General features: G+C 53.8%; 108 protein-coding genes, 3 tRNA genes, 1 other RNA gene and 1 pseudogene (1 of these 113 running past the window's edge). 73 read left to right on the top strand and 40 right to left on the bottom strand.

Features of this window, described 5'->3' with window-relative positions; genetic code table 11:
• The 3 genes in view from FE845_RS17790 to FE845_RS17780 are tightly spaced (at most 28 nt apart) and all read right to left on the bottom strand, a layout consistent with a single transcriptional unit that may run on beyond the window.
• A protein-coding gene (locus tag FE845_RS17790; protein ID WP_200367738.1) for an SIS domain-containing protein crosses the window boundary here: on the bottom strand, positions 1 to 400 show its 5' portion. 191 nt of this gene lie to the left of the window's left edge; the window shows 400 of its 591 coding nt (coding positions 1–400); its start codon is at positions 398 to 400; its stop codon lies off the left edge, out of view.
• 6 nt (positions 401 to 406) lie between these two features.
• Positions 407 to 775: a YraN family protein gene (locus tag FE845_RS17785; RefSeq protein ID WP_200367736.1), complete on the bottom strand. Its 369-nt coding sequence runs from the start codon at positions 773 to 775 to the stop codon at positions 407 to 409.
• A gap of 28 nt (positions 776 to 803) precedes the next feature.
• Entirely contained in the window at positions 804 to 2669 is a 1866-nt protein-coding gene (locus FE845_RS17780; RefSeq protein ID WP_200367734.1) for a penicillin-binding protein activator, read from the bottom strand.
• Positions 2670 to 2862: 193 nt separating this feature from the next.
• Between FE845_RS17780 and rsmI the strand changes: the two genes are divergently transcribed.
• From rsmI to lpxC, 18 genes and pseudogenes are all read left to right on the top strand, one after another.
• Entirely contained in the window at positions 2863 to 3705 is an 843-nt protein-coding gene (rsmI, locus tag FE845_RS17775; protein ID WP_200367732.1) for a 16S rRNA (cytidine(1402)-2'-O)-methyltransferase, read from the top strand.
• 56 nt (positions 3706 to 3761) lie between these two features.
• An RNA gene (gene rnpB / locus FE845_RS17770) (RNase P RNA component class A) lies at positions 3762 to 4124 on the top strand.
• 303 nt (positions 4125 to 4427) lie between these two features.
• Positions 4428 to 4880 (top strand): division/cell wall cluster transcriptional repressor MraZ, encoded by a 453-nt coding sequence (gene mraZ / locus FE845_RS17765; RefSeq protein WP_200367730.1) that lies wholly within the window; start codon positions 4428 to 4430, stop codon positions 4878 to 4880.
• Positions 4877 to 5863 carry a 16S rRNA (cytosine(1402)-N(4))-methyltransferase RsmH gene (rsmH, locus tag FE845_RS17760; protein ID WP_200367727.1) on the top strand — a complete coding sequence of 329 codons (987 nt, stop codon included), beginning with the start codon at positions 4877 to 4879 and terminating at the stop codon, positions 5861 to 5863. Before mraZ ends, rsmH begins: the two co-directional genes overlap by 4 nt.
• Before the next feature lie 2 nt (positions 5864 to 5865).
• Positions 5866 to 6270: a cell division protein FtsL gene (gene ftsL, locus FE845_RS17755; RefSeq protein WP_200367718.1), complete on the top strand. Its 405-nt coding sequence runs from the start codon at positions 5866 to 5868 to the stop codon at positions 6268 to 6270.
• Positions 6271 to 6299: 29 nt separating this feature from the next.
• Positions 6300 to 8039 carry a peptidoglycan D,D-transpeptidase FtsI family protein gene (locus FE845_RS17750; protein ID WP_200367708.1) on the top strand — a complete coding sequence of 580 codons (1740 nt, stop codon included), beginning with the start codon at positions 6300 to 6302 and terminating at the stop codon, positions 8037 to 8039.
• 4 nt (positions 8040 to 8043) lie between these two features.
• A complete protein-coding gene (locus FE845_RS17745; protein ID WP_200367706.1) occupies positions 8044 to 9528 on the top strand; it encodes a UDP-N-acetylmuramoyl-L-alanyl-D-glutamate--2,6-diaminopimelate ligase in 1485 nt (494 codons plus the stop codon).
• Complete coding sequence (locus FE845_RS17740) at positions 9525 to 10928, top strand: UDP-N-acetylmuramoyl-tripeptide--D-alanyl-D-alanine ligase (RefSeq protein WP_200367704.1); 1404 nt, start codon at positions 9525 to 9527, stop codon at positions 10926 to 10928. Before FE845_RS17745 ends, FE845_RS17740 begins: the two co-directional genes overlap by 4 nt.
• On the top strand, positions 10913 to 11998 hold the full coding sequence (mraY, locus tag FE845_RS17735; RefSeq protein WP_200367702.1) for a phospho-N-acetylmuramoyl-pentapeptide-transferase: 1086 nt from the start codon (positions 10913 to 10915) through the stop codon (positions 11996 to 11998). The genes FE845_RS17740 and mraY overlap by 16 nt, the downstream gene beginning before the upstream one ends.
• 15 nt (positions 11999 to 12013) lie before the next feature.
• Positions 12014 to 13369: a UDP-N-acetylmuramoyl-L-alanine--D-glutamate ligase gene (gene murD, locus FE845_RS17730; RefSeq protein WP_200367700.1), complete on the top strand. Its 1356-nt coding sequence runs from the start codon at positions 12014 to 12016 to the stop codon at positions 13367 to 13369.
• Positions 13369 to 14571 carry a putative lipid II flippase FtsW gene (gene ftsW / locus FE845_RS17725; RefSeq protein ID WP_200367691.1) on the top strand — a complete coding sequence of 401 codons (1203 nt, stop codon included), beginning with the start codon at positions 13369 to 13371 and terminating at the stop codon, positions 14569 to 14571. Before murD ends, ftsW begins: the two co-directional genes overlap by 1 nt.
• On the top strand, positions 14564 to 15670 hold the full coding sequence (gene murG, locus FE845_RS17720) for an undecaprenyldiphospho-muramoylpentapeptide beta-N-acetylglucosaminyltransferase (protein ID WP_200367689.1): 1107 nt from the start codon (positions 14564 to 14566) through the stop codon (positions 15668 to 15670). The genes ftsW and murG overlap by 8 nt, the downstream gene beginning before the upstream one ends.
• Positions 15663 to 17108, top strand: coding sequence for a UDP-N-acetylmuramate--L-alanine ligase (murC, locus tag FE845_RS17715; protein ID WP_200367687.1), 1446 nt, complete (start codon positions 15663 to 15665; stop codon positions 17106 to 17108). Before murG ends, murC begins: the two co-directional genes overlap by 8 nt.
• A 1-nt stretch (position 17109) precedes the next feature.
• Positions 17110 to 18075 (top strand): D-alanine--D-alanine ligase, encoded by a 966-nt coding sequence (locus FE845_RS17710; protein ID WP_200367685.1) that lies wholly within the window; start codon positions 17110 to 17112, stop codon positions 18073 to 18075.
• On the top strand, positions 18068 to 18907 hold the full coding sequence (locus FE845_RS17705; protein WP_200367683.1) for a cell division protein FtsQ/DivIB: 840 nt from the start codon (positions 18068 to 18070) through the stop codon (positions 18905 to 18907). Before FE845_RS17710 ends, FE845_RS17705 begins: the two co-directional genes overlap by 8 nt.
• 36 nt (positions 18908 to 18943) lie before the next feature.
• Positions 18944 to 20179, top strand: coding sequence for a cell division protein FtsA (gene ftsA, locus FE845_RS17700; protein WP_200367668.1), 1236 nt, complete (start codon positions 18944 to 18946; stop codon positions 20177 to 20179).
• Positions 20180 to 20274: 95 nt separating this feature from the next.
• Positions 20275 to 21316: pseudogene (gene ftsZ, locus FE845_RS17695) on the top strand (cell division protein FtsZ); the annotation flags it as partial.
• A 325-nt stretch (positions 21317 to 21641) separates the two neighbouring features.
• Positions 21642 to 22559: a UDP-3-O-acyl-N-acetylglucosamine deacetylase gene (lpxC, locus tag FE845_RS17690; RefSeq protein ID WP_200367666.1), complete on the top strand. Its 918-nt coding sequence runs from the start codon at positions 21642 to 21644 to the stop codon at positions 22557 to 22559.
• Between the two features lie 11 nt (positions 22560 to 22570).
• Here lpxC and FE845_RS17685 read toward each other — a convergent pair whose 3' ends face one another.
• The gene (locus tag FE845_RS17685; RefSeq protein ID WP_200367665.1) at positions 22571 to 23017 is read right to left on the bottom strand and encodes a DciA family protein; all 447 of its coding nucleotides are present in this window, start codon (positions 23015 to 23017) and stop codon (positions 22571 to 22573) included.
• Between the two features lie 212 nt (positions 23018 to 23229).
• Between FE845_RS17685 and FE845_RS17680 the strand changes: the two genes are divergently transcribed.
• The 6 genes from FE845_RS17680 to ribA all read left to right on the top strand — a co-directional run bounded on the left by FE845_RS17680 (position 23230) and on the right by ribA (position 30698).
• The gene (locus FE845_RS17680) at positions 23230 to 24186 is read left to right on the top strand and encodes a peptidoglycan DD-metalloendopeptidase family protein (RefSeq protein WP_200367664.1); all 957 of its coding nucleotides are present in this window, start codon (positions 23230 to 23232) and stop codon (positions 24184 to 24186) included.
• 169 nt (positions 24187 to 24355) lie between these two features.
• A complete protein-coding gene (secA, locus tag FE845_RS17675; RefSeq protein WP_200367663.1) occupies positions 24356 to 27088 on the top strand; it encodes a preprotein translocase subunit SecA in 2733 nt (910 codons plus the stop codon).
• A 137-nt stretch (positions 27089 to 27225) separates the two neighbouring features.
• A complete protein-coding gene (gene argJ, locus FE845_RS17670; protein ID WP_200367662.1) occupies positions 27226 to 28443 on the top strand; it encodes a bifunctional glutamate N-acetyltransferase/amino-acid acetyltransferase ArgJ in 1218 nt (405 codons plus the stop codon).
• 2 nt (positions 28444 to 28445) lie between these two features.
• Complete coding sequence (locus FE845_RS17665; RefSeq protein ID WP_200367660.1) at positions 28446 to 29429, top strand: Nudix family hydrolase; 984 nt, start codon at positions 28446 to 28448, stop codon at positions 29427 to 29429.
• Between the two features lie 108 nt (positions 29430 to 29537).
• On the top strand, positions 29538 to 30020 hold the full coding sequence (moaC, locus tag FE845_RS17660; RefSeq protein ID WP_200367658.1) for a cyclic pyranopterin monophosphate synthase MoaC: 483 nt from the start codon (positions 29538 to 29540) through the stop codon (positions 30018 to 30020).
• Positions 30021 to 30083: 63 nt separating this feature from the next.
• Positions 30084 to 30698 (top strand): GTP cyclohydrolase II, encoded by a 615-nt coding sequence (gene ribA / locus FE845_RS17655; protein WP_200367647.1) that lies wholly within the window; start codon positions 30084 to 30086, stop codon positions 30696 to 30698.
• 103 nt (positions 30699 to 30801) lie between these two features.
• Here ribA and dxs read toward each other — a convergent pair whose 3' ends face one another.
• The 4 genes from dxs to FE845_RS17635 form a co-directional block, all read right to left on the bottom strand.
• Positions 30802 to 32733 (bottom strand): 1-deoxy-D-xylulose-5-phosphate synthase, encoded by a 1932-nt coding sequence (dxs, locus tag FE845_RS17650; protein WP_200367641.1) that lies wholly within the window; start codon positions 32731 to 32733, stop codon positions 30802 to 30804.
• A 115-nt stretch (positions 32734 to 32848) separates the two neighbouring features.
• Positions 32849 to 33745 (bottom strand): (2E,6E)-farnesyl diphosphate synthase, encoded by an 897-nt coding sequence (gene ispA / locus FE845_RS17645; RefSeq protein WP_200367640.1) that lies wholly within the window; start codon positions 33743 to 33745, stop codon positions 32849 to 32851.
• The gene (locus FE845_RS17640) at positions 33745 to 33999 is read right to left on the bottom strand and encodes an exodeoxyribonuclease VII small subunit (RefSeq protein WP_200367639.1); all 255 of its coding nucleotides are present in this window, start codon (positions 33997 to 33999) and stop codon (positions 33745 to 33747) included. Before FE845_RS17640 ends, ispA begins: the two co-directional genes overlap by 1 nt.
• 55 nt (positions 34000 to 34054) lie before the next feature.
• On the bottom strand, positions 34055 to 34864 hold the full coding sequence (locus tag FE845_RS17635; protein WP_200367638.1) for an NRDE family protein: 810 nt from the start codon (positions 34862 to 34864) through the stop codon (positions 34055 to 34057).
• A gap of 98 nt (positions 34865 to 34962) precedes the next feature.
• On the opposite strand from FE845_RS17635, the gene FE845_RS17630 reads away from it, so the two are divergent.
• The 4 genes from FE845_RS17630 (at position 34963) to FE845_RS17615 (ending at position 38146) form a co-directional block, all read left to right on the top strand.
• Positions 34963 to 35760: a sulfite exporter TauE/SafE family protein gene (locus FE845_RS17630; protein ID WP_200367637.1), complete on the top strand. Its 798-nt coding sequence runs from the start codon at positions 34963 to 34965 to the stop codon at positions 35758 to 35760.
• 10 nt (positions 35761 to 35770) lie between these two features.
• Positions 35771 to 36559, top strand: a complete 789-nt coding sequence (lgt, locus tag FE845_RS17625) for a prolipoprotein diacylglyceryl transferase (protein ID WP_200367636.1) — start codon at positions 35771 to 35773, stop codon at positions 36557 to 36559.
• Entirely contained in the window at positions 36556 to 37395 is an 840-nt protein-coding gene (locus tag FE845_RS17620; RefSeq protein ID WP_200367635.1) for a thymidylate synthase, read from the top strand. Before lgt ends, FE845_RS17620 begins: the two co-directional genes overlap by 4 nt.
• 235 nt (positions 37396 to 37630) lie before the next feature.
• Positions 37631 to 38146: a dihydrofolate reductase gene (locus tag FE845_RS17615; protein WP_200367634.1), complete on the top strand. Its 516-nt coding sequence runs from the start codon at positions 37631 to 37633 to the stop codon at positions 38144 to 38146.
• On the opposite strand, the gene FE845_RS17610 is transcribed toward FE845_RS17615, so the two are convergent.
• Positions 38125 to 39654: a DEAD/DEAH box helicase gene (locus FE845_RS17610; RefSeq protein WP_200367633.1), complete on the bottom strand. Its 1530-nt coding sequence runs from the start codon at positions 39652 to 39654 to the stop codon at positions 38125 to 38127. The two genes, FE845_RS17615 and FE845_RS17610, sit on opposite strands and share 22 nt — an antisense overlap.
• 198 nt (positions 39655 to 39852) lie before the next feature.
• Here FE845_RS17610 and FE845_RS17605 point away from each other — a divergent pair, with 198 nt between their 5' ends.
• Positions 39853 to 40641, top strand: a complete 789-nt coding sequence (locus FE845_RS17605; protein ID WP_200367632.1) for an acyl-CoA thioesterase — start codon at positions 39853 to 39855, stop codon at positions 40639 to 40641.
• Positions 40642 to 40673: 32 nt separating this feature from the next.
• Here the strand turns inward: FE845_RS17605 and FE845_RS17600 are convergent, their stop codons facing one another.
• Entirely contained in the window at positions 40674 to 41573 is a 900-nt protein-coding gene (locus tag FE845_RS17600; protein WP_200367631.1) for a haloalkane dehalogenase, read from the bottom strand.
• A 143-nt stretch (positions 41574 to 41716) separates the two neighbouring features.
• Complete coding sequence (locus tag FE845_RS17595; protein ID WP_200367630.1) at positions 41717 to 42064, bottom strand: hypothetical protein; 348 nt, start codon at positions 42062 to 42064, stop codon at positions 41717 to 41719.
• A 121-nt stretch (positions 42065 to 42185) separates the two neighbouring features.
• Here FE845_RS17595 and FE845_RS17590 point away from each other — a divergent pair, with 121 nt between their 5' ends.
• Together FE845_RS17590 and FE845_RS17585 are read left to right on the top strand one after the other, a co-directional pair.
• On the top strand, positions 42186 to 43265 hold the full coding sequence (locus FE845_RS17590; RefSeq protein ID WP_200367628.1) for an AI-2E family transporter: 1080 nt from the start codon (positions 42186 to 42188) through the stop codon (positions 43263 to 43265).
• A 124-nt stretch (positions 43266 to 43389) separates the two neighbouring features.
• The gene (locus tag FE845_RS17585) at positions 43390 to 43785 is read left to right on the top strand and encodes a peptidoglycan-binding domain-containing protein (protein ID WP_200367782.1); all 396 of its coding nucleotides are present in this window, start codon (positions 43390 to 43392) and stop codon (positions 43783 to 43785) included.
• A gap of 70 nt (positions 43786 to 43855) precedes the next feature.
• Here FE845_RS17585 and ilvD read toward each other — a convergent pair whose 3' ends face one another.
• Positions 43856 to 45691, bottom strand: coding sequence for a dihydroxy-acid dehydratase (ilvD, locus tag FE845_RS17580; protein WP_200367626.1), 1836 nt, complete (start codon positions 45689 to 45691; stop codon positions 43856 to 43858).
• 164 nt (positions 45692 to 45855) lie between these two features.
• Between ilvD and FE845_RS17575 the strand changes: the two genes are divergently transcribed.
• Positions 45856 to 47112: an HDOD domain-containing protein gene (locus FE845_RS17575; protein WP_200367624.1), complete on the top strand. Its 1257-nt coding sequence runs from the start codon at positions 45856 to 45858 to the stop codon at positions 47110 to 47112.
• On the top strand, positions 47109 to 47687 hold the full coding sequence (locus FE845_RS17570; RefSeq protein WP_200367622.1) for an LON peptidase substrate-binding domain-containing protein: 579 nt from the start codon (positions 47109 to 47111) through the stop codon (positions 47685 to 47687). Before FE845_RS17575 ends, FE845_RS17570 begins: the two co-directional genes overlap by 4 nt.
• A gap of 5 nt (positions 47688 to 47692) precedes the next feature.
• Here the strand turns inward: FE845_RS17570 and FE845_RS17565 are convergent, their stop codons facing one another.
• The 3 genes from FE845_RS17565 to FE845_RS17555 are packed head-to-tail and all read right to left on the bottom strand — an operon-like array spanning position 47693 to position 51149.
• Positions 47693 to 49144, bottom strand: a complete 1452-nt coding sequence (locus FE845_RS17565) for a bifunctional DedA family/phosphatase PAP2 family protein (RefSeq protein WP_200367613.1) — start codon at positions 49142 to 49144, stop codon at positions 47693 to 47695.
• Complete coding sequence (locus tag FE845_RS17560; RefSeq protein ID WP_200367611.1) at positions 49141 to 50139, bottom strand: GGDEF domain-containing protein; 999 nt, start codon at positions 50137 to 50139, stop codon at positions 49141 to 49143. Before FE845_RS17560 ends, FE845_RS17565 begins: the two co-directional genes overlap by 4 nt.
• Positions 50136 to 51149: a GGDEF domain-containing protein gene (locus tag FE845_RS17555; RefSeq protein ID WP_200367609.1), complete on the bottom strand. Its 1014-nt coding sequence runs from the start codon at positions 51147 to 51149 to the stop codon at positions 50136 to 50138. The genes FE845_RS17560 and FE845_RS17555 overlap by 4 nt, the downstream gene beginning before the upstream one ends.
• Positions 51150 to 51283: 134 nt before the next feature.
• On the opposite strand from FE845_RS17555, the gene FE845_RS17550 reads away from it, so the two are divergent.
• The 10 genes from FE845_RS17550 (at position 51284) to lipB (ending at position 60318) form a co-directional block, all read left to right on the top strand.
• The gene (locus FE845_RS17550; RefSeq protein ID WP_200367607.1) at positions 51284 to 52540 is read left to right on the top strand and encodes a glutamate-5-semialdehyde dehydrogenase; all 1257 of its coding nucleotides are present in this window, start codon (positions 51284 to 51286) and stop codon (positions 52538 to 52540) included.
• Between the two features lie 5 nt (positions 52541 to 52545).
• Complete coding sequence (gene nadD / locus FE845_RS17545) at positions 52546 to 53196, top strand: nicotinate-nucleotide adenylyltransferase (RefSeq protein ID WP_200367605.1); 651 nt, start codon at positions 52546 to 52548, stop codon at positions 53194 to 53196.
• Positions 53197 to 53266: 70 nt separating this feature from the next.
• Positions 53267 to 53617, top strand: a complete 351-nt coding sequence (gene rsfS / locus FE845_RS17540; protein ID WP_200367603.1) for a ribosome silencing factor — start codon at positions 53267 to 53269, stop codon at positions 53615 to 53617.
• A 2-nt stretch (positions 53618 to 53619) separates the two neighbouring features.
• On the top strand, positions 53620 to 54090 hold the full coding sequence (rlmH, locus tag FE845_RS17535; RefSeq protein ID WP_200367593.1) for a 23S rRNA (pseudouridine(1915)-N(3))-methyltransferase RlmH: 471 nt from the start codon (positions 53620 to 53622) through the stop codon (positions 54088 to 54090).
• 9 nt (positions 54091 to 54099) lie between these two features.
• Positions 54100 to 55998: a penicillin-binding protein 2 gene (gene mrdA, locus FE845_RS17530; protein ID WP_200367591.1), complete on the top strand. Its 1899-nt coding sequence runs from the start codon at positions 54100 to 54102 to the stop codon at positions 55996 to 55998.
• Positions 55998 to 57140, top strand: coding sequence for a rod shape-determining protein RodA (rodA, locus tag FE845_RS17525; RefSeq protein ID WP_200367582.1), 1143 nt, complete (start codon positions 55998 to 56000; stop codon positions 57138 to 57140). Before mrdA ends, rodA begins: the two co-directional genes overlap by 1 nt.
• A 104-nt stretch (positions 57141 to 57244) precedes the next feature.
• Entirely contained in the window at positions 57245 to 58141 is an 897-nt protein-coding gene (locus tag FE845_RS17520) for a septal ring lytic transglycosylase RlpA family protein (RefSeq protein ID WP_413785093.1), read from the top strand.
• A gap of 48 nt (positions 58142 to 58189) precedes the next feature.
• Complete coding sequence (locus FE845_RS17515; protein WP_200367580.1) at positions 58190 to 59371, top strand: D-alanyl-D-alanine carboxypeptidase family protein; 1182 nt, start codon at positions 58190 to 58192, stop codon at positions 59369 to 59371.
• Between the two features lie 27 nt (positions 59372 to 59398).
• Positions 59399 to 59668 carry a YbeD family protein gene (locus FE845_RS17510; RefSeq protein WP_200367578.1) on the top strand — a complete coding sequence of 90 codons (270 nt, stop codon included), beginning with the start codon at positions 59399 to 59401 and terminating at the stop codon, positions 59666 to 59668.
• 5 nt (positions 59669 to 59673) lie between these two features.
• Positions 59674 to 60318, top strand: coding sequence for a lipoyl(octanoyl) transferase LipB (gene lipB, locus FE845_RS17505; protein WP_200367576.1), 645 nt, complete (start codon positions 59674 to 59676; stop codon positions 60316 to 60318).
• Here the strand turns inward: lipB and FE845_RS17500 are convergent.
• Positions 60315 to 61406, bottom strand: coding sequence for a GGDEF domain-containing protein (locus tag FE845_RS17500; protein ID WP_200367574.1), 1092 nt, complete (start codon positions 61404 to 61406; stop codon positions 60315 to 60317). The two genes, lipB and FE845_RS17500, sit on opposite strands and share 4 nt — an antisense overlap.
• Before the next feature lie 345 nt (positions 61407 to 61751).
• Between FE845_RS17500 and FE845_RS17495 the strand changes: the two genes are divergently transcribed.
• Positions 61752 to 63197, top strand: coding sequence for an ABC1 kinase family protein (locus FE845_RS17495; RefSeq protein ID WP_200367571.1), 1446 nt, complete (start codon positions 61752 to 61754; stop codon positions 63195 to 63197).
• On the opposite strand, the gene FE845_RS17490 is transcribed toward FE845_RS17495, so the two are convergent.
• Positions 63137 to 63580, bottom strand: coding sequence for a YqaA family protein (locus FE845_RS17490; protein ID WP_200367569.1), 444 nt, complete (start codon positions 63578 to 63580; stop codon positions 63137 to 63139). The genes FE845_RS17495 and FE845_RS17490 overlap by 61 nt on opposite strands.
• Positions 63581 to 63774: 194 nt before the next feature.
• Here FE845_RS17490 and FE845_RS17485 point away from each other — a divergent pair, with 194 nt between their 5' ends.
• A complete protein-coding gene (locus tag FE845_RS17485) occupies positions 63775 to 64017 on the top strand; it encodes a GrxA family glutaredoxin (protein WP_200367567.1) in 243 nt (80 codons plus the stop codon).
• A gap of 116 nt (positions 64018 to 64133) precedes the next feature.
• Here FE845_RS17485 and FE845_RS17480 read toward each other — a convergent pair whose 3' ends face one another.
• From FE845_RS17480 to FE845_RS17470, 3 genes are all read right to left on the bottom strand, one after another.
• Positions 64134 to 64763, bottom strand: coding sequence for a hypothetical protein (locus tag FE845_RS17480; RefSeq protein WP_200367559.1), 630 nt, complete (start codon positions 64761 to 64763; stop codon positions 64134 to 64136).
• Between the two features lie 2 nt (positions 64764 to 64765).
• Positions 64766 to 65311: a hypothetical protein gene (locus FE845_RS17475; protein WP_227714475.1), complete on the bottom strand. Its 546-nt coding sequence runs from the start codon at positions 65309 to 65311 to the stop codon at positions 64766 to 64768.
• Between the two features lie 246 nt (positions 65312 to 65557).
• Positions 65558 to 66820 carry a 6-phosphofructokinase gene (locus FE845_RS17470; RefSeq protein WP_200367557.1) on the bottom strand — a complete coding sequence of 421 codons (1263 nt, stop codon included), beginning with the start codon at positions 66818 to 66820 and terminating at the stop codon, positions 65558 to 65560.
• A gap of 155 nt (positions 66821 to 66975) precedes the next feature.
• Between FE845_RS17470 and mpl the strand changes: the two genes are divergently transcribed.
• From mpl to FE845_RS17450, 4 genes are all read left to right on the top strand, one after another.
• Positions 66976 to 68370, top strand: a complete 1395-nt coding sequence (gene mpl, locus FE845_RS17465; RefSeq protein WP_200367555.1) for a UDP-N-acetylmuramate:L-alanyl-gamma-D-glutamyl-meso-diaminopimelate ligase — start codon at positions 66976 to 66978, stop codon at positions 68368 to 68370.
• A gap of 24 nt (positions 68371 to 68394) precedes the next feature.
• Complete coding sequence (locus FE845_RS17460; protein WP_320159704.1) at positions 68395 to 69078, top strand: flavin prenyltransferase UbiX; 684 nt, start codon at positions 68395 to 68397, stop codon at positions 69076 to 69078.
• Between the two features lie 85 nt (positions 69079 to 69163).
• A complete protein-coding gene (locus FE845_RS17455; protein WP_200367553.1) occupies positions 69164 to 70303 on the top strand; it encodes an acyl-CoA dehydrogenase family protein in 1140 nt (379 codons plus the stop codon).
• A 143-nt stretch (positions 70304 to 70446) separates the two neighbouring features.
• Entirely contained in the window at positions 70447 to 72327 is a 1881-nt protein-coding gene (locus FE845_RS17450; RefSeq protein ID WP_200367552.1) for a hypothetical protein, read from the top strand.
• Positions 72328 to 72462: 135 nt separating this feature from the next.
• Here the strand turns inward: FE845_RS17450 and FE845_RS17445 are convergent.
• Positions 72463 to 72549: transfer RNA gene (locus FE845_RS17445), tRNA-Leu, on the bottom strand.
• A gap of 254 nt (positions 72550 to 72803) precedes the next feature.
• Here FE845_RS17445 and rnr point away from each other — a divergent pair.
• The 8 genes from rnr (at position 72804) to alr (ending at position 81093) form a co-directional block, all read left to right on the top strand.
• Positions 72804 to 75335, top strand: coding sequence for a ribonuclease R (rnr, locus tag FE845_RS17440; protein WP_200367550.1), 2532 nt, complete (start codon positions 72804 to 72806; stop codon positions 75333 to 75335).
• A gap of 15 nt (positions 75336 to 75350) precedes the next feature.
• Positions 75351 to 76088 carry a 23S rRNA (guanosine(2251)-2'-O)-methyltransferase RlmB gene (gene rlmB, locus FE845_RS17435; RefSeq protein ID WP_200367548.1) on the top strand — a complete coding sequence of 246 codons (738 nt, stop codon included), beginning with the start codon at positions 75351 to 75353 and terminating at the stop codon, positions 76086 to 76088.
• 230 nt (positions 76089 to 76318) lie between these two features.
• Positions 76319 to 76762 (top strand): 30S ribosomal protein S6, encoded by a 444-nt coding sequence (gene rpsF / locus FE845_RS17430; protein WP_200367546.1) that lies wholly within the window; start codon positions 76319 to 76321, stop codon positions 76760 to 76762.
• A 25-nt stretch (positions 76763 to 76787) separates the two neighbouring features.
• Positions 76788 to 77018, top strand: coding sequence for a 30S ribosomal protein S18 (rpsR, locus tag FE845_RS17425; RefSeq protein WP_114613426.1), 231 nt, complete (start codon positions 76788 to 76790; stop codon positions 77016 to 77018).
• A 26-nt stretch (positions 77019 to 77044) separates the two neighbouring features.
• On the top strand, positions 77045 to 77911 hold the full coding sequence (locus tag FE845_RS17420) for a hypothetical protein (protein WP_200367544.1): 867 nt from the start codon (positions 77045 to 77047) through the stop codon (positions 77909 to 77911).
• Positions 77912 to 77931: 20 nt separating this feature from the next.
• Positions 77932 to 78378: a 50S ribosomal protein L9 gene (gene rplI, locus FE845_RS17415; protein WP_200367542.1), complete on the top strand. Its 447-nt coding sequence runs from the start codon at positions 77932 to 77934 to the stop codon at positions 78376 to 78378.
• 229 nt (positions 78379 to 78607) lie between these two features.
• A complete protein-coding gene (gene dnaB / locus FE845_RS17410; protein WP_200367540.1) occupies positions 78608 to 80014 on the top strand; it encodes a replicative DNA helicase in 1407 nt (468 codons plus the stop codon).
• Entirely contained in the window at positions 80014 to 81093 is a 1080-nt protein-coding gene (alr, locus tag FE845_RS17405) for an alanine racemase (RefSeq protein ID WP_200367538.1), read from the top strand. Before dnaB ends, alr begins: the two co-directional genes overlap by 1 nt.
• 4 nt (positions 81094 to 81097) lie before the next feature.
• On the opposite strand, the gene FE845_RS17400 is transcribed toward alr, so the two are convergent.
• Positions 81098 to 81454: a hypothetical protein gene (locus FE845_RS17400; RefSeq protein WP_200367536.1), complete on the bottom strand. Its 357-nt coding sequence runs from the start codon at positions 81452 to 81454 to the stop codon at positions 81098 to 81100.
• 173 nt (positions 81455 to 81627) lie between these two features.
• Here FE845_RS17400 and FE845_RS17395 point away from each other — a divergent pair, with 173 nt between their 5' ends.
• On the top strand, positions 81628 to 82509 hold the full coding sequence (locus FE845_RS17395) for an SDR family oxidoreductase (RefSeq protein ID WP_200367534.1): 882 nt from the start codon (positions 81628 to 81630) through the stop codon (positions 82507 to 82509).
• Between the two features lie 28 nt (positions 82510 to 82537).
• Here the strand turns inward: FE845_RS17395 and fnr are convergent, their stop codons facing one another.
• Together fnr and ylqF are read right to left on the bottom strand one after the other, a co-directional pair.
• Complete coding sequence (fnr, locus tag FE845_RS17390) at positions 82538 to 83293, bottom strand: fumarate/nitrate reduction transcriptional regulator Fnr (RefSeq protein WP_200367531.1); 756 nt, start codon at positions 83291 to 83293, stop codon at positions 82538 to 82540.
• A 97-nt stretch (positions 83294 to 83390) separates the two neighbouring features.
• Positions 83391 to 84326: a ribosome biogenesis GTPase YlqF gene (ylqF, locus tag FE845_RS17385; RefSeq protein WP_200367522.1), complete on the bottom strand. Its 936-nt coding sequence runs from the start codon at positions 84324 to 84326 to the stop codon at positions 83391 to 83393.
• 212 nt (positions 84327 to 84538) lie between these two features.
• Between ylqF and FE845_RS17380 the strand changes: the two genes are divergently transcribed.
• Both FE845_RS17380 and FE845_RS17375 read left to right on the top strand, forming a co-directional pair.
• Positions 84539 to 84982 (top strand): Spy/CpxP family protein refolding chaperone, encoded by a 444-nt coding sequence (locus tag FE845_RS17380; protein WP_200367520.1) that lies wholly within the window; start codon positions 84539 to 84541, stop codon positions 84980 to 84982.
• Between the two features lie 171 nt (positions 84983 to 85153).
• A complete protein-coding gene (locus FE845_RS17375) occupies positions 85154 to 85732 on the top strand; it encodes a hypothetical protein (RefSeq protein ID WP_200367518.1) in 579 nt (192 codons plus the stop codon).
• A gap of 79 nt (positions 85733 to 85811) precedes the next feature.
• Here FE845_RS17375 and lipA read toward each other — a convergent pair whose 3' ends face one another.
• The gene (gene lipA / locus FE845_RS17370) at positions 85812 to 86855 is read right to left on the bottom strand and encodes a lipoyl synthase (RefSeq protein ID WP_200367516.1); all 1044 of its coding nucleotides are present in this window, start codon (positions 86853 to 86855) and stop codon (positions 85812 to 85814) included.
• A 139-nt stretch (positions 86856 to 86994) separates the two neighbouring features.
• A complete protein-coding gene (locus tag FE845_RS17365; RefSeq protein ID WP_200367515.1) occupies positions 86995 to 88272 on the bottom strand; it encodes an O-acetylhomoserine aminocarboxypropyltransferase/cysteine synthase family protein in 1278 nt (425 codons plus the stop codon).
• Positions 88273 to 88452: 180 nt separating this feature from the next.
• Here FE845_RS17365 and FE845_RS17360 point away from each other — a divergent pair, with 180 nt between their 5' ends.
• Positions 88453 to 88785: an SMR family transporter gene (locus tag FE845_RS17360; protein WP_200367767.1), complete on the top strand. Its 333-nt coding sequence runs from the start codon at positions 88453 to 88455 to the stop codon at positions 88783 to 88785.
• Here the strand turns inward: FE845_RS17360 and FE845_RS17355 are convergent.
• Both FE845_RS17355 and FE845_RS17350 read right to left on the bottom strand, forming a co-directional pair.
• Positions 88779 to 89213 carry a PACE efflux transporter gene (locus FE845_RS17355; protein WP_200367514.1) on the bottom strand — a complete coding sequence of 145 codons (435 nt, stop codon included), beginning with the start codon at positions 89211 to 89213 and terminating at the stop codon, positions 88779 to 88781. The genes FE845_RS17360 and FE845_RS17355 overlap by 7 nt on opposite strands.
• A 91-nt stretch (positions 89214 to 89304) precedes the next feature.
• Positions 89305 to 89381, bottom strand: a tRNA-Met gene (locus tag FE845_RS17350).
• A 267-nt stretch (positions 89382 to 89648) separates the two neighbouring features.
• Between FE845_RS17350 and FE845_RS17345 the strand changes: the two genes are divergently transcribed.
• Both FE845_RS17345 and FE845_RS17340 read left to right on the top strand, forming a co-directional pair.
• Positions 89649 to 90029: a nuclear transport factor 2 family protein gene (locus FE845_RS17345; RefSeq protein ID WP_200367513.1), complete on the top strand. Its 381-nt coding sequence runs from the start codon at positions 89649 to 89651 to the stop codon at positions 90027 to 90029.
• Between the two features lie 71 nt (positions 90030 to 90100).
• A complete protein-coding gene (locus tag FE845_RS17340) occupies positions 90101 to 90805 on the top strand; it encodes a pseudouridine synthase (protein ID WP_227714483.1) in 705 nt (234 codons plus the stop codon).
• Between the two features lie 14 nt (positions 90806 to 90819).
• On the opposite strand, the gene ychF is transcribed toward FE845_RS17340, so the two are convergent.
• The 8 genes from ychF to FE845_RS17300 form a co-directional block, all read right to left on the bottom strand.
• Positions 90820 to 91911 (bottom strand): redox-regulated ATPase YchF, encoded by a 1092-nt coding sequence (ychF, locus tag FE845_RS17335; RefSeq protein WP_200367511.1) that lies wholly within the window; start codon positions 91909 to 91911, stop codon positions 90820 to 90822.
• Between the two features lie 113 nt (positions 91912 to 92024).
• A complete protein-coding gene (gene pth / locus FE845_RS17330; RefSeq protein WP_200367509.1) occupies positions 92025 to 92618 on the bottom strand; it encodes an aminoacyl-tRNA hydrolase in 594 nt (197 codons plus the stop codon).
• A gap of 21 nt (positions 92619 to 92639) precedes the next feature.
• Positions 92640 to 93293, bottom strand: a complete 654-nt coding sequence (locus FE845_RS17325; RefSeq protein ID WP_200367507.1) for a 50S ribosomal protein L25/general stress protein Ctc — start codon at positions 93291 to 93293, stop codon at positions 92640 to 92642.
• Positions 93294 to 93478: 185 nt separating this feature from the next.
• Positions 93479 to 94429 carry a ribose-phosphate pyrophosphokinase gene (locus FE845_RS17320; protein ID WP_200367505.1) on the bottom strand — a complete coding sequence of 317 codons (951 nt, stop codon included), beginning with the start codon at positions 94427 to 94429 and terminating at the stop codon, positions 93479 to 93481.
• Between the two features lie 52 nt (positions 94430 to 94481).
• A tRNA-Gln gene (locus tag FE845_RS17315) sits at positions 94482 to 94556 on the bottom strand.
• Positions 94557 to 94575: 19 nt separating this feature from the next.
• Complete coding sequence (gene ispE, locus FE845_RS17310) at positions 94576 to 95439, bottom strand: 4-(cytidine 5'-diphospho)-2-C-methyl-D-erythritol kinase (protein WP_200367502.1); 864 nt, start codon at positions 95437 to 95439, stop codon at positions 94576 to 94578.
• A complete protein-coding gene (gene lolB, locus FE845_RS17305; protein WP_200367500.1) occupies positions 95436 to 96071 on the bottom strand; it encodes a lipoprotein insertase outer membrane protein LolB in 636 nt (211 codons plus the stop codon). Before lolB ends, ispE begins: the two co-directional genes overlap by 4 nt.
• Positions 96071 to 97819: a tetratricopeptide repeat protein gene (locus tag FE845_RS17300; protein ID WP_200367498.1), complete on the bottom strand. Its 1749-nt coding sequence runs from the start codon at positions 97817 to 97819 to the stop codon at positions 96071 to 96073. Before FE845_RS17300 ends, lolB begins: the two co-directional genes overlap by 1 nt.
• Positions 97820 to 98068: 249 nt before the next feature.
• Between FE845_RS17300 and hemA the strand changes: the two genes are divergently transcribed.
• Genes hemA through FE845_RS17280 form a run of 4 tightly spaced genes read left to right on the top strand, consistent with a single transcriptional unit; the run spans position 98069 to position 102038 of the window.
• A complete protein-coding gene (hemA, locus tag FE845_RS17295) occupies positions 98069 to 99358 on the top strand; it encodes a glutamyl-tRNA reductase (protein WP_200367496.1) in 1290 nt (429 codons plus the stop codon).
• Positions 99355 to 100443 carry a peptide chain release factor 1 gene (gene prfA, locus FE845_RS17290; protein WP_200367494.1) on the top strand — a complete coding sequence of 363 codons (1089 nt, stop codon included), beginning with the start codon at positions 99355 to 99357 and terminating at the stop codon, positions 100441 to 100443. The genes hemA and prfA overlap by 4 nt, the downstream gene beginning before the upstream one ends.
• Entirely contained in the window at positions 100433 to 101299 is an 867-nt protein-coding gene (prmC, locus tag FE845_RS17285) for a peptide chain release factor N(5)-glutamine methyltransferase (RefSeq protein WP_200367492.1), read from the top strand. The genes prfA and prmC overlap by 11 nt, the downstream gene beginning before the upstream one ends.
• Positions 101289 to 102038: a molybdopterin-synthase adenylyltransferase MoeB gene (locus tag FE845_RS17280; protein WP_200367490.1), complete on the top strand. Its 750-nt coding sequence runs from the start codon at positions 101289 to 101291 to the stop codon at positions 102036 to 102038. Before prmC ends, FE845_RS17280 begins: the two co-directional genes overlap by 11 nt.
• A gap of 215 nt (positions 102039 to 102253) precedes the next feature.
• Here FE845_RS17280 and phrB read toward each other — a convergent pair whose 3' ends face one another.
• Positions 102254 to 103672, bottom strand: a complete 1419-nt coding sequence (gene phrB, locus FE845_RS17275) for a deoxyribodipyrimidine photo-lyase (RefSeq protein WP_200367488.1) — start codon at positions 103670 to 103672, stop codon at positions 102254 to 102256.
• A 156-nt stretch (positions 103673 to 103828) separates the two neighbouring features.
• Between phrB and FE845_RS17270 the strand changes: the two genes are divergently transcribed.
• The 6 genes from FE845_RS17270 to FE845_RS17245 are packed head-to-tail and all read left to right on the top strand — an operon-like array spanning position 103829 to position 108439.
• Complete coding sequence (locus FE845_RS17270) at positions 103829 to 104638, top strand: hypothetical protein (RefSeq protein WP_200367486.1); 810 nt, start codon at positions 103829 to 103831, stop codon at positions 104636 to 104638.
• Positions 104639 to 104662: 24 nt separating this feature from the next.
• A complete protein-coding gene (locus FE845_RS17265; protein WP_413785092.1) occupies positions 104663 to 105550 on the top strand; it encodes a mechanosensitive ion channel family protein in 888 nt (295 codons plus the stop codon).
• Entirely contained in the window at positions 105531 to 106028 is a 498-nt protein-coding gene (locus tag FE845_RS17260) for an ATP-dependent zinc protease (RefSeq protein ID WP_200367484.1), read from the top strand. The genes FE845_RS17265 and FE845_RS17260 overlap by 20 nt, the downstream gene beginning before the upstream one ends.
• Positions 106025 to 106930: a 30S ribosomal protein S6--L-glutamate ligase gene (gene rimK, locus FE845_RS17255; protein WP_200367482.1), complete on the top strand. Its 906-nt coding sequence runs from the start codon at positions 106025 to 106027 to the stop codon at positions 106928 to 106930. The genes FE845_RS17260 and rimK overlap by 4 nt, the downstream gene beginning before the upstream one ends.
• A gap of 3 nt (positions 106931 to 106933) precedes the next feature.
• Positions 106934 to 107998 carry a succinylglutamate desuccinylase/aspartoacylase family protein gene (locus FE845_RS17250; protein WP_200367480.1) on the top strand — a complete coding sequence of 355 codons (1065 nt, stop codon included), beginning with the start codon at positions 106934 to 106936 and terminating at the stop codon, positions 107996 to 107998.
• A 15-nt stretch (positions 107999 to 108013) separates the two neighbouring features.
• Positions 108014 to 108439: a secondary thiamine-phosphate synthase enzyme YjbQ gene (locus FE845_RS17245; RefSeq protein WP_200367478.1), complete on the top strand. Its 426-nt coding sequence runs from the start codon at positions 108014 to 108016 to the stop codon at positions 108437 to 108439.
• Positions 108440 to 108453: 14 nt separating this feature from the next.
• Here the strand turns inward: FE845_RS17245 and amn are convergent, their stop codons facing one another.
• The 3 genes from amn to FE845_RS17230 all read right to left on the bottom strand — a co-directional run bounded on the left by amn (position 108454) and on the right by FE845_RS17230 (position 112302).
• Positions 108454 to 109929: an AMP nucleosidase gene (amn, locus tag FE845_RS17240; RefSeq protein ID WP_200367476.1), complete on the bottom strand. Its 1476-nt coding sequence runs from the start codon at positions 109927 to 109929 to the stop codon at positions 108454 to 108456.
• A 25-nt stretch (positions 109930 to 109954) separates the two neighbouring features.
• A complete protein-coding gene (locus tag FE845_RS17235; protein WP_200367474.1) occupies positions 109955 to 111409 on the bottom strand; it encodes an MFS transporter in 1455 nt (484 codons plus the stop codon).
• Positions 111410 to 111636: 227 nt separating this feature from the next.
• The gene (locus FE845_RS17230; RefSeq protein WP_200367472.1) at positions 111637 to 112302 is read right to left on the bottom strand and encodes an HAD family hydrolase; all 666 of its coding nucleotides are present in this window, start codon (positions 112300 to 112302) and stop codon (positions 111637 to 111639) included.
• Between the last annotated feature and the right edge of the window lie 305 nt (positions 112303 to 112607).

Here is a 112607-nt window from a genome sequence, read left to right as displayed (position 1 = left end):
CCTGAATGGCCTGAATAAGGTTGGCTTTGTGACCATCATCCACGATAACAAACAGTAGGTCGCCGGGTTTGCCTATGGCTTTGACCTGTCGCGAAAAGGTGTCGTTAAAGCGGTTGTCACGACAGATGGCCGAGTAGGTAGTGGCGTCAGCTCCCAAATTGATAGCGGGGAGAGCTGGCCGGTCCTGCTCAAAACGATTGAGGAATGCTGTGCAAAAATATTGGGCTATAACGTTGGCGTTACCATTAGCGCAGGTTACGATTTTTCCGTCACTGAGAAGAGCGTTCACAAAGGCGTCTGCCGCCTGCTCAATGGCCGGGCCAACGGTACTGGCTGCCTGAGCAGTGTGCTCCATATGGCTCGCAAATAGTTGGTTTATCAGGTTGCCCATGTCGTTCATCAAAATCTATGTATCCGCCTGAATTGCATTTTTAATCCACTGTACCCGGTATTTCTTAACGGTGCCGGGGCTGATCGCTACAACGTCTATCCGGCTGATGGCATTCCAAAGCTGATGTCGATGTAAATAAAAAGACGCCGCTTTTAGCAATCTCTGGCGCTTTGGGTAGGAAATGGAGCTGGCCGGATCTACAAGACTACCGTTGCCGCGATAGCGCACCTCAAAGAAAACGAGGGTGTCGTGATGTAGCCCTATCAAATCGATTTCACCACCGCGATTGTAAACGTTGCGCTCTCGGATTTGTACGCCCTGAGCTTCGAGGTATCTAGCGGCAACACCTTCAAAGTGCGTACCTATGGCTTTGCGACCTTCCATGGCTCTGCATTCCTCCCTGAAGTGATGATTAGTTTGTTAGTGCCTCAGGGTTTCTCTCGTCGGGTTCGGCGCTCTGAACGGCGGGCTCTGCCAATAGGTTGGGTGTTCCATTACGGAACTGCGCCCAGAGCTGGTGTCGGTGGATGCTACCCGCTGGAGTCATGGTTAGCACTCCGGTTTGTCCATCGACCGAGGCGGTCTGGACTTGTTTGAGTAGAGGGAGGCGTTTGCTCAATTTCCATGCATCAGCCCCCATGGCAAACAGTCTGCCGAGTTGGCCACGGGTGCCCGGCAAAACGCTGCTAGCCTCGTTGCGTAATGGGTTCTTGTCGTTAAGTACCCAAGGGATATCGGTGAATATCACCTGATTGAGGTCGCGATCTCTGCCTGCATCGGGTGTGCCTTCGTAAATAATCGAAGGCGAGTACACGGGCAGGTCGCCTCCAAAATAATAGGCAAACAGAGGCTTGAATTGGCGCGCAATGGCTGGCTCGGCCACCATGATGATAGCTTCGGCGTCCTGGCGGCGACGCGGTTCGAACTCTACGTTTAGGCCAATGGTGCGCTCTACTTGAATGGCCCGATCCCGCGATACGGTAATGCCTAGCAAGTCCGCGGTGACTGCGCGCAAGTTATCTTCACGGAAGAAGCGCTCAATATCCAGAGCGACGGCTCCGCTTTCCTGCATGCGCTGTGCGAGTGCAGCCTCCACGCGGTCGCCCCATTCGCCTTGGGGAATCAATGCCAAGACCTGATTAATATCTTGCTCTGAAAGCCGGTCTGCAATTTGTCGAGCCTCGTCTTCCGCCGAAAGGCCGAACTGGTATAGGCCGTCAGGCGCGCGATCGCTCTCCGGTAGGTAGTTGAGGCCCAGAGCAGGAACCGGTAGCGTTTTCATCTTAGTGAGGCTTGCCAGAGCCTCTTTTTCAAGCGGCCCGATGATCAGATCGACATCTTCTGCGGCGAGCTCTTTGTATAGCTCGTCAAATGCCTGACCAGATGTGTCTATGATGCGAATATCGGTTTTGCTGCGGTCTGCGGAATCATCTTGATAATAGGCTGCGAGAAACCCGTCACGAATAGCCTTGCCTGCGCTGGCCAAAGGGCCTTGTAGTGGTAGGGCGAGAGCGATTCTGTCAGGCCGGTTTTCCGCAAGGCTGGCAATGAGTTGGAGCTCGGATGGCAGTATTTGTGCGGCTGGGTGTCCGGGCCAGTTAGTTTGCCACCGACGTATTATGCGCCCTTGTTCGTCAATGCTGAGTCCGAGAGCCCGAGTGCTGGCGGCAAGTTCAAGCCAGCCCTCGGTCTCGAATCCAATAGACTTTTCCCCTGCGGCTGAGAGTTTCTGGTTTGGGACGGCCTTTAAGAATGCCCAGATTTGGTCGTGAGCCTGCTGTGGGTTCACAGTGCCGTCTGTCTGAGAAAGCAGCATCAATGTTCTGGCTGCAGAGAGTCTGTCACCGATTAGAGCATAGGTGTCAGCCTGAAGATTGGCGGCCCTATTGACGAGATCCGAGTTGTAACTTGTGAAGTTGTCTGGCGCTAGTTTCGCAGCGATGCTGCTGGCCCACTGGTGATCTTCTAACGCTACAGCGCTCGCCATGGCGAGCAGTTGCTTTTGTGCTTCCAGTGGTGGTGCGGGTTGCGCCAGTTGAGTGCTCTGCAGTAATGTGCGGGCGGCGCGATGCTCGCCACGATCCTGAAATCGGCTTGCGACTTTCAATAAGTATTGCTGGGCGATTTCAGTGTTGCTTTCTTTTGCTGCAAGTTCGAGGGCTTGAGAGGGTGTTTGAGCAACGTGCGAATCCAAGTCGACACTGGCACAACCAGCAAACAGTAGGGTCAGCGTAAATATACTGGCCAGAGCGCGACGGGTAGTAGGGTTCTTGGTCATGGCAAGCTCTATAGATTCCGGGGTTTTGGGGCTTGTGGCACCGATCTGATGGTGGCAAGTTTAACAGCTCCCGGGCTAATTCACATGACGCAGGTGTCATGGTGGCGCCGTCTCTTCATTCGAGGCTCACATTTTGAAATCCGAAACGGGTCAATCTGCTAGGCAGGTAATAAAGTCAGGTGGTAAGCGAGGAATGCTCTACATCGTCGCCACACCTATCGGTAACTTAGAAGATCTTTCCCCGCGCGCGGTAAAAGTTCTCTCAAGCGTGGATGTTATTGCTGCAGAGGATACGCGGCACAGTGGGCGGCTCATGGAACATCTCGGTATCAGCAAGCCAATGATTGCGCTCCATGACCATAACGAGCGCGATAGGGTCCAGAATATACTGGGGCAGTTGCTGGATGGGGCTGATGTTGCGTTGATTTCGGATGCCGGTACACCGCTTATTTCCGATCCGGGCTATGTGTTGGTTCGCGAAGCCAGAGTAGCGGGCGTTCAAGTGAGCCCGATTCCGGGCCCCTGCGCTTTGGTTGCCGCTTTGAGCGCAGCTGGCCTTCCCACTGATCGGTTTCTGTTTGTGGGCTTCCTGCCAGCGAAACGTGCTGGCAGACGAGCAGTTTTGGATGAGCTTCGGAAGGAGGTGGCGACACTTGTTTTTTACGAGTCTCCCCACCGTATATTGAGTACAGTTTTGGATATCTCGGAGGTAATGGGAGTGCAGCGTGAGGTTGTGCTGGGTCGGGAGATTACCAAAACTTTTGAGACTTTTTATTCCGGAGAGGCTGCTGATGTACATGCTGCATTAACAGAAGACCCTCATGGCAGTCGTGGCGAGTTTGTGGTCATGGTAAAGGGAGCAGAAAAGGCTGAGGCGGGCTTAATGTCAGGTGAGCTCGATGTCGATCATTTGCTAGGCCTTTTGATGGCAGAGTTGCCTCTGAAAAAGGCGGCGAAGATCGCTTCTGGCGTGAGTGGCCTGAGTAAAAATCAGTTGTATCAGCGCGCCTTGGAGCTAAAAGATAGTGAGGGCTGACTTTCTCGCCTGTGCTTTTCCTTGCATGGTGCGTGGTGCAGGAGTATGGTCACGCCCGAGCTCGCCAGACAGTCGCCGCCGGTTTTTACCGGGGGAGGAAAGTCCGGGCTCCGCAGGGCAAGGTGCCAGGTAACGCCTGGGCGGCGTGAGCCGACGGAAAGTGCAACAGAAAGCAGACCGCCTAAGTGTTCGTGGCTTGTTCACGAGCACCGGTAAGGGTGAAACGGTGCGGTAAGAGCGCACCGCGTGGCTGGCAACAGTCCACGGCGATGGTAAACCCCACCTGGAGCAAGACCAAATAGGAGTCCTATGGCGTGGCCCGCGCTGGACTCGGGTAGGTTGCTTGAGGCCTGTGGTGACGCAGGCCCTAGATGAATGACTGTCCACGACAGAACCCGGCTTATCGGCGAGCTCATCTTTTTCTCTACTGAATAAATGTGTTTATTCTCACAACCGGCTTCTTATAGCCAAAAAATCTTACACCTCACTTGTTTTCTCCAGACATTTTTGCAGGTGTTTGATTTTCCTTCTTTTCTTTTCCGTAATGTCATTTCTGGCTCGCGTTAACCGCTGTAACCTATTGTCATAAAAGGAACTTTCCCGAGAGCGACGCTGTTTACGGCGCTTGCATTGTGAATTGCGTGTTTCTATAGTGTGCACAAGTGGGAAAAAGTGGTGTGTAGTGGTTATTTGTGGTTTTCGAGTCCCCAGAGACAGCGTAGATGAGCAATTTTCTCGGCAGTCATGCCATCAATATGGACGCAAAGGGTCGCTTGGCGATCCCCACCAAGGTGCGCGAAGGTCTCGCGCAGGTTTGTGGTGGGCGCATTGTATTGACGGCGAATGACGGAGATGAGCGTTGCTTGCTGGTCTATCCAGAGCCCGAGTGGGAGATCCTCCGCCCCAAAATCGAGGCGCTTCCAAACATGAATAAGATAGCGCGGCGCTTGCAGCGTTTGTTGCTGGGTAATGCAGCACCCATGGAGATGGATTCCGCCGGTCGCATTCTGGTTCCTCCCACACTTCGCAGCTATGCCCACCTTGAAAAAAAGCTAATGCTGATCGGGCAGGGTAAAAAATTGGAACTGTGGAGTGAGGAACGCTGGTTTGCATGGCTTGATGAGTCCCCAGGCGATGAAGATATGCCGCCAGAGATGGAGGCGCTTTCCCTATGACCTCTGATCGCAAGCCGGAGGCGGGAGCGGAGTTTTCCCATCGCTCGGTGCTTCTGGATTCGGCGGTCGACTATCTGGTCAGCGACCCCGCCGGCAAGTATATAGACGCAACTTTTGGCCGTGGTGGACATAGTCAGCTCGTTCTTGGGCGCTTGGGCGCTTCTGGTAAGTTGCTCGGCATCGATAAAGATCCCGAGGCTATACGCGTAGCCGAAGAGCTTGCAGCAGGCGACTCCCGTTTCAGCTATTTCCATGGCTCCTTTGCGGAAATGAGTCGCGCGGTATCGGAGGCAGGCTGGGAAAAGGTTAATGGAGTGCTGATGGATCTTGGTGTGTCGTCACCCCAGTTGGATGACGCGTCGAGAGGTTTCAGCTTTATGCGCGACGGCCCGCTCGATATGCGAATGAATCCGCAGCAATCCCCAAGTGCAGCAGAGTGGCTGGCGTATGCGGATGAGAGTGAAATTGCGGATGTGATCTTTCGTTATGGCGAGGAGCGCTTCGGTCGCCGAATTGCACGTTCGATTATCGAGCGCCGCAAAGAAGCACCTATCGAAACTACGCTGCAATTGGCGGCGTTGGTCAGTGAGGCAGTTCCTAAAAAAGAGAAGCACAAGCACCCGGCAACCCGAACGTTTCAGGCGTTTCGCATCTTTATTAATCGCGAACTGGAAGATCTTGAGGTCGGGTTGCAGGGGGCGGTTGACCGACTGGCACCGGGTGGGCGGCTGGTTGTGATCAGCTTTCACTCTTTGGAAGACCGTTTAGTGAAGCGTTTTATGCGAGATCTGGCTCGCGGTCCACGGCTGCCCAAGGGCATTCCGGTGACAGCTGCGCAGGAAGCTTCGGACTTTAGGTTGATAGGTAAAGCCAGTAAAGCCGGTGCGGGCGAGGTTAGTGAGAACGTTCGTGCCCGCAGCGCTGTTATGCGTGTTCTGGAGCGTATCGACAATCAACAAGCATCACCAAAAGGGAGCGCATGATCATGGGCGCTGTTGCTATAGAGCCGGAAGTTAAGCCGGCAAAGTTAAACAAGGAAAAGGTTCGCGAAGGCGTTGTTGCTGCCGTCCGGATCTCGCGTCGGGTTTTCGATGCCACGCGGCAGACAAAAGTTCTGATATCTCTGGTTCTGGCAGCGCTGCTTGTCGGTTCTGCTATCGGCGTAGTTGTAAGTAGTCATCAGAACCGGACTCTCTTTAACACGCTGTCTCAACTACAGGCGGAGCGGGACAGTTTTCAGGCCGAGTGGAGCCAGTTGCTTTTGGAGCAAAGCGCAATGGGTGGCCACGGTCGCGTAGAGAAGCTCGCAGCAGAACGTTTCAACATGGTAGCGCCGGGGCGTCAAGATATTGTCTTGGTGCCTTTGATGTCACCGCTGGCGTCCCGGTAGTTTACGAAAATAACCTTGGGGTGATCTGATTGTCCAGTCAGGAATCAGTAAGAACATTAAGCCAAAAGTTGGCGGCGGGCTTAAAGGCTTGGCGCTTTGGCTTCGTGCTGGGTGTATTTCTGGCTGTTGTTCTTGTGATTGGCTGGCGTTTGGTTGACCTACACGTTGTAGATAACGATTTTCTGCGCAAACAGGGTGATGTACGCACGATTCGTGTGGAGACCATCGACGCCCACCGTGGTGTCGTTACCGATCGTTATGGCGAACCGCTGGCGGTAAGCACACCGGTACAAACACTCTGGGCCAACCCTTCGGAAACAGATCCCGCCGAGCCGCGCCTGGCGAATTTGGCACGGGTGCTGGATATTAGCGAAGCGCGGCTGCGCGAGCGCCTTGCGGCATACGCAGAGCGAGAGTTCATTTACCTGCGCAGAAAAGTGCAGCCGGGTCTGGCTGCAAAAGCCATGGATTTGGATATTCCTGGGATTTATACGCGCCAGGAATACCGTCGCTACTACCCGGCTGGCGAGGTAACTGCACATGTGGTGGGGTTTACCAATATTGATGAGCGCGGTCAGGAAGGAATGGAGCTTGCTTATAACGACTGGCTATCCGGCGAATCCGGCCGCAAGCGTGTTCTAAAAGATAATCGCGGGCGGATCATTAAAGATTTAACGCTGATTCGGGATGCTGCCCCGGGCCATAACCTTGAGCTTAGCATCGACCTTCGCCTCCAGTATCTCGCGTATCGCGAGCTTAAAGCGGTTGTCAGCGCCCATAAAGCGCGTGGTGGCACCCTCGTTATGTTGGATGTTGAGACCGGAGAGGTTCTGGCAATGGTCAACCAGGGGTCTTATAACCCTAACGACCGCAGTCAGTTCGCATCGGAAAATCTCCGCAACAAAGCCATCACTGATTTGTTTGAACCCGGCTCCACCATGAAGCCAATTTCAATGGCCGCTGCATTAGAGTCAGGGCTGTATTCGGTGAACGCAACTATTGATACGTCGCCCGGCTACCGGCGATTTGGCCGGTTTACGATTCGCGATTACCGGAATTACGGCGTTATTAGCCTCACCGATATCATCGTCAAGTCCAGCAACGTAGGCATCAGCAAAATTGCCTCGGAGTTGGGTGGTGACACGATTCGCAACCTTTACGCACGGCTTGGATTTGGCCAACCCACCGGGATCGGATTCCCGGGCGAGGCCGTTGGTGTTTTGCCAGCAAGGCCCAAGTGGCGCCCTTCCGAAGAGGCAACTCTTTCATACGGTTACGGGATGAGTGTCAATGCGCTGCAGTTGGCCCAAGCCTATATGGTTCTTGCCAATGGCGGTGTGCGGTACCCACTAAGCTTGATGAAGTTAAATGAAAAACCCGTTGGCGAGAGGGTGCTCTCCGAGCAGGTAACCAGCGATGTTCGAGCCATGCTGGGAGAGGTCGTTGCCAGAGGGTCTGGTAAGCGCGCCCAGCCGGGATTTTATAGCGCTGGGGGCAAAACCGGAACAGTTCATTTGGTTGGTGCTCAAGGTTACGAGGACAGTCAATACAAGGCGATTTTTGCCGGCATGGCCCCCATCGATAACCCCAGAATAGTGACGGTTGTGGCGGTAGACGCACCTCAGTCTGGCGAGTATTACGGCGGTGAGGTAGCTGCGCCCGTGTTCTCCCGGGTGATGAGTGATGCCCTTCGCCTTTTAAATGTTAAACCAGAACTTGAAGTTGGCACGACGGGTCAGCAGCAGGTACGCATCGGGGAGCGGGGGTGAGCCTATGTGCATAACGTCTCTGAGCACTTTGTTGCAAGGTTTTGCCCCTTTGCCTTCAGTTTTTGATGTGACAATCCATGGGTTGCAGACGGATAGCCGCAAGATACGGGCAGGTGAAGCCTTCATTGCCTTGGCCGGATCAGCCACACCAGCTGACCACTATGTGGATGAGGCGATAAAGGCAGGCGCGACGGTTGTGTTGCTGGAGTCGGAAAACGGTGGTGAGTGTCGAGAGCATCACGGAGCCCTGATTGTACCTGTAGCACAACTGCGAAAGTCGTTGGGAAAGCTTGCTGCCCGTTTTTATGAACACCCATCGCGTCGATTACGATTGATCGGTGTTACAGGTACCAATGGTAAAACCTCCGTTAGCCATTACATTGCCCAACTGTTACAACAGGCAGGCACACCTTGCGGGGTTCTAGGAACTCTGGGTTATGGCATGCCCGGTGCTTTGCACGAGGCGAGCCATACCACACCGGATGCCGTTCAAATCAATCGAGCCTTATCAGGCATTCTCTCCAGTGGCGGTCGTGCGGCTGCAATGGAAGTATCTTCCCACGGTCTGGATCAAGGGCGTGTAGACGGCTTATCTATAACCGGTGCTGTGTTCACTAATTTGACGCGAGATCATCTGGACTATCACGGCTCAATGGAGTCCTACGGAGCGGCCAAAGCACGTCTGTTCGAGCGGGAGGACGTGCATTTTTCCGTGATCAATTTTGATGACCCCTTCGGCCGTCAGCTCTACGAAAAGCTTGAAGGTAAATGCGATCGCATTCGCTATAGCCTACACGAATCCGAAATGGAACTGTGGCTAAAAGAGTTTCACCCCACAGACGACGGCTTTGATGCGTTAGTGGATGGTGAGTGGGGCCTCTTTAGTTTTTCGGCGCCTCTTATGGGGAGCTTCAACGCCAGCAACGTGCTCGCGGCAATTGCTACGGCAATGACGTTGGGTGCGACGGTTGAACAGGTGCAGCACGCGGTGAAACTGCTGGCTCCACCACCCGGCCGGCTTGAACGTTTCTCTGGGGCGGGTGGCGCTCGCGCAGTAGTGGATTACGCCCATACACCGGATGCGTTGGCAAATGCTTTAGCCGCACTACGCCCTCACGTCACAGGCAGGTTGATCTGCGTGTTCGGTTGCGGCGGCGATCGGGACAGCGGCAAGCGGCCAGAAATGGCGAAGGAGGCGGAACAGAGTGCCGATGTTATTGTTGTTACGGATGACAACCCCAGAACAGAAAGCCCAGTAAACATTGTGCGGGATATTCTAGTTGGCTTCTCGCGCCCGGATGCGGCAACTGTTATTCACGATCGTGCTGAGGCAATCCGTTTCGCAATTAGCATGGCAAAACCAGATGATCTAGTTCTTATCGCCGGAAAAGGCCATGAGTCTTGGCAGGAGATTGCTGGCCAAAAGTTTCCTTTCAGTGATGCGGCGCATGTGCGTCAAGCGTTCAAGCTTGAAGGAGGCGAGCCATGATACGTGCCTTCTCTCTCGCCGAAGCGGTGCGTTTTACTGGCGCCACAAGCGCATTCCACGAGCTGGAAACGGTTCAGTTCTCTGGAGTGTCCACAGATACACGCACTTTAAAAGCCGGCGATTTGTTTGTGGCTCTGCGTGGTGAGAATTTTGATGGCCATAAATTTTTGCAGGCTGCGCAGAAACTCGGTGCAAGCGGTGCCGTGGTTGATGCTCAGGCCGACGCAGTCGATAGCAGTTCCGGTATGCCTCAGTTGGTGGTTGCCAATACCGTGGATGCCTTGGCGAGGCTGGCGGCAGGCAATCGGAATGAAAGTGATGCAAGGCTGATTGCCATCACCGGTAGCAGTGGCAAAACCACAGTGAAGGAACTTGCGGCCGCCATTCTGATGCAAATGGGCCAAACACTTGCGACCCGAGGCAATCTGAACAATCACATTGGTGTGCCACTGACTCTTTTCGGCCTAAATCCGGAGCATCAATACGGTGTTATCGAGCTGGGAGCCAGCGGAATTGGAGAAATTGCCCATACAGTCGCAATCACCAAGCCTGAGGTTGTAATTCTTACGAACGCGGGTCAAGCGCATTTGGAAGGCTTTGGTAGTTACGAGAATATCGTGCAGGCCAAGGGCGAAATTATAGAGGGCGTTGCAGATGCCGGGTTGGTGGTCCTGAATCGGGATGACCCCGCGTTTAACCAATGGCTTGCTCGTGCGGGCAAACGCAGAGTGGTAAGCGTCAGCCGTATTGGCCTCGCCGATGCGGACTACAAGGCAGTTGTAGCTCAGTCGAAAGGTGCCAAGCCTGAGGTGTCTATGACCGGGCCGGACGGTTGGTCTTGCAGGATAGCCCAGCCTTTGGAGGGCGACCACAACGTAACCAACATCCTACTCGCCATTGCGGCAACACGGGAGTTGGGCGCAACAGATGTTGCCATCACCGAAGGGTTGGCAGCCATGCAACCGGTTAGCGGACGTTTGCAGGTTATCAACTTGACTGGAGAGTTGACGGTAATTGATGACAGTTACAACGCCAACCCAGCCTCCATGAAAGCTGCTTTAAATGTGCTTGTAAAACGTGAAGGTAAACAGGTAGCGGTTTTTGGGGCTATGGGAGAGTTGGGGCCAACTGCGCGCAAGTTGCACAGCGAAGTAGGGGCCTATGCTGCCGAGCTTGGTATTGATCGTCTGCTGACGGTGGGTGCCGGTTGCGACGGCTATGCGGAAGGGTTTGGGGCCTCAACCGAGATGTATCAAACACACGACGAGGCCATACAGGCCATCGTTAGCACGAACCATCCAGCCATGACGGTGCTGGTGAAAGGGTCCAGAAGTTCTGCCATGGATCTCGTGGTGGAAGGGATCAAAAACAAGGTGAATAACGCATGCTGCTCTGGCTAACAGAGGTTCTATCACAATATTTCTCGGCACTGACGGTGTTTCAGTACCTAACCGTGCGCGGGATTCTGGGCACTTTGACAGCCCTGCTGATCTCTTTGGTTATCGGCCCTTTGATGATTCGTAAATTGAGCCAATACCAGATAGGTCAGGCGATTCGCGATGACGGCCCCCAAACACACCTCAGCAAAGCTGGCACCCCCACTATGGGTGGCGCGCTGATTTTAGTATCTATAGGCATAACCACGCTGCTCTGGGCTGATCTCTCCAATCGTTATGTGTGGGTCACCTTATTGGTCACCATGCTATTCGGCGCGGTTGGCTGGGTTGATGATTACCGTAAAGTGGTCGAGCGCAACCCACGCGGTTTGCCTGCACGTTGGAAGTATTTTTGGCAGTCGCTGATCGGCGCTGCCGCAGCCATCGTGCTCTATTTCAGCTCTGCTTTGCCCCAGGAAACATCGCTTTACCTGCCGTTCTTGAAAAACGTCTCGCTGACTCTTGGCCCTGTGCTCTTTATCCTGCTGACCTATTTCGTGATTGTCGGCAGCAGCAATGCCGTGAATCTGACCGATGGCTTGGATGGCCTCGCAATTATGCCCACGGTCATGGTCGCTGGCGCACTGGGCATCTTCGCGTATGTGTCCGGTAACGTGCAGTTTGCGAATTATCTGTTGATACCGCACTTGCCCGGCACCGGCGAGCTTATTGTGTTCTGCGGGGCGCTGGTCGGCGCCGGGCTTGGTTTTCTTTGGTTCAACACCTATCCCGCTCAAGTCTTCATGGGCGATGTTGGTGCATTGGCACTCGGTGCAGCACTTGGTGTGGTAGCGGTGATCGTGCGACAGGAAATCATTCTCTTCATTATGGGCGGCGTGTTCGTGATGGAGACGGTGTCGGTGATTCTACAGGTGGCTTCATTCCGGTTGACCGGACGTCGGATTTTCCGGATGGCGCCCTTGCATCACCACTTTGAGCTTAAGGGCTGGCCGGAGCCGCGAGTGATTGTGCGTTTCTGGGTTATTACAGTCATTCTCGTTCTGATTGGCCTTGCCAGTCTGAAGTTGCGATAGGAAAGCGGACTTATTATGAGTGTCATCACGTCAGATCGCCGCACATTAGTAGTAGGGCTCGGTAAAACCGGGCTCTCCTGCGTGCGCTATCTGTCCTCTCAGGGGCGGGATATCGCAGTGGCTGACAGCCGAGAAGCGCCTCCGTGCCTAGATGACCTGCGTGCCGGGTGGCCGAATATCCCGGTTTATCTTGGGCCGTTCAACCGAGAACTGTTTGCAGGGTTCAATGAGTTGATCGTAAGCCCGGGAATCAGCATTGCTGAACCGGCCATTGCCTATGCAGTGGAGCAAGGTGCGCGCATACGGGGTGATATAGATTTGTTTGCCGAAGCAGCCGATGCGCCCGTTGTGGCTATCACTGGCTCCAATGGGAAGACCACCGTCACCACCTTGTTGGGCGAGATGGCTCGGGCCGCTGGTCGCAACGTTAAAGTTGGCGGGAATATCGGAACGCCTGCACTGGACTTACTGGGACTTGGTGCGGAGCTGTATGTGTTAGAGCTCTCCAGCTTCCAATTGGAAACCACTTCGGAACTCAATGCGCTGGCAGCGACGGTACTGAACGTTAGTGATGACCATATGGATCGCTACCCGGACAAAATGGCTTACTTCCAAGCAAAGCAGAGAATATTTAACGGTTGCCGAAATGCCATTGTGAATCTGGATGACGCACTGAGTACGCCCATGGCGCGAGATACCCTGCGGTTTTTATGTTTCGGGTTCAATCGCGTTAACCCGGAAACGTTCAGCACGCGAGAGGACGATCAGGGCATCTGGATAACCTTTGGGTTCGAAAATCTTTTGAATGCCAATGAGCTAAGGCTTGTGGGCTGGCACAACCTCAGCAATGTGATGGCGGCGTTAGCCTTGGGCCATGCTGCCGGACTGCCAATGAACGCCATGCTGGCCGCTGCCCGTGAGTTCAACGGGTTGCCGCACCGCTGCGAGTTTGTGCGTAAGCGTGCCGGGGTGGAGTACATCAACGACTCGAAAGGAACGAATGCCGGAGCCACCGTTGCCGCTATAAAGAGCTTGGTGCCGGAGGGTAACGGTAAATTAGTGTTGATTGCCGGTGGTGATGGCAAGGGTGCAGCGTTTTCAGAGCTGGCGGAACCCGTTAGGTGCTGCTGCCGCGCTGTGGTGTTAATCGGCCGCGACGCAGATCGGATTGCGGGCGCTCTAGACGTAGACCTTCCAATTTATCGCGCAGAATCTTTAGCCGATGCGGTGAAGAAGGCTGCGGAGTTGGCTCTGGAAAACGACCGAGTTTTGTTTTCTCCAGCCTGCGCGAGCTTCGACATGTTCCGGGATTACATCGACCGAGGTGATCAGTTCCGTAATCAGGTTCAGTCGCTGGGGGAGGTGGCCTGATGCAGGCGGGACTGTCAGCAACGCCAGTACGGACTCAATGGGTGGGGGAAATTCAGCCTCTGCCGGTGCTGGTCATCACCTCGGTTGCTTTGTTGCTTATCGGCGTGGTGATGATTTCTTCAGCCTCCATGGACATGGCGATAGAGACCCTAGGCAATGGCTACCACTATGTGATCCGCCAGCTTTTGTTCGCGGCAATGGGCTGCATGCTCGCGCTGGTGTCGGTCAATGTGCCAGTGGCGTGGTGGGAGCGCAGTGGCTGGCTGCTACTTGGTATCGGTTTTTTGGCTTTGATATTGGTTCTTACTCCCTTAGGGCGCACGGTGAACGGTTCTACCCGATGGATTCCGTTTGGTCTGTTCAACGTGCAGGTATCGGAAGTGGCGAAGCTGTGTCTTATCGCCTATTTCGCTGGATACGTCGTCCGGCGTCGCGAAGCATTGTTAGGAACCTGGCCGGGCTTCTTGAAGCCGCTGGGAATCTTAGTTGTCGCATCGATTCTGTTGATGTTCCAGCCCGATTTTGGTGCCACGGTTGTTCTGGTGACCGCAGCGACCGGTATGATTTTTTTGAGTGGCGTTCGTCTTGGAAAATTTATTCCGCTCGTCGCGGCTATGGCGGCGGCTGGGGTCATTTTGGTGCTGACTCAGCCCTATCGCCTGAAGCGTGTAGTGAGCTACCTGGATCCTTGGAAAGACCAGTTCGATACCGGCTACCAGCTTACCCAGTCCTTGATTGCGTTCGGGCGTGGTGAATGGGGCGGCGTTGGCTTGGGCAACTCGATTCAAAAGCTGTTTTTTTTACCGGAAGCCCATACAGATTTTATCTTTGCGATCATTGCGGAAGAGTTCGGGTTGCTGGGTTCATTGATCGTGCTTGGTCTATTTACCGTGCTGGTTGTAACCGGATTCGTGATTGCCAGACGCGCTGAAAAAGCGGATATGCCGTTTGGTGCCTGCTTTGCTTATGGCATTACGTTGCTGATAGGCCTGCAGGCGGGTATCAACATGGCAGTCAGCACCGGCTTGTTGCCCACAAAAGGGTTGACCTTGCCATTGGTGAGTTATGGCGGCTCTAGCCTGATGGTTAGCTGTGTGTGTATCGGGATTCTCGCCAGAGTTGAGATGGAACGGCTAGATAGCGAAAAGCAGGCTTCGGAAAAAGCCAGCCCTCGGAAGAGAATGGGGGCGCGTTATGACTAAACCGCGCCGCTTTTTAATGATGGCCGGAGGTACCGGAGGCCATGTGTTTCCTGCGCTGGCCACTGCCCGCGCACTTGAGGCGAAGGGTCACGAAGTGCACTGGCTAGGCGCCGTTGGAGGTATGGAAGAACGGCTGATTAGTGATACGGGTATCCCTTTGTCCCTGATCCATATCTCCGGGCTTCGTGGCAAAGGCAAGCTGGCCTTGATACTGGCTCCTTTTCGGCTAATGCGCGGGTTGGGTGAAGCTTTCACCATAGTACGACGCATTCGCCCCGACTGCGTGGTCGGTATGGGTGGATTTGTGACCGGCCCTGGCGGTGTGGCGGCTTGGCTGACGCGAACGCCTTTGGTGATCCATGAGCAAAATGCCATTGCAGGAATGACCAACCGCCTTCTGGTGCGGTTTGCGAAAACGGTACTGGAGGCTTTCCCCGGAAGCTTTGGCGGGGAGGTAATCACTCGGTGCACCGGTAATCCAGTGCGTCAGGATCTAGTAGCGTTACCGGCACCGGAACAGAGATTGGCCGGGCGTTCACGCGAACCTGATGAGGCCAATAATGCGCTGCGCATTCTTGTGGTCGGCGGCAGTCTTGGTGCACAAGTGTTCAATCAGCAGCTGCCGGAAGCTTTGGCAATGCTGCCGCAACAGGATCGGCCTCAGGTAAGGCATCAGTGCGGTGAACGCCATTTTGAGGCTGCGCGCGCGTCGTATGAGCAGCATGGGGTTGATGCGGATGTTGAGCCATTTATTAAGGATATGGCGGAAGCCTACAGCTGGGCAGACATCGTGCTATGCCGCGCGGGTGCGCTGACAATTTCGGAGCTTTGTGCAGCGGGTATTGGAGCGGTGCTGGTGCCGTTCCCCCATGCGGTGGATGATCATCAAACGAAAAACGGCCAGCAAATGGTCAATGCGAAAGCCGCTGTATTGATACCTCAGTCGCGGTTGACCCCAACCGTGCTGGCAGAAACCTTGGGCGACCTTTCCAAGGATCGAATTCGGGTCTTGGAAATGGCCAAGGCTGCACATACTTTGGCCCGCCCTGACGCAACGGAGCGAGTCGTAAACTATTGCCTGGAGGCCGCTAATGGCTGAAACAACCAATCCGCCGCTCGCGTTTCAAGTACCGGAAATGCGCCGGATTCGCCACATTCACTTTGTGGGTATTGGTGGTGCCGGCATGAGCGGTATTGCCGAGGTTCTAAAAAACCAAGGCTACGATGTGTCTGGTTCAGACCTGAAAGAAGGGGTGGTCACTAATCGCCTTAAAGCCATGGATATTGAAATTTACATTGGCCATAGGGCAGAGAATAGCGCCAAAGCTGATGTGGTTGTTGTGTCTTCCGCTGTTGCATCGGATAACCCGGAAATGGTATCCGCCCGTAGCCGACGGGTGCCCATTGTGCCCAGAGCAGAAATGCTGGCCGAAATTATGCGTTATCGCCACGGCATTGCTGTTGCTGGAACCCACGGTAAGACAACGACCACCAGTTTGATTGCGTCGGTGCTCGGCGAAGCTGGGCTTGATCCGACATTTGTAATCGGTGGCAAGTTGAACAGTGCAGGCACCAATGCCAAGTTGGGCGGGTCCCGATATTTGGTTGCCGAGGCGGATGAGAGCGATGCCTCGTTCCTGCATCTAACGCCGACGGTGTCGGTAGTGACCAACATCGAAGCCGACCATATGGACACCTATGACGGCGACGTAGAAAAGCTCAAGCAGACGTTTGTGGACTTTCTCCACAATTTGCCGTTTTACGGGTTGGCGGTGATGTGTGTGGATGATGACTACGTGAACGAAATCATCCCCCGGATCTCCCGCGCCATCATCACTTATGGCATTAGCAATCCAGATGCGGACTATCGTGCCGAACGCATAGTGACAGACGGCCTTAAAACACACTTTGTGGTTAAGCGACCGGGCGGACGTAGCGACCTTAACGTCGAACTAAAAATGCCGGGCCGTCACAACGTTTTGAATGCCCTTGCGGTGATTGCTGTCGCCACGGATGAAGGCGTTGCAGACGAAGCAATCTGTCGCGGGCTAGCTGTTTTTGCAGGGGTTGGACGCCGGTTTCAGGTTTACGGGGATTACCAAACGCCAAACGGCACCGTCACGCTGGTGGATGACTATGGCCACCACCCCACGGAAGTGGAAGCCGTCATTCGAGCCGCTCACGATGCATGGCCGGGTCGCCGATTGGTGATGTTGTATCAGCCTCACAGGTTCAGTCGTACCCGTGATTTGTATGAAGATTTTGTACGGGTTCTATCAGAGGTAGACAGCCTATTGCTTATGGATGTTTATTCCGCCGGTGAAGCTGCCGTGCCTGGCGCGGACGGACGAGCGCTATGCCGCAGCATCAGACAGCGCGGCAAGGTGGAGCCTTTGTTTGTGGAAGACAATCGACAAATCGAAAGCTTGCTGTCCAGTGTCCTGCAAGACGGCGATCTTTTGATTACTCAGGGTGCCGGAGATATCGGTGGTATAGCGATCCGACTGGCAGAGCAAGGAGTCTTTTCAGGTGAGTGATATGCAGCATTCCGCAGTCCCGGCTTATCGAGCCGAACCAGATGTTGTTCGGGCACTGGGGCGTGTGGCTGTTTTTATGGGTGGAGACTCTGCTGAGCGCGAAGTGTCTCTTAAAAGCGGTAAAGCGGTTCTGGCAGCCCTGGTCTCTGCGGGTGTAGATGCCTTTGCCATAGACGTCCAAGGTTGTTTGCTGAAAACCGTCGAAAACCCAGAGTTCGATCGGGTTTTTATTGCGCTGCACGGCCGTGGTGGAGAAGACGGAATACTGCAAGCCATTTTGTCTCAGGCCGGTATTCCGTACACCGGAAGCGAAGTGATGGCCTCGTCTTTGGCGATGGACAAGTTGCGCACCAAGTACGTGTTTGCTGGCTGTGGTTTACCGACGCCAAAGTTTAAAACCATGTCGGCAGCGGATGAAGCGGAACAAATTGTTCAGGAGCTGCGCTCGCCTCTGAGTGTTAAGCCGTCCCGGGAAGGTTCCAGTATTGGCATTCGCAAAGTGTATACCGCTGTTGAGCTAGCTGAAGCCTTCGAGGCAGCGGCCGCACTGGATAGTTCAGTGCTGGTGGAAGAGTGGATAGAAGGGCCGGAATTCACGGTCAGTTTGTTGCAGGACCGGGCTTTGCCAGCCATAGGGCTGAGCACAGACCATGTGTTCTACGACTATGACGCGAAATACCTCGCGGACGATACCCGCTACCGAATCCCCTGTGGCTTAGCGCCCGAGGATGAAGCGAGGCTGCAGAACCTTGCTTTAGAGGCGTTTCGAGTCGTGGGCTGCCGCACCTGGGGTCGGGTTGACATTATGCAGGATGCGGAGGGCGAGTTCTGGTTGCTGGAGGTGAATACCGTGCCGGGCATGACCGATCACAGCTTGGTGCCTATGTCTGCTAAAGCCGCAGGTATCAGCTTTGAAGAATTGGTTGTACGGATCCTTCTAGACACTCTGGAGGGTGCTAATGCTTGAAACACTGCTGATCCGGAGTCGGGCGATACCGTCCGAGCCTCCCCGACGCCGGGGAGCAACGACTCTCGGGCCGGAGAAGGACCGGTTTGGAGTGTTGAAGCAGGTGTTGGCCGCAGTGCCTTGGTTGCAAGCAGGCATGGGTATCGCGATTTTGCTTGCGGCAGGCCTTGTACCCTGGGCAACCGGGAAAGTGCTGGGCGCTATGGACCAGCAAATTCTGGCCATTGATGTGAATGGTGAGTTTGTCGGGGATAGCCGCGTTGCTTTTGAGCGCCAAGCCGGAAACTGGATTGGCAAGAGCTATTTTTCGACGGACCTTTCGGACATCAAGAACGATCTTGAAAAGCGGCCATGGATAGAATCAGTCGCAGTACGCCGCGTATGGCCCGATCGTCTGGAGATCAACATACGGGAGAAAAAGCCTCTAGCGTATTGGACAGACGGACGTTTGGTCAGTCGCACCGGGGAGTTATTTATGCCACCCAACCCCGATGTGGCGGGCAGATTGCCGCAACTCGCAGGGCCGGATGAGCGCGTGCGCGATGTGATCAGCATGGCCCGCACTATGAGCGACAAACTGGTGGCCCACGGTTTGGGTTTTTCCGGGCTGGAGTTGGAGCAGCGTGGAGCTTGGACGCTTCGCCTCTCAAACGGAATTGAAGTGGTGCTCGGTCGGGATCAAGTTGCAAAGCGCTTTGAGCGTTTTATTACAGTTTATGAAAACCGGCTGATATCTCGGTCGGACGAAGTTAGCCGGGTAGATGCGCGCTACACCAATGGTGTAGCCGTTCAGTGGAAGCAGGTTCAGGCTGCTTCCGGCCCGAAAACATAGAAACAGTAAATTCAGACCTACGGTTTGGTGGAACACATGTCATCGGTTGAAACGGAAAACATGATTGTCGGCCTCGATATCGGAACCTCGAAAGTGGTTGCGATCGTCGGCAAACGCAAAATGGACGGAACCATTGAGGTGGTGGGTATAGGTTCCCATCCGTCCCGCGGGCTCAAACGGGGCGTGGTGGTGAACATCGAAACCACGGTTCAGGCAATCCAGCGGGCAGTTGAGGAGGCTGAATTGATGGCCGGTTGCCGTATTCACTCTGTGTATGCAGGGATTGCGGGCAGCCATATAAAGAGCCTTAACTCTCACGGCATTGTCGCCATTCGCGATAGGGAAGTCACTCAGGCCGATATCGACAGGGTGATTGATGCGGCGCAGGCGGTCGCCATTCCAGCGGATCAAAAAATCCTGCACATCTTGCCGCAGGAGTTCGTGATTGATAACCAAGAAGGCATCAAAGAGCCCATGGGCATGTCGGGTGTCCGTCTTGAGGCAAAGGTGCATCTCGTAACCTGTGCCGTCAATGCTGCCCAAAATATTGAAAAGTGTATTGGTCGCTGTGGCCTAGAGGCCGACGATATTATCTTGGAGCAACTGGCTTCCAGCCACGCCATCCTTACAGATGACGAGAAAGAGCTCGGTGTATGCGTTGTGGACATGGGTGGAGGTACCACTGACATCGCCGTGTTTACCGGCGGCGCCATACGCCACACAGCCGTCATTCCGATTGCGGGTGATCAAGTTACCAACGACATAGCGATGGCGTTGCGTACACCCACGCAGAATGCGGAAGAAATCAAAATCAAATACGCCTGCGCTTTGACGCAACTGGCGGGTGCTGATGAAACCATCAAGGTACCTAGTGTAGGTGATCGTGCCCCGCGTGACCTTTCAAGGCAGGCGCTGGCAGAGGTTGTTGAGCCGCGTTACGAGGAGCTGTTTACCCTCGTGCAGTCAGAACTGCGTCGCTCAGGGTTCGAAGACCTGATTCCTGCTGGCATCGTGATAACTGGCGGGTCTTCAACCATGGAAGGTGTGGTGGAGTTGGCTGAAGAAATCTTCCACATGCCGGTACGGCTGGCGTGCCCACACGCGGTCTCCGGTATGACAGAAGTCGTTAATAACCCCATCTACGCCACAGGCGTCGGGTTGTTGATTCACGGTTTCCGGCAAATGGATCTTGGTCGGGCACCGGTGCTCAAGGGTGAAGATGCACCCTCGCTGTTAGAGCGCATGAAAGCCTGGTTTACCGGTCATTTCTGACGGTTCCGGGCAAGCAGTAAACGAAGGTATCTCGAAAATACAATCTCGAATAAACAGTCTGGAACAAGGCTGAAACAGCACGAAGGAGAAGGGGAATGTTTGAACTTGTCGATAATGTCCAACAAAACGCTGTCATTAAAGTAGTCGGTGTTGGCGGTGGCGGTGGTAACGCCGTGCGTCACATGCTGAACAGTGACATTGAGGGTGTAGAGTTTATTTGCGCCAATACAGATGCTCAGGCGCTGACTGATTTGGACGCGCGCCAGATCATCCAATTGGGTGGCAACATCACGAAAGGTTTGGGAGCAGGGGCGAACCCCGAAATTGGCCGCCAATCTGCTCTTGAAGATCGCGACCGCATCGCCGAAGCCATCAAAGGCGCAGACATGGTGTTCATCACCGCGGGCATGGGCGGCGGTACGGGTACTGGCGCAGCGCCTGTTGTTGCAGAAGTGGCCCGGGAAATGGGCATTCTGACCGTTGCCGTGGTGACCAAGCCTTTCACCTTTGAAGGCGGCAAGCGTATGAGCTTGGCCGAAGAGGGGCTCAGGGAGCTGGAAGAGTGCGTTGATTCGCTGATCACCATCCCCAACGAAAAGTTGCTGGCGGTTCTGGGTAAAAAGACCAGTCTGCTGGATGCTTTCGCTGCTGCGAATGACGTTCTGCTTGGCGCCGTACAGGGCATTGCTGATCTGATCACCCGCAACGGTATGATCAACGTCGACTTTGCCGACGTTAAAACGGTTATGTCCGAAATGGGCATGGCGATGATGGGTACCGCACGTGCCACCGGCGAAAACCGTGCACGGGAAGCGGCAGAAGCGGCGATTCGCAGCCCGCTGCTGGAAGACGTCAACTTGCAGGGTGCCAAGGGCATTCTGGTCAATATCACTGCCGGTATGGACCTCAATCTGGGCGAATTCTCCGAGGTTGGCGATATTGTGCGTGAGTTTGCATCGGACTCTGCAACGGTTGTTGTGGGTACCGTAATCGATCCGGAAATGACTGAAGAGTTGAAAGTAACGGTTGTTGCCACAGGTCTTGGCGGAGATCGCGAAAAGCCGACCAAAGTCGTTGATAACACCCGCACTCTGGATGGCAAGACGGATTACAATCAGCTGGACCGCCCTGCAATCCTGCGTCGTCGTGCAGTATCAAACGGCAACGTAGCGATAGATCAGAGCAAAGAAAGCGAAGAGCAGGGGGTCGACTACCTCGATATTCCCGCGTTCCTTCGCAGACAGGCTGACTGACTATCGAGTGCAGCTGACATCTGGGCTTGGGTTATTGCAGTACAAGTAAATCATCCATCCAGATATGGGTGCGCTGAATGCCAATGGCTTGATTGTATGAGGTTTACGCAATATCGAGTCGCGTAAATGGTACTCAGTCGTATTTTTTGATATTCTGCGCGCAAGTTTTTGTTTAGAATATCGCCAATTTTTTACGGAATAACGAACCGATGATCAGACAACGGACACTTAAAAACACGATCCGTGCTACGGGAGTTGGGCTGCACTCAGGGGAAAAGGTTTACCTTACCCTCAAGCCCGCGCCGATAGATTCGGGAATCATTTTCCGCCGCACCGATCTCGACCCTGTGGTCGAAATTCTGGCCTGCGCTGAAAATGTGGGTGAGACCATGCTGTCCACGACGCTGGTAAAAGACGGTGTCCGTGTGGCGACAATAGAGCATTTGTTGTCGGCCATGGCTGGTCTCGGTATCGATAACTGCTATGTGGAACTGAGCGCTGCTGAAGTGCCGATCATGGACGGCTCCGCCGGCCCGTTCGTCTTTCTGCTGCAGTCTGCTGGCATTGCCGAGCAAGAAGCTGCCAAGCGATTCATTCGCATCAAGCGAGAAGTGACCATTGAAGAAGGCGACAAGAAGGCTACCTTCCTGCCGTTTGAAGGCTTCAAAGTGAGCTTCGGCATCGACTTTGATCACCCTGTGTTCAAAGGTCGTGCCCAGACCGCGACCGTAGATTTTTCAAGCACGTCTTTCGTGAAGGAAGTCAGTCGCGCAAGAACTTTCGGGTTTATGCGTGATATTGAAAAGCTGCGGGCAATGAATCTGGCGCTGGGTGGCAGTGTAGATAATGCCATTGTGGTAGACGACTACAAAATCCTGAATGAAGACGGTCTTCGTTACGAGGATGAGTTCGTCAAACACAAAGTACTGGACGCGATTGGGGATTTGTACCTGTTGGGCAATAGCCTGATTGGTGAATTCCGCGGCATTAAGTCCGGTCACGATCTGAACAATAAGCTACTGCGCAAGCTCAGGGCAGAAGAGGATGCATGGGAAGTGGTCACCTTTGATGACAAAGAAACCGCGCCCATCTCTTACATGAAGCCCGTGCTAGCCGTGCCAGCTTAAGGCTGGATGCCTTAATCCCGTACGTGGCTTGCGAGTTTTTCGAGAACCTCGCGTAATTTTTTGTCCTTCGTGTGCCCGGCTTCCTCTTTGAGGAGCCGGGCATTTTCTTTGCTGAGTGCTAACTTTTTAGCCGGTGGTTTGTCGCTAAACCGGGGTGGTACAACTTTTACTTTGAGCTTCCACACAAAGCGGAATAGTTCGTTTTCTCGCAATTTTTCCATGATTTCGTGCTGACGGAAGCGAAGTTGGCTCGCCTTGCCGGCGTTTTCCGCAGAGAGGGTCAGTTCACCTTCCAAGCAGCATACAAAGCGGGTGCCTTCCATTAAGGCTGGCGGTAATGAAGCTATAACTTCTTCTTCCGCTTTGCTGTGAGTGTGGGCTTTTGCGACGAGTTCCCGCAGTCCTGGCGTTTTGCCTAGGTTGTCGAAGGTCAGTTTTTGATCACTTTTTCGCTTCATAGGGCGTTTTCTTCTCGACGATCAGCTTAACGATTGGTTACACTTCGGCACGTTTCGTGCGTAGCACCATAGCTGATCTTGTTTTACCTTGTTGTAAATAAGTATGTCTACCGGGCGCTACGATTTATTAGTACGTAGTTGTTGCTAAGGATGGCAAACCCACTCGGAACTTTCCGGGCTGCGACACTACAGGAGATGGTTGCAGTTCTTAAATGAAGTCAGACAACATTATGAATATCATTCTTGTTGGCAAGAGCCACGGCAAGTCCCGTGTGCTGGCGCTCAATGCCTTGACTGTTGCTGCTTGTTGCTTTGTTTTGGTTGCTCTAGTAGCCGCGGCTAGCTGGGCCGGATACAGTGCTGCAATAGGCCAGACGAAAGACCATGAAGAGCCAACGGACTCCGAACTGGTAGCCCATTGGCAAAATGAGTTGGGCAAGCAGAAAGCGGAGTTGGCCAGTGTTCAGCAGAATGTTCAGGATCAGGTAGATGCGCTCACGCTGCGCCTTGGTCAGATTCAGGGCCGCTTATTGCGCTTAGATGCCTTAGGTCAGCGTTTTGTTGAGTCCGGTCTGGTTGCCAGTGATGAGTTCGATTTCAACCAGCCAGCGGCGGTGGGTGGCCCTGAAGACTCGCTCCCTGCCGACTCTTTCTCGGCGCCCGAGTTGACTCGGATGATTGATGAACTAGAGCGAAAGATGCTGGATCGCGAACAACAATTGCGCCTTCTGGATCAGGTTTCTTCCCGCCAAAAACTTGAAGATGAACTGTATTTGGAGGGGCGTCCGATCACTTGGGGGTGGCTGTCCTCGCGCTACGGCTATCGTTCCGACCCATTTACCGGTAAGCGTACCTGGCACGCAGGCGTTGACCTTGCGGGTAATGAAGGCAGCGACATTATTTCAGTGGCGGGCGGCGTAGTTACCTATGCCTCCGAGCGCAACGGTTATGGAAATCTGGTTGAAGTAGACCATGGCGACGGTCTGGTTACCCGCTACGCCCACTGCAAGACTATTAAAGTGCAAGTAGGTGATGTGATCCAGAAGGGGCAAGTGCTGGCGCTGATGGGAAGCACAGGCCGCTCTACAGGGCCTCACGTGCACTTTGAAGTTATCCGTAACGGAAAAAGTGAGAACCCGGAAACCTACATTAAAAGAGCCAGCCGTTAATTGATTAGATGTTATCTGGCCTTCCTTCAAGCCCCGCCAGCCGTATCAGGCCCCTTATTGTGCATTGGATAGCTCCTTAACGCTGGGTATGTGAGCCCTGCCTTTTGTACTCCTGCAAAATAAGGTTAGAATGCTGGCTTCCTCCGTTCAATCAAAGAAGCTGTAGTCTATGTTCTCAAAGTTTGCAACCAAGATGTTTGGCAGTAAAAATGCCAGAGAAATCAAGAGAATGCGCAAGCTCGCTTTGCGAGTTAACGAACTTGAAGAGCAGTTTGGTAATCTTGCGGATTCTGAGTTGCAAGGCAAGACGGCCGAGTTCCGTCGCCGGCTCGACGAAGGCGAGAGTTTGGATGCATTGCTGCCTGAAGCCTTTGCCACTGTTCGTGAAGCAGGGCGCCGGGTTATGGGTATGCGGCATTACGATGTGCAGCTGATTGGCGGTATTACTCTGCACGAGGGTCGGATTGCGGAGATGAAGACTGGCGAGGGTAAAACGCTGGTCGCGACTGCTGCCGTGTACTTGAATGCACTGCCAGGTAAGGGCGTGCACGTAGTAACCGTGAACGACTACCTAGCGAGCCGTGACGCCGAGTGGATGGGCAAATTGTATCGCTTCCTAGGGCTGCAGGTGGGTGTTGTTGTCTCTGGGCAACCAGCCGAAGAGAAGCGCGCTGCATACCAAGCGGATATCACTTACGGTACGAACAACGAGTTTGGCTTCGATTACCTGCGGGACAACATGGCGTTCAGCACCGAAGATAAGGTGCAACGCGGCCTCCACTACGCGATTGTCGACGAAGTTGACTCCATTCTTATTGACGAAGCCCGTACACCATTGATTATTTCTGGCGCTGCTGAAGATAGCTCCAAAGCCTATCTCGCTATTAACGAATTGATCCCAAGCTTAGAGAAGGGAGAGGTCAGTGAAGAGGGTGAATCCTCTGGTGACTTCACCATCGACGAAAAGTCCCGTCAGGTAGAATTGACTGAAGCGGGACATGAGCGGGTTGAAGAGCTGCTTCTGGGGCGTCAGTTGCTGGAAGAGGGTGAAAGCCTATATTCCGCTGCCAACCTCAGTTTGCTGCACCATGTCCACTCAGCACTCCGGGCCCACCACCTGTTCCAGAAGGATGTCGATTACATTGTTCAGGGTGGTCAGGTTGTTATTGTTGACGAGCATACAGGGCGCACAATGCCTGGCCGTCGCTGGAGTGAGGGCCTGCATCAGGCTATGGAGGCCAAAGAGGGTCTCAAGATTCAGGCCGAAAGCCAAACACTGGCGTCGACCACCTTCCAGAATTATTTCCGGCTTTACGACAAACTCGCAGGCATGACGGGTACGGCGGATACCGAAGCCTTCGAATTCCGCCAGATCTATGGCCTTGACGTGGTGGTTATACCGCCTAACAAGCCGATTCAGCGTATTGACTACAACGACCTTGTATATCTGACACAGGAAGAGAAGTTCCACGCCATCATTGATGAAATCAAGGATGTGACTGGCGAAGGACGACCTATCCTGGTGGGTACGGCTTCTATCGAGGCCTCCGAGTTGCTGTCTATGCTCCTGAAAAAAGCACGCATCGAGCACAAGATTCTTAACGCTAAACAGCACGAGTCTGAGGCACAAATTATCGCTCAGGCCGGTCGTCCTGGAGCAGTTACTATCGCCACTAACATGGCTGGCCGGGGTACAGATATTGTACTCGGTGGTAACTGGGAGCACGAAGCTGCTGCGCTGGAAAACCCCACAGAAGAAGAAATTGCGCGTCTTAAAGCCGAGTGGACAGAACGCCACAATCAGGTTCTGGAAGCCGGTGGTTTGCACATTGTGGGTACCGAGCGCCATGAGTCCCGTCGTATAGACAACCAGTTGCGTGGTCGTGCCGGTCGACAGGGGGATCCGGGCTCTTCCCGTTTCTTCTTGTCGCTTGAAGATAACCTGATGCGTATCTTCGCACCGGACCGGGTCAAGAGTCTGATGCAGGCCATGGGAATGAAGAAGGGCGAGGCGATCGAGCACCGAATGGTCACCAACGCCATTGAAAAATCCCAACGCAAGGTCGAGGGCCGCAACTTCGACATGCGTAAAACGCTGCTTGAATATGATGACGTAGCCAACGACCAGCGAACGGTTATTTACGATCAGCGAAATGAAGTTATGTCATCAGAAGACGTCTCCGAGATGGTCGATACCATCCGTGAAGACGTTGTGGATACGCTTGTTAGCGAACACATTCCACCCCAGAGCATGCCTGAGCAATGGGATGTGGCCGGTTTGGAAGCGCAACTGCAATCAGAAATGGCCATCGACCTGCCAGTTCAGTCTTGGTTGGAAGAGGATAAAAAGCTATACGAAGATAACTTACGCCAGAAAATTCTTGATGAAATTGTGACGGCATATCGGGCTAAGGAAGAAGTGGCTGGCGCCGAGTCCATGCGTAAGTTTGAAAAACAGGTATTCCTTCAGGTTCTCGATACTTTGTGGAAAGAGCACCTTTCCAACATGGACCACCTGCGTCGTGGTATTCATCTGCGCGGCTACGCCCAGAAGAACCCTAAGCAGGAGTACAAACGCGAAGCGTTTAACCTGTTCGAAACCATGCTTGAAACCATGAAGCGTGATGTAACGCGCGTTCTCTGCCATGTTCGGGTTCAAAGCCGGGAAGAGATGGAAGAGGTTGAGCGCCGTCGCAAAGAAGAACTGGAGCAAGAGCTTGCCAAAGCGCGTCTGCGCCACGATGAAACCAGTGCGACTGCTCAGGGTGAAGGTGAGCGAAAGAATGAGGGGCAGGCAGTCCCCGAAACCTTCGTGCGACAGGATCGCAAAGTGGGCCGTAACGAGCCCTGCCCATGCGGATCCGGCAAAAAGTTCAAGCAGTGCTGTGGCAAGGTGAGCTAACCATACCGCACTGACATTAAGCACAAATCACGGAGCCCGCAATCGACCTACTGACTGGAAGACTGCGGGTTTTTCGTTTTTAGGCCGACCCGATTCATTATTAGTGACATTAGCAAGACAACAAGAGGAGCAACAGAATGGCAGTTGGACCAGGAACCTTACCCGACTTTTTCCCGGTAGCAGGTGTAAAGCTGGGCATTGCCAGCGCTGGCATTAAGAAGCCGGGGCGTAAGGACATAGTGGTGTTTGAGCTGGCACCGGGAAGCCGCGTTGCTGGTCTGTTCACTCGCAATCAATTCTGCGCTGCGCCGGTTACCCTCAGCCGCAAGCATCTGGCTGAGAAAGCGCCGCGTTATCTTTTGATTAACACAGGAAACGCGAACGCAGGAACAGGCAAACGTGGTATGGAGGATGCACTTGCCTGTTGCCAAGCTCTGGCACAGCAAGCCGGAGTTAGTGTCGCTGAGGTGCTGCCATATTCAACGGGCGTTATTGGCGAGCCTTTGCCTGTTCAGAAAATTGTGGGCGCATTGCCTGAAGCTCTATCTAGCACTGCGGATAACCGCTGGGCAGAAGCTGCGAGCGGCATTATGACTACAGATACCCGACCCAAGGGTGCATCGGTTCAAGTTGATCTAGGTGGCCACACAGCCACTATTTCCGGGATCAGTAAAGGTGCTGGCATGATACGCCCCAACATGGCCACCATGCTCGGCTTTATCGCCACCGACGCCCGTATTGCGCCGGATGCGCTACAGACTTTGGCGTCGGAATTGGGCGAGCAGTCTTTTAACCGAATTACCATCGATGGTGATACGTCCACTAACGATGCCTGCACGCTGATTGCCAGTGGCCAATATAGCGGCCCGGAAATCACTCTCGACAGCCCGCAACTCCACGCATTGCGAAACGCCTTAAAGAAGGTCTATTTAGACCTGGCTCACGCCATTGTGCGCGATGGCGAAGGCGCAACCAAGTTTATTACCATCCACGTTAGTGGTGCTGCAGCCCAGCAAGAAGCACTGGATGTAGCTTATACCGTAGCCCACTCGCCTCTGGTGAAGACTGCCCTGTTTGCATCGGACCCGAACTGGGGCCGGATTCTGGCGGCAGTTGGTCGGGCTGGTGTTGTCGACCTGAACGTGAGTGCTCTGGAAATCTATCTCGGAGACGTATGTCTGGTGAGAGACGGAGGTCGCGCTGAAGACTATTCCGAGGAGCGGGGGCAAGCGGTTATGGACCAGGAAGAGATCACGATCGCCATCGATCTTAAACGGGGCGAGGTTAGTGAGACCGTCTGGACCTGCGACTTTTCTCACGAATATGTCACCATCAACGCTGACTACCGAAGCTAAACATGGGTACAGCAGAACACAATACCCAGGAGGTTCATGTCGCGGTCGGCCTTATCGTTCGCGAGGGGCGCGTGTTGATTGCCCGCCGTCCGGATCATGTTCATCAGGGGGGCTTGTTGGAGTTTCCCGGTGGAAAAGTTGAGCCGGGGGAATCGGTGCAGGCAGCCTTGGTGCGTGAGATTGCCGAAGAGACCGGCTTAGAGATCCCGCGGGAGGCTCTGCGCCCGTTAATTGGTATCCGTCACGATTATGGCGACAAGCGTGTTTTTTTGGATGTTTGGAGAACGGAGCAGGCGCAGGGTGAAGCCCTTGGCCGCGAAGGGCAATCCATAGACTGGGTAAGCCCTGAGAGCTTGCGGGATGACGATTTCCCTGCTGCGAACCGGCCGATTATACGGGCTCTGAAGCTGCCTTCTTTATTGGCGATAATGGGCGATAGCCGTTCCGGCGATGAGGGTGCCCAGCACTTTCAACGCGCGCTATCAGGTCTGCCAAAGCAAGGTCCTTCAGCGCTGGTCGTACTGCGTGCGCCGGATATGACTGCGCAGAACTATGAATATCTAGCTGAGAAAGCTATGGAACTGTGCGATGCAGCGGGCGTTGGCCTTGTGCTGCATGGGTCGGTTGACGTGTTTGATGACAACCCGGATGCGGCCGGGTTGCACATGCCCTGGCGGGAAGCCGAAAAACTTAGGGCTAGGCCAGTACCTGATGGGGTGTGGTTTGGCGTTTCTTGCCATGATGCTCATGAAATAGAGCATGCTGCGGTCATCGGTGCTGATTATGTAACTTTAGGCCCGGTAAAACCGACAGCGACGCACCCCGGGGCCCCTTCGCTGGGGTGGGTAAAGTTTCATGATCTGGTAGCGCGTTCGCCCGTACCTGTTTTCGGGCTCGGTGGATTGGGCGTGGCCGATCTCGACGCAGTGTGGCAGGCGGGTGGTCAGGGCGTGGCCGGTATCCGCTACTGGTGGCCTGAAAGCTGACCTGAATTCGCCGCATAGAAGACTATCTCTGATATGCTCGGCCCGCTTGATCCTTTTTCACAAAGTAACGTATCAATAATTCATTGACTCTTACCCCCGGGAGACGCCGTGAGTAAATTAACCCATCTTGACGACAAGGGTGAAGCCCGCATGGTGGACGTTACGGAGAAAACCGTAACGGAGCGCGAGGCGCGCGCTGAAGCGACGATCCACATGGCAGAGGAAACTCTCAGAATGATCATCGATGGAGAGCACCCCAAGGGTGATGTGCTGGCCGTTGCTCGTATTGCCGGAATAATGGCGGCCAAGCGAACCCACGATCTGATTCCATTGTGCCATGCTCTGAACCTCACCTCAGTCAAGGTGGAGCTTACAGCGGGTGCAGACGGTGCGTCGGTGCATATACTTACCCGCTGCAAACTTTCCGGTCAAACCGGCGTTGAGATGGAAGCTTTGACAGCGGCCAGTATTGCAGCGCTAACGCTTTACGATATGTGCAAGGCTGTTGATAAGGGCATGGTGATTGGCAATGTGCGTCTGCTGGAGAAGAAAGGCGGTCGCAGCGGGCATTGGGTTGCCGCCGACCGCTGATGCCTGATGAGCGCTCCCGTGATAGAATACGCGCCCCGTTTTATTGAACCACGAGGAAAGACTGTGGCTGTTCGTTACATCGAGACCTGCCGGTTGCCGACCCCTTTCGGGGTGTTCGATATGCATGGCTTTGAGGAACCGGACACGGGAAAGGAGCATATTGCTCTAACTCTGGGGTCGTTGGACGGTGACGAACCCATGTTGGCCCGCACCCACTCCGAGTGCCTTACTGGCGACGCGCTTTATAGCATGCGTTGTGATTGTGGCTACCAGTTGGAAGAGGCTTTGCGCAGCATAGCCCGCGAAGGCCGTGGCATTTTGATGTATTTGCGTCAGGAAGGCCGGGGTATTGGCCTGCTCAACAAAATCCGTGCCTACCACCTGCAAGATCAGGGTGCGGACACAGTTGAAGCCAACGAGCGCTTGGGGTTTGCTGCAGATTTGCGTGATTACAGCATGTGTAAGGATATGCTCGCGCATCTAGGAATCAAAAGCTTGCGCCTGATGACAAACAACCCTCGTAAGGTTAAAGCCTTGACTTCTTATGGTATCGAAATAACCGAGAGAGTGCCGCTGCATGTAGGCCGCAACCCGCACAATGAGCAATATCTCGATACCAAACAGAGCAAGCTCGGGCACTGGTTGGAAACCCATCAGGATGATGACCCCCAGCAATAACCTCAGTCTTGAACGTGTATACAGAGATAAAAAAGCCCGCATCACGAATTGAACTGAGCGGGCTTTTTGCTTGTGAGTCACTAGATTACGCTTGAGAGGCGCCTTATTTGACAGCTTTCAGGCGCTGGTGCTGTAGGCGTTCCATTCTGGCGTTGATAGCTGCGAATAGCCCCTGAGCATCTAGCCCACAGTCTTTGAGTAACTCTTCGTGTTTGCCATGATCAATGAAGGTATCCGGCAACCCAAGTTGCAGTACGGGCATGGAAACTTCTTGTCTGTTCAGGAATTCCGTGACGGCGCTTCCTGCGCCACCTGCAACGGTGTTCTCTTCCAGCGTTACCAGCAGGTCGTGCTGTTCTGCGAGCTCCAGAACCAGTGCGTCGTCCAGAGGTTTAACGAAGCGCATGTCGGCTACCGTTGCCCCAAGCTTTTCAGCGGCTTCCAGCGCTGGTGTGAGTAGGGTGCCAAAATTGAGAATGGCGATGCTGCTGCCTTCACGAATCTTGCGCCCTTTACCGATTGCCACTGGGGTCAGTTCTTTTTGAATGTCCGCACCCGGCCCGGTTCCACGTGGATAGCGTACCGCTGCGGGCCCTTCAAACATTAGGCCAGTATGAAGTAGTTGGCGGGTTTCATTTTCATCTGATGGCGTCATTAACACCATGTTCGGGATGCAGCGCAGGTAACTGATATCGAAAGCGCCTGCATGGGTAGGGCCGTCCTCACCGACCAGTCCTGCACGGTCGATAGCGAAAAGCACATCCAAGTTCTGGATGGCTACGTCGTGAATCAGCTGATCGTACCCGCGCTGTAAAAATGTCGAGTAGATAGCAACTACCGGCTTGGCTCCATCACATGCCATGCCCGCTGCAAGCGTCACGGCGTGCTGCTCCGCAATGGCTACATCGAAATAACGATCGGGGAAGCGCTCGGAAAATGCCAGTAAATCCGAGCCTTCGCACATGGCGGGGGTGATGCCACTCACACGACCATCCAGTTCAGCAGCGTCACACAACCACTGGCCGAAAACGTTTGCGTACTTTTGTTTCGTCGCAACAGGCTTGACAGGTTCGGGTTTGCTCGCGGGTACCGGTTCAATCTTGTTGATAGCGTGGTAGCCAATAGGATCGGCTTCAGCCGGGGCGAATCCCTTGCCTTTGGTGGTCACCACATGAAGGAACTGGGGTCCGTCGAGTTCGCGGATATTTTCCAGCGTTTCAATGAGCAAAGGCAGGTCGTGGCCATCTATTGGACCAATGTAATTGAACCCAAGTTCTTCAAACAGGGTGCCCGGCACAATCATGCCTTTGAAGTGCTCTTCGGTTTTCTTTGCCAGCGCCATCAGGTGCGGTGCGCTCTGAAGAACCTTTTTGCTGCTATCGCGAACCTGATTGTAGGTGCGACTTGATAGCAGTTTGGCGAAATAATTAGACAGACCGCCGACATTGCGAGAAATCGACATGTCGTTATCGTTCAGAATGACCAACATGTCCGCGCGCAAGTGACCTGCGTGGTTCAGTGCTTCAAAAGCCATTCCGGCCGTCATGGCGCCATCGCCGATAACAGCGATGCTCTTGCGACCAGTTTCCTGCTGCCGAGCGGCTATCGCCATGCCCAGAGCGGCGCTAATAGAGGTGCTGGAGTGGCCCACACCAAAGGTGTCGTACTCGCTTTCAGCGCGCTTGGGGAAGCCTGCCAGGCCGTCTTTGCGACGAATGCTGCCCATACGGTCACGACGGCCTGTGAGAATTTTATGCGGGTAGGCCTGATGGCCCACATCCCATACCAGACGGTCCTCCGGTGTATTGAAAACGTAATGCAACGCCACGGTGAGTTCGAGCACACCAAGTCCTGCCCCGAAATGACCACCCGTCTGCCCAACAGACCACAACAGGAATGCCCGTAGTTCTCTGGCAAATTGAACAAGCTGGTCAGGCGGCACCTCCCGTAGTTGGGCGGGTACCTCAATCCGGTCGAGCAGCGGCGTATTAGGTCGCTGGGACGGGATTTCCTTGAAAATATAAGTATCCTGCATTTAATCGGGTCTTTTCCGGAATGTTCGGTAACTGGCTGGCATTATAGGGGAACAGTGGCAGCTATTTCACACCCTGTGCCTTATGTTACGAAATTGTACTTGGCCAACAGAAGGCTTAATGGGTTCTTGCCACCACATAGTCCGCCATGGCTCTGAGAGGGTCGGCCTCCGGTCCGAAATCCTGCAAGCTCTCAAGCGCGCTGCTGAGCAATGATGAAAGGTGTTCCCGTGCGCCTGCCAACCCCAGAAGAGCGGGGTAGGTGGGCTTTGCACGGGCGATGTCTGAGCCTTGGGGTTTCCCTATGGTTTCTGTATCGCCTTCAATGTCCAGAAGGTCATCCTGAACTTGAAAAGCCAGACCAAGGGCTTTGGCATAAGCCGTCAGTGCATCCAGAGATTGTTTGGTGACCCCGGGTGCTGTCAGTGCGCCAATGCGAACGCTGGCTTCAATCAGCGCGCCGGTTTTGTGTCTGTGCATACTCTCGAGCTGTGCCAGGGTCAGGCTTTTTCCTACCGACTCCAAGTCAATGGCCTGACCACCAACCATACCGCTGTGGCCACTTGCATGAGCCAGCTCCCGAATCATTGCGAGGCGCGCAGGCGCCTCTATTTCGGGAGCCTCAGCCAGCCATTCAAAGGCCAATGCCTGCAGGGCATCACCTGCAAGAATCGCTGTGGCTTCATCAAAGGCGATATGGGCAGTAGGCCGCCCCCGACGTAGTTCGTCGTTATCCATGGCCGGAAGGTCGTCATGCACAAGTGAATAGGCATGGATCAGCTCGACCGCACAGGCGGGCACCAAAGCGGCATCCATAGGTTGCCCCAAAGCGCTTGCGGCGGCCAGGCTTAGTGCTGGCCGAATTCGTTTCCCGCCGCCCAGAACACTGTATCGCATAGCTGCCTGGAGCCGCTCAGAGGTGGAGCCAGACGCAATACGGCGATCCAGCTCTGCGTCCACACGGCTGCGACAGGTTTCCAGGTATTCCATGGTAGACAGAGTTCCGTTATGCATCAGTCGGCGTCATCCGGAGAGAAGGGCCGGGTTTCAAGGCTGCCATCGTCGTTTTGTACCAGTTGTTCAACCCGCTGTTCGGCGTTTTTTAAGGCCTGCTGGCACGTGCGAGTTAGTTTTACACCGCGTTCGAAGGCCGTCAGGGACTGCTCAAGAGACAGCTCCCCCTGCTCAAGATTGCGAACCAGTGTTTCCAGCTCATCAAGGGACTTTTCAAAGTCGGCAATAGATGTGGCGTCTTGTTGACCGGCCATCGGTGGCCCTCCGATTGGGTGGACGAATTTTGTGGATTATATCAGAGGCTGAGCGCTATCGCTGCCAGTGGAACTCACGGTATTCCTCCGGCTGCCCTTCAGGCGCCCAGCTCTGTTCAGTAACATAAATCTCTCCGGAGTTCGATACGCTGACTATAGTCGTAGCGCGGGTGCCGTACTCGGTGCCGGTTATAAACGGTGATGAAAGAAAGCGCTCGGTGTCGCGGTGCACGCCGGTGTTGGGAAGCAAGTGGTCTGGTGCTGGTGTCGTGTCTTGTAGGAGCCCGGTAAGGTCTTTGTGCAGCATTTCTGCATCCTCCCGGGCAGACTTCACTGTGTGACCAACCGCTTCTCTCAAGCGCAGTAGTTTTGGCCAAGGCGTTTGGAGCAGGTGATTGCTCAGGCCATAGACCCCTCGGTAAATGCTGCGCCCGGGGTGCGCGTCGCGGTTGCTGTAGTACCAGCCAGAGTACCAGCCAGAGTTCTGGTCAGAGCACCAACCCTCGGTATTACCGAGGCGAACAAGATTGAAACCTGCGTAGCGTGTGGAAGTGGCCGACAAACTTTCTTGCAGCTGCACCTCGGGTTCCGCCAGAGCCCGAAGTGGGAGCTCTCCACGACTGATATGACCAGCTTCCGGTGAGCCTTCGCGAACGTTGGTCACTGCGCTTACCGAGCCTTCAGGGGACACCGCCAGCCAAGTGCCGCCGGATTTCAGATCCCTTCCAGAGAGCACCCGGTTACCCGCTTCGGTTGTCCACCAATCTAACGGTGCTGTAGGTCGGCGAAAAAACTCATCTCTATTAGCGGCAACCACCAAGGGAAAACGGGCACTCTGGCCAAGAGAAAATGCAATTAGGCACATGGGGAGCTGCTCTCTGAAGGCAATGGGTATTCGTTAATGCTGAAATTGTTGCTCATGTGTATCATACCAGCCTTGTTTTCCCGGATGTGTGAGAGTGTATGTCCCTGTTATCCGTATTTGCCATCTATATGGTGCTCGGTGCGTTCGCCGGCACTCTTGCAGGCCTTTTCGGGATTGGTGGTGGTCTTATTATTGTGCCGGTACTGATTTTCAGTTTCGGGGCTCAGGGCTTTAGTCTGGAAATTGCGGCACATATGGCCGTTGGAACCTCATTGGCGACCATTGTGTTCACCTCCCTTAGTTCCATTCGCTCCCACCACGGTCACGGGGCGATCCGCTGGGATGTGTTCCGGCCAATGGCTTTCGGCATTGTAGCAGGCGCGCTTATAGGCGCCTGGACAGCGGCGCTGTTAAGCGGAGCCATGCTGGAACTTATTATCGGTGTGTTTGTCATTCTCGTCGGGCTGAAAATGCTGTTCGAAGTAAACCCCTCGCCCAGCAGAAATGTTGCAGGTAAAGTCGGCCTTGCCGGTGCCGGTGCAGGTATTGGATGGGCTTCAGCTATTTTCGGGATAGGCGGCGGAACGCTAACGGTGCCTTATTTGAGCTGGAGCAATGTTCGCATGCAGCAGGCGGTAGGCACCTCTGCGGCCTGTGGGCTGCCGATTGCGGTTGCGGGTGCCGTGGGCAATGTCTGGACAGGGTGGAGTGAACCAGCCCTGCCTGAATACAGCTTTGGTTATATCTATTTACCGGCATTGATCGGGATTATTCTTACCAGCGTGCTGTTTGCACGTGTGGGAGCGAATTTGGCGCACCGGCTTAACGCCAAAGTTTTGAAACGCGTGTTTGCCATCCTGCTTCTGCTGGTTGGCCTTCGTTTTTTACTGAGCTAAGAGGTTATTGATGCTTCAGCATCCACAGATAGATCCGGTCGCCATCGCTATAGGTCCCTTAAAAATTCACTGGTACGGACTTACCTATCTAGTCGGTTTTCTCGCGGGCTGGTGGCTGGGCAGGCTGCGCACACGCAAGCCTTGGGCTCCAATCACCGAAGAGCAAATGGGTGACCTTCTGTTTTACCTTGCCCTTGGGGTCATTCTTGGCGGCCGCTTCGGCTATGTGATCTTCTATAACTTCGACAGCTTTCTGGCCGACCCCTTATGGCTACTGCGGGTATGGGAAGGCGGCATGTCCTTCCACGGTGGCTTGCTGGGGGTTATGTTTGCCATGTGGTGGTATGGCCGCAAAGTTGGCACTGGCTTCTGGCGCCTCGCTGACTTTGTTGCACCCTTGGTGCCCGTTGGTCTTGGGGCTGGGCGAATTGGCAACTTCATCAACGGCGAACTCTGGGGCAAACCTACGGATGTGCCTTGGGGCATGGTGTTTCGCCAAGCGCCGGATGCCTTAGCTCGCCACCCATCTCAGCTCTATCAGTTTGCACTCGAGGGCGTGGTATTTTTCATTATCCTCTGGTGGTTCTCATCAAAGCCACGCCCCAAGATGGCCGTATCTGGCCTGTTCTTGATTTGTTACGGAATTTTCCGTTTTATGGTGGAGTTCGTGCGCCAGCCTGATGCCCAGCTTGGCTATTTAGCATTCGACTGGCTCACCATGGGGCAGGTGCTTTCCTTCCCGATGATTTTGGCTGGCGTGGTTCTGATGTCCATTGCTTACCGGAGAAACGCAGAATGAAAGCCTATCTCGATCTGATGCGCGATGTGGTCGATAACGGTTACGACAAAGGCGACCGCACCGGCGTTGGTACGCGCTCAGTTTTCGGGCGCCAGATTCGTTTTAACCTCCAGGATGGTTTTCCGCTGGTAACCACCAAAAAGGTGCACCTGCGCAGCATAATCTATGAACTGCTCTGGTTCCTGAAAGGCTCCACAGACAACAACTGGCTGAAAGAACGTAAAGTCTCCATCTGGAACGAGTGGGCGTTGGAAAACGGCGACCTCGGCCCCATTTACGGCAAACAGTGGCGCAGCTGGGAGTGCCCGGATGGCCGGGTAGTGGATCAGATTAGCGAAGTCATCGACCAGATTCGCAACAAACCAAATTCCCGACGTCTGATCGTGTCTGCGTGGAACCCGGCAGAGCTTCCGGATGAATCGATTGGCCCTCAGGAAAATGCCGAGAAAGGCCTTATGGCGCTGGCTCCTTGCCATTGCCTGTTCCAGTTCTACGTGCTCGACGGCAAGCTCTCCTGCCAGCTTTACCAACGCAGTGCTGACCTGTTTCTGGGGGTGCCGTTCAATATTGCATCCTATGCGCTCCTGACCCACATGATCGCTCAACAATGTGATCTGGGCGTTGGTGAGTTCGTTCATACCTTTGGTGATTGCCACCTGTATCAAAACCACCTCACCGATGACATAGTTTTCGAACAGCTAAAGCGTGAGCCGAAAGCTCTCCCTAAGCTAGTCATCAAGCGTAAGCCAGATTCCATTTTCGATTATGAACTGGAAGACTTCGAATTCGAGGGCTACGACCCATATCCCGGGATCAAAGCCCCTATCGCAATATAGATCAGGCAGGCTTCCCCTAAAGTTTGATCGCAAGGGTGCGGGAAGGGCTGTCCAAAAATGTGCGGAGCCATGGGTGGAGTGCGAAGCACTTCACGGGCAAGCCATGGAAGGCTTGCCCCGGACCTTTAGTGCGACGCAGGAGCAGTAAGCGCTAAAGGGCGGAGCCAAGCGTACACGGACGTATTCACAGCGTTTTTTGGACAGCCCTTCCCGCCACTCAACTCTGAGGAACATTATGCGCAAGGCACTCATAGTAGCCATGTCCCGAAACCGCGTTATTGGTAAAAATAACAATCTGCCTTGGTATTTGCCGGGCGACCTGAAGTACTTCAAGCAAGCCACCATGGGCAAGCCCATCATCATGGGCCGTAAAACCTGGGACTCTATAGGCAGACCGCTGCCCGGCCGAATGAACGTAGTTATTTCGAGAAACGCAGACCGGGAAGCACCCGCAGGAACCACGAGCGCAAAATCACTGGACGAAGCCCTGATAAAAGCCGAAGCACAGGCCGAGTTGGACGGTATCGATGAGGTAATGATAATCGGGGGAGGGCAAATCTACACAGAAGCGCTACCCATGGTAGACCGCATCTATATTACGCAGGTGCACGCCGAAGTGGATGGCGATGCGTATTTTCCTGAAGTGAACTGGGATGAGTGGGAAGAAATCGGACGGGAGGATTTCTCCGCGTCCGATAATAACCCTTACGACTACAGCTTTGTCGTCTATCAGCGCTTGGCGTCTGACTGACGAGGAGGCCGCTTGCCCGCAGGCTTGCCGCCTTTGCCAGGTGGCTTGCCACGAGCACCAGCGCCACCAGGGCCGCCGCGGCCTTTGTAGCCACCTTTTTGCGGCCCCTTGCGAAACTCTCCTGAACGACCGCCACCCTTACGGTCACGGCGTGCGGGTGCAGACGCAGAGACTACCGGCAGCGCCTCTGGCTGCTCCAGCGGCAACGAACCAGGCTGCATAGCTTCCATCCAGCAGGCCAAAGCGCCCGCTACCATGGCAATGTCCATTTCGTTGCGCTCGGCGATTTCATCCAGCAAAGCCATGGATTTTGCGAGCTTTTTATCCTCGGCAAAGCCCAGTAGTTGGCTCTCGAACTGCTCTTCGCGCATTTTCTTCAGTTCAACCGGCGAAGGCAGCTCATAAGCCACCATGGGCGAGTTGGTGGCACGCTCAAGAGTGCGCAGCCAGCTCCGCTCACGGGGAGTTACCAGCAAAATCGCCTTGCCAGTACGCCCGGCGCGCCCTGTGCGGCCAACCCGGTGGATATAGGCTTCCGTATCGTAGGGCACATCATAGTTGATAACGTGAGTGATTCTGGGAACGTCCAAACCACGGGCGGCTACATCGGTAGCGACAATGATGTCTTTCTTACCGCGTTTCAGGTCTTCAACCGTCTGTTCGCGCTGGCGCTGGTTCAGGTCGCCATTCAACGGCGCCACTGCGTGCCCGCGGGCACTGAGCTTTTCAGCCAAAAGCGTGGTTTCTGCTTTAGTCCGTACAAAGATAATCGCAGCCTCAATAGGCTCGACTTCAAGAATACGAGTTAGTGCATCCAGCTTACGCTCTGCATACACGGGAAGAACAAACTGGGAAATGCGCTCTACGGTACGAGTTTCGCTTTCGATTTTCACTTCAACCGCATCGCTAAGATAAGTCTGGGCGACCTTCTTAATTTGCGGTGGCATAGTGGCGGAGAACAGTGCGCGCTGACAGTTTTCCGGTGTCTTGGCAAGAATGGCTTCTACATCATCAATGAAGCCCATGCGCAGCATTTCATCGGCTTCATCGAGAACCAAGGCTTTTAGATTGCCCAGTCTCAAGGTGCCTTTGCGAAGATGGTCGAGCATACGGCCGGGCGTACCAACAATAACCTGTGCACCGCGTTTAAGGCCTTTAATTTGAGGATAAAAATCCTGACCGCCGTAAATCGGCAACACGTGAAAGTTGCGGTATTTAGCGGCGTAAGAAGTAAAGGCTTCTGCAACCTGAATGGCCAGCTCCCTTGTGGGGGCCAAAACCAGAATTTGAGGTTCGCTTATTGAGGCATCAATTCGGCTTAGCAGCGGTAATGCGAAGGCAGCGGTTTTACCCGTGCCGGTCTGGGCAACGCCCAGTAAGTGTTTGCCAGCGAGCAGTGCGGGAATGCACTGGGCCTGGATGGGCGTTGGGTTTTCGTAACCAATAGCGGATACAGCTTCAAGTACGGCTGGATCCAGCCCCAGTTCGGCAAAGGACAATTCAGACATTGATTTACTCGGTATTCGGGAGGTAGAGCATTGCCGGGCAATGCATTATGTGGCGATATTATAACCGCTTTTTGCCGGATTTAATACGTAAAATCTTTGGCAACCTGTAGGTAGTTGCCGGGGCGCTGTCATTGCATTGCAATCGCGTTTTGGGCAGTCTTTAGACCTCCACCGATAGGTTGCTAACAGGAAAGCACTATGACCTTTGATGAATTGATGACTGCTGGCCGTGCCAGCAATGAGTTGGTGATGCCCGCAACTTGGTCGCAGGGGCGCGCAACCTTCGGCGGTCTGGCAACCGGCTTGCTATTTGACCGAATGGAGCGAGCGGTAGCCGATAGTAGGCCTATGCGGTCCATGAATGTCTCATTTGTGGCGCCGGTAGAAGCGGGTGTGCCAGCCTTATTTGAAGTGCAAATTCTGCGCGAAGGTAGTTCCGTGAGCCAAGTCGAGGGTCGGATTATCCAGAACGGAGAGCCCCGATTGATCTGTATTGGTGCCTTTGCGGGTGACAGGGAGTCCATAGTACAGGTTGACGGAGAACCCGCTCCCGATGCAAAACCGGTGGATCAATGCCAGAGCTTGCCATTTATTGAAGGTGTAACCCCCGGTTTCATAGGTTATATAGAAATGCGTTGGGCCTACGGTAGCATGCCATTTACCGGTGGGAGCGGTCGGGAAATGGGTGGCTGGATGCGGTTCCGGGAAGTGCCAAAAACACTTACCGATGCCCACATAGTGGCGCTGGTCGACGCTTGGCCTGCGCCTGTTCTGCAGCACTTTAAATCTGCTGTGCCAGCCAGTTCATTGTCCTGGGCTTTGGATATCATTCACCCGAGACCAGCTTTGAAGGCCGACGATTGGCTGTTGTACAAGGCGAGCATTGAACAGGCGGGAGATGGCTACTGCCATTTCAACGCCCGGGTATGGACCCCGCGCGGAGAGTTGTTGGCAGTCAGCCGCCAGACGGTCACAGTCTTTGGTTAAATGGCGCTGTTTCTCTCTGGCTAAATGGCGGCTCAGGCCGCTATTTCAGCTTTGAGTGCGTCGATAATGATGCGCGCAAAGTCCTCTGGAGAGTCTTCCTGTAGAAAATGCCCGCCGCGCAAGGTGATGTGAGGCTGCCCGAGTGCGCCGGGAATGCGGCGCTGCATGTATCGGTCTCCACCACGGGTTATAGGGTCGCCGCTGCTAAAACAGGTAATAAAGGGCTTGCGCCATTTTTCCAGAACTTTCCAGGCGGCTTTATTTGCGCTGCTTGACGGATCTTCAGGTGATATGGGCACCAGTTTAGGGAATGCGCGCGCACCGGCTTTGTACTCGGTGGAAGGGAAGGGCGCTTCGTAGGCTGCTAATTCGTATTTGTTCAGCGTGCGTTCAGTGCCTAGCTGTACAATCCTGCTAACCGGAAACCATGGGCTGTGAGTAGCAAAGGCTTTCCATACGCTGAATGTTGCAGGCGCACGCACTTCACCTGTCGGTAGCATGCCGTTGCCAACAATGATGCGCTGGAACCGGTCTGGTAGCTCAGTCGCAAGCCTTAATCCGAGTAGTGAACCCCAGTTTTGGCAGACCAGAGTGATATTCCGAAGATCCAGAGCTTCGAGCCAGTGGGTGAGCCATGCCAGATGGCGATCGTAACTGTAGTCGTTTACGGATGCAGGCTTGTCGGATTTGCCAAAACCCACCAGATCTGGCGCCAATACGCGGTGGCCTGCCGAAGCAACGATTGGGATCATGTGGCGGTAAAGGTATGACCAGGATGGCTCTCCATGCAGCATAAGAACGGGCGATGCGCCAGTTGGGCCCTCATCAACATAGTGCATTCGGAGGCCGGGCTCGACATCCAGATAATGGGGAGTAAACGGGTAATCTGGAAGGTCTGCGAAGCGGTCTTCGTCGGTTCTCAGAATACGCATGCCATCGACTGTCCTAACTGATTGGTTGCGTGATTGCTGCGGGTTCTCTTTTCGGAACCGGTACAGCAATCTTCAGCCAATAGGATAAATCAGTTCGAGGGCCGGTGTGTTTGAGTTGCGTAACAGAGCGTTGCTGCTTTGAATCAGGAATTGTTCGGGTCGACGATCGGCCGCCGGTTCGAGCGCTTATCCTCCCAGCTAAGGTCTTTGGGATCGTACCACCCTATGGCGTTGAGCACTTTTTCACGGGTTGCGGCAGAAAGGGTTGGCCAGAGTTCTTGGAAATCATCCAGCCCCTGATCGCGCATCCTTTGCTGTTTGCTCTGAAGACGGTTAATAATTCGCGGCAGTTGCAGGGCTTCCCCCAACTGTCCCGGCACCAGCACTTCTTGGCCCAAGACCTTTTTGCGGTGGGTTCTGGCTGCCAAAACCCGGCGCAACTCTGCAGCGGCCTCCAAGGCCGTTTCCGTGTTAAAGGTTTCCAGTTCCAATGCCGTGACCTGTTTAATAGTTAATCAACAACTTTTCACTATAACCTGAAGCATGCACGAGTGGCCATGAGGTCGTGGTAGGCTATTGCGCCACTGAATCTGACAGGGACAAAGCAGAACTATGTACGCAAAACTTGAGACGCGGACCTTTCTTGCCATGCTGGTAGGAGTATCTCTGGCTTTCGTGCTTCTTATGAAGCCTTTTATTGGCCCTATCTTCTGGGCCATCGCCATTGCCTTGATTTTTCACCCGCTGCAGGTTTTTCTGGTGCGCAAACTTGGTGATCGGCCCAACGTGAATGCGTTGATCACGCTAACAATTTGCATGTTGATTGTCGTAATTCCTGTGTTGATACTGGTTACGTCTCTGGTGGCGGAGGGATTGGGTATTTATCAGAAAATTCAGGAAGGAGAGATAAAGCCCGGAGAATATATCGATCAGGTGAACCAATCTTTTCCAGCCATACAGGCATTCCTTGCGCAATTTGATATTAACTTTAGCGAAATTCGTGATCGGGTTGTTAGCCTATTTGTGGGTGGTAGCCAGTTTCTAGCCAAGCAGGCGTTAGGCATAGGCCAAAACACTTTCCAGTTTTTCCTCGGACTGGCACTTATGGTTTATCTGGCATTCTTTCTGTTGCGCGATGGCAGCAAATTGATTGACCTGATGATCCGGGCACTGCCTCTGGGGGATGAGCGCGAGCGGTTGCTGTTTGCAAAGTTCGCCGAAGTGACCCGTGCGACAGTTAAGGGCAACTTGTTGATTGCCATTATTCAGGGGGCCCTGGGAGGCATCATTTTTTGGATTCTCGGCATTACAGGGGCTCTGCTTTGGGGAGTGGTTATGGCCATCTTTTCGCTGCTTCCCGCAGTAGGTGCTGCGCTGGTGTGGGTGCCTGCCGCAATTTATCTTGCCGCTGTGGGCGATATTATTCAGGCAGTGGTGTTGACGGTATTTGGCGTAGTTGTGATAGGGCTGGCGGATAATATTTTGCGACCGATTATGGTAGGTAGGGATACAAAACTACCGGATTACATTGTGCTGCTATCAACGTTGGGTGGCTTGGCCATGTTCGGCATTAACGGCTTCGTGATGGGCCCACTTGTTGCGGCTCTGTTCATGGCGTTCTGGGGAATATTTATTCGGGAGTTCAGTGAAGAGTCGCAAAAGGTTGGAATGACGGGAGGTGATGTCGATTAAGGCGACATGAGACAAAAGTATGTTAGGCTTTCATGAAAGACGCCTCAGCCTGTGGAGATTGGCACCACATAACAAGAAAGAAGCGGATATCGCAAAGATATCAGGAGTAAAACAGGTGAGTATTATGAAAAACACCATTGCCCGTTTGAGGCACATAGCGCTCGCATTTGGCGCTGCCGCACTGCTAGGTTTCGCGCCCGCCGCCTTCGCGGATGAAATTGTGGCGCTTAAGAATGCCCTTTACGGTGCAGGTTACGACATCACCAACGTGAACCCTGGCATGGACCCTGCAACTCGGTCGGAACTGACCCGTTTCCAGAAGGATAATGGTCTGCAGGCAAACGGTATTCTCGATGAGGCCACCAAAAACGCACTCGGCTTGATTCGTGTCGAGTTGGCTGCCGCCACAACCAGCGCTAGCCCTGCAAAAACGCAAGCTGCCGCGCCTGAAAAGCCGGAGCCAGTTGAAGAAGAGGCGGTTGAAGAGGAAGAGGACGATGGTGGTTGGTCTTTCTTCTAAAGCCAGCACCTTATAACAGAAAAGCCCGCACAGACTTCATCTGTACGGGCTTTTTGTTTAAGAGTCCAAGCTAGCCGAGCTTTTCCAAGTCCCTTACCGCGCCTTTGTCGGCACTGGTGGCCAGCAGTGCGTAAGCCTTTAGAGCAGCAGATACGGCACGCGCTCTTGGTTGCTCAGGCTTCCAGCCTTTGGCGTCCCGAGCTTCGCGACGGCGGTCCAGTTCTTGCTGGTCCAGTTGCACATTAATCGAGCGCTGGGGGATGTCGATCAAAATAGTATCGCCATTTTCGATCAGCCCGATTGCCCCACCAGCAGCAGCCTCGGGTGACGCGTGACCGATGGAAAGCCCGGAAGTGCCGCCGGAGAAGCGTCCGTCTGTCAGCAGTGCGCAGTCTTTACCCAGCCCTTTGGATTTCAGATAGCTTGTGGGGTAGAGCATTTCCTGCATGCCGGGGCCGCCCTTGGGGCCTTCGTAACGGATGATGACAACATCGCCAGGCTTGACTTGATCGTCCAGGATGCCCGCAACCGCAGCATCCTGACTTTCAAATACCTTAGCTTTGCCCTCGAAAACAAAGATGCTCTCATCCACGCCAGCAGTCTTTACCACGCAACCGTCGACGGCGATATTGCCATAGAGAACAGCAAGCCCGCCCTCAGAACTGTATGCGTGTTCGACAGAGCGGATGCAACCGGCTTCGCGGTCGCCGTCTAGGCTGGGCCAGCGCGTACTTTGGCTGAACGCTGTCTGGGTAGGAATACCGGCTGGCCCGGCTTTATAAAATTCCACAACCTCGGGGGGCGGGGAGCGCATAATATCCCAAGTTTGAAGGGCTTCTTTCATGGTTTTACTGTGCACAGTTGGCAGGTCTGTATTGATCAGTCCGCCACGTTCAAGCTCACCAAGAATGCCCATAATACCACCGGCGCGGTGTACGTCTTCCATGTGGTATTTCGGCGAATTCGGCGCGACTTTGCAAAGTTGGGGAACCTTGCGGGAAAGCTGATCGATCTCGTTCAGGGTGAACGGAACCCCGCCTTCTTGTGCAGCTGCCAGAAGGTGCAAAATGGTGTTGGTGGAGCCGCCCATGGCGATATCCATAACCATGGCGTTCTCGAAGGCAGCCATGGAAGCGATGCTCCGCGGCAACACACTGGCGTCGTTTTGTTCGTAATACCGCTTCGCATTCTCCACAATTTGGCGGCCAGCTTTTAGGAACAGTTGCTCGCGGTCGGCGTGGGTAGCCAGCATAGAACCATTGCCGGGCAGGGCAAGACCAATGGCCTCCGCCAAACAGTTCATTGAGTTGGCGGTGAACATGCCGGAACAAGATCCGCAGGTAGGGCAGGCGCTGCGCTCATATTCCGCAACCATTTCATCGTCTGCAGTTGGGTCTGCGGCAATGACCATGGCATCTACCAAGTCCAGCTTGTGCTCGGATAATTTGGTTTTGCCAGCCTCCATAGGGCCACCGGATACGAAAATGGCGGGGATGTTCAGGCGCATGGCTGCCATCAGCATGCCCGGTGTGATTTTGTCGCAGTTCGAGATGCACACTAGAGCGTCGGCACAGTGGGCATTGGCCATGTACTCTACAGAGTCGGCGATGATTTCACGGGAGGGCAGGGAATAAAGCATGCCGTCGTGGCCCATGGCGATGCCATCGTCTACCGCTATGGTATTGAACTCTTTGGCCACGCCGCCAGCAGCTTCGATCTCGCGACAAACCAGTTGCCCGAGATCTTTGAGGTGCACGTGCCCGGGCACAAACTGTGTGAAGGAGTTGGCAACCGCTATAATCGGCTTGCCGAAATCATCATCTTTCATGCCGGTGGCGCGCCAGAGGGCGCGGGCGCCAGCCATGTTACGGCCTGCGGTGGAAGTCCGCGAACGATACTGAGGCATGGTGTTCTGGTCTCTCTGTAAAGGTACTGGGTGATTGCTAATGAAGAGACAAAGTCTACCAGATTAGACCTCAAGCGCATGGCTGTTTTGCTGTGCCGTGGTTACAATAGTTAACAGATGCGATAAATCAATGCCTCGCTTTGACACAACTAAGGAGATTGCTTATGGCTAGCCAGGAAAGCCTGCCGCTACGCCGTCTGAAAGAGTTTCAACCGCTGAACCGTCTGACCGATGAGCAACTGGTGGTGCTGGCCAGCCGGGCAGAGCGCAGGACCCATGGGCCGGGACAGCGCGTGTTAGAGCGCGGCGTGCGTGACGGCCTGGATTATTTTCTGGTAACCGGAAAGGTTGAGTTGGAATCAGTGGATGGTCGCAAATCGGTCATTGAAGCGGAAACCGAACAGGCGTTGAACCCCATTGCCAGGCTGCAGCCAAGAATGTACGACGTTACTGCGGTAAAGCCCTGTGAGTTTCTCGTGGTGGAGCAAGATGTGCTCAACCAGCTTCTGCGTTCCGCTCCGGTTGCTCAGGTAGAGATGGATGCCGGGGAAAGTCAGACGGGAGGTGAAAGCGAGGAGCATCACCTTTTGATGGAGTTTTATGCGGAGTTGCGCTCCAACCAGCTAAAGCTGCCCAGTGTTCCCGATGTGGCGTGGAAAGTTCGGCGGTTGGTTGATAAAGACGACACCACCGCAGAACAGGTAGCCAGCGCAGTGTCGGCTGACCCTGCTATGGCAGCCAAACTGGTACGGGCCTGCAACAGTCCGTTATACCGGGGCTTCAGCGATGTGCGTAATGTTCGTGAGACGGTTGTACGACTTGGCATGCGCACGACTCGCCAGTTGGTAACCGTATTTTCAATGCGGGAAGTGTTCAAAAGCCGACATCCGTCTTTGCAAAAAGAGATGGAAAACCTCTGGCGGCACTCCAGAGAGGTAGCAGCGCTTTGCTGGGTGTTGGCAGACCATGCCACCCGCCTGAACCCCGAAGAGGCGCTTCTGGCAGGCTTGCTTCACGACATCGGCGTGGTTCCGGTTTTGGTGCAGGCCGAGCACCACGTAAACTTGTTTGCTGACGATACCAATTTACAAAATGCCATCAAAGAGTTGCGAGCTGATGTGGGCACCGCCGTTCTGGGAAGTTGGTCGTTTCCTAAGCCCTTTGTTGAGGCTGTGCGCCATGCGGAAGACTGGAGTCACGAAAGTCGGGAAGCCGAACCCCAGCTGGTTGATGTCGTTATTGTGGCGCAACTGCACGCCATGATTGGCTCTAACCAGAATGAGGGCTTACCGTCGTTCGACGAGGTACCAGCCTACCGTAGGCTTGGAAACCTTGAGCTGAATGCCTCACGCAGTCTTGAGGTTCTGACCGAGGCGCGGGCTCGTGTAGACGAAGTACAAAAGCTGTTGTCGATTCGATGAAAGTTCCTGTTTTTCCTCTCAACTCGGTTGTTTTGCCGGGAGGGAGAGTGCCGTTACAGCTGTTCGAGCCGCGTTACCTAGATATGCTGACCCGCTGCATGAAGGAGGATCAGGGGTTCGTGATCACCCTGCTTCAAAATGGTTCGGAAGCAGGCCGCGTGGCATCGTTCCACGAAACCGGTACCTATGTGCGCATCATAGACTTTCAGCAACTGGACAATGGGTTGCTGGGAATTACGGTAGAGGGCGATGCCAAGGTCTGTATCACCCAAAGCTGGCAGCAGGATGACGGGTTGAATATGGGTGAGGTTGAGTTTTTGCCGGTCGAACAATGGGCGGAAATTCCCGCCGTGTTTCACGAGTTGTCTTCGGTGGTGCGCGCTCTATTTCGGCACCCGGTGATTGATGAGCTGGGCATGACTGTCGATTACGAAGATGCCCGTGATATTGGTTGGCGGCTGACTGAATTATTACCTTTGGACAAGCTGGAGAAGCAGCAGCTTCTGGAAATGCAGGATCCAGTGGCGCGCCTCAGCCGCCTGCAAGAACTGCTTGAGGTTCTTGAAGAAGGTTGAGACCGCTACGGCGAATGGGCGTAATGTTGGATGGCCTCTGGCCACATAACCCAGACATAGCCACCACAGAAAGCCAGCCAGATTAGAGCGGCGGAAACAGTCAGAATATCCGGTGCTATGGGCACTCGGTCGAACCGGCTGAAGCTGGCTCTTGTTGCTCCGGTGATTGCCAGTCCCAGCAGTAACCCTCCCACAATATCGCTAAACCAGTGCACGCCCAGATACAGTCGGCTAATAGCGACGGGGATTAGGGGTAGCGAGACCAGCATGTAAGTTTGCCAGCGTTTGCTGTTACGGGTTTCAGCTGCCACAAAACTGGCTAGCAGAGTAACGAATACAGTAATGCCTGTGGTGTGACCACTGGGGAAAGAGCCTGATGATGGTGGATTGACCACCTGATCGGGGCGATCAATCCCAAAAGCGGCTTTGAGGATCGTTACCAGCACCGCTGTTATAACCGCTGCCAGCACAATATGAATGGCGGCCGCATAATGGCCGCGGAACGCCAGAGCAAGACACGCCAGCACCGCGGCTGCGGTCAACACCGGCGGGTCGCCAAGAAGTGTTGCGACAATGGCAGGTGCGTCAAGCAAGGGCTGGCGCAAGTCACTGAACCACTGCATCACCAGTTGATCGAAAGGTTCGATAACGTCGGTCATGGTTGCCAGTTGGCCCCAAAGAATAAACAACGCAAGTGTGCCAAGGGCAAGCATTAGCGACGCAAGTGGAAATTCACTCGCTTGTGCAGGGCGTTCGTTGGAATACAGGCGCCAGAAACGATGGGTGGTTTCATACTGCGCCATCCGCTGTTGCAGCCAAATATAGGCGCGGCTGTTGTCGCCAAGGCCAAGCTGAAAACGAAAAATAACAAGGTAGATCGCCGCCAATGTTGCGATGCTGACAGCTGTCACCAGATAGGCGTGGGCCGGAAGCTGAACTTTGCTCGACAGTGCGCTGCCCACCAGAAAGCCCGGCAAAATATACGCGGGTGCCCAGGCAATGGCAGAGCCGATATTAAAGGCTAGAAAGCGCCGCCAAGACATCATTAAAGCGCCGGCAATTAGGGGGATCACTGGCCTGACCGGCCCCACAAAGCGACCAATGATGATGCTCTTGCCGCCGTGCCTATGGAAAAAGCGTTCACCTTTGACGATGAGTTTGGGGTATCGGCTCAGGGGCCAAACGCTGTTCAGCCTGCCTTGAAAAAGCCTGCCGATGGCAAAGCTCAGGGCGTCTCCAGCAATAGCTCCCATACCCGCCCACAGCAATACGGCCATTAGGGGCATTCCAATTTGTGCAGCTAATGCAGCAATGGCGAAAAGGAGGGCAACGCCGGGCACAATAATGCCGGCAATTGCCAGAGACTCTATAAAGGCGGTGCTGAATAGCGCAAGAGACACCCAGCCCGGGTTGGCACTCAACCATGCAGTTAGGTCTGTAAGCCAGGCGTTGCTCATGTCCGGAGAGTTTCTCCCGGACTGAACCAGGCCGAGTCAGCGCCTCGTCTGCGCGCTTCCAGCATCGCTTGATGCGCGCGCTTGCGCAGGGTATCTGTGCGGGTGTCACTGGTGCCTCTCGTGGTGCAACCAAGGCTTACAGTTGCCTTACCAATCAATGGCCAGTGATTTTCGGATATGGTGCGCCTGATTCGCTCTGAAATCACCCGTACGCCTTCCTCTGGAGTGAAGGGCAGGATAAGGAAGAACTCAGAGTCATTCAGGGTGTAAAGGGTGTCCCCGGCGCGAATCAGTCCAAAGAGGTGCTGTGTCATGTCGCGAAATAGCGCCTGCATGCCAGACTCCCCATGGAGATCTGCGGCTTCGTCGGCGTAATCGATGGTTAGGTTAATAACTGACAGGCTGTGGCCCGTAGCAATGGCGCGGCTGATTTCCTTTTGCAGCGTTTCGTCAAGAAAGCGTGCATTGTGGGCGCCCGTGACGGGATCGGTAATGGCAAGGTCTTCAGCCGACTGCGCCATATGGTCGTATTGCCATATATAGAGTGCCGCAACGGTTAGCACGATGAATAGTCCGCTGATAGCAGTGACGGCATCTGTTGGCGACTGCTTTACAAAGAGCAGAATTGCCATAGGGATGAGCAGAAGCAGTGAGAGCATCAGCGCATGGCGCAGTGGCAGAATAAGCAGATTAAGCACTAACAGCGGCATGGCCCAATGGGTTATACCTGTAGCGTCCATGGTCAGCATGGCCGCCAGAAGACCGCTGTTCAGGCCAGCTAGAATGATTAAGTGGCCGGGCGCCGAAAGCTGGTGCCTGCGGCTCAGGAACGTATAAGCAAGGCCGCCAAGCGTCAGCGTGGCCATGCCCGCTGCAAGGTAGAAAAGTTCATAGAAACCATATCGGAGGTTTTGTAGCGCCAGTGTAAAAATAAACAAGGTCGCAAGGCCATAGCCAACGCTGTGAGTCCAGGTTCTCAGGCGGGTTTCTGTCATGGCGCAGACCCCTCCATACGTTGCTTGGGCGGCGTAACAGGCGCCCAAGTGCTATAGGCTTGAGTTCGATTTCCGCCCTGCTGCTGTGCACGGCGCAATGCGTTAGCGGCGCTTTGCTGCAGGCTGTCGGCGTCGTCACCAATGTTCAGCCCGGCGATACCGGTGCTAACCGTTAGGTTCATGCCGTGGGTTTCGAGCAAGGTGCCAAGTCCCTTGCGAATTGTTTCGGCTCGGGTGACGGCTTCTTGCGTAGCGATTCCCGGCAGTATTACAAGAAACTGCAGATCTGCCGCCCGGTAGTAGGTATCGAAGTCCCTAAGTTGAGAATGCAGAAAGCGCCCGATTCGCGGAAGAATGGAACGTATATCCTCGTCCGGGTCGTTGTCACTGGCGTGGGCGTCAAGGCCTATCATGATTACGGACATGTCCGTGCCCTCGCGCTCGCTGCGCTGGATTTCCTTGTGCAAGTCGGCAGACAGGTATTCCCGGCTGGCCGCTTGAGTGAGTTCGTCGGTGCGCCTTAAGGGTGCAAGCTGGCGGGTTTTGTATTCGCGCAGGAAGATGAGTACAGCAGAAAGCAGTATGGTTAGCAGCAGTGCGCTGATCATCTGGTGCCGGTCGGCTATACCTTCGGCCCAATGGGCAGCGGCCATTGCAAGAACAACAATCACCACAGTTATCAGCGTTGCAAGGCCCCGGGGTAGTAGAGCGAACACTATCAGTGCTAAACCGTATAACCAGTGGCTAAGGGCCCAAGGTCCGGTCCAGAAGCTGGTAAGCAGGAGTAGTATCAGTGTTGCAAGAAATAATTTTTGAACCACTGGCCAAGGGCGTAGCTCCCGCCCCGGGTGAAAGCTACGTCCGCTGACAACGACACCGGCAGCCGCTGCGGCGGTTGCCGCAGTGAGGGGTTCGCCCAGCACGGCGCACAGGGCTGCGATGCCCACAAGAATAGCGAGGCTGGCGCGTGATAACCGGTTCAGCAAAAACTTGTCGGCCGTATGGGCCATGGTATTCGTCCTTTTCCGGAGTTCCCGTTGTACCACAGCAGTATAATATCTGTTTGGGGTGCGTACTTGAAACGGGAAAGGTAAAGTTAGGGCCTTATTCCTGAATTCTGGCAGAAAATACATAAGGTAAAGGGATGGATATTGCAGCTTACATGGCCGAAGTCGGTCAGCAGGCCCGGGCAGCGGCGACACTCATTGCCCGTTCTACAACAGACGTGCGAAACCGAGCGCTATTGGCGACCGCCGAAGCCTTGGACGCCGCACGCGGTGAACTGGCAGAGGCCAATGCCCGTGATCTTGCCAGCGGGCAGGCAAACGGTCTGGATGCTGCCATGCTGGACCGGCTTGAGCTGACGCCCGCACGGGTGGACGCGATGATTGAGGGGTTGCGTCAGGTTGCTTCTTTGCCGGACCCTATCGGCGTAATTACGGATATGACCTACCGTCCCTCCGGCATTCAAGTGGGCAAAATGCGTGTGCCTTTGGGTGTTATTGGCATTATCTACGAATCCCGTCCGAATGTGACGGTTGAGGCTGCCAGTCTCTGCCTCAAGTCCGGCAATGCAACGATTTTGCGGGGTGGTTCTGAGTCCATTCACTCCAATCAGGCCATTGCTTTGTGTCTCGCCCGGGGTCTTGCAGAGGCCGGGTTGCCGGAATCGGCGGTACAAGTGATTAAAACCACCGACCGAGCTGCGGTTGGCGAATTGATTACCATGCCGGACTATGTGGATGTCATTGTGCCCAGAGGTGGAAAGGGTCTGATCGAGCGCATTAGTAGAGATGCTCGTGTGCCGGTTATCAAGCATCTTGACGGCGTATGCCATGTTTACATCGATAGCCATGCCGATCCGGAAAAAGCATTGAGCGTTGCGGTGAATGCGAAAACCCACCGGTACGGCACCTGTAATACCATGGAGACCTTGTTGGTAGACGCAGAAATTGCGGCGGATATCCTGCCGTTGCTTGGTGACGCTTTTGCTAAAAAAGGTGTGGAGCTACGCGGATGCGAGCAGACTCAAGCAATTCTTGCGAATATAACAGCTGCCACGGAAGCAGATTGGAGTGAGGAATACTTGGCGCCGGTTTTGGCTATTCGTGTGGTGGACGGGTTAGATGGTGCTATCGCACATATTAATCGATACAGCTCCCAACATACCGACAGCATTATCACCGAGAACTACACCCGTGCCCGGCGCTTTATTACCGAGGTGGATTCGAGCTCGGTAATGGTGAATGCCTCTACCCGTTTTGCTGATGGCTTCGAGTATGGTCTTGGTGCTGAAATTGGTATCTCCACCGATAAAGTACACGCCCGTGGGCCGGTGGGGCTTGAGGGATTAACGTCGCAAAAATACGTGGTGTTTGGCGACGGTCACATCCGGAATTGATGCTGATGCACGTAATTTATGGCGGTACCTTTGACCCCGTGCACCATGGCCATCTGCGTCTTGCGCTGGAAGTCAGCGAGCGCCTTGGAAAGGTACCGGTCAGTCTGATGCCATGCCACATTCCCCCTCATCGTGGCGAGACAGGCGCAACGGCTGAGCAGCGGCTGCGCTTGCTGGAGCTGGCAATTGCCGGTGAGCCTGACTTGCGCATTGATGACCGCGAACTACGACGCGGAGGAGCGTCCTACACAGCGGATACATTGCGCCAGCTGCGCGGTGAGCTAGGGATTAATGTGCCGCTGGCGATAGTTTTGGGTACCGATGCCTTCGCGGGCCTTGATCGATGGAAGGAATGGCAGCACATTCCGGAGCTGGCCCATATCATTGTGGTGCAGCGTCCCGGCATCATTCTCGACCCTGACGGTGAGCCAGCTAGGTTGCTAGTGAAGAACGCTGCTGGTAGTGCTGGCGCGCTTCACGGCTGCGCGGCGGGGCGCGTTCTAAAGCTCAACCCGCCTTGGCTTGATATCTCTGCCACCGGCATTCGCGACCGAATCAGCCTTGGTCAATCGCCCCGTTATCTAGCGCCCGATTCGGTCCTGGCGGAGATTCAACACATGGGGCTTTACGGGGCATGCCCTGCGAAGAACTTTTAGTGTTACAATCGCGATCGAAAATGACTTTTCGGGTGGCCATTCCGGCCGGCACCCGGACAACAGGGTAATTATGCAGGCAGAGCAACTCAAAGATCTGATAGTGAATGCACTTGAAGATGTGAAAGCACAGGATATCAGCGTAATTGATGTTCGGGATCGCACCAGCGTTACCGACTTCATGGTTCTGGCGTCCGGAACATCCAACCGCCACGTTAAATCCCTTGCGGATTCGGTTGTCGTAGACGCCAAAGAGAAAGGCGTTCGTGTCAGCAGCGTAGAAGGTGGTGGCGGCAGTGACTGGATTCTGGTGGATATGGGCGACGTGATTGTGCACGTAATGTTGCCCGCTACCCGAGAGTTTTATGATCTGGAGCGCTTCTGGCGTGACGCACCGGATGTCGGTGCTGCGGGCAGCGAGTAATCATGCGGTTGCGCCTGATCTGTGTGGGGCAGAAAATGCCCGACTGGGTCAGCAGGGGCTACGACGATTACGCGCGTCGCATGCCTCCGGAAATGCCTATTGAGCTGGTAGAAATTGCCATGCCCCATCGTGGCAAAAATCCCGATATTGCGCGGTTGATGCAGCGCGAAAGTGACGCGATACTGGCGGCAACTGGCGCCAAAGACAGGGTTGTCGCGCTGGAAGTGACTGGCCGCCCTTGGTCTACAGAAAAGCTGGCAAGCCAGTTGGAAAACTGGCAGCAAGATGGGCGTGATGTAAGCTTCCTTGTGGGTGGCCCCGACGGATTGGCAGAACCCTGTCGCCAGCGTGCAAATCAGCAATGGTCGCTTTCCCCTCTTACCTTGCCCCACCCTCTGGTTCGGATACTGCTGGCAGAGCAGCTTTACAGAGCCTGGTCGATTACCCGTAACCACCCGTATCACCGGGCTTAGGAAGCATCCATGCCGTGGGGTGAATTCAAGGATACTGCAGCCGAGCGCAGGCTGTTCCAGCGCCGTGCCACCGTTATGCTGGTATTCGTGTTCTTACTTCTGGCAGGGCTCGTGGCTCGCATGTACCAGCTGCAGGTGGTCGAGCACGATATTTACACCACTCTCTCCGATAGAAACCGGGTACAAGTTCAGTCTGTGCCGCCTCCCCGTGGGCTTGTTTACGATCGCAATCAGGTTTTATTGGCGGAAAACCGCCCCGTCTTTAGCGTAACCCTTGTGCCAGAGCGGGTTGGTGACGTGGATGCCACGCTGCAGCAGCTTGTCAGTATTCTCGATGTGTCTGATGAGGATTTGGAACGGTTTCAACGCCGCTTGCGCGAGCCTCGTCGTCCGTTTCAGGAAATACCGCTGCGATACGACCTAACAGAAGACGAAATTGCACGCTTGGCGGTGCTCAGGCATGAGCTGCCAGGGGTGGAAGTTGAGGCAGAACTGGTGAGGTATTACCCCCACAGTGAACTGACGGCCCATGCTCTTGGTTTTGTTGGCAGGATTAATCGCGAAGAATTGCAGCGCATCGACTCGGTTAACTACGCAGGTACCAACTACATCGGAAAGTCCGGAGTAGAGCGATTTTACGAAGAATTGTTGCACGGAAAAGTTGGTTACCAACATGTAGAAACCAACGCGCGAGGGCGCACCCTCCGGGTGCTAGACCGGGAAAACCCGGTACCTGGCGAAGACCTTCAGCTGCATTTGGACCTGCGTTTACAGAACCGCGCCCACGAACTGCTCGACGGCCGTCGAGGTGCCATTGTTGCTATTGAGCCTGCGACGGGTGGCATACTTGCCCTTGCCAGTGTGCCGGGCTTTGATGCTAATAAGTTTGTCACCGGTATCAGTGTTCCGGACTATCGTGAGTTGAGTGACAGCAAAGATAAACCCTTGTTTAACCGCGCTCTTCGAGGCCAATACCCTCCGGGGTCCACGCTCAAGCCTATGTTGGCCATTGCGGCCCTTGATAGCGGTGCTGTAACACGAGATCACACCATTTGGGACCCGGGATTTTTCCAGATCAACTCTGCTGGCCGTCGTTGGCGGGACTGGAAGCGGGGCGGCCATGGCTGGGTTGATCTCACCTACGCAATGGCGCAATCCTGTGATGTGTACTTTTATGAAGCAGCTGTGGAAATGGGTGTCGACACCATGGTCAGCTATTTGTCCCACTTCGGATTTGGTGAGGATGCCACATTGGATGTATCCGGAGCCTTGAGCGGCCTTTTACCGTCGCCGGACTGGAAACGTGCAACCCGAAATGAGCCCTGGTACCCGGGGGACACGGTTAACTTGGGTATCGGTCAGGGCTTTATGCTTTCTACGCCTTTACAACTCGCTACTGCCACCGCGCTTATCGCTAATCGAGGGGAGTGGGTTGAGCCGCGCCTGCTCAAAGACATTCAGGGCGACCGCACGCCAGATGAATTTCTTCCTAGCGAAACCCACGAGCCTTTAAAGCTAAAAGATCCCGACAACTGGGAATATATAGCGGATGCCATGGCAGAGGTGATGCACGGCGTTAAGGGTACAGCCCGTGGCGCGGGGCGAGGTGCCCCATACCGAATGGCTGGAAAAACCGGTACCGCTCAAGTGTTCAGCCTGGCAGAAGATGAAGAGTACGACGCCGAAGAGGTGAGGGAGCGGTTGCGCGACCATGCCCTGTTTGTCGGTTTCGCACCTTTGAAAAACCCACAGATTGCCGTTGCCGTTATTGTAGAAAACGGTGGTGGGGGCAGCAGTACCGCAGCCCCTGTGGCTCGCGAACTGTTTGACGCCTGGCTACTTGAGTTTTCGGCTGTTGCAGATGGCCCGTCAATCAGTAAAGCCGACCCTACGAGTGAGGCTCCTTAATGGCTACTCGGGAAGTGTTCAGTTCAACGGCCAGCAACCCTCTTGGTCGCCCTAGGGGAGTATGGTCAGCACTGCATCTAGACCCTATTCTGCTGGTACTGCTTGTTGCCTTGGTTTCCGGCGGTTTGTTTGTGCTATATAGCGGCGCCGATCGTAACCTTGACGTGGTAAAGGCTCAGGGTGTGCGTTTTGGGATCGCTTTTGTTGTGATGTTGGTTTTCGCCCAACTTGATCCATCGGTATTTCGACGCTGGGCGCCTTGGCTTTACATTGTTGGTCTTGCCGGTTTGGTTGCCGTGTTGTTTGTGGGCGTTGGGGCGAAAGGCGCCCAGCGTTGGTTAGCCTTGCCTGGCTTGCCCCGTTTCCAGCCCTCGGAGCTTATGAAGCTTGTGGTGCCCATGATGGCGGCCTGGTATCTGTCGCGGCATTTTTTGCCGCCAAAACTTTCTCGCATCGGCGTAGGGCTGGCCATTGTGCTACTCCCCATGGTGTTGATCGTGAAGCAGCCCGATCTCGGAACCTCGCTCCTTGTGGGCATGGCTGGGCTTTTCGTGGTGTTTTTCGCTGGCATGAGCTGGAAACTGATCAGTGCGTTCTTGGTGATGGTATCCGTAGCGGCGCCGTTGATGTGGTTTTTCGGAATGCGTGAGTACCAGAAACAGAGAGTGTTGACGCTGTTAGACCCCCAAAGCGACCCATTAGGCGCAGGGTGGAATATTATCCAGTCCAAAACCGCCATTGGCTCGGGCGGTGTCGATGGTAAGGGTTGGCTGCAAGGCACCCAGTCTCACCTTGAGTTCCTTCCGGAAAGCCACACAGATTTCATTGTGGCGGTGTTGGCGGAGGAGTTCGGGTTTATAGGGGTTTTGATTCTGCTCAGCGTGTATTTCCTGATTATTCTGCGTTGCCTCTTTATCTCAGTGACCGCCCAAGACTCTTTTAGCCGACTTGTAGCGGGGGCGCTGACTATGACTTTTTTCATCTATGTCTTTGTCAATGTTGGCATGGTAAGTGGTTTGCTGCCGGTGGTAGGGGTGCCTTTACCGCTAATTTCCTATGGTGGCACCTCAACCGTGACACTCATGGCGGCGTTTGGCATTTTGATGTCCATACACACTCATCGCAGGATGATCACCGCCTGATGTCAGGCCGGTAATGGTGATAGAGGTCGGTAACCCGTTACAATGACAGGCAGAGCCGCATTTGTGTTTATCCTGCGGCGGGCATCTTAAAGGATATTCAAACGGTGATAGTAAATCGCTCAGGCTTATGGCTGGTATTATTGGCGGTATTGGTGCTGGCCGGCTGCGCTTCGGCGCCGGGCCCTGTCGAAACAGACCACTCGGCACGCTATACGATTTCACAGGATAGGGCGCCCACCGGAAACTTCGATGTGTCCGGGTTGTCAGACGCTATACCCATGTATCAAGCCCAAGTTAAGGCGGGAAACAAGTCGCCTTATAGGGTTTTGGGTAAGCGCTACTCTGTAATGGATAGCAATGACGGATATGTCGCTCGCGGTGTGGCAAGTTGGTACGGCGAAAAATTCCACGGCCACAAAACATCGAATGGCGAAATCTTCGATATGTATCAGATGTCTGCTGCCCATAAGTCGTTACGAATACCGAGTTATGCAAAGGTCACCAATCTGGACAATGGCCAGTCTGTGATTGTTCGGGTTAACGACCGAGGGCCGTTTCACGGAGATCGCCTGATTGATTTGTCCTATGCGGCGGCCAAGAAACTGGGTTACCAGTCACACGGAACGGCCAGAGTAGAAGTGGCAGCCATTACGGTGAAGTCAGACGGCAGCATGTTCCTTGCTGGCCAGCCTTTTACCCTTGAAGGCCGACCAACGAAACGACCAAACCAAAATAACGTTGCTGTATATGGTGACCAACGTGGCGGGCTGTTTGTTCAGCTTGGCTCGTTCGGCAGCCGCTCCCCTGCAGAGAAACTGCAGGATCGCGCTAGAGGCGTGCTTAGTGAACCCGTGCGGGTGCGCTCTGTAGATACTGCGTCGGGGCGATTTCACCGGGTGCAAGTTGGCCCTTTCCAGAACGAAGCGAGTGCCCGAGAAACGCAGAGCCTTCTGGAAGCCCAAGGATTTTCGCAATCAATAGTGCTAACCGACTCCCACTAGATGGTAGGTCGCACATAAAAACACACTTAACGACGAATGAATGGACCCATGGCATTAAAATCAGTTTTCCGCTCACTCTCTTCTATTTCAGCCTTTCTCGCGTTCGTGCTGATGATCTCTGTGTCAGGCAAGGCAATTTCCCAGACAGTGCTGATTCCTTCTCCGCCACAGATTGCTGGTAGCTCCTATGTGCTTATGGATCCGAAAAGTGGCCGCATCATAATGGAGAGCAACAGCAATGAGCGCTTGCCACCCGCCAGTCTGACCAAAATGATGACAGCGTATATTGTTGAGCGGGAGCTCGATGAGGGCCGAATCAGTATGTCTGACATGGTCCCCATTAGTGTGAAAGCCTGGAAAACAGAAGGATCCCGCACGTTTATTAAAGAGGGAACCAGCGTGTCGGTCGAGGATCTTCTGAAAGGTGTGATCATTCAGTCGGGCAACGATGCATCTGTCGCGCTGGCGGAGTTTATTGCGGGCAGCGAGGGCGCGTTCGTAGATATTATGAACCAGCAGGCTCAGCTGCTGGGCATGAAGGATACGCACTTTGAAAATGCAACGGGCTTGCCTGCCCCCGATCACTTCTCCACCGCCTACGATCTGGCTGTTCTGGCCCGTGCGATCATTAATGACTACCCGGAGAACTACCCGATCTACGCAGAGAAGCACTTTACCTATAACAACATCCGTCAACCAAATCGCAACAGCTTGCTGTGGCGTGATGACAGTGTTGATGGACTCAAAACTGGCCACACCGAGGAGGCAGGGTACTGTCTGGTAGCTTCAGCCAAGCGTAATGATACCCGGTTTATTGCGACCGTTATGGGAACCAGCAGCTCTCAGGCTCGATCTCAAGAAATCCAGAAAATGCTCAACTACGGCTTCCGCTACTATGAGAGCGAGCGCTTGTTCCGTGCCGGTCAGGAACTGATTGAAGCCAAAGTGTGGGGTGGTCAGTCCGATAAGCTTTCTGTGGGCATGCTTGAAGATGCCTACGTAACGATTCCGCGTGGGTCTCGTGACAGTCTTGAGTCTAGCGTAGAACTCGATTCGGTGATTAAAGCACCCGTGCGTGCTGGCGACGAACTGGGCCGGGTAAAGGTTTCGTTTAACGGTGAGGTGCTGATTGATCAGCCGGTACTCGCCCTAACCGAAGTGCCTGAGGGCGGTTTGTTCAAGCGCATTTGGGATTCCATCAAGCTGTTTTTTGTTCAGCTGTTCCAGTAAGGGCGAGTTGAGCCCGGGAGAAAAACTATGAGTGAGCCGAAAGCACCAAAAATCGAATTTCCCTGCGATTACGGCATCAAGGTGATTGGCGATGCAGCACCAGACTTTAAAGAGTTTGTGGTGACGGTTGTTGAGCGGCATGCTCCGGGAATAAAAGAAGAAGATGTTTCCGTTAAAGACAGCAGGGAGGGGCGCTTCTGCTCGGTTCGGCTGAATATTATGGCTACGGGTGAGCCTCAACTGAAGGCTCTTTTTGAAGAGCTCAAAGCCAGTGGCCGTGTACACATGGTGCTCTAAACGCAATGCCTGAATTGATCGTCAGATCGTTGGGGCGGCAGCCCTATCTGGAAACCTGGGAGGCGATGAAAAGCTTCACGGCGCACAGAGACGAGCATACCAGCGACGAACTCTGGTGTCTGGAGCACCCTCAAGTCTACACTCAGGGTCAGGCTGGCAAAGCAGAACACATTTTGGCGCCGGGCGATATTCCTGTGATTCAGGTGGACCGTGGAGGTCAGGTAACCTACCACGGCCCCGGCCAGTTGGTGGTTTATCTCATGATTGGCCTCACTCGTCGCAAGATAGGGGTGAGAGGTCTGGTTGATATCATCGAGCAGGGCTTGGTGCGCACGCTTGCAGAACTTGGCGTCACAGCAAGGCCTCGACCGGATGCGCCGGGTGTTTATGTAGGTGATGCAAAAATTGCCTCGCTAGGGTTGCGAGTTCGTCGGGGCTGCTCCTTCCATGGTTTGGCGTTGAATGTGGATATGAACATGGAGCCGTTCCGGCGAATCAACCCTTGCGGTTACGCAGGGCTGGCTATGTGCCAAATCCGCGATTTTGTTGTGCCTGTGTGTATGAATGATATCGAAAAGCGGCTGGTAGCCCAGTTGGTTTCAGGGTTGGGCGATTCGTCGGTGAGTTACCGTAGTACCAGACAGGGTTAGACCGCTTTTTCATCTTGATGGGCGCAAACTCGGTTACGGCCTAGAGTCTTGGCACGGTAGAGGGCTTCATCTGAACGCTGAAGAAGCTTGTCGATAGTCTCAGCGCCTTTGATGCTGGCTACTCCGAGGCTCGCTGTACACTGCACAGCGTTTTGTTCAACGGTTATGGCTTTTTTAGCAATCGCTTCACGGATTCGATTGGCAATTTTCACCGCTTCGTCTTCTGCGGTTTCCGGGAGTAGCACCAGATACTCCTCACCGCCCCAGCGAGCGATGGTGTCTACCTTACGGCACTGCTCGCGCAATGTATCTGCTACCAAAACAATTAGCTCGTCACCTACGTGGTGTCCGTAAGTGTCGTTTACACTCTTGAACAGATCAATATCTGCCAATAGCACAGAGAATGGCCTCTTACTACGCAGATAGCGCTCATACTCTGCCTCCAGTTGGTCCAAAGCCTCGCGCCGATTTGCAAGCCCGGTAAGCGCGTCATGCTTTGCGGCATATTCGAACTCCTTGGCCATCGCCAGAAGACCGAGCTTACTGCGTCGCCGGCTCCGATCAAGTATGTAGCACGTGACCATCTCAAAACCTAGCGCCACCACCATAGTTATCCGAAAACTGGCGCTATAGGGCAACTCCAGTAATTGTACGGCAAGTGGGCTAAATAACAGAATGACTCCCGTAAAGCCCATGACACAAGTACCGACACCAACTCGTGCCTCGCTTATATAAAATACGATAGGTGGATAGGCAAAGAGCCAAACAATGGCTGAACCATCCTCTAAGGCGAAAATTGCCAGATAGCAGAACATAATGGTTGTTAGGACTATAAATGCTCGGCGCTGAAAGGTCTTGTGGCCACATGCAACGTATACCAGCAGGTTGCTAAGCATCAGTGTGGCAAACAATATGAGCAGAGCCGATGTAATATGCTCCCCCCGACCCATAGAGCGGAAGGCAAAAAATGCCAGCAATGGCACGGCGGCAATGCTCAGCCAGTTGATCAGAACCGGAACCGGTATTTCGCCCGATACCCGATACTGAGACAGCTTCTTAGCTGGAACCTTTGGTGCAATGTCTGGCATAAAATGAGCCGGTTCTATTGATAATAATCAGTATTTTGATTGCGCGTTGAATAATAGACCCTATTCAATACAAGCGTTGTGTCAAAACGTAAAAGCAGGGGCAGAGCCTGCCAAATGCCAGCAAATGACCTGATTTGCGAGTAGGGCTTTTGGCCAGGCGAACATGTATAAACCGGCGGGCCTCGGCGAACAATGGCCGCCACGCCGGAGGTTCGGGGCGAATTGGAGAGGTCAGTTGGCTGTGGTATCCGTATAATGACAGTGGTCACCCACAGCTGTTAGGTTAAGACATTAGATCAGAGATTCAGTCAGCTTTTTAAATTCTCAGATTCGGACAGGTCATACATGTCATCCAGACGCTCAGGTAATTCAGTCTCCCGCATAAAAACAGGCAGTTTTGAACGCCGGCTGAGCCTAACTCGCGCGGGGCTCTTTGCCGGTACGCGTGTCGCGTCGCACATGGCGACCAACTGGTTCAGCAGCAAAGAGAAACGGGATGAGCGTCACCGCGCCATGCTATCCAAACAGGCGCACCTTTTGGTTGATGAGCTGGGTAAACTCAAAGGCAGTGTGGTTAAGATCGGTCAGGTGATGGCGCTGTATGGTGAGCACTTCTTGCCCGAAGAGGTCACCGAAGCCTTGCATACTCTGGAAGACCAGACAACTTCGCTGGAGTGGTCGGCCATTGAACGTGTACTCAAAGCCGAAATTGGCAGTGAGCAACTTGCCGAACTGGAGATAGACCCCGAACCCATTGGTGCTGCTTCGTTAGGACAGGTGCACCGTGCAAAACGGCGTAGCGATGGTCTGGAATTGGTGCTGAAAGTTCAGTATCCCGGTGTTGCAGATGCGGTAGACAGCGATTTAAACGCGGTAGCCCAGCTACTTAGAGTGGCTCGATTGGTAAGCTTTGGGCCTGAGTTTGAGGATTGGCTGGAAGAGGTGCGGCAGATGATGCACCGGGAAGTAGACTACCGTCTTGAGGCCCGTACCACCGAGAAATTCCGACAGATGCTAAAGGAGGACCCCCGGTTTGTGGTTCCCCGAGTGCTACCAGAGTATTCCGGCGGGCAGGTGATTGCGTCCACCTACGAGCATGGTCATTCCGTCAGCGCTGATGTGGTTCGGGAATTATCGCTAGAACGCCGAAGCGCATTAGGAAAGGCTGCGCTGGAGCTCTTCTTCCGTGAGCTGTTCGACTGGGGTGAAATCCAAACGGATCCCAACTTCGGCAATTACCGTATTCGCATTGCGGGCGAGGAAGGCAAGGGCGTGGAGCACGACCGTATAGTGCTGCTGGATTTTGGTGCGGTACAGTCGTATTCGCGAGAGTTTCTCGACCCGGTTATCCAGATGATTCGTGCCTCTTACGAAAACGATCTGAATGCAGTGATTGATGGCGGCGTAAAGTTGCGTTTCATGAACACCGAGTGGCCTACAGAGGTGCTGGAGAAGTTTGGTCAGGTGTGTATGTCGGTTCTGGAGCCGCTGTCTAGTGATCACGAAAGTTGGCCAGATTACGCCGTTAACAGCAAAGGCCAATACCGCTGGAAGCAAAGCGATCTGCCGTCGAGGGTTGCCCGTCAGGCAGCAAGGTCAGCCATAAGCCGTTACTTTCGAGTGCCGCCCAGTGAGTTTGTATTCCTAAACCGTAAACTCATCGGGGTGTATACCTTTATCGCCGTGCTGCACTCGGAGTTCAATGGCGAACCCTTGTTACGCAAATACCTTTACGGCGAGGGAGATGATAAGCCCGATGCTTCGGCAACCAGCCAAATCACAAAGGCGTAACGTATCCCCTTACCAATGCCCACCAGCACAATAAAGTTGAGCCAAGGCACGCGCATTACGCCGCCTACCAACGTTAGCGCGTCGCCGCCTATGGGCAACCAGCCTAAAAGCAAAGACCATTGGCCATAGCGGTTAAAGCTGTTTCTCGCTTTGTGGAGTTGGGTCTCGCTAATCGGAAACCAGCGCTTGTGCTTTAGACGGTCGATCTGCCTGCCAATAATACCGTTAACCACGGATCCCAAGGTGTTGCCCAGCGTGGCCCAAACCCACAGCCACAGCATAGGGTACCCCTGAACAACCAGTGTGCCTGTCAGTATTTCCGAATAGGCTGGCAGTAGTGTGGCCGCCGCAAACGAGGTCAGAAATAATGTCAGGTAAACCACAGAGTTCTCCTAGCGGTGATGGGGTGTTCCTCCTTTTTGCAGCTGAAGCCCTCTACGTATGTTCCGATACTATAGTGGGCATTCAAAGCTTCAATTTTCAATCTTGCTCAATCATGTCATCATGATTTTAAGAGTTTTAACACCCTTTTTTATAGCCCAAGATGTGTCTCGGGCTAAGTATTCCGGAGAGTTTTATGGAGCAGGTAACAATTTACGGTCGTTCAAGCTGCGGGTTTTGCGTGCGTGCAAGAAGTTTGTGCGAGTCTCGCAACATGCCGTATACCTGGGTCGATATGATCGAGCATGACATGACCAAAGAAGACATTGCTGACAAAATTGGCCGCCCGGTTTATACGGTTCCCCAGATTCTAGTGGGTGACAGGTACATAGGTGGCTACGACGAGTTCTCCAGCTATGTGCGTCAATTGGAGGCATAACACACCCCTATCTTGTCAATTGGCTCAAAGATAGGGTGAGAATAAGTTTTATCATCTCATGCTCTGAATTGCTGAAAGGTGAATATCTTGGCTTTTCTGTGGCCGAAAGAGCCGTGTTACAGCTGCTGTTCGATCGGGATACCGCTAGAGGCACAGCGCCACTGCGCTACTTTTTCTTGTAAAAGAGCGTCAATCGCTGGGTAGACGTGTAGGTTTTCCTGACTGATTGGGTAGGTTAATCCTAATCCTTCTATAATCAGATCTCTGAGGCAGCGGAACGATTTTGGTTCAGTGGGCAGGTCGGCGCAAGTGCCCCAATGCTGTTGATTTTTGGCGGTCTTTTGTATGACCTGCCATGAAAAGGTATCTGCCTTAACTGCGAGTAATTGCATTTCCCCATCCAGCAGATCCTTGGTAGGAGCGTCGGGTACAGCCTGATTTATTTCTTCACTTGGCGACAGCGTTATGTATAAAGCGTGCTTTCGAACTCTGCCGCCGATGTTCGTTTCGGACTTATACTCCGGGACGAGCTGGGAGACGGTGTTTTGATTCAGGAAAATACTAACGTTGTAGCCGCCGCCTTGCGAGTCAAATTCAGCAGAGGATGTGCCTGTTTCGCCAATGAACACCGCGTACTCTGGAGGTATACAGAGAAAAGACCCTGCGTTATCTATGCTTGTGGCATTTTGGGACGTGCAAGCACTTAAGCTCAGTATCCCAATTAGTAGGTAGGTGAGCGCTTTCATGGTCAATCTGAGGTATCGCAGTCGTGACAGTATAGGTTACCGTACAACTCTAACTCCCAATTATCCGGCACTGCGCCAAACCATGTGCCTCCGTAGGAGTCTGGAGGGATTCCGAACAGTGAGAATGCAATATGGTGGTATTTACTGATCTGCTTTTTGCTCAATAACCCTGGCTCGGTACCGAGCTTTTTCTTGTAATCCCTTTCAACCGACATCGCGTGGTGCCAAGCGACTTCTAGGCCCACTTCTCTAACTTTCATCCGCATTTCTGCGACAGTGCCTTTAAATCCAGCTTTCTGAAGTCCTACTGAGATGTTCACTACAGTGGAGCGGGCCATGAATTCCCAATATGGAAAACCTTTATGAGCCCAGTATTCGGCGTCACCGAGAATTATTTCGCGCTTTAGGTCGTCAGCGGATTTGCACCAAAGGCCGTATCCAATTCGTGCGATAGGGTCTTGTTTACGAAGACGACTGAGCCAGAATTTCTCTAGGTTTTTCTGAGCTAGGAGTGCTCGCTCTTGTGGAGATATGGAGAGATCTGTCATTGCCAGTTCCTTTGGCTGAATGTCCTTTTGCAACCAGACTTGCGCTAGTTAGAAGAAGTCTATTTTAGAAAACCATAAATTTAAATGCCGTGAGATGATACATAACATTGATGAAGTTAGTGCTCACAAACTCAATCAGCCGATGCTGCTGCTTCCTGAAGGCAAAAGCAGCAGCGTTCCCGGGCATTCTTGATGAAGCGTTTGTTGGCTAATGGGAGTATGAGGGTGTACTAACCGTTAATTCAATCAGAGCTGAAAACTGGTCTTCAGCTTCTTTTCTGTCAGGGTGTTTTTGAGCTTCGCAACCTTGGGCAGGCCGTTCTCGAAGGGTGGAAAACTCTCGCCAGCAATGAGCGGTTCGAGATAGTCCCTGCACTCTTCTGTAATGCCAAAGCCGTCATCTGTGATGTAGTGAATAGGCATTTTCTTTTCCTGATTCGCCACTTCGCTAAGCGGAGCTTCACCAATTGACCAGACGTAAGGCTTTGTTTTTTCGCGAACAATAGTGGGCATGATCGCTTGCTTTCCGGCCAGTGCCATTTCCACCGCTGCCTTGCCAACTGCGTATGCCTGCTCAACGTCTGTAGCTGAGGCAATGTGCCTTGCGCTGCGCTGCAGGTAGTCGGCAACCGCCCAGTGATACTTGTGCCCCAGAGCCTGCCTGACCATATTGGCCAGAGCTGGCGCTACGCCACCAAGCTGGGTGTGGCCGAAGGCATCTTTGGCACCGGCATCGGCCAGAAAGCGGCCATCTTCGTACTGGGCGCCTTCAGAAGCAACCACCACGCAGTAACCATATTCCTTTACGCAGAAATCGACTCGCTCCAGAAAGGCTTCGCGGTTAAACGGAATTTCCGGGAACAGAATAATATGGGGTGGCTCGCCCTCGCCCTGGCCGGCCAGTCCACCGGAAGCGGCAATCCAGCCCGCATGACGACCCATCACTTCAAGAATGAACACCTTTGTGGAGGTCTCACACATGGATTTGATATCCAGACTGGCTTCCAAAGTGGAGGTCGCAATGTACTTGGCGACGGAGCCAAAGCCCGGGCAGCAGTCGGTAAACGGTAGGTCGTTATCAACGGTTTTGGGAACGCCGATGCACGTAATGGGGTAACCCATTTTTTCGCCCATCTGGGAGACTTTATAGGCTGTATCTTGAGAGTCACCACCACCGTTGTAGAAGAAGTAGCCAATATCGTGGGCGCGGAATACTTCAATAAGACGCTCGTACTCCCGGCGATTTTCCGAGAAGTTTTTCAGCTTGTGACGGCAGGACCCGAAAGCACCGCCGGGGGTGTGAATCAGCTCCTGAATGGCCTCGTCACTTTCGAGGCTGGTATCAATCAGCTCCTCGTACAGTGCGCCCAGAATGCCGTTGCGCCCGGCGAATACTTTGCCGATTTTGTCCGGATGCTTGCGCGCGGTCTGGATGACCCCGCAGGCACTGGCGTTGATGACGGCGGTAACACCGCCAGACTGAGCGTAGAATGCGTTCTTGATGGCCATCTCGGGATGGAACCTCCTGCTGGTTCGACAATGGCGCAGATGATACGTCAAATGCTGATGATTTTCATGGCTGGAAATGCGGATAGCGATGCTCTTGACGGGATGGGGCGGATACGGGAGGCTTGTCGGGTTTCAACGCAGAGGACAGTCGGCGAATGCATATTCATATACTGGGGATTTGTGGCACATTCATGGGCAGCTTGGCTGTTCTGGCGAGGGAGCTTGGCCACAGGGTTACCGGTTCTGATCAGGGCGTTTATCCGCCCATGAGTACCCAGTTAGAAGCGCAAGGTATCAGCCTGATGGATGGCTTTAGTGCAGAGCACCTGAAGCCAAAGCCTGATCTGGTGCTGATTGGCAATGCGATGTCCCGGGGCAATCCCGAGGTGGAAGCCGTGCTCAATCGCAATATTGATTACATGTCTGGCCCCGAGTGGCTCGCCCGCGAAGTGCTTCGGCACCGTTGGGTTATGGCGGTGGCCGGTACCCATGGAAAAACCACCACCACCGCCATGCTGCTCTGGATTTTAGATCAGGCAGGGCTTGCTCCGGGGTATTTGGTGGGTGGGGTGCCCAAGGATTTTCCGGTTTCGGCCAGCCTTGGTGACAGCGACTTTTTTGTCATTGAAGCCGATGAGTACGACAGCGCCTTTTTTGACAAGCGTTCCAAGTTTGTTCATTACCGCCCCCATACTCTTATCCTGAATAATCTTGAGTTTGATCACGCCGATATTTTCGACAATGTTGAAGCGATTGAGCGTCAGTTCCACCATCTGGTTCGTACGGTTCCTTCCCAAGGATTGATTATTCGGCCGAGCTTGGATGAGCATCTGGACAAAGCTCTTGCTATGGGGTGCTGGAGCCCGGTGCAGGATATGGCTATCGGTAGCGAAATAGCCGCTTCGGTTGATTGGCGTGCGGAATTGTTATCCGAGGATGGCAGTCGATTTATGGTTGTTCACCATGAACAGCCCGTTGCCGTGGTGAAGTGGAGCCAAACGGGCCTGCATAATGTTCGCAACGCTCTCGCAGCTATTGCGGCGGCAAAACATGTGGGCGTAACGCCGGATTATGCGGTGGCGGCGCTGTGCCGTTTTTCCGGTGTGAAGCGTCGTATGGAACTGCTTGCAGACGTTGGCGGCGTGAAGGTCTACGACGACTTTGCCCATCACCCAACGGCCATAGAAACAACGCTGGACGGGTTGCGCAATCAGGTGGGCGAGGAGCCGGTTATTGCTCTTATCGAGCCCCGCTCTAATACGATGAAACAGGGTGTTCACCAGCATAGGTTACTGCCGAGTGCCGCGTTGGCAGATAAAGTCTATTGGGCCAATCTGAACAACATGGACTGGCTACCGGAGTTGGTCTCCGCATGGCAGGCCGATAACCCGGACTCCGGAAAGCACCTTGTAGAGACTAGTGTAGAAGGGCTGATCGAGCGTGTAACGGCTGATCTGCCGAGCCCCTGCCACATCGTTGTCATGAGCAACGGTGGTTTTGGTGGCATTCACGGTAAGCTCATAGCCGAGCTTGAACGTATCCATGGCTAAACCGGCTCACAAGGAGTTATATCGTTGACTCAAAATACGCCCGATAGTCTGTCGGAAGCTCGAACTATAAATCTGGCGTTCACCGGGGCTTCCGGTGCCCAGTATGGGCTGCGCCTGCTCCAATGTCTGGTGGCAGCAGGCTGCAGGGTTCACGTAATGGTGAGCAAGGCAGCACAGATTGTTATCGCGACTGAAACGGAACTAAAGCTGCCGGGAAGCCCGTCAGCTATGCAAAAAGCGTTATCGGAATACGCATCTGCCCAGCCCGGGCAAGTATTGGTGTTTGGGCGCGAAGACTGGTTTTCGCCTCCCGCTTCCGGGTCTGGGGAAAAGGCACCTTTGGTGGTCTGCCCTTGCAGCACCGGAACCCTGTCAGCACTGGCCACCGGAGCCAGTAATAATCTGATTGAGCGTGCCGGTGATGTAGCTCTTAAAGAGCGACGCCAACTTATTCTAGTGACCCGCGAATCTCCGTACTCGCAAGTGCATCTGGAAAACATGCTGCGGCTGACCCAAATGGGTGCTGTCATCATGCCTGCCAGTCCGGGGTTCTATCATAGGCCGGAGTCTGTGGAGGATCTTGTGGACTTTATTGTGGCCCGACTTCTTGACCACCTAGATTTGCCTCAAGACTTAATGCCCCGCTGGGGCGAGGCTCGGGTTAATGCCAAAGTGGACCGCAACGATGGTTTTGGTCAGCAGGATTGATGGTTTTAACCATTGAGCAATTGTGGCTGCCAGAAGAGACTTGGTGAACGTTAATTACAACATTGTTCACTGACTGAGGTTTACCATGATTCCACGTACGCTCTTCGACGCAGACCTTGACGGCTTTCGTGATTCTGTCCGGAAATTTCTTGAGCAAGAGGCCGCGCCATACCACGAGCAGTGGGAAAAAGATGGTCAGGTCAGCCGCGAACTATGGCAGAAAGCCGGTGAGTTGGGATTCCTGTGCCCAACCATGCCTGAAGAATATGGCGGTGTAGGTGCAGACTTCCGCTACAGTGCGGTGATTATGGAAGAAGTCTCCCGCGCGGGTCTTTCTGGCATCGGCTGGACATTGCATTCCGACATCGTTGCTCCCTACATTCTGAATCACGGCTCGGAAGAGCAGAAAAAACACTATCTGCCTAAGATGGCCTCTGGCGAAATCATTACCGCTATCGCTATGAGTGAGCCGGGTGCCGGTTCCGATTTGCAGGGCGTAAAAACGACTGCGTTAAAGGATGGCGACCACTATATTTTGAATGGTTCCAAAACCTTTATCACCAATGGCCAGATGGCTGACCTAGTGATTGTTGTTGCCAAAACTGACCCCAAAGAGGGCGCCAAAGGCATCAGCTTGCTGCTGGTTGAATCCGCCTGGGAAGGGTTTGAAAAAGGGCAGAACCTGAATAAAGTGGGCATGAAAGCTCAGGACACATCCGAGCTGTTTTTTCAGGATGTAAAAGTTCCGGTTACTCACCTCTTGGGCTCCAGAGAAGGGCAGGGCTTTGTTCAGTTGATGCAGGAGCTGCCTGCCGAGCGTTTGCAGATCGGACTAACAGCTATTGCTGCCGCAGAAGCCGCTTGGCAGTGGACGCTGGATTACGTGAAAGAGCGTAAAGCTTTTGGTAAGCCGGTGATTAAATTCCAGAACACTCGTTTCAAAATGGCGGAGATGAAAGCAGAAATAACCGCCGCCAGAGTATTCACCGATCGCTGCCTTGAGCTTCACCTTGATAAGAAGCTCGATATTCCTACTGCGGCTATGTTGAAACAGTACACAACAGACCTGCAGTGCCGGGTTATGGATGAATGTGTTCAGTTGCATGGCGGCTACGGATACATGTGGGAATACCCGATTGCCCGCGCCTGGGCTGATTCGAGGGTTCAGCGCATATACGGCGGAACCAACGAGATAATGAAAGAGATCGTTGCGCGGGCGTTTTAAGCGGCTCTAAACGAAACCCCGGGGTCATTCCCGGGGTTTTCTTGTTACCAATCTTTACAGATTGCCAAACCTATCAAGGTCTCTGGCCGCCACATCCCCTAAAGTATCGGCACAACCTCTAACAAGGATAAACGGTTGCCGTGATGAGACCCCTTATATTCCTGCCTGTTTCTGTACTTTTTCTCGCCATTGCCGGTTGCGGCAAGGAATCTGATGAGCTGCCGGAAGACGGGCGCGACTTTGACGGTGTGCAATACAGCGATCCGGCACCCTATACCGGCAGGGTGATAGACGGCTACCTGAAAAATGCTCGCGTATGGCTGGATATGGATGGCGACAGCCAGTACACACCTGGGCCAATGGAGTATGAGCTGGCTTCCGGGCGCAAGGTTGTCCTGACTTCCGGAGAGCCAACTGCCATGAGTGGCGAAGGTGGTCAGTTTACGCTGGATACATCAGAGCTCGCGATCGAGCCGAAGATCGGCCCCAATATTGATCCGCGCGCATTTCCCCTCCACGCTCTAGCGCTTCCCGGTAAAACGGTAGAACAAACCCGCAGCGGGGATGTTGCTGTTCCCCGCGCGTTTATGCTCTCGGCAGAGCCGGGTGTTCGCAATATTACGCCGCTTACAACCCTTGCCCGATTCCGCCGCCTTATAGCTTTGGAGTCCTTGTTTGGGACAGCAGATTCGTCGTTGGCCAGTCTGGTAGGCATCAACCTATTGCGAGACTATGTGCTTGCCGAAGACGATCAGGCCCATGCCTACGCGCGAGCTATGGCACGCTTTATGGCCAGCCAATTTCCGGATGCCTATAACGATTTACTGGCCAAGCCTGATAGCGATGGCACCGAGCGCCTGCTAACTCGTCCTGCGGCGTTTTTGCTGGGCGTATCTATGGTACAGAACGCGGGTGATGTGATTGCCGCTGTCGATTCAGCGGCTCAGGGTAACTATGCAAACGTGGATGTTGACCTGATTGATTTGCCTCAGGTGCCGCTGGAATTGAGTGATCCGCTGCTGCTGACAAGCCAGCAAATCTATGCCCAGCCAGACCGCTCAGACAAGCTTCCGGCCAACCGTTCGGATTTACTGATTTCCGCCGAGCTGACGTTTGATTACAGCGAGGACGGGCGCTTGCAGTCCATATCTTCAGAAGGCTGTCTTGCGCCCTCCATGCAAGAAATTGCAAGGTTGGTCAGCGTTAATGGGTATATGGCACAACTAAGCACTCAGTGGTTGCCCTCTGCATCTTTGTCGCCACAAAGCAAAATTGCCTATGATAACCCCGGCGTTGATGAGCGCTTGGTGTTTGATTGGGCTAACCGCTCGGCCAGCTTCGAAACCGTCACCACCTGCTACCAGAATGAAGGCGTAGTGCCCGGGTCGACAGAGTTGGGAGGAAGCCCGGAGGTAACTTATAGCTGGAACTTTGACAACGGCCAGCTGAGAGAATTGGTTGCGCAGACCTCCCCGCAAGGTGGCACTTCAACTCGCACCTTGGTCCCTGAGCTTTCCAATGCACCTGCTGGCTTCCCCGGTTACCAGCTATTGGAAGACGGTGTTGAGCTGGAATCAATGATTTACAGCGGCGGGCTCCAAAGCTGCACGATTGAAGAGAAAGTGGATGCAGAGAACGCAGCGCAGGTAGTTACAGGGTTCCACGAGTATGCATTCTCTGGCTACGAGCCCCAGCCAGTTGGGTTTGTTGGGCTTTCTTTGGAGTTTGATACCCGAGCCGGCCTTAATCGGCCTCTAAGTTACGGGTTCCTCGCGCCACAACTGTCACAGCTTAGCAATGTAGATGCTGAGAATGGTTTTGAGTGGGCGTTGTATTATCCCGCAAGAACCAGCGAAACCCCTCGAGGCGGCACCCCCAATCTTATTCAGGAGGCGTTCCTTAAGACTTATGGCGGCGGTCGTGCTTGTGGTCGGGAATTTGAGAAGGTGCCCTCCGGCGTATTTGCACGGGTAGCCTATCGTTACCAAAACCTATCGGAATACCTTGTCGAGCTGCTGGAATGACCAGCGGCTTCGCGGTGCTAGGGAGCTTACCTTGCGCATAGACAAAAGCACCCAAAAAAGCATGCAGTGATGCCTGATGTGGTCTGTCGGCGATAATTGATCAGTATGGGAATGCTCATTTCTCGGAGAGAGAAATGGTGCCGAGGAGAGGACTTGAACCTCCACGGGGTTGCCCCCACTAGCACCTGAAGCTAGCGTGTCTACCAATTTCACCACCTCGGCAGGTGATTTGCAGAGTTGCCCTTAGTTAGTTGAAAACCGGACACTTCTGCCAAAGATGAAAGTGATGACTCATCTGATGGCGCGTACTTTAGTAATTCCCGCTTAAGCTGTCAAACATTTTTTCCTTATGTGGGCGGCAGGTATTTGTGCCTATAAAAGGTGGGTTGTTAGGCAGGTTGCGTATACCAACGTATACTATGTTGCAAATGAATATGAACAGCGCCGCTGTGGCGCCGCATTGAGCAAGGATTTTAATGGTTTCCAGAAATAAAAAGCGTAAAGACCCTCATGCTGGTCGTGAGGCTCAAAATTACGACAACCCGATTCAGAGTCGGGAATTTATACTTGCGCACCTGAAAGAGCGGGGCGCGCCGGCAACGCACGAAACATTGTGTTCCGAGCTTGGTCAGGCAGACCCGGAAGGTATCGAAGCACTCAGGCGTCGGCTTATTGCCATGTGCCGGGACGGCCAGCTTATTTGTAATCGCCGTGACGCGTATCTGCCCATTGAAGAGGCTGATCTGGTCAGCGGTCGTGTTATCGGGCACAAAGACGGTTTCGGGTTTTTAGTGCCAGACGACGGCGGGTCGGATCTGTTTCTCACCGCGCGGCAAATGCGCCAAGTTTTTCACGGCGATCGTGTTGCCGCCCGGGTAGATCGGGTAGATGAAAAGGGTCGACGTGAAGGTGTTATTGTTGATGTTATTGAGCATCGCACTCACCAAACGGTTGGGCGCTTCTTTAAAGAAAGTGGTATTGCGTTTGTAGTGCCAGAAAATGCCCGCATTAACCACGAAGTGCTGATACCGGATGAGCATGTAGGCGACGCCTACCCGGGGCAATATGTTGTTGTGGATATTGTGCGCCAGCCTACGGTTCGTACCCAGCCCACAGGCAAAATAGTCGAGGTTTTAGGGGAGCATATGGCCCCTGGGATGGAGATTGATGTGGCTATCCGCTCTTACGACATTCCTCACAGTTGGCCAACCGAAGTGGGCGAGCAGGCGGCGGCTATTGCTGCCGAGGTGGAGGAAAAGGATAAAAAGAACCGGGTAGATATCCGCAACATGCGGCTGGTTACCATTGATGATGAGACGGCCCGGGATTTTGATGATGCCATATACTGCGAGCCCAGAGGGCGGGGTGCGTATCGCTTGGTGGTGGCGATAGCTGACGTCTCTCACTATGTGCGTACAGGTTCGCCGCTCGATGAAGAGGCTTTGCGTCGGGGCAACTCTGTGTACTTCCCGGATCACGTGGTGCCTATGCTTCCGGAGAAGCTGTCCAACGGTTTGTGCTCATTGAACCCCGATGTGGATCGCCTCTGCATGGTGGCAGACATGACCATTAGCGCAGCTGGCAATATCAGTGGGTACACCTTCTATCAGGCGGTTATGCGCAGCCATGCGCGGCTTACTTACAACAAAGTCAGCGATATGTTGGAGCGGCCAGATTCCGAGCCCGGGTATCGCTTGTCTGCTCAGTATGCCGACGTACTTCCACACCTACATCATTTGTACGATCTTTATAAGCTGCTGCGCAAAGCTCGAACGGAGCGCGGCGCTATAGATTTTGAAACGACGGAAACCCGCATTGTTTTTGATGCGCAGCGCAAAATCGAAGAGATTGTGCCGGTACACCGTAACGACGCCCATAAAATTGTAGAGGAGTGCATGCTGTGCGCAAACGTGGCAGCGGCGCGATTCCTCAAAAAGCACAAAATGCCAGCGCTATACCGAGTGCATGATGGCCCTTCGGAAGAACGGCTCAATTCGGTGCGTCTGTTTCTAGGTGAGCTTGGCCTGCAGTTGGGCGGTGGTGATAAGCCTACCTCAGCGGATTATCAGGCGTTACTGTCCCAGATCGTTGATCGGCCGGACGCCAACGTTATCCAAACGGTTATGTTGCGCTCATTGAGTCAGGCTGTTTACAGTCCGGAAGAGAGTGGTCACTTTGGCCTAGGTTTTCCAAGCTACGCCCACTTTACTTCGCCGATTCGCCGTTACCCTGACCTCATTGTGCATCGGGCAATTAAGTCTCGCATCCACAATCCAGAAGTCACAAAAGATGTTGTGTCGCCAGCGGTATTTGATTCGACGCTGGTGGAGTACCCCTACGATTACGCCAAAATGGAGCAGTTGGGCGAGCACGTGTCCATGACCGAGCGCCGCGCTGATGATGCTACCCGTGATGTCATGGCGTGGCTCAAATGCGAATTCCTCAGCGACCACGTTGGCGAAGAGTATGACGGGGTAATAGCGGCAGTTGTGCCGTTCGGTTTCTTTGTTCAGCTCTCTGGCGTGTACATCGAAGGCTTGGTGCATGTCTCTACCCTCAATGGCGACTACTTTCATCATGACCCTGCTAAGCATCGCTTGATTGGCGAGCGCACGGCTATCAGTTTCCGCTTGGGAGATGAATTGCGTGTTCGTGTCGTGCGGGTGGGCATGGAGGATCGCAAGATTGATTTGGAGTTGGTCAGCGAGCCGAAGCGTCGGCAAGCGGATCGTGACGCTTTGAGCGTTGCCAAGCGTGACCCGCGTGGCAAAGATGGGAAGCGTTCCGAGAAAGGCCGTGGTCGCGGAGGTGCGCCCTCTGGGGCTAAATCCGGGAAGGGTGAAAAGCCCGGCAAAAAAGATAAGCCTGCAAGTGCGAGCAAGCCTCGCAGTGCGAAAGCCCAATTGGTAGCGGATGCAGCTAGCGAAGCCGGTAAGAAGCCGAAAAAAGCGTCGGGAAAGCCCGCAGGCCCCAGCAGACCGCGGAAGTCGCGCAAGACAGATAAGTAATAGGAAGCCGAATCAGTGTCTGAAGAATTTGTATTTGGCTGGCACGCGGTTGAGGCTGTTCTCAAGCGTGAGCCAGAAAGGCTACAGCAAGTCTGGATTCAGACTGGCCGGCAGGATAAGCGTGTAAAAACCATCACGGACACACTAGAAGAGCTGGGTGTTCGATGGGCGGTTGTTCATCGCCGTGAGCTCGATGAGCGCGTTGGTGGGGTTCATCAGGGTGTTGTTGCTGCGGTTAGCGAGAGTAGGGAGTGGAGTGAAGACGATCTTCTGGCCCAGCTCGCAGCGAGTGACAAGCCTCCATTCTTATTGGTGCTGGATGGCGTAACCGATCCCCACAATCTGGGTGCGTGCATGCGTACCTGTGACGCGGTTGGTGTGCAGGCGGTTATTGTACCCAAAGATAAATCTGCTTCATTGACTCCGGTCGCTCGCAAAGTCGCCTGCGGTGCGGCAGAGACTGTACCGTTTGTACGCGTAACGAACTTGGCGCGTTTTCTGCGTACTTTGCAGGATCAGGGAGTCTGGTTGGTCGGTACAGCTGGTGAAGCAAAAGCAACCTTGTATCAGGCAGATTTCAAAGGCCCGATTGCGCTTGTGATGGGTGCCGAAGGCAAAGGTATGCGTCGGCTCACGAGAGAACACTGCGATCAACTGATTAACATCCCCATGCTTGGCCACGTGGATAGCCTGAATGTGTCCGTAGCCACAGGTGTTTGCTTGTACGAGGCTTTGCGCCAACGCCTTGGCTAACTCTTGCACAGAAGGCCGCGTACGCCTAGAATACGTGACCCCTTTTTCAGGGGAAGGTTTTGTATTGTCTTTAATCGGGCGTGCAAGGCTTCGCTTTTGATCAAGCCTTTCTCGTAAAGCCTTATTGATAGAGCAAAAAAACCGGCGGCTTCGGCTGCCACCTCCTTGCTTTCATGCTTCCCGGCCAGTCCGCGAATTAGAGAAAGCTGTTTAAACCGTAGGGAGAACTCATGCGTCACTACGAAATCGTATTTATGGTACACCCGGATCAGAGCGAGCAAGTGCCCGCGATGATCGAGCGTTATACCAGCCTCATCACTGAAGATGGCGGCAAGGTAAATCGTTTGGAAGATTGGGGCCGTCGTCATATGGCTTACCCGATCAACAAGATCCACAAGGCTCACTATGTGCTGATGAACGTTGAATGTTCACAGGCAGCAATGGACGAGCTGACTCACAACTTCCGGTTCAACGACGCCATTATCCGTGACCTGATTCTACGTCGCGATGAAGCCGTTACTGATATGTCTCCGATGAAAGCCGCTGAGTCCCGTGAGGACCGTCGTTCCGGCGGAGATGATCGTCCGCGTCGTTCAGCTGAATCTTCTGATGATAGTCACGGCGAGCGCCAAGACGAGAATCAGACAGCTGAGTCTCAGGACGAAGAAGAGTAATTAACCGGAGTTGAGGAGTTACGTTATGGCTCGTTTTTTCAGACGTCGTAAATTCTGCCGCTTCACGGCAGAAGGTGTTAAAGAGATCGATTACAAAGATCTGGACACCTTGAAAGGTTATGTCACAGAAACCGGCAAAATCGTGCCTAGCCGTATTACCGGCACAAAAGCACGTTATCAGCGTCAGCTGGCTACCGCTATCAAGCGCGCCCGCTACCTGGCACTGCTGCCGTACTCGGACAGCCACGATAACTAAGTAACAGATAAACAGGACTTGGGACCATGCGTGCACTGGCACAATTTGTAATGCGCGGTCCCCTGCAGGCCAGCGGGGTAGCGGCAGTAACAACTGCAGTACCTTTGCTGTTCTGGATAGGTGCAGCGGTTGTTGGTCTGGTTATTCTCAGGCTCGGTATCAGCCAGGGACTCAATATCGGTCTTTGGGCACTGCTTCCAGCGCTTGGCTGGAGTGTGTTTGGAGGCGATCCGACGGCTTTGGCGGTGCTGCTGCAAGTGATGCTGATGGCATCCATGCTGAGAACAACGCTGTCTTGGGAGAGAGCCCTTCTAGGAGGGAGCTTTCTGGCGATCGTTATGGGGCTTGTCTTGCCCATGGCGTACCCGGGTCTGATGGACGAGCTCGTTCGCGCCGGGGTTGGTTTTTACGAGCAGTACAATGCTGAAGTGGCCCGTTCGCTTGGGAGTGATCTCGAGACGGTTATACGGGACACTATGAACGCCAGCATGGCCGGTAGTTATCTGGCAGTCGGCGTGGGCATGACAATGCTGGCAAGATCGTGGCAGTCGGGGTTGTACAACCCTGGCGGTTTCCGCAAGGAGTTCCACAGTCTCAAGCTGTCACCCGCGGTTGCTGCAGTGCTTACCGCCACCATGGTTTTTGGCCCGTTTCTTGGGCTGAATGCCATGTTGCTGGTCTGGGTAGCCGGAACGCCAATGTTTTTGGCGGGGCTGGCGCTTATACACGGCATTGTTGGGCGTAAAAACCTGAGCAGCCAGTGGCTTGCAATGTTTTACGTTGCGCTGGTCCTTCTGGGCCCAAGCCTGATGATTCTGTTAGTGGTTCTGGCTTTTGTGGATAGCTGGTTGGACATTCGGGGGCGAATAAAGCCTGCCGGGCCAGCTGAATAAAGCACGAAGAGGTTAACGAGATGGAAGTTATTCTGCTCGAGAAAGTTGCAAACCTTGGCACCTTGGGTGACAAAGTAAAAGTTAAGTCCGGTTACGGCCGTAATTTCCTGCTTCCGTATGGCAAGGCTGCGCCTGCTACCGAAGCAAACCTGAAAGCGTTCGAAGAGCGCCGTGCAGAGCTTGAGAAAGCGGCAGCCGAGAAGCTGTCAGCAGCTCAGTCCCGCGCTGAGGCTCTGGAAGGTGCATCCTTCACAGTAACCTCTAAAGCAGGTGATGAAGGCAAGCTGTTCGGCTCTATCGGTGTGCGTGATATTGCTGATGTAATCACAGCTGCAGGTACTGACGTTGAGAAGAGCGAAGTTCGTCTACCAGAAGGCCCACTGCGGGCAACTGGCGAGTACGAAATCGAGCTTCACCTGCACTCTGATGTTGAAGTAACTGTAAAGCTGGCGGTTGTTGCCGAGTAAGCTGACTTCTCCGGAAGCAGCGCCGGGCGTACCCCGGTCTCTGTAACGCGCTGGTGGTTGGTAGTGAACTCTTCGGGGTTTGCTATCGGCCAACCCAACAGGCCCGAACCGTTTAATACGGCTTTCGGGCCTGTTGCTTTCTGGTATGCTGTAACGCTCAAACCTCCTCCATTATTACGACCATCCATTTCCAGTGTCGTAGTAAGACTGCTCAACTAAAGATGTATTCATGGCCAAGCCTACTCTAAAACCTGCAATCACTGATCCGGAAACCAGCCGCATCAAAGTGCCCCCCCATTCCGCAGAAGCGGAGCAGGCGGTGCTTGGTGGCCTTATGCTGGATAACCGTCGATTCGACGAAATCACCGAGATTATTTCTGCCGTTGATTTTTACCGTCAGGATCACCGGTTGATTTTTGGTGCGGTTGAGCGTTTGGCCAGTGAGAATGAGCCGCTCGACGTGGTTACTTTGGCCGAGTTTCTGGAGCGGGCCGGTGATATTGAAGACGCTGGCGGGTTGTCGTACCTAGCGGAACTGGCGGAGAAAACGCCGGGCGCTGCAAATATTCGCGCCTATGCCGAAATTGTTCGTGAGCGATCCATACTCCGGCAGCTTGTAGAGGTTTCCGGCAAGATTTCGGATTCTGCGTTTAACCCGCAAGGGCGTAACAGTAACGAGATTCTGGATGAGGCCGAACGAAATGTATTTCAGATCGCGGAGTCCCGAGTCAAAGAAGGCTCTGGCCCGCAGTCTATCACTCCCATTCTCGCCAAAACCTTAAGTCGTATTGAAGAGTTGTTTGAGTCTGGTGAGCAGACAACAGGCCTGACCACGGGGTTTAGGGATCTGGATGAGCAAACATCCGGTATGCAGCCAGCCGACCTCATCATTGTTGCGGGCCGCCCCTCAATGGGTAAAACCACCTTCGCAATGAACATTGTCGAGAATGCGCTTATTAGTACGGGCACTCCGGTTTTAGTGTTCAGTATGGAAATGCCAGCCGATGCACTGGCTATGCGTATGCTTTCGTCTTTGGGCCGTATCGACCAAAGTAAGGTCCGCGCTGGCAAGCTTGAAGAAGACGATTGGCCTCGCTTGACCTCGGCTGTCAGCTTGCTGAAAGAAAAGCCTTTGTATATTGACGATACGCCGGGACTAAGCCCTACCGAACTGCGTTCTCGTGCCCGTCGAATTGCCCGTGAAAATGACGGTAAGATTGGCTTGATTATGGTGGATTACCTGCAGCTGATGCGTGTGCCCGGCAACACCGAAGGCCGAACGGCAGAGATCTCGGAAATTTCCCGGTCGTTGAAAGGTATCGCCAAAGAGCTCAGTTGCCCCGTAGTTGCGCTTTCTCAGCTCAACCGGAGCCTTGAGCAGCGGCCGAACAAGCGCCCGATCAACTCTGACTTGAGGGAGTCAGGGGCGATAGAGCAGGATGCGGATGTCATCATGTTCGTCTATCGTGATGAGGTGTACAACGAAGACACGCCGGATAAAGGCATTGCTGAAATTATCATCGGTAAGCAGCGTAATGGGCCTATTGGCACTATTCGTCTTGCCTTCATCGGCAAATATACAAAGTTTGAAGATTTGGCCCACGGCGACTACGGCGATTATGGTGGTGAATACTGATGCCGCGTAATACAACTGCTCGGATTGATTTGGACGCGCTGCGTAATAACTATCGCATAGCCTGTGAACGAGCGGGCAGTGCAAAGGCCATGGCGGTTGTGAAGGCTGACGGATACGGCCACGGCATTGCACAGGTTGCCTCTGCTCTGGCGGATGTTGCGCCCAAATACGCGGTTGCCTGTATTGAAGAGGCCTTTGCTATTCGCGCAGCAGGCCTCGTTCAACCAATAGTCTTGCTTCAGGGCGTCCATGCCGAAGGCGATTTGGCGGAGTGTGTGCACAATCAATTTGAGCCAGTGCTGCACAGTGGGCATCAGCTGGAATGGTTGGAGCAGGGTAGCGCTATACCCGAGTTCTGGTTAAAGGTTAATACCGGAATGAATCGCTTGGGTTTTCGGCCTGCCGACTTGCCTGCGGTTATGGCAAGGCTGGAAAAGATAAGCGCCCTTGGTGGATTGCAAGGCTTTGTTAGCCATTTTGCCTGTGCTGACGACGAGAGCAGCGCAATGACAGCGGCCCAAACAGTTACCTTTGAGAAGGCAACCGCTCCTTGGCCCTCGTTTATGAGGAGCGTGGGTAACTCTGCTGCGCACTTTACTGCCGGACAACCATTATTTGACTGGAGTCGCCCCGGCATAATGCTTTATGGCGGATCACCCATCATCGGTAAGACCGGCCCCGAGTTGGGCCTTGAGCCTGTTATGACGCTCGAAGCGCCGCTCATTACTACCCGAGTTGTAAAGGCGGGCGAAAGTGTGGGCTATGGTGCTGGTTGGGTTGCGCAACACGACACCCGGATGGGGATGGTGGCCATCGGCTATGGTGACGGCTATCCCCGCCATGCTGGCACCGATACCCCGGCAGCCATTGGGGGGCGCCGTATTCGGCTGATCGGTCGGGTGTCGATGGATATGTTGGCGGTAGATCTGAGCAATACGCCTGAGGCCCGCGAAGGGGATCTTGTTGAGCTTTGGGGGCGCACCGTTGGCGTTGATGAGGTTGCCAGCTGCGCTGGCACCATCTCTTACGAGTTGCTTACGGGGATTACCCGCAGAGTTCCTCGTATATCGGTAGCGTGAGCGGTCAGGCACCTTCCGGTTGATGAATGATTTCCTCGAGGAAGTCGAGAATCGAGGCCAAGCTGCGGTCGTCCAATTTTTTGAGCACTTTGTGGACGACCATTTTGCTGCCTTTTAGCATGCTGCTGATGCCTACTTTGGCCATGCTTAGCATCATTTTGCTGGCTTTTAGGCGCCGCAAAGGTTCGATGAAAAAGAAGTCCAGGCCTGCATCGGTCATATCTATGATTAAATTGTAGAGCTGGTCGATTGCTTCTTTATCGGCCTTACCGCGCCCGCGCAGTTCTTCAACGGTATAGAGTGCACGGGTGCGCAACTCATCGGGAATGGGTGCAACAATGTGGCTTTGCTGTTTCAGCATGGCGATACCTAATTTTGTATGCTTCCGATAACGTTAATAAAAGCGATGCTGCTCAAGTAAATATGGCGGCATCCTGTTTCGAAAGGCATTGTATAAATTGATGGTGGCAAGCCATTGGCCAGACGGAGTTTTAAAGCCGTCATATTAGTTATATCCGGAGGCATTGAGTTCTAGTGCATGTACTTGTTGTTCATGATTATGGTCCTTTGGGGAAGGTGCTTCTCGAGCGGCTTAGGGAGACGTCTTTGCAAGTTAGCCCTTTGCTGGTAAGCAATCCGAACAGCGCCGATCTTAGTGCTTTGGCGCAATGGATTCCGGAAGATACAGATCTGGTGGTTAATGCGCTTTGGTTGGCAGACCCCGAAGCCGCAGAGCGGGATCCCGAAGGTACGCATAAAGCCGCTTTTTCCTTGCCGGTAGCCATCGCAGAATTTGCCCGAGACCGCGGCATTGCGTTGTTCCAATTGTCGTCTTGCTATGTGTTTGACGGGCGCAAGCAAAGTGGTTATCTCGCATCCAACCCCGGCCAGCCGGTGAATGAGTTGGGTAGTTGGCAGTGGGAGAGTGAACAAGCGCTACGCACGCTTCTGCCAAGACATATTATCTTGCGTACTGGTTGGAGCCTTAGTCGTTTTATCCGCAAGGTTCAGATGAGCACAGCGGCTGCCAACGAAACCCTGACTCTGCCAGACAAGTGTGTGGGCCAGCCTGTCTCGGTGGTAGACCTTGCCAGAGTAATGACCGCTATCATCCAGCAGCTAGACTGTGGAGCAGAGGTGTGGGGCACCTTTCAATATGCAGGTGCCGAGGAGATCAGCTTATATGAGTTGGGTCTCGCAATCGCTGGCTTGCCGGGTATTCCTGAAGATCTTCACATAGTGGATGACATGCCGTCTTGGGGTGCACTTGAGCCGCAAAACACAACATTGATTTGCACCAAAATCCGCAACACATTTGGTATCAAACAGCTTCCTTGGCGCTCCGGGCTCGTAAACGAATTGGTGTTGTTGAAAGAAAACGCAGCGCGCTTGGAAGCCAGCAAACTGGCTGAGTAAATGTCAGTCGGTTGTGGCGAAGAGAGGTTTACTGCTGACAGCTCTGGCGGGAGAACTCCCGGGTTACTAGCTGCAAAGCTTCAACATCCAGCAGTTCTACCTCACGGCCCCTAGCATGAATAATGCCTTGATTCTGGAACCGGGTAAAAACACGGCTGACTGTCTCAACGGCAAGCCCTAAAAAGTTGGCGATATCATTTCTAGCCATAGGCAGACTGAAGTTAGTGGGTGACATGCGCCGACGCTGGAAGCGGCTGGATAAAGACAAAAGCAACGATGCAATGCGCTCTTCGGCGGTATTCTTGCTAAGTAGCAAAGCCAGTTGGTGGCTGTTCTGGATTTCTTGTCCCATCAGACGAAACATGTGGTGCTGCAAGTCGGGCAGCTTACCGGTGAGTTCTTCTAGCTTGTCTATTGGAAACTCGCACACGCTGGTGCGCTCGAGAGCTTTGGCAGTGCAAGCATAGGCGTCACCGCTCATACTATCCAAACCAACCAATTCACCGGGCATAAAAAAGCCTGTGACCTGCTCTTCACCACCTTCGGTAATAATCGATGTTTTCACCGAACCGCTTTTGACGGCAAAGCAGGAACGGAACGGAGTGCTTTGATCAAAAATATGTTCGCCGCGATTGTAAATACGGCCCTGCTGAACGATCTCTTCCAGTCTACCTAAATCGTTTTCCTCAACAGCAAGCGGTAAGCACAGATTGCTAAGGCTGCACTGCTGACACGAGGCTTTAAGGGGGGAGGCAGCTTGGCGAAATCTAATTGGTTGAGCCATTGGGGGTAAACCATCCAAATTGATGCAAGTCAACTTACTACTCTAATACGCAAGAGTCGGTTTGCCAATGATTAAACGTAAGGAAAGACACCGACAGTTAGTGCCGGCGGCCCGAACGGGATGCTTTGGATGCTGCCTTCTTCTCATTTAGCTTTGCTTCTTTCTCGGCCTCGGCCAGTGCGGTTTCCTCAATTTCGCGCTCTACGATCTCGGGTGTCTCCAACGAGATCCGCCCTAGAGTGCCAGCACGGAACTCATTGAGCAGTACCTCGGAGACTTTGTTCAAGTCTGGTACGCCGCCGCGCCCCAGAAAACGCCGTTTTGCTGCGATGCCGTCCATAAGAGCTAAGCCGTCTACAGGCAGTTCGTCAAAACCGTAACGGGCTTTCACCAGATCGGGATAGGCTTCCAACAGATAATCGGCTTCAAACATGGCAATGTCTTCAAAATCCAATACAGAGCTACGTATAGCGCCAGTAATCGCCAGCCGATATCCACAGGCTTCCGGCGAAAGTTTGGGCCAAAGGAACCCGGGTGTATCGTAAAGCAGAATGTTGTCTGGCAGTTTTATAGTTTGCTGTGCTTTGGTTACTGCTGGCTCATTTCCGGTTTTAGCGGCCGGGCGCCCGGCAAGGGTGTTGATAAGCGTGGACTTGCCAACGTTGGGTATACCCAGAATCATTACCCGAAGAGCGCTCTTCTGGCGATCGTGGTTAGGTGTCATCTCACCGGCCAGACGGAGAATGTCCAGAGCTTCACCGCGCTGGTTGTGGGTGAGCGTAATGGTTCTTACACCGCGCTCTTTTTCCAGCCAGGTTTGCCAGCGTGCTGTGACTTCGGGATCAGCCAGATCGCGCTTATTGAGAACCCTGATCAGTGGAGTGTCGCCGCGCAACGCTGGCACCAGTGGGTTTTCACTGCTGAAAGGAATGCGTGCATCTAGCACCTCAATAATGAGATCCATCTGAGGCATGATCTTTTTGATCTCCTTGCGGGCCTTGTGCATGTGCCCGGGAAACCAGTTGATAGCCATTTGTTACGCTCCGAAAGTGGGTGAATAGAGCCATTATGAAGGGGAATGACTAAACTTTCACACTTGTTTCAATGCGCTCGTGTAGCGGGTTTCGGGAGGGCATGGCTCACAACCTGTATAAAAAGAAGGGGTATCGGGGTGAAAAAAGAAGGTGGTATGCATTAGGGTATGAACCAGCTAGCCATTTAAACCAAATTGTTCACGGAGATTTTATGACGCTCGCAAAACTATTCGGTACTGCTCTTGTTGCTTTGAGCCTATCGGCACCCACGTTGGCCCAGCAAGCACCCACAGGGCAGTCGGATCAGGTTGACCAATTGGCCCAGATGGTTGGGCTTTCCGAAGATCAGCAAAAAGAGATTCGCGGCATTCTTGACGAAATGCAGGGTGAAATCGGTACGTTACGTGAAGAGGCCCGTGCCTTGCAGGAGCAAATGCAGGCTGAAATCAAAGCAGATTATGATGAAGGCGCCATTCGCGAACACGGGGAAGACCTTGGGGACGTTACCGGCGAGATTGCTGTGCTCTCAGCCCTCATGCAGGCCAAGGTGGATAGCGTTTTCACCCAAGAGCAGCGGGACGAGCTGGATAAGAAAATGCAACAGATGCGCCAGCAAATGCAGCAACAGCGCCAGATGATGCAGCAAGGGCAGTGAGCGGTGTGCTAATGCTTGGCGTGGTAGGTAAATGCTAGGCTAAGTAGCGGTTAACGAGCCAGTGGATAGCTGCGTAAAGCAAGCCGAAATAGTTGCAATTGATACTCTATCCCTTAAAATCGATGCGTGGATGTATTTCTTTTAACGCAATTGAAATGTTGAGTGGATATTATGATCAAACAGGGATTTAAGGGATTAATTCTGGCAGGTGTTTTGGTTTCTGGTTCGGCCGCAGCTGAGCTGGGCTATACATATGCAGAAGCTGGCCTTGCTATGCTGAGCGCCGATGGCGACCAGACCTATGTAGGGTTTGATCTTCGCGGCTCATACTTGGTTAACGAGAATATTTTTGCATTTGGCGGCTTCCGCATGCTGTCGGATGATATTGACTACACAAACTGGCACTTGGGTGGCGGCTATCGCCATGCACTAGATGCTAAAACAGACGTTTGGGGTGGAGCTAGCCTAGATTACCAAGAGGTTGAAGCAGAGTTTTGCGCCGGATTCTTTGGTTGTTCTAGCGCGTCTGCTGATGATACAGCGCCAGCCTTGCGCGGCGGCATTCGTCATCAGCTCAATGATAAAATTGAAGTGGGTGCAAGTGCACGTTATGTAACTGGAGATTTCGATTATCTGGGCCTTACCGGCCAAGGTCGCTTCAAGCTTCAGGAAAACCTGAGCCTGACTGGCGAGGTTGATCTTCAGGATGGTGATTTCGGTCTGTTCGGCGGCGTGACTTACTTCTTCTAATCGCCAATCCGATTAAAAAACCCGCCTTCATAAAGTGAACGCGGGTTTTTTTGTGTCGAGCAAAGAGCTGCTGGAGAATTTAGTCCAGAGTTTTTATCGGAATCTGCATTGCACTCGAGGCAGCAGGCACATCTGGCACTGCAAGCCCCAGATTGTTCTTGTCGAACACCCGGTCTGCCCGGTAGCTTGAGCGCACCATGGGGCCTGAGGGGACTTCCATAAAGCCTTTCTCCAAGCCTATCTCACGGTATTGATTAAACTCTTCTGGGGTTACATAGCGCTCTACAGGCAGGTGGTTCGGGGTCGGGCGCAGGTATTGGCCAAGTGTTAGGATGTCCACGCCAATGTCGCGGAGGTCGTCCATGGTGGCAAGGATTTCTTCGTGGGTTTCGCCTAAGCCTAACATCAAGCTGGTTTTGGTCAGTATGTCGGGCCGATACTGCTTGGCGTGGGCGAGCACACTGAGTGTCTTCTGGTAACCAGCACGCGGGTCACGAACGCGGCGTGTTAAGCGCTCCACGGTTTCCACATTTTGCGCAAAGACCTCAAGACCCGAATCCACCACCTTCTCCACGTGGGCCATAACAGCATCAAAGTCTGGTGTCAGTGCTTCTACAGCAACGTGCGGTGTGCGTTGTTTGATGGCTGAAACGCAGGCCGCGTAATGGGCGGCTCCGCCATCATCCAAATCGTCTCGGTCTACTGAGGTTAGTACGATGTAACGCAAACCCATGAGTTCGACAGATTTGGCAGTGTTCTCGGGCTCGTCTTTGTCTAGCCAGCCATTAGGATTGCCAGTATCAACCGCACAGAAGCGGCAGGCGCGGGTGCATACCGACCCCATCACCATGATTGTTGCCGTGCCAGCTGTCCAGCACTCGCCAATGTTGGGGCAGTGAGATTCCTGACATACGGTGCTCACCCGGTTTTCAGTGACGTTTTTACGCACGGCCTCAAAGCGCTCGCCGCCGGGCATTTTTGCCCTCAGCCATTTGGGCTTGCGCTCAACCGATGCGGGTTCCTGATTTGCCGAGCGCTTTACGCCGTCCTTGATAGCTGAGAAGCCATGCTCATTGCGGAATTTGGAACCACTGGTGACGCGGGGCTTTGCGCTTTCGCTCATTGCAACCGGACTCTCATTAAAGCTGGAGGAGCTTTAGAGAATAATAGGCTGGCGGGGTAGTTACAAGGTAGGTAAGGGCAATCACGAGGTGTAAAGCAGTATACCGGGCACGACTTTAGTCGTACCCGGTTGTGCTTAATCAAGCCTGAGCTTTTTCCAGTGCCTGAGTAATGTCTGCAAGAATGTCATCCACATGTTCAATGCCGATAGACAAACGCACCAGGTCTTCACTTACACCCGCGTTTTCGAGTTCTTCCGCGTTTAACTGGCGATGGGTAGTGGTGGCTGGGTGGCAGGCCAGTGACTTGGCATCGCCAATGTTCACCAAGCGGTAAATCAGGTCTAGAGCATCAATAAACTTGGCCCCTGCTTCGCGGCCGCCTTTGATACCAAAGCTCACTATGCCAGAGGCCTTGCCGCCACAAATCTTGTCGCAAGTAGCTTTGAAGGGGCTGTTAGGCAGTGCCGCATAGTTAACCCATTCCACCGCCGGGTGATCCTGCAGGAAGTTGGCAACTTTTTCGGCATTCTCGCAGTGGCGCTCCATTCGCAGGCCAAGAGTTTCTAGGCCCTGCATAATTAAAAACGAATTGAATGGGGAGAGGGCAGAACCCGTGTTGCGAAGCGGCACAACGCGGCAGCGGCCTATAAAGGCGGCAGCGCCCAGAGCCTCGGTGTAAACCACGCCGTGATAGGAAGGATCCGGCTCGTTCATCATCGGGAATTTTGCGCCGTTGGCTTTCCAGTCGAACTTGCCTGAGTCTACAACGCAACCGGCTACGGTGGTGCCGTGGCCACCAATGTACTTGGTGAGCGAGTGGATCACGATATCTGCGCCGTGCTCGAAAGGGCGGCAGATATAAGGTGTGGCAACGGTGTTATCCACAATCAGTGGTATGCCATGCTTGTGCGCGACTTCGGCCCAGCGTGCAATATCGACTACGTTACCAGCCGGGTTGCCAATGGACTCGCAGAACAGTGCGCGGGTCTGGTCATCGATGGCTTTTTCTATCGCATCAAAATCATCGTGGCGTACCATACGGCACTCAATGCCCTGATTGGGAAGGGAGTGGGCAAATAGGTTGTAGGTTCCACCATAAAGCTGGCTGGTGCTGACAATGTTGTTGCCAACCCGGCAAATGGTTTGCAGAGCATAGGTAATGGCCGACATGCCAGAAGCAACGGCGAGAGCGCCTACGCCACCTTCAAGAGCTGCTATGCGCTCTTCAAGCACAGAATTGGTCGGGTTCATGATGCGGGTATATATGTTGCCCGCAACCTTCAAATTGAATAGGTCTGCACCGTGTTGGGTATCGTCAAACGTGTAGGACGTAGTTTGGTAAATTGGAGTGGTGGCCGCCTTGGTGGTCGGGTCGCCTTTGAAACCGGCGTGGAGAGCAATCGTCTCAAATTTCATAGTAACTTCCTTAAGAGTGCTTGGTCGGCGTTAATTGTTTCGGACGTCAGTATGCCATATAGATTTAATGGGGCTTATAACGGTATGCAATCCTGACATGCCTGAACATAATATGCCCGCCTCACAAGGCTTTCTGCCGAGCTTTGCGCAAAACTATTATCGAGAATAAAGGTCTAAATGATGAATAACTGGGTTTTGTTGGGAATAGCCATAGTGGCAGAAGTAGTAGCCACATCAGCGCTCAAAGCGAGTGAAGGGTTTACCCGATTGGCGCCCTCGGTGGTTGTTATTCTAGGTTATGCTGCTGCGTTCTATCTTTTGTCATTAGCGTTACGCACCATTCCGGTTGGCATCGCTTACGCGATCTGGGCAGGCTTGGGTATTGTTCTGATGGCTGCTGTGGGCTGGCTGGCATTCGGGCAGAAGTTAGACGCTTGGGGCATGGTTGGTATGGCGCTGATTGTATCTGGAGTTTTTGTGCTGAACATACTGTCCCGAGCTGGGGCTCACTGACCAGAGGATGGCGCCGCATCAGTATCTGGGAAAATTGTGTCGTAGCACCAAGTGAAAACAAAAGCGTACACCAAATAAAACACAGCAAAAGAAACGTCCACCAGAAGCGCTTCCAGCAGCCCAATCTCCATCCACCAGGCAATAATTGGAAGGAAGGCCATTAGAAGACCGAGCTCAAAGCTGAGTGCGTGTAGAAAGCGGAGTTTAATGGATTTTCGGGTTGAGCCTGTCAAGCGCTTCAGGGCGTGATCAAAACCTAAGTTGAAAATGTAATTCCACACAGTGGCCAGCGTGGCGCCTATCAGTCCGAGCACACCTGTTTTTTCAAGAGAGTAGCCGAAGGCAAAGGCAGCGAGGGGAACGGATATGAGTAACCCGATCACTTCAAAGGAAACCGCTTGCCGGATTCTGTCGCCGGTCGTTCTCATAAGGCATCTCCGCAGAAGCAGGGCATTGCGCGCTTTTGTTGCCCAGAAATAAAAAAAGGCCGCGACGTAAATCGCGGCCTTTTTCGAATACTGGTAGCAAGGGGCGGAGTTGAACCGCCGACCCCAGCATTATGAGTGCTGTGCTCTAACCAACTGAGCTACCTTGCCATCGCTTCACCAATGGAAGCGGCGCGTATATTATGTACGGAGCGTGTAAGTGTCAAGGGGTGGCCGAAAAATCGGTTCCCGAAATTGCATCGGGTTTGGCAGCGCGTACGTATTAGGTGCGTTTAAACAATAAGTTGTAGGCTTTTTCGGAGATAGAGAAAACTGCCTGAATATAGCCAATGAAGCAGGGTCTCGGGTGAATCTGCATAATAACGTGTATCATTACGCCATTGTTGGCCGTTCTCATCTCTGAAGTGGAATCTAACTATGCAACCGAAAGAAATAGTGGCGCAGTTCATCGCTGATATTCGCGCCCAGCGTCCGGATGAAGCAAAGAACTTGCTGGCTGTAGAAGATTTTGAGTACGTGGGGCCGAACATGCGTTTCCTCTGTCGTGATGACCTGTTGTCCTACCTGTTCGGAATGGTTGCCATCCAAAAGAGCTTAATTGTTCGCCAGCTCAGTGCAGATGGAGAGCACGTGTTTGCAATACTGGACTATCAAACTCATTTTGAGCCCATTGGGGATGTTCGGCTTGCGGTCTGGTTTCGTGTTCGTGGCGACAAAATTCATACGGTTGAAGCCTTTTACAACGCCGCTGTGGTGGAGAATATGCTGGGGGGCAACCTACCTTCAGCGGTATCCTGAAAACAAGGTGCTTTTTGAAATCCAAGACCCATCGGCTAGATCGCTTTATAAGCCAAAACAGTGCTTTTTCGATGTCAGATACCCGCCTTTTGATTGCGCAAAAACGGATTTTTCTGGATGGGCGCGTGGCGCAATCAATTCAACAAAAAGTGACAGAATTTACCCGCGTTGTATTGGACGGCCAGTGTTTAAATAACAATGCCCCCGTTTATATGGTGCTGAACAAGCCCCAGGGCGTTGTTAGTGCGACTAAAGATCATAAGCATCCCACTGTTTTGAGTCTTATTGAGCACCCCCAGAAGAACCAGCTTCACATTGCTGGCCGCTTGGACTTCAACACAACCGGGTTGATTCTGCTTAGTAACGATGGAGCTTGGTCTCGCAAGATAAGCTTACCTGAGACAAAGCTGGCAAAGACCTATGAGGTGACGCTGGCTAAGCCGGTGGGCGATGAGTATGCGGAGGTGTTTCGCAAGGGAATCTATTTTGCGTATGAAGACATCACAACGCGGCCCGCATGTTTAGAGGTGCTCTCTGACTTCACCGCTAGGCTCACGCTGGTTGAGGGCAAATACCACCAAGTTAAGCGGATGTTCGGTTATTTTCAGAACCAAGTGCTGGCGCTTCACAGGGTTTCTGTCGGGAATATAACCTTGGCGGGCCTTGGCGAGGGAGAAAGTAGGCTGCTTACAGCGGAAGAGCTAAACGGGACACTAGAAACAATAGACCAGCTAGGAAAGGTAGGGCTGCCAAACGCCTGTCTGGCAGCTCTCTAGCCAAAGCGGGAGGCTTAAACGTTAAACCTGAAGTGGATCACGTCGCCATCCTTAACAATGTATTCCTTGCCTTCCAGACGCCACTTGCCAGCTTCCTTGGCGCCAGCTTCGCCGTTGTATTTTACAAAATCGTCGTATGCGATGACCTCGGCCCGGATAAAGCCGCGTTCGAAGTCTGTGTGGATGACTGCAGCGGCTTGCGGGGCTGTTGCGCCGATCTTGACTGTCCACGCTCGCACTTCCTTCACACCTGCGGTGAAATACGTCTGTAGCCCTAGCAGGCTATAGCCTGCGCGGATAACACGGTCGAGGCCTGGCTCTTCCATGCCCATTTCGCCCAGAAACATACTTTTCTCGTCGTCTTCCAGTTCCGAGATTTCCGCTTCAATTTTGTTGCAGATGGGCACTACCACGGCGTTTTCTTCAGCCGCGATCTTGCGTACTGTGTCCAGATGAGGGTTGTTCTCGAAGCCGTCCTCCGCCACATTGGCTATGTACATGGTTGGCTTGATAGTAAGCAGGCACAGTTCGCGGATAAGTAGTAGTTCGTCTTTATCCAGCCCCATGCCGCGCACGGGTTTGCCTTCGTTCAACACTGGCAATAGGCGCTCAAAAATCGCAATCTGGGCTTTGGCTTCTTTGTCACCGCTTTTGGCGATCCGCTGAACACGCTTGATGGCCTTTTCAACCGTATCCATGTCGGCCAGTGCAAGTTCGGTATTGATGATCTCAATGTCCGCTGCGGGGTCGATTTTGTTGGCAACGTGGATAACGTTGGGATCGTCGAAGCAACGAACGACGTGGGCGATGGCTTCAGTCTGGCGGATGTTCGCAAGGAACTGGTTGCCTAAGCCTTCGCCTTTGGATGCGCCAGCTACAAGGCCTGCAATGTCCACAAACTCCATGGTAGTGGGTACAACTCGCTCAGGCTTTACGATCTCTGCGAGTTTGTTGAGGCGTGGGTCTGGCATTGCAACCACGCCTGCGTTCGGTTCGATGGTGCAGAACGGGAAGTTTTCCGCGCCAATGCCTGCTTTGGTCAATGCGTTGAACAGGGTGGATTTGCCGACGTTAGGTAGGCCGACGATGCCGCAGTTAAAACCCATGGAATGCCTCTGCTGGTACGGGGAAATTTGGCCGGATTATACCGGTGTCCGGCTGTGGGTGCGAGTAAGGGTTATCAGGGGTGGATATTGCTCGAAACTACTTTCGGACAGGTTCAGGCGGTGGCTGGCTTTACGCTGTGCAAACGGTTCATGGCAGCAGCAAGATTGCCCGTGGCTGCGTCAGGCAGCACCCGCATGATTTCGTCGAATATCGCACTTAGGTCTTCCGTCTCACGTTTGCCTAGGCGGCCCAACACATAACCGGTTACTTTGCGGCTGTCCCCCGGGTGCCCAATGCCTATGCGCAGCCTCTGGAATTCATTCGTACCAAGGTGAGCGATGGTGTCTCTCAGTCCATTATGTCCGCCATGTCCTCCGCCTTTTTTAAGCTTTGCAGTGCCCGGGGGGAGGTCTAGCTCATCGTGAGCGATCAAAATCTGAGAGGGGGGAATTTTGAAAAAGTCCGCGAGGGCTTTTACAGCAAGGCCGCTGCGGTTCATAAAAGTTGCGGGATTCAGCAGGTGGAGCTCAAGGCCTTGCCACTGGATACGGGCATAGTGCCCGTGGTACTTCTTTTCAGGCCGGAGCGACTGACCCGCATCGCGGGCCAGTGCTTCAACGAAGAGGGCGCCAGCATTATGGCGGGTATTCTCATAGTCGGCACCGGGGTTACCCAGCCCAACCACCATGACAATATCCTGTGCCATCTGCCAACGCCTCCGGAGTAATTACTCCTTGCTTTCGCCTTCTTCGCCGTCTTCGCTTTCTGCATTGTCTTCTGCGTCGTCAGCCTTGACGCCTTTCGGCTTGCTAACAGACACAACGGCCTGATCGTGCTCTACGCCGTGCTGAAGGGCTGGAATACGAACGCCTTCTGGCAGTTTCAGGTCGCTCATGTGCACAACTTGATCCATCTCGATATCGGTCATATCGATTTCGATGAACTCGGGCAAGTTGGCTGGCAGACAAGCTACTTCAACTTCGGTCATCAGACGGAAAGCAACGCCACCAAATGTCTTGATCGCCGGAGCTGTGTCTTCGTTCAGCAGGTGCAATGGAACGTGAACAAAGATTTCCTGGTCTTTCTCAACGCGCTGGAAATCGGCGTGAGTAAGCAGCAGCTTGTACGGGTGACGCTGAAGATCCTTCATGATCACACTTTCTTTCTTGCCATTCAGTTCAATGGTCAGAATGTGAGAGAAGAAGGCTTCGTTTTCCAGAGCTTTTTTCAGCTCATTGTGCCAAATGGAAATCGGAGTAGCTTCTTTGCCAGCACCGTAGATGATGGCTGGAATTTTACGCTCTTCGCGACGCAGGCGGCGGCTCGCACCTCTCCCCTTGTCGTCACGAGGAAATGCTTCAATAACAAAGTCCTGAGACATGGTTTGTACCTCAATCGTCACCTGAACTGCCCGCGACCAGGCGTTGGGACAGGTGATGGTTTCAAAAAGCCGGATTTTCCGGCTGACTAAAAGAGTCGGGAGCCTGATTGGGCTCCCGACTCGGTATCTTTCGAACAGCTTTTATTAACTTGCTGTTTTATTGAGTATTACGGCGCGCCGTCTACTCAGACATTCTCAAACAGGGCGCTGATGGACTCTTCGTTGCTTACGCGGCGAATGGATTCCGCGAGCAACCCAGCCATGCTGAGGGGGCGGATTCTATCACAGTTCCTTGCTTTGTCACCCAGCGGGATGGTGTCGCATACGACAACTTCGTCAATTTCGGACGCGTTAATGTTCTCGATAGCGGGGCCGGAGAGGACAGGGTGGGTGATATAGGCGACCACACGGGTTGCTCCACGCTCTTTCAATGCATTTGCAGCCTTGCACAAAGTGCCAGCGGTATCGACTATGTCATCCACAAGAATGCAGGTTTTGTCCGCAACATCACCGATAATGTGCATTACCTGAGAAACGTTGGCCTTGGGGCGACGCTTGTCAATAATGGCCAAGTCGGCATCATCAAGCAGTTTGGCAATGGCGCGGGCACGTACAACGCCACCAACATCCGGAGAAACCACAACAAAATTCTCGAACCGCTGCTTTTCGATGTCATCAAGCAGAACGGGTGTTGCGTAGATGTTATCTACCGGTACGTCAAAAAAGCCCTGAATCTGGTCGGCGTGCAGGTCTACCGTTAGTACGCGATCGACGCCAATGCTGGAGATCATGTCTGCAACAACTTTTGCGCTGATGGCGACACGGCTGGAGCGCACTCGGCGATCCTGACGTGCATACCCGTAGTAAGGAATAACGGCCGTGATGCGCGATGCAGAGGCGCGGCGCAAAGCGTCGGCCATCATGATCAGTTCCATCAGGTTGTCATTCGTCGGGTAGCAGGTGGGCTGAATAATGAATACATCGTGACCGCGAACGTTTTCGTTGATCTCGACGGTCGTTTCTCCATCGCTGAAGCAGCCTACAGTGGCTTCTCCCATGGGAATGTGGAGTTTCTTGGCGATGGCATGGGCAAGCTCGGGGTTGGCGTTGCCTGAGAAAATCATAAGTTTGGACACGATGGCATCCTTCTCGTTTTCGGAGGTTGAGTCAGAAGAAGCGGGAGAAAGGTGGCTGGGGTGGCAGGATTCGAACCTGCGCATGACGGGATCAAAACCCGTTGCCTTACCACTTGGCGACACCCCAGTATCGTGCTTTTTTGGCATCATTCCAGCTCTGTCAGCTTTTGGTGAAGAGGCGATACGTTCACCCCTTTAGCTACGAACCCGGTGATGCCGGAGGGTTTGCTTTCCCAGATAATCCGGGCTGCGGATTCTGTAGGGAAACGTCCAAAAATGCAAGCCCCGGTTCCGGTTAATCTTGCAGGTCCGAATTGTGTGAGCCAGTCCATGCTCTGTTTGACCTCAGGATATAGTTTTAAAACTACATCTTCACAGTCATTTCGGTACCTCGAGGCGTCTCCCTCAAAAGCGGGCGCTATTGTGATTCTCGCGGTATCCCTTGTCAACCCTTTGGCTGAAAATATCTTTCCGGTGTTGATGTTGCAGGCTGGTTTGAGCACGACAAACCAGTCTTCCGGCGGGAATGCCGGAGTTAGCTTTTCACCGATACCTTCACCGAAAGCCGCGTGGCCGCGCACAAATACCGGTACGTCGGCACCCAGAGACAAACCGATTTCGGCGAGCTCGTCGAGCCCAAGCTTGAGGCCCCAAAGATGGTTCAATCCCAAAAGCGTTGTGGCCGCATTGGAGCTGCCGCCTCCGAGCCCGCCACCCATGGGTAGACGTTTATGAATGCGAATGCTCACACCTGGCAGCTCGCCAGATGTTTTGTTTGCAATGGCTTTGGCGGCCCGGATGATCAAGTTGTCTTCATCGGACACCCCGGGAAGGGAGCTCTCAAGGCGAACTCCGGGCTGCTCCGGGGTTAGGCTCAGCGTAATCTCATCGCCGTAATCCAGAAACTGAAACAGCGTCTGCAGTTCATGGTAACCGTCCGGGCGCCGACCGACGATGTGCAAGAAAAGATTTAACTTGGCTGGAGAGGGGAGAGTGATAGAGCGTGTCACGGATTTAGATCCTGCCAGTTGCTTACAACAACGCGCACCCGTTTTTTCTCTTTCAGTGCTGTGATTCTGGCTGGCAGGGCCGGTGTGTTGCCTTGTAATTCGTGCCAGCGATCATAGCGGATCTCCCAGCCGTCCTGACGGATTATCGCCAATTCGCCCCGGTCGTCAAAGAGTAGCCGGAAGTCACCCGCTGGTGCTGGCAGGCCGCGTATCCACCAGGTTAGGCTTTCAAGTGGCAGTTGCCAGCCCGTCGCTGCTTCCATCAGGGCGTCTGGATCTCCGGATCGGTAAACTTCCCCGTTGGAGAGCGTGAGCTCAATAAACCCCGGAACACCTTTCAGCTTTGTGCTGCCCATCCCCAGAAATGAGGAAGACAAAGCCAAATAGTAGGCCTCGCCCTCTTGTATCCAGTGGTTAATGATCGCAGTGCCACTGTCCGAGGGTTGGCGTACGGCCAGTTTCCCCGACAACTGCCAGTGATCAAACTGCCCGAGCTTAGCGGCGCGGTCCTGCCAATCGGCCGGCGGCTGGTCTGTCATGCCTTCCGGTAATGGCTCTAGCTGGATCGTAGTACAGGCGCTTAACCCCATCATGAGCAGTACAGCAGCCCATCGGCGGATAAACGGTAGCATCACTGTTCACCGGTGACGGTTAGTCGCTCAATGGTTTCCAGAAGCACATCATGGTCGGGATCCTGTTCAAGGCCTTCCTCCCAGATAATTTGCGCTTGCTCTTCAGCACCGTTTACCCACAAGGCCTCTCCATAATGGGCGGCAACCTCTGGGTCGGGGAAGGCGGCCCATGCTCGGGAAAGGTAATCCAGTGCGGGCTGGATCTGCCCTTCCTGAAATAGAACCCACCCCATGCTGTCGAGAATGGCAGGGTTTTCCGGGTCTAATGCTAACGCTTGTTCAATGTAGCTGCGGGCTTCGCTCAAGCGATCCGTGCGAGTAGTGAGTATGTACCCAAGGGCATTCAGTGCAACGGCGTTGTCCGGGTTGTTTTCAACGATCTGTTTGAGGTCTTCTTCGGCTTTAGCCGGTTGGTCCAGATTATCGAACAGCATGGCCCGTGCGTAGCGAATCTGAAGGTTGCCCGGATGGTCTGCAAGGGCACTGGTGGCCGCTTCTAGCGCTTCCTCGCGCAGGTTCTGGTCAAGCAGTAGATTAACTTCAAGTAGCCAGAAGTTCTCGGCTTGATTGGGGTTCGCACTGCGTAGGGAGCGGATGTCTTCCAGTGCTTCATCGAACTTGCCTTCTTTGGTGAGAAGAGCGCTGGCGCGGGCAAGGGATGGGAAGTAGTAAGTGCCCTCATTCACACTTTGGTAATAGCCGATAGCCTGCTCTGTGTTGCCGGCGTCATCCTCAATTCTGCCTAGATAATAGCTGGCTTCGTTAGTGTGGTGACCTTGTTCGGTTAGCTGGGTAAGCTCTTCTTTGGCCAGTTCCAGTTGCTTGTTCTCCAAGGCAACCAGCGCGTGTGAGAGTCGCAAGCCGGGGTTGTCCGGGTAGCGTTGTACTAACCGGTTAAATTCATCTTGAGCAGCCTGCAGTTCCCCTTCACTGATCAACATGCGCCCATACAAGGTGCCCATTTGACGGTTGGCCGGAAATCGGCGTGTATTCACCATCAGGTGTTCAAGCGCTTCCGTTACCTCACCGCTCTGGTAAAGCAGGTCACCCTTCAGGATAATAGCGGGCTGAAAGTTGGGCTGATCATTTAGCAGAGGGTTCAGTCGGCTAAGGGCCGCCTGCGGGTTGCCGGTGATTTTTAACAGCAGAGCGATGCTGTATTCCAGTTCCGGCATGCGGGGGTGGCGTTCGGCCATCTCGGTGTACAGCGCCATCAACTCTTTTTGCTGTTCCGGCGGCAGGTTGGCGGCCATGGCGGCGAGGCTGTCAAAATCTGCATCTTCGCCCTGATCCAGAATCTTTTCCATGTACCCCATGGCAGTTTCAAGCTGATTGCGCTTGACTGCCTGAATTGCAGACACCCTTAAAGCTTGCAGATTGTTCGGGTCTACATCCAACCATAATTCTGCCAATTGCTTCTGGGCGTTGTCGCCATTGAGCGATTGGGCAATGCGCATGGCACGTTCGATAACGTTTTTATCCCGGGATTGTTGGGCGGCTTTCAGGTAATTAACCAGAGTGACGTCGAAACGGCCCCGCTGAGCTGCAATTTCTGCTGCAAGCAGCAGATACAGTGTTTCGGGTTCAAAGTCTGCGTACTCTATGGGGGGAGCGCTGTTGATGTCTTTGGTATCTGAAGCGGTTGTCTCATCGACACCAGACGTTTGCTCGGAATCGGTTAAACTAGCGCAGCCTGTGAGTGCGAGGCCAAACAGACAGGTAACCAAAAGCGGTGCGGATTTGTGCATGCAACTTCCCGTGATTTATTGACTAGCGCCCCCTGAATAGCCCACAACCCATCATTATTTTGAGCTGAGTCGGGCTGCGGTATGCGCCGATTCCCTATAATGGCATAAGCTCTGGTTCTTGCCCAACCTGTCCGCACTTCCCGAAGCTTAAGTGGTTATGGGTGGCAGCTAAGGGCTCTGGCCGCTAAAATGCCTGCACAATGGTGTTTATTTACTCAGTTCATCGGTAGAGGATTGTAGAACCAAGAAATGGCACTGCTAACGCTGGGAATCAATCATCGCACCGCGCCTGTTGAATTAAGGGAGCGTGTCGCGTTTACGCCTGAGCGTATGTCAGAGGCGTTTGCAGAGTTGCGGGCGGCGTCTGGCGCCAGTGAGGCCGCCATTCTTTCTACCTGCAACCGCACTGAGCTCTATTTGGCGGGCGATGACGACTGTGCGCCTCTGGTCTTGCGTTGGCTGGCCGGGTTTCATGATTTGGATGCGGCCGAGCTGGAAGAAGTCCTTTATGTGCACCGGGACGCAGATGCCGTACGCCACGTGATGCGTGTGGCGGCTGGTTTGGACTCCATGGTTTTAGGCGAGCCGCAAATTTTCGGCCAGTTGAAAGACGCTTACGCGCTGGCGCGAGAGCATGGCGGCAGTGGGTCCTTCCTTTCTCGCATGTTTGAGCAAACTTTCTCCGTTGCCAAGCGAGTGCGCACCCAGACTGCCATTGGTGAGAACCCTGTGTCTGTCGCCTATGCCGCCGTGAGCATGGCGCACCGCATTTTTGCAGACATGTCGAAGAACAAGGCGTTGCTGATTGGTGCCGGTAAAACCATCGAGTTGGTTGCCCGACACCTTGCAGAGGCCGGTGTGAAGAACTTTATTGTTGCCAACCGCACGCTTGAGCGGGCTCAGGCGTTAGCAGAATCCCGAGGCGGGAAGGGCATCCTGCTCTCCGAGATACCGGACTATTTGGCCGACGTTGATATCATCATCTCGTCCACGGCCAGCCCTCTGCCTATTCTTGGTAAAGGTGCCGTAGAGCGCTCGTTGAAGAAACGTAAACACCGACCCTTTTTTATGGTCGATATTGCCGTACCCAGGGATATCGAACCGGAAGTTGCCTCTTTGGCGGACGTGTACCTTTATACCGTTGACGACCTGCGCCAAGTCATCGAAGAAAATATCCGGACTCGTGAAGGCGCCGCCCGCGAAGCGGAAAACCTCATCGCCAATGGTGTGCAAGAATTCCTTAGCCAGCTGCGTGCCTTGGATGCGGTTTCCACACTTAAACAGTTTCGACAGCGAGCGGAAGTGCTACGCGATATAGAAACGGAAAAAGCCCTGCGCGCCCTGCGTAATGGTGGCGACCCCGAAACCGCGTTGCGCAGCTTGGCGCGAGGCCTTACAAACAAACTCCTGCACGAGCCATCCATACAGGTTCGCAAGGCCACCACCGAAGGACGCACCGAGGTGACCGAATGGCTAAGAGAATTGCATCAGCTTGACACGTTGGACGCAGACGCGACGACCACCCCGGAAAAAATATGAAACCATCCATTCAGTCCCGCCTCGAGCAACTTGTTGAGCGCTTCGAGGAGGTGAGTGCTTTGCTCAGCGACCCCGCAACCATCGCCAAACAGGATAAATTCCGAGAACTATCCCGGGAGTTTTCCGAAATCGAGCCTGTGGTTCAGTGTTTTCAGGCTTGGAAGCAGTCGCTGGAAGATATTGAAGAGGCCAAAGAGCTGGCGAAAGACGGCGACGCGGACATGCGCGAGATGGCCGCAGAAGAGCTTGAAATTGCCGAGCAAAAAACCGAAGCCTTGGATGAAGAATTGCAGCGTTTGATGCTGCCGAAAGATCCGAACGATGGCAAAAACGTGTTTCTGGAAATTCGCGCGGGAACTGGCGGCGACGAGGCAGCCATTTTTGCAGGTGATCTGTTTCGTATGTACAGCCGGTACGCTGAAGGCAGGCGCTGGCAGATAGAAGTGCTGAGCGAGAACGAAGGCGAACACGGCGGCTACAAGGAAATTATCGCACGGGTAGCCGGAGATGCTGTGTACGGTGCACTAAAGTTCGAGTCTGGCGCGCACCGGGTACAGCGGGTGCCGGAAACCGAATCTCAAGGCCGTATTCACACATCGGCCTGCACCGTTGCCGTTATGCCTGAGGCCGATGAGGCTGAGGCTATCGAGATCAACAAAGCCGACCTGCGTGTGGACACCTTCCGATCCTCGGGCGCGGGCGGCCAGCACGTTAACAAAACCGACTCCGCCATCCGGATTACCCACCTGCCAAGCGGCATTGTGGTGGAGTGTCAGGAAGAGCGTTCGCAGCATAAAAACCGTGCCAAGGCCATGAGCTTTCTGGCATCAAGGCTGCAAAATGTCGAAACTGAGCGACAGCAAAAATCCATGGCAGAAACCCGCAAAAGTCTGGTTGGCAGTGGCGACCGCTCTGAGCGTATCCGCACTTACAACTTCCCTCAGGGCCGGGTAACGGATCATCGCATTAACCTCACGCTGTATAAGCTTGATGATGTGATTGCTGGAGATTTGGATTCCGTGGTTGTGCCGCTTCAGCAAGAGCATCAGGCGGAGCTTCTGGCCACGCTTTCCGATGACGAGTAAGCCCTTACCAACCTGCGAGGCATTGTTAGAACAAGCTGCGCGCCGCATCGCCAGTGACACCTCGCGGCTTGATGCCGAATTGCTTCTCGCCCATATAACCGGCCTTAGCCGTTCTGGCTTTCGGGCATTCCCTGAGCGTGAAGTGGAAGCGCAATTAGCGGCAGAATTCGAAGCATTAGTGGCAAAGCGTATTGAGGGTGTACCGATTGCCTACCTGTTAGGCCAGCAAGAGTTCTGGTCACTTCCGTTTAAAGTCAGCAAAAGTACGCTTATTCCGCGCCCAGGCACCGAGTGCCTTGTGGAGCAGGCGCTAGAATTACCACTGCCGGAGAATGCTCAGGTTGTTGACCTTGGCACCGGCACGGGCGCCATCGCTTTGGCGCTGGCGAGCGAACGGCCCGAGTGGCAAATCACCGCCTGCGACCTCATGGAAGATGCAGTAGCACTGGCACAGGAAAACGCCAGTCAGCTGAAGTTGCCTGTAGAGGTTTTCCACAGCCGATGGTTTGCCGGGTTGCCCGCGGGCCGTTTCGACCTGATTGTGTCGAACCCACCTTATATTGCCTCGGGCGATCGCCATCTTGGTGAAGGCGATGTTCGATTTGAACCCGCCTCTGCACTGGTATCCGGCGCTGATGGTCTGGACGATATCCGTTTTATTGTGAACGAAGCGCCTGAATGGCTAAAGGCTGAAGGCTGGCTGCTTCTTGAGCACGGATTTGATCAAGCAAGCGCAGTGCAAGAACTACTCTCCACCCGAGGGTTTGCTAAGGTGGAAAGCCGGAAAGACTATGGCGGCAACGACCGCATGACTCTGGGCCAATGGCCCCAACAAGGAGACCTCCATGCTCACTGATGAAGAACTCCTGCGCTTTAGCCGACAGATTTTGATGCCTCGTTTTGATATCGCTGGCCAGCAGGCGTTGAAGTCTGCCCGGGTTGTGATTGTCGGCTCTGGCGGGTTGGGTTGCCCGGTTGCGCTTTATTTGGGCTCTGCTGGTGTTGGCCATTTAACGTTGGTAGATGACGATGTTATCGAATTGCCTAATTTGCAGCGGCAAATAGCGTTTGAAACCGCACAAATTGGCGAGTCCAAAGCAGAGACGCTGGCCGCTCGTGTGCGTGGCATCAATCCGGCCATATCTATCTCCGTGGTTAATCGTCGCCTTGATCAGGATGGTTTTGCGCAGGAAGTGGCTGGAGCCAGCTTGGCTTTGGATTGCTCGGATAACTTTGCCACGAGATTTGCTCTTAACCGCGCCTGTGTGGCGGCGGGTGTGCCGCTTATTTCGGGCGCAGCTATACGGGGTGAAGGTCAAATCAGCGTGTATGACAGTAGAAACCCCGAGTCCCCTTGCTATCACTGTTTATACCCAGAGCAGGGCAATGAAGATCTGACCTGTTCCGAAGCTGGGGTGATTGCGCCGCTGGTTGGCATGATTGGCTCGGTTCAGGCGATGGAGGCTATTAAAGTGCTTTCCGGGGTAGGCACTCCACTTGTGGGCAGGCTGCTGATTCTGGATGCGTGGGAAATGCAGTGGCGTGAAATGAAGCTTGCAAAAGACCCTGATTGCCCGGTTTGCGGAAAGAAATAAGCTGATATACGCGGGCGGGGAAGCCTCTCCAAAACCGTGCGGAGCCATGGGTGAAGAGCGAGGGCTCTTCACGGGGTGGCCAAGGATGGCTACCCCAGGACTCTCACTGCGACGCAGGAGCAATAAGCAGTGAGAGGCGGAGCCGAGCGTACAGGGACGTATTCACAGCGTGTTTTGGAGAGGCTTCCCCGCCTGCGTAGGCACCCAGTCTGCACCTACTCCTTTAACGCTTTAAATCTGGCGATCGCCTCCTTTCTACTCTCCTTCAAATCAACAATAGGCCTTGGGTATCCACCCGGAATAACACCGCCTTTAGACGGATCGTGAATGCGTTTGTTATCCAGCTTTGCCAACTCAGGCACCCACTTGCGAATGAACTCACCCTTCGGGTCAAAACGCTCACTCTGAGTCACCGGGTTGAATACCCGGAAGTAAGGCGCAGCATCGGTGCCGGTTGACGCGCTCCATTGCCAGCCGCCGTTGTTGGAGGCCAGAAAGCCATCCACCAGTTTTGACATGAAATACGCCTCGCCCAGCCGCCAGTCGATAAACAGGTTTTTGGTCAGGAACATCGCTGTAACCATGCGCAATCGGTTGTGCATCCAGCCGGTTTGGTTGAGCTGGCGCATGGCTGCGTCTACTAAAGGAATGCCTGTGTTGCCGGTTTTCCACGCCTCGAAGTGCGCGCCGGGGTCGTTCCATTGCAGTGCTTCGGTTTCCGGCTTGAAGGCGCGGTGCATGCTCACCCTCGGGCAGTGGTACAACGTATGGATATAGAAATCCCGCCAGGCGATTTCGTTTATCCACGTTAGGAAGCCTTCTTGATTGCCGCCCATACTTTGCGCTTGCCGCGCCGCTATCAAGCACTGGCGGCCGGAGAGTACGCCGTTGGCGAGGTAAGGAGAAAGTTGGCTGGTGCCATCAAGGGCGGGGAAATCTCTTTGTTCCTTGTAGGCGCCGCCCTGTTCGCTGAGAAAGCGTTCAAGCTGTGAATGCGCGGCATCTTCTCCGGTGTCTACCAAAGCAGGCGGGGCATTTTTGAAGCCTTCGGGAATGCTTTGTATGCGTTCCGCTTTAATCGGGTCGCCCTGTGCGTGAGGAACCGAGTAGAGTGTTGGTTGGGCCTCGTCAATCCAGTTGCGCCAGCGTCGGGAGAAAGGAGTGAACACGGAATAGGGCTCGCCCTGACCCGTTAGTATCTCGCCTACCGGCGCGACGGTTTGGTCGCGGTACTTGCGGGTTTTTATGTCCAGTTCGTCAAAGCGATGTTTTACGGCTTTGTCGCGCTTGCGCTCGTTGATGCCATACTCTTCATTAAAGTGCAGTTGGTGAACGCCATGTTCACGGCAATGGTTTTCAAGCGCTGTGAGGCTATCGCTGAAGTGTTCGGCCTCTATAAAAGACAAAGGTATGCCGAGTTTTGCCAATTCTTCGGCCAGTGCGTTTGCGTGGGCAACAACAAACTGCACTCTCGCTGGCGACCAGTCGTGCTCCTGCCATTGTGCCGGTGTGAGGATGAAACAGGCACGAACCTGCGCTCGGCTTCCCGACGGGTCGGATTCTTTGCAAGCAGCGGTAAGGGCGGGGTTGTCGGCGATTCTTAGGTCGTTTCTAAACCAAACCAGTTGTGTCATGAGTAATTCCGTGTCGGTTTCCGGCGTTGAATGTAAGGGTAATTACATCGCACTGTGGCAATAAAATCACATAGTTGGATATTCGCCCGGGGTCACTGATTGGATTATAGTTGTCGCAACTTTACCAGCCGTATTCGTGGGAGATAGACAGCGTTTATGGATACTGAAACCGAAAGCCGGCGTGACGGAGTTTGGGCTCAACCCTATGAGCTAGCCTCTGGTCAAACCCAGCACCACAAACTTGGGCATGTTCGGCTGTGGGTCACTCTTCTGGACCAAGAATGGCAGGTGCGCTCCGAAACCCGGGCACCCGAGACTGACCCCGTGGGTTGGACAGAATCCATAGGCCACCAACTTCCGCACACAAGCGTGTCTTTGCAGCGGTTTATCCGCGAGGGCAAGTCCTCAACGGTAACCTTTGTACCTGCGGTGGCGAATCGTCCAACGGTGATTCGGCCCTATCACCCGCTGACTATTCCCGGCGGCACCCGATGCACCATTTATGTGGGCACGGTGGTTTGGATGAAAGTCTGTGCCGGGCCTAACCAAACCCTCTTAACCGAGGTTCCCTTAGCGGTGCCCTCGCTCACTTGGGTGGGTAGAAATACCATGGAAGGCGAGCTGTGTTATTCATCGTCAAGTTTTGGCCGTTTGGTGCTCGACGCTTTACCCAAGCGTGCATGGCGGGCAACCACTCCGGTTACGATTATTAACCGCAGAACGGAGCCTTTGTTGTTGGAGCGCTTCAGCCTGCCCACACCTTTACTCTCGCTGCACCAGAATGAGCGCGGGCAATTATGGACACCGGGCGTGGTTGTAGAGGTTGCAACAGATATGAATTCTGCGAGCCTGCATGTGGATGAAAGCTTGCTTGTTGCGGCGGGTCCTTGCAAACAAGTGGCACCAGCACGGGAAAAAGCTGCGAGAGGACGCTTGGTGCGGGCTATCGACAGGGTGTTTGGTTAATGCGCATTCTACGGAGTAACCCTTGTGGCTGAAGATCTTAAAACGGGAGCGCTGAATGTGTTTACAGACATAGCTTGGGGGCAGTGGCTCAGTTCCGGCTTTTTGCTGGTGCTTGGCATTGTTCTGGCCTCATTAGCGGCCCGAAGCGTTTCAAAGGTGATGGTAAAACGCAGTTCACGGCACCATACCGTTATGGTTCGGCGGCTGGTGTTCTACATTATCTTTTTACTGTTTGGTGTGGCGGCGCTCAGAGAGGCAGGTTTCTCGCTGGATGTGGTGCTGGGCGCAGCAGGTATTCTTACCGTGGCTATCGGTTTTGCATCGCAAACCTCGGCATCCAATATGATCAGCGGGTTGTTTTTGCTTGTTGAAAAACCCTTTGAAATCGGTGACTTCATTGAAGTAGAAGCCATCATGGGCGAAGTTGTAGGTATCGACATGCTCAGTGTAAAGCTGCGCACCAGAGATAACGTCTACGTTCGCATACCCAATGAAACCTTGATCAAGACGCCGGTTGTTAACCGTTCACGTTTTCCCATTCGCAGAATCGACCTTCAGGTGGGGATTGCCTATGCTGAAGATGCTGAGAAGGTGGAAAAGCTTCTATTGGAACTGGCAGAAAAGAACCCTGCTTGTTTGGAAGAGCCCAAAGCGTTTGTGTTGGTTACAGCGTTTGGCCCTTCTTCGGTAGATTTGCAGTTTTCCTTCTGGGTGCCTAAAGACAAGGTGCTTGAGGGCAAAAGCGGTATGCTCGTTGCCATAAAGAAAACGCTGGATAGGGCAGGCATAGAAATACCCTTTCCACACACCAGCATCTACGCTGGCAGTCATTCCGAGCCCTTCAAAGTGCAGTTGCTGGCGCCGGAAAAATCCACTGAAAAGGAACTGTTGGATGTCGAAAAAGACAGTTGAAGCCCTCAAAACCGTTGAGCCGACACCTGCTGACAACAAAATCAGCCTAGGCTGGAGGGAATGGGTGGCTCTGCCAGAGCTGGATATAAACCGTATTAAAGCCAAGGTGGATACCGGCGCCCGCACCTCCTGTCTGCATACATTTCGCACAGAGCCTTACACGCAGAATGGTGAGCGCCGGGTTAGGTTTTGGGTTCACCCGGTACAGAATGATATGCACCACGTTGTGGAGTGTGATGCTCGCGTTCTTGATGAGCGTGATGTGTCGGATTCTGGTGGGCACAAAGAATTACGGCTGGTGATTGAGACCACTCTGATTGTTGGTGGCGAAAGCTGGCCCATTGAAATGACGCTAACAAACCGGGATACCATGCGATTCCGTATGCTGCTAGGGCGTACCGCAATGGCGGGCCGCACTACGATTTATCCCGAAGCCTCCTATCTCGCCGGTGAACCGGCTTTAAGGCCTGAAAAATGAAAATTGCAGTTCTATCCCGTAACCGGCATTTGTACTCCACCCGCCGCTTGGTGGAAGAGGGGATTAACCGTGGCCATGAAGTGAAGGTAATTGACTGCCTGCACTGTTCCATGAACATCACGTCGGCCAACCCGAAAATTCATTACCACGAAGAAGTTCTTGAGAATTTTGACGTGATTATCCCCCGTATCGGGGCGTCCGTTACCTTCTATGGCACCGCGGTTTTGCGCCAGTTTGAAATGATGGGAACCTTCCCGGTGAACGAGTCTGTTGCCATCACCCGTTCAAGGGACAAGCTACGCTCTCTGCAATTGCTTGCCAGAAAAGGCGTAGGCATGCCCATAACCGGGTTTGCCAACAAGCCGGATAACGTGCCTGAACTGCTGAAGATGGTCGGCGGTGCGCCGGTGGTGATCAAGCTTTTGCAGGGTACTCAGGGGATTGGCGTAGTATTGGCGGAAACCCGCACCGCGGCAGAAAGCGTGATTGAAGCCTTTATGGGGCTCAAGGCAGACATTCTTGTACAGGAATTCATCAAGGAGGCGGGCGGTGCCGATATTCGCTGCTTCGTGATTGGCGATAAAGTTATCGCTGCTATGAAGCGCCAAGGTGCCGAAGGAGAATTTCGGTCCAATTTGCACCGTGGGGGCAGCGCGTCTCTGGTTCGGATTACGCCGGAAGAGCGCAAAACAGCCATTACAGCCGCAAAAGCCATGGGCCTGAATGTGGCCGGTGTGGATTTGTTGCGCTCAAGCCGTGGGCCTTTGGTGATGGAGGTTAACTCCTCACCCGGGCTGGAAGGCATCGAAAACGCTACCGGCAAAAACGTAGCGGGCATGATTGTGAACTGGATTGAAAAAAACCATGCGCCCTGGCGCACCAAAACCAAAGGCAGAGGATAATCGATGGCGCGAGCGCCCTTTGAAATGGCCGGAGTGCAGGTAAAACCCGGCACCCGGCAGACGATAGAAATTCCTATTGCGAAACTGTACACCCATACCCCTTTGCACATTCCCGTGGAAATTGTGCACGGTCGGCGTGATGGCCCGGTACTGATGGTGTGTGGAGCCATACACGGTGATGAAATTGCCGGTGTGGAAATTGTGCGCCGTGTGCTCACCAATTCAGCACTTCGCAACCTGCGCGGTACCTTGATAGCAGTGCCCATCGTGAACATTTTTGGGTTTGTTCACCGCACCCGTTATTTGCCAGACAGGCGAGACCTCAACCGCTGTTTCCCGGGTAGCGAAAGAGGCTCTCTGGGCGGCCGTATTGCTTACCTTCTGCGTACGCAGATTATGGAGCATGTAACCCACATCATCGATTTGCACACGGGCGCCATTCACCGCTTCAACCTGCCGCAGGTGCGGGCTGAACTGAAGAACCCCGAAACTGCGCGAATGGCAGAAGCGTTTGCGGCACCGGTGATTATTGATGCGGGCCTGCGAGAAGGCAGTTTGCGTGCCTATGCCGACTCGTTGGATATCCCCGTTATTACCTACGAAGGCGGCGAAGCCTTGCGCTTTGACGATGTTGTCATCGGCAGTGGGGTAAAAGGTGTGATGCGAGTGATGCGTGAGCTGGAAATGGTTCCGCCACGGAAGGGGCGCTCAACAGTGAAAAAGCGCTCGGAAATTGCAGCCAGCTCCCAATGGGTGAGGGCAGAGATTGATGGCATCATGCGGCCGGTTGCAAAGCTTGGGCAGAAAGTACGCAAAGGTCAGAAGCTGGCCATGGTGGCCGATCCGTTTGGCGAGTCTGAAACGGCGATTGTGTCACCTTGCTCAGGCATTGTTATCTGCGTGAACAACCTGCCGCTGGTTAACGAAGGCGAAGCCATCTACCACATAGCCCGATTTGACGAGCTTAATGAGGCAGAGAAAGCCATGGATTACTTCCGAAGCTCCTTTGAGACGGAAGTCAGTGAAGCAGTTGTGCCCATGCACCCTTGGGATGAGTTGCAGAAATAAACCATAGGAGCCGCCATGATTTGGGATCAGACATTCGTTGACCTGGCACCTCTGGCGCGAGGATTTCATTTGGTAACCAATGAAATCCTCGCGCAGGCGCCGGATATGACCAACTGCGAAGTAGGGCTGTTGCACCTATTTATTCAGCACACCTCAGCCTCACTGGCAGTCAACGAAAACGCAGACCCAGACGTGCGCGGTGACCTTGAACGCCACTTCAACGTGATGGTGCCCGAACGGGCACCACACTATGAGCATGTGATGGAAGGGCCGGATGACATGCCAGCCCATATCAAAAGCATCCTCATAGGCCCGTCACTCACCCTGCCTGTACACCATGGGCAGTTAGCCCTTGGAACCTGGCAGGGTATCTATCTTTGCGAGCACAGAGACAGGGCAGACGGGCGGCGAATTGTGGCGACCTTGCAGGGTAGATGGTGAGCGCGAGCCTTCATTTAGCGAAAGGGCGGTTCATCAAAGCTACGCAGCTTGCGAGAATGCAAGGTGTAACGCTCACTGCGCATCAGCTCCAGAGCGCGGATGCCGATATGCAAATGCTGGGTAACCGCACTCTCGTAAAAAGCACTTGCGGCGCCGGGTAGTTTGATCTCACTATGCAGTGGTTTGTCGCTCACACACAGCAAGGTGCCATAGGGTACGCGAAACCGATACCCCTGCGCGGCGATGGTGCCGCTCTCCATATCGACTGCGATGGCGCGGGCAAGATTAATTTGCGAACGCTCCTGCGCCCAGCGCAGCTCCCAGTTACGGTCATCGTAGGTTAACACCGTGCCGGTGCGCAGTCGGCGCCGAAGCGTGTCGCCCTCGTCGCCGGTAATCTCCGCCGCAGCCTGCTGTAGCACTTGCTGCACCTCGGCCAACGCCGGTAAAGGAATGTTTGGCGGCAGCACCCGATCAAGAATGCCGTCTCGGCGCATATAAGCATGGGCCAGTACATAGTCCCCAATCACCTGAGACTGCCGCAGCCCACCGCAATGGCCAATCATCAGCCAGCAGTGCGGGCGTATTACGGCGAGGTGGTCGGTGATGTTTTTGGCATTGGAAGGCCCCACGCCAATGTTGACCAACGTAACACCCTGGCCCGGCTCCTTTGCTTTCAGGTGATAGGCAGGCATCTGGAACCTGTGCCAGACCACAGAATCTACAAGCGCCTGCATGTCTTCTTCGGGCATACCCCGCTCAATCACCACATTCCCGGGCAATACCATGCTCTGAAAGCGGGAGCTTCCCAATAGCATATCGAGCCCATGGCGGATGAACTGGTCAACATAGCGATGGTAGTTGGTCAGCAATATCCAACGCTGCACGTGTTGCCAGTCACTGCCGGTGTAATGCACCAAACGCCGCAAGGAAAAATCCGTGCGAGAGGCATCGAACAGGGCCAACGGTAGTTCTTCAAGCTCCTGCCAGTCGCGCAGGCCATCGGCTGTGCCATCGTCGGTTGCGGATAGATCGGTGCTGGGGAAAATCCGAGACAGTTCGCTGGCGGTAACGCCCGAAGCGCCCAGCTCATCGCCCTGTTCAACAACATAGGGGTAGGGGATTTTAACCTGACTCCAACCTACCTCCACCAGAACGGTGAAATCCCCCATGATATGCTCCAGCTGGTTTTCCAGATAACGCCGGAAAGCCTCCGGTTGGGTTACCGTAATGGTGTAAACACCCGGCACCTGAAGCCGCGCATAGGCGCGTACACTGCTGGGAACCTCACCCTGAGCCTGATAGGTCAGGCGCAACTCAGGATAACGAAAGGCACACTGGGACTGCTGTGGCAGCTGGCGGTCAGTAAGGTATTGCTTCAGCGCTGCACGCAACGCACCAGTGGCTTGCTCATAAAGTGCCGCAAGACGATCAACCGCCGCTTCCGGGGTGGTTACTTCAATAAAATTATCATCGCTGGATAGTGTCACGGCATGCCTCAGAGTTGTTTTACCGTCAGTGCTGCGCGCTTCTGTCGCGCAAATCTTTAAACGCCATGGCTAACGCTAACAGAACGAACAGCGTAATCGCCAGCAGCCCAATACTCACAGCGGTGTGCCATGAGCTGTAAGGGCGCACGGCGAACACAATGGCCGTGATAACCGCAATGCCCACCGAAGTACCAATACGCTGCCCGGTTTGCATGATGGCCCCGGAACTGCCTGCATAGGCGAGAGGTACTTCAGCCAGGGTGAGGGTTTGGTTGGGGCTGATTACCGAGCCTTGGCCGAGACCAAAAAAAGCCAGAGACAACAGCAGCCACCAGATACTCAGGCCGGCATAGGTGTGCAATAGCACCACTGCGATACTGGACAGCAATCCGAATACCGCAAACATCAGCCCGCCGATGACAACCTTACGTCCGTAATGGTTGACCCGCTTGCCCGCCCAGTTGGACGACCAGGCCGAGAGCAAAGCCGAAGGAATGCCGATCATGCCGGCTTCAAACGCCGAAAAACCCACACCTTGCTGAGCGTACAAGGGGATTAGCACCCAAACACTGGTCATGCCCAGAAAATACAGAAACATGATGACACTGCCATTACGGTAGCTGGACGTGGAAAAAATTTTCAAGTCCACCATGGGGCTGTAGCCCCGCCGTTTATACCAACGCTCCCACAGCACCCAAAGATAAAACAGCAGAAGACCAGCGGGCAGCAGTAGCCAAATCAACCGGGATGAGCGTGACTCAACAAAAGGATAGAGAACCGCCAATACACCCAAACCCACCAGCAGAGCGCCTACCGGGTCGAGCGATCTCAGGCCCTTATTTGCCAGAGATTTGGGCTTGTGTATCAGCGGCCGGGGGAACCAGCGCAGTGCCAGCGCTATGGTTAACAAGCCTATAGGCACGTTGATCAGAAACGTCAGGCGCCAGCCTATCTCGTCGCCACCGAGGTGAATCAGAGTGCCCCCCAGAACAGGCCCGATGGCAACAGAAACACCCACCGTGGTGCCAAAAAAACCAAAAGCGCGACCGCGATCCGGCCCCTGAAAATATTGCTGAATCATGCCAATGCCCTGAGGGTTCAGAAACCCGGACCCGACACCCTGAACAAAACGAGCCGCATTAAGCCAATCCGCATCCGGCGCTAGCCCGGCGGCTACTGAGGCGAGGGTGAATATGGAAACCCCCAAAATGAAAAAGCCGCCACGCCCCATAAGATCCCCGGCACGGCCCGCACTCACCAGCACCACGCCGAAGGTGAGTGCATAACCGGAGAGCACCCATTGGATATCGGATTGGCTGGCGTTTAGCCCTTCCTGAATCGATGCCAAAGCTACATTAATCACACTCACACTCATCAACGACATAAAAATCGCCATGAGTAGCACCATAAGAACGCGCCAGCGCTCGGAGTCGCTGATGGTGTTGGGGGTGGTGTTTGGCTTTGAGGCGGGTTGAGTCATCTAGAAACCATATCCGTCACTAACGCTGTGTGGGTGTCAATGATGATGGTAAGCGTTTAATGCTCAACTGCCCAATGGCGTGAAGAAAATAGATTGGTAACCAAAAGAGGGGCAATGAGCTTCTTGAGCCGCAGAGCGGTATTGTCGCTGATTTTGACGGGCTCTTCAGAACCTCTTATATCGAGCACAAACCAAAGAAGCATCTCTCTCCAAGGAAAGCTGAACGTTTATGCTTGCGCGGAGCGTTCTTTAATATATTCAAATGCGGCGTTCATATCTGGCAAAACCGCAGTAGCTAGAGAGAAATCGTGGTGTTTGGACATGTCTGTGGGTATGGCCAAACATCGAATGCCAGCCGCTGCTGCTGCGCGTAGCCCGTGTTCTGTATCCTCAATCGCTATGCAGTGTTCTGGTTGCAGCGAAAGGTGTTCCAGAGCCAGTAGGTAGCAATCCGGCGCGGGCTTGCTTCTGAGCACATCGTCTCCCGATACAGTGAGGCTAAATAGCGATTCGAACTTATTGGCACGAAGGGTTACACCCAAACCGTGCGCACTTGCGCCGGTCACAACACCGAGCTTTAAACCTAACTCATGAAGCGCAAAGATCGTTTCGGAAGCGCCCTGCATAAGCGGAAAAGACTGCTCCTCCAGATACTGCTTGGTTTGACGTTGCTTCGCCGCTATTAGATTTTCTGCGGTGGACGGAATGCGAAATCGACTGATCAGATCAGAGGCATTGGTTGGGGTTGGAACGCCTGCGTATCGATCCTTGTACTCGTGGTCTGAAAGCTCAACGCCATAATCACGAAGAACCGCATTCCATAGTTTCAGGTGGGTTGGTTCGGAGTTGACTAATGTTCCGTCGTGGTCAAAGAGTACAGCTTGAATGGACATGTTGTGGCGGTTCCTGAGAGGGGGTTGTAATGGAAGTTCAGTGGCGTTTTAGGTACATCGGCGCATCTGGGTGCTGTTCAGGTTGCCCGTAAACGGTTGGATCGGGGTAATACTCTGAGCTGAACTGAACCCGACCGGCTGCTTTCTCTCCTGCAGTGTGCGCAATGAAAGCCAGCATTAAGTCGTCGCCCCTGCAAAAATGCCACTTTCAGAGAGCCAACAACTCACTGGTCTTAGTTGATTCATTCGGCAGCGCCAGAGTTGAACATAAAATAGCCAATATCAGGCGTAAATGCCGCCCATTT

It is taken from the genome of Marinobacter sp. 1-4A, from assembly GCF_016597725.1.
Classification (GTDB): domain Bacteria; phylum Pseudomonadota; class Gammaproteobacteria; order Pseudomonadales; family Oleiphilaceae; genus Marinobacter.
The sequence above is the reverse complement of the archived record's forward strand: the minus strand, read 5'-3'. Positions and strand labels throughout refer to the sequence as shown.

Excerpts from the sequence above, each read along its gene's own strand:
- FE845_RS17785 (WP_200367736.1), bottom strand. The coding sequence starts at position 775 with ATGGAAGGTCGCAAAGCCATAGGTACGCACTTTGAAGGTGTTGCCGCT.
- FE845_RS17780 (WP_200367734.1), bottom strand. The coding sequence starts at position 2,669 with ATGACCAAGAACCCTACTACCCGTCGCGCTCTGGCCAGTATATTTACG.
- rsmI (WP_200367732.1), top strand. The coding sequence starts at position 2,863 with ATGCTCTACATCGTCGCCACACCTATCGGTAACTTAGAAGATCTTTCC.
- mraZ (WP_200367730.1), top strand. The coding sequence starts at position 4,428 with ATGAGCAATTTTCTCGGCAGTCATGCCATCAATATGGACGCAAAGGGT.
- rsmH (WP_200367727.1), top strand. The coding sequence starts at position 4,877 with ATGACCTCTGATCGCAAGCCGGAGGCGGGAGCGGAGTTTTCCCATCGC.
- ftsL (WP_200367718.1), top strand. The coding sequence starts at position 5,866 with ATGGGCGCTGTTGCTATAGAGCCGGAAGTTAAGCCGGCAAAGTTAAAC.
- FE845_RS17745 (WP_200367706.1), top strand. The coding sequence starts at position 8,044 with ATGTGCATAACGTCTCTGAGCACTTTGTTGCAAGGTTTTGCCCCTTTG.
- FE845_RS17740 (WP_200367704.1), top strand. The coding sequence starts at position 9,525 with ATGATACGTGCCTTCTCTCTCGCCGAAGCGGTGCGTTTTACTGGCGCC.
- mraY (WP_200367702.1), top strand. The coding sequence starts at position 10,913 with ATGCTGCTCTGGCTAACAGAGGTTCTATCACAATATTTCTCGGCACTG.
- murD (WP_200367700.1), top strand. The coding sequence starts at position 12,014 with ATGAGTGTCATCACGTCAGATCGCCGCACATTAGTAGTAGGGCTCGGT.
- ftsW (WP_200367691.1), top strand. The coding sequence starts at position 13,369 with ATGCAGGCGGGACTGTCAGCAACGCCAGTACGGACTCAATGGGTGGGG.
- murG (WP_200367689.1), top strand. The coding sequence starts at position 14,564 with ATGACTAAACCGCGCCGCTTTTTAATGATGGCCGGAGGTACCGGAGGC.
- murC (WP_200367687.1), top strand. The coding sequence starts at position 15,663 with ATGGCTGAAACAACCAATCCGCCGCTCGCGTTTCAAGTACCGGAAATG.
- FE845_RS17710 (WP_200367685.1), top strand. The coding sequence starts at position 17,110 with ATGCAGCATTCCGCAGTCCCGGCTTATCGAGCCGAACCAGATGTTGTT.
- FE845_RS17705 (WP_200367683.1), top strand. The coding sequence starts at position 18,068 with ATGCTTGAAACACTGCTGATCCGGAGTCGGGCGATACCGTCCGAGCCT.
- ftsA (WP_200367668.1), top strand. The coding sequence starts at position 18,944 with ATGTCATCGGTTGAAACGGAAAACATGATTGTCGGCCTCGATATCGGA.
- lpxC (WP_200367666.1), top strand. The coding sequence starts at position 21,642 with ATGATCAGACAACGGACACTTAAAAACACGATCCGTGCTACGGGAGTT.
- FE845_RS17685 (WP_200367665.1), bottom strand. The coding sequence starts at position 23,017 with ATGAAGCGAAAAAGTGATCAAAAACTGACCTTCGACAACCTAGGCAAA.
- FE845_RS17680 (WP_200367664.1), top strand. The coding sequence starts at position 23,230 with ATGAAGTCAGACAACATTATGAATATCATTCTTGTTGGCAAGAGCCAC.
- secA (WP_200367663.1), top strand. The coding sequence starts at position 24,356 with ATGTTCTCAAAGTTTGCAACCAAGATGTTTGGCAGTAAAAATGCCAGA.
- argJ (WP_200367662.1), top strand. The coding sequence starts at position 27,226 with ATGGCAGTTGGACCAGGAACCTTACCCGACTTTTTCCCGGTAGCAGGT.
- FE845_RS17665 (WP_200367660.1), top strand. The coding sequence starts at position 28,446 with ATGGGTACAGCAGAACACAATACCCAGGAGGTTCATGTCGCGGTCGGC.
- dxs (WP_200367641.1), bottom strand. The coding sequence starts at position 32,733 with ATGCAGGATACTTATATTTTCAAGGAAATCCCGTCCCAGCGACCTAAT.
- ispA (WP_200367640.1), bottom strand. The coding sequence starts at position 33,745 with ATGCATAACGGAACTCTGTCTACCATGGAATACCTGGAAACCTGTCGC.
- FE845_RS17640 (WP_200367639.1), bottom strand. The coding sequence starts at position 33,999 with ATGGCCGGTCAACAAGACGCCACATCTATTGCCGACTTTGAAAAGTCC.
- FE845_RS17635 (WP_200367638.1), bottom strand. The coding sequence starts at position 34,864 with ATGTGCCTAATTGCATTTTCTCTTGGCCAGAGTGCCCGTTTTCCCTTG.
- FE845_RS17630 (WP_200367637.1), top strand. The coding sequence starts at position 34,963 with ATGTCCCTGTTATCCGTATTTGCCATCTATATGGTGCTCGGTGCGTTC.
- lgt (WP_200367636.1), top strand. The coding sequence starts at position 35,771 with ATGCTTCAGCATCCACAGATAGATCCGGTCGCCATCGCTATAGGTCCC.
- FE845_RS17620 (WP_200367635.1), top strand. The coding sequence starts at position 36,556 with ATGAAAGCCTATCTCGATCTGATGCGCGATGTGGTCGATAACGGTTAC.
- FE845_RS17615 (WP_200367634.1), top strand. The coding sequence starts at position 37,631 with ATGCGCAAGGCACTCATAGTAGCCATGTCCCGAAACCGCGTTATTGGT.
- FE845_RS17610 (WP_200367633.1), bottom strand. The coding sequence starts at position 39,654 with ATGTCTGAATTGTCCTTTGCCGAACTGGGGCTGGATCCAGCCGTACTT.
- FE845_RS17605 (WP_200367632.1), top strand. The coding sequence starts at position 39,853 with ATGACCTTTGATGAATTGATGACTGCTGGCCGTGCCAGCAATGAGTTG.
- FE845_RS17600 (WP_200367631.1), bottom strand. The coding sequence starts at position 41,573 with ATGCGTATTCTGAGAACCGACGAAGACCGCTTCGCAGACCTTCCAGAT.
- FE845_RS17590 (WP_200367628.1), top strand. The coding sequence starts at position 42,186 with ATGTACGCAAAACTTGAGACGCGGACCTTTCTTGCCATGCTGGTAGGA.
- FE845_RS17585 (WP_200367782.1), top strand. The coding sequence starts at position 43,390 with ATGAAAAACACCATTGCCCGTTTGAGGCACATAGCGCTCGCATTTGGC.
- ilvD (WP_200367626.1), bottom strand. The coding sequence starts at position 45,691 with ATGCCTCAGTATCGTTCGCGGACTTCCACCGCAGGCCGTAACATGGCT.
- FE845_RS17575 (WP_200367624.1), top strand. The coding sequence starts at position 45,856 with ATGGCTAGCCAGGAAAGCCTGCCGCTACGCCGTCTGAAAGAGTTTCAA.
- FE845_RS17570 (WP_200367622.1), top strand. The coding sequence starts at position 47,109 with ATGAAAGTTCCTGTTTTTCCTCTCAACTCGGTTGTTTTGCCGGGAGGG.
- FE845_RS17565 (WP_200367613.1), bottom strand. The coding sequence starts at position 49,144 with ATGAGCAACGCCTGGCTTACAGACCTAACTGCATGGTTGAGTGCCAAC.
- FE845_RS17560 (WP_200367611.1), bottom strand. The coding sequence starts at position 50,139 with ATGACAGAAACCCGCCTGAGAACCTGGACTCACAGCGTTGGCTATGGC.
- FE845_RS17555 (WP_200367609.1), bottom strand. The coding sequence starts at position 51,149 with ATGGCCCATACGGCCGACAAGTTTTTGCTGAACCGGTTATCACGCGCC.
- FE845_RS17550 (WP_200367607.1), top strand. The coding sequence starts at position 51,284 with ATGGATATTGCAGCTTACATGGCCGAAGTCGGTCAGCAGGCCCGGGCA.
- nadD (WP_200367605.1), top strand. The coding sequence starts at position 52,546 with ATGCACGTAATTTATGGCGGTACCTTTGACCCCGTGCACCATGGCCAT.
- rsfS (WP_200367603.1), top strand. The coding sequence starts at position 53,267 with ATGCAGGCAGAGCAACTCAAAGATCTGATAGTGAATGCACTTGAAGAT.
- rlmH (WP_200367593.1), top strand. The coding sequence starts at position 53,620 with ATGCGGTTGCGCCTGATCTGTGTGGGGCAGAAAATGCCCGACTGGGTC.
- mrdA (WP_200367591.1), top strand. The coding sequence starts at position 54,100 with ATGCCGTGGGGTGAATTCAAGGATACTGCAGCCGAGCGCAGGCTGTTC.
- rodA (WP_200367582.1), top strand. The coding sequence starts at position 55,998 with ATGGCTACTCGGGAAGTGTTCAGTTCAACGGCCAGCAACCCTCTTGGT.
- FE845_RS17515 (WP_200367580.1), top strand. The coding sequence starts at position 58,190 with ATGGCATTAAAATCAGTTTTCCGCTCACTCTCTTCTATTTCAGCCTTT.
- FE845_RS17510 (WP_200367578.1), top strand. The coding sequence starts at position 59,399 with ATGAGTGAGCCGAAAGCACCAAAAATCGAATTTCCCTGCGATTACGGC.
- lipB (WP_200367576.1), top strand. The coding sequence starts at position 59,674 with ATGCCTGAATTGATCGTCAGATCGTTGGGGCGGCAGCCCTATCTGGAA.
- FE845_RS17500 (WP_200367574.1), bottom strand. The coding sequence starts at position 61,406 with ATGCCAGACATTGCACCAAAGGTTCCAGCTAAGAAGCTGTCTCAGTAT.
- FE845_RS17495 (WP_200367571.1), top strand. The coding sequence starts at position 61,752 with ATGTCATCCAGACGCTCAGGTAATTCAGTCTCCCGCATAAAAACAGGC.
- FE845_RS17485 (WP_200367567.1), top strand. The coding sequence starts at position 63,775 with ATGGAGCAGGTAACAATTTACGGTCGTTCAAGCTGCGGGTTTTGCGTG.
- FE845_RS17480 (WP_200367559.1), bottom strand. The coding sequence starts at position 64,763 with ATGAAAGCGCTCACCTACCTACTAATTGGGATACTGAGCTTAAGTGCT.
- FE845_RS17475 (WP_227714475.1), bottom strand. The coding sequence starts at position 65,311 with ATGACAGATCTCTCCATATCTCCACAAGAGCGAGCACTCCTAGCTCAG.
- FE845_RS17470 (WP_200367557.1), bottom strand. The coding sequence starts at position 66,820 with ATGGCCATCAAGAACGCATTCTACGCTCAGTCTGGCGGTGTTACCGCC.
- mpl (WP_200367555.1), top strand. The coding sequence starts at position 66,976 with ATGCATATTCATATACTGGGGATTTGTGGCACATTCATGGGCAGCTTG.
- FE845_RS17455 (WP_200367553.1), top strand. The coding sequence starts at position 69,164 with ATGATTCCACGTACGCTCTTCGACGCAGACCTTGACGGCTTTCGTGAT.
- FE845_RS17450 (WP_200367552.1), top strand. The coding sequence starts at position 70,447 with ATGAGACCCCTTATATTCCTGCCTGTTTCTGTACTTTTTCTCGCCATT.
- rnr (WP_200367550.1), top strand. The coding sequence starts at position 72,804 with ATGGTTTCCAGAAATAAAAAGCGTAAAGACCCTCATGCTGGTCGTGAG.
- rpsF (WP_200367546.1), top strand. The coding sequence starts at position 76,319 with ATGCGTCACTACGAAATCGTATTTATGGTACACCCGGATCAGAGCGAG.
- rpsR (WP_114613426.1), top strand. The coding sequence starts at position 76,788 with ATGGCTCGTTTTTTCAGACGTCGTAAATTCTGCCGCTTCACGGCAGAA.
- FE845_RS17420 (WP_200367544.1), top strand. The coding sequence starts at position 77,045 with ATGCGTGCACTGGCACAATTTGTAATGCGCGGTCCCCTGCAGGCCAGC.
- rplI (WP_200367542.1), top strand. The coding sequence starts at position 77,932 with ATGGAAGTTATTCTGCTCGAGAAAGTTGCAAACCTTGGCACCTTGGGT.
- dnaB (WP_200367540.1), top strand. The coding sequence starts at position 78,608 with ATGGCCAAGCCTACTCTAAAACCTGCAATCACTGATCCGGAAACCAGC.
- alr (WP_200367538.1), top strand. The coding sequence starts at position 80,014 with ATGCCGCGTAATACAACTGCTCGGATTGATTTGGACGCGCTGCGTAAT.
- FE845_RS17400 (WP_200367536.1), bottom strand. The coding sequence starts at position 81,454 with ATGCTGAAACAGCAAAGCCACATTGTTGCACCCATTCCCGATGAGTTG.
- fnr (WP_200367531.1), bottom strand. The coding sequence starts at position 83,293 with ATGGCTCAACCAATTAGATTTCGCCAAGCTGCCTCCCCCCTTAAAGCC.
- ylqF (WP_200367522.1), bottom strand. The coding sequence starts at position 84,326 with ATGGCTATCAACTGGTTTCCCGGGCACATGCACAAGGCCCGCAAGGAG.
- FE845_RS17380 (WP_200367520.1), top strand. The coding sequence starts at position 84,539 with ATGACGCTCGCAAAACTATTCGGTACTGCTCTTGTTGCTTTGAGCCTA.
- FE845_RS17375 (WP_200367518.1), top strand. The coding sequence starts at position 85,154 with ATGATCAAACAGGGATTTAAGGGATTAATTCTGGCAGGTGTTTTGGTT.
- lipA (WP_200367516.1), bottom strand. The coding sequence starts at position 86,855 with ATGAGCGAAAGCGCAAAGCCCCGCGTCACCAGTGGTTCCAAATTCCGC.
- FE845_RS17365 (WP_200367515.1), bottom strand. The coding sequence starts at position 88,272 with ATGAAATTTGAGACGATTGCTCTCCACGCCGGTTTCAAAGGCGACCCG.
- FE845_RS17360 (WP_200367767.1), top strand. The coding sequence starts at position 88,453 with ATGAATAACTGGGTTTTGTTGGGAATAGCCATAGTGGCAGAAGTAGTA.
- FE845_RS17355 (WP_200367514.1), bottom strand. The coding sequence starts at position 89,213 with ATGAGAACGACCGGCGACAGAATCCGGCAAGCGGTTTCCTTTGAAGTG.
- FE845_RS17345 (WP_200367513.1), top strand. The coding sequence starts at position 89,649 with ATGCAACCGAAAGAAATAGTGGCGCAGTTCATCGCTGATATTCGCGCC.
- FE845_RS17340 (WP_227714483.1), top strand. The coding sequence starts at position 90,101 with ATGTCAGATACCCGCCTTTTGATTGCGCAAAAACGGATTTTTCTGGAT.
- ychF (WP_200367511.1), bottom strand. The coding sequence starts at position 91,911 with ATGGGTTTTAACTGCGGCATCGTCGGCCTACCTAACGTCGGCAAATCC.
- pth (WP_200367509.1), bottom strand. The coding sequence starts at position 92,618 with ATGGCACAGGATATTGTCATGGTGGTTGGGCTGGGTAACCCCGGTGCC.
- FE845_RS17325 (WP_200367507.1), bottom strand. The coding sequence starts at position 93,293 with ATGTCTCAGGACTTTGTTATTGAAGCATTTCCTCGTGACGACAAGGGG.
- lolB (WP_200367500.1), bottom strand. The coding sequence starts at position 96,071 with ATGCTACCGTTTATCCGCCGATGGGCTGCTGTACTGCTCATGATGGGG.
- FE845_RS17300 (WP_200367498.1), bottom strand. The coding sequence starts at position 97,819 with ATGCACAAATCCGCACCGCTTTTGGTTACCTGTCTGTTTGGCCTCGCA.
- hemA (WP_200367496.1), top strand. The coding sequence starts at position 98,069 with ATGGCACTGCTAACGCTGGGAATCAATCATCGCACCGCGCCTGTTGAA.
- prfA (WP_200367494.1), top strand. The coding sequence starts at position 99,355 with ATGAAACCATCCATTCAGTCCCGCCTCGAGCAACTTGTTGAGCGCTTC.
- prmC (WP_200367492.1), top strand. The coding sequence starts at position 100,433 with ATGACGAGTAAGCCCTTACCAACCTGCGAGGCATTGTTAGAACAAGCT.
- FE845_RS17280 (WP_200367490.1), top strand. The coding sequence starts at position 101,289 with ATGCTCACTGATGAAGAACTCCTGCGCTTTAGCCGACAGATTTTGATG.
- phrB (WP_200367488.1), bottom strand. The coding sequence starts at position 103,672 with ATGACACAACTGGTTTGGTTTAGAAACGACCTAAGAATCGCCGACAAC.
- FE845_RS17270 (WP_200367486.1), top strand. The coding sequence starts at position 103,829 with ATGGATACTGAAACCGAAAGCCGGCGTGACGGAGTTTGGGCTCAACCC.
- FE845_RS17260 (WP_200367484.1), top strand. The coding sequence starts at position 105,531 with ATGTCGAAAAAGACAGTTGAAGCCCTCAAAACCGTTGAGCCGACACCT.
- rimK (WP_200367482.1), top strand. The coding sequence starts at position 106,025 with ATGAAAATTGCAGTTCTATCCCGTAACCGGCATTTGTACTCCACCCGC.
- FE845_RS17250 (WP_200367480.1), top strand. The coding sequence starts at position 106,934 with ATGGCGCGAGCGCCCTTTGAAATGGCCGGAGTGCAGGTAAAACCCGGC.
- FE845_RS17245 (WP_200367478.1), top strand. The coding sequence starts at position 108,014 with ATGATTTGGGATCAGACATTCGTTGACCTGGCACCTCTGGCGCGAGGA.
- FE845_RS17235 (WP_200367474.1), bottom strand. The coding sequence starts at position 111,409 with ATGACTCAACCCGCCTCAAAGCCAAACACCACCCCCAACACCATCAGC.
- FE845_RS17230 (WP_200367472.1), bottom strand. The coding sequence starts at position 112,302 with ATGTCCATTCAAGCTGTACTCTTTGACCACGACGGAACATTAGTCAAC.